103 protein-coding genes and 3 pseudogenes (1 of these 106 cut by a window edge) are annotated in these 112,132 nt (G+C 72.0%); 41 read left to right on the top strand and 65 right to left on the bottom strand.

The window, feature by feature from the left end; all coding sequences use genetic code 11:
* Positions 1-503 carry the 3' portion of a dihydrofolate reductase family protein gene (locus tag AB0K36_RS15870; RefSeq protein WP_364593847.1) on the top strand. 112 nt of this gene lie to the left of the window's left edge, so the window shows 503 of its 615 coding nt (coding positions 113-615); its start codon lies off the left edge, out of view; its stop codon occupies positions 501-503.
* Between the two features lie 104 nt (positions 504-607).
* Positions 608-994 (top strand): VOC family protein, encoded by a 387-nt coding sequence (locus AB0K36_RS15865; RefSeq protein ID WP_364593844.1) that lies wholly within the window; start codon positions 608-610, stop codon positions 992-994.
* A 40-nt stretch (positions 995-1,034) separates the two neighbouring features.
* Here AB0K36_RS15865 and AB0K36_RS15860 read toward each other — a convergent pair whose 3' ends face one another.
* Positions 1,035-1,397, bottom strand: a complete 363-nt coding sequence (locus AB0K36_RS15860) for a DUF952 domain-containing protein (protein ID WP_364593841.1) — start codon at positions 1,395-1,397, stop codon at positions 1,035-1,037.
* Between the two features lie 198 nt (positions 1,398-1,595).
* Positions 1,596-2,027 (bottom strand): DUF4240 domain-containing protein, encoded by a 432-nt coding sequence (locus AB0K36_RS15855; RefSeq protein WP_364593839.1) that lies wholly within the window; start codon positions 2,025-2,027, stop codon positions 1,596-1,598.
* 107 nt (positions 2,028-2,134) lie between these two features.
* Here AB0K36_RS15855 and AB0K36_RS15850 point away from each other — a divergent pair, with 107 nt between their 5' ends.
* Complete coding sequence (locus tag AB0K36_RS15850) at positions 2,135-2,656, top strand: hypothetical protein (RefSeq protein ID WP_364593837.1); 522 nt, start codon at positions 2,135-2,137, stop codon at positions 2,654-2,656.
* Here the strand turns inward: AB0K36_RS15850 and AB0K36_RS15845 are convergent.
* Both AB0K36_RS15845 and AB0K36_RS15840 read right to left on the bottom strand, forming a co-directional pair.
* Complete coding sequence (locus AB0K36_RS15845) at positions 2,653-3,075, bottom strand: hypothetical protein (RefSeq protein ID WP_364593835.1); 423 nt, start codon at positions 3,073-3,075, stop codon at positions 2,653-2,655. The genes AB0K36_RS15850 and AB0K36_RS15845 overlap by 4 nt on opposite strands.
* Positions 3,076-3,174: 99 nt before the next feature.
* Complete coding sequence (locus AB0K36_RS15840) at positions 3,175-4,395, bottom strand: MFS transporter (protein WP_364593833.1); 1,221 nt, start codon at positions 4,393-4,395, stop codon at positions 3,175-3,177.
* A gap of 202 nt (positions 4,396-4,597) precedes the next feature.
* Here AB0K36_RS15840 and AB0K36_RS15835 point away from each other — a divergent pair, with 202 nt between their 5' ends.
* A complete protein-coding gene (locus AB0K36_RS15835) occupies positions 4,598-5,152 on the top strand; it encodes a pyridoxamine 5'-phosphate oxidase family protein (RefSeq protein ID WP_364593830.1) in 555 nt (184 codons plus the stop codon).
* A 128-nt stretch (positions 5,153-5,280) separates the two neighbouring features.
* On the opposite strand, the gene AB0K36_RS15830 is transcribed toward AB0K36_RS15835, so the two are convergent.
* The 3 genes from AB0K36_RS15830 to AB0K36_RS15820 form a co-directional block, all read right to left on the bottom strand.
* On the bottom strand, positions 5,281-5,703 hold the full coding sequence (locus AB0K36_RS15830; RefSeq protein WP_364593827.1) for a DUF5959 family protein: 423 nt from the start codon (positions 5,701-5,703) through the stop codon (positions 5,281-5,283).
* Between the two features lie 351 nt (positions 5,704-6,054).
* Positions 6,055-6,624, bottom strand: a complete 570-nt coding sequence (locus tag AB0K36_RS15825; RefSeq protein ID WP_364593824.1) for a DinB family protein — start codon at positions 6,622-6,624, stop codon at positions 6,055-6,057.
* Positions 6,625-6,739: 115 nt separating this feature from the next.
* A complete protein-coding gene (locus AB0K36_RS15820; protein WP_364593821.1) occupies positions 6,740-7,420 on the bottom strand; it encodes a TetR/AcrR family transcriptional regulator in 681 nt (226 codons plus the stop codon).
* A 96-nt stretch (positions 7,421-7,516) separates the two neighbouring features.
* On the opposite strand from AB0K36_RS15820, the gene AB0K36_RS15815 reads away from it, so the two are divergent.
* Positions 7,517-8,254 carry an NAD(P)-dependent oxidoreductase gene (locus tag AB0K36_RS15815; protein ID WP_364593818.1) on the top strand — a complete coding sequence of 246 codons (738 nt, stop codon included), beginning with the start codon at positions 7,517-7,519 and terminating at the stop codon, positions 8,252-8,254.
* A gap of 220 nt (positions 8,255-8,474) precedes the next feature.
* On the opposite strand, the gene AB0K36_RS15810 is transcribed toward AB0K36_RS15815, so the two are convergent.
* Positions 8,475-9,539: an alpha/beta hydrolase family protein gene (locus tag AB0K36_RS15810; protein ID WP_364593815.1), complete on the bottom strand. Its 1,065-nt coding sequence runs from the start codon at positions 9,537-9,539 to the stop codon at positions 8,475-8,477.
* A 107-nt stretch (positions 9,540-9,646) separates the two neighbouring features.
* On the opposite strand from AB0K36_RS15810, the gene AB0K36_RS15805 reads away from it, so the two are divergent.
* Together AB0K36_RS15805 and AB0K36_RS15800 are read left to right on the top strand one after the other, a co-directional pair.
* Positions 9,647-10,291 carry a GNAT family N-acetyltransferase gene (locus tag AB0K36_RS15805; RefSeq protein ID WP_364593812.1) on the top strand — a complete coding sequence of 215 codons (645 nt, stop codon included), beginning with the start codon at positions 9,647-9,649 and terminating at the stop codon, positions 10,289-10,291.
* Positions 10,288-11,160, top strand: a complete 873-nt coding sequence (locus tag AB0K36_RS15800; RefSeq protein WP_364593809.1) for a PaaX family transcriptional regulator C-terminal domain-containing protein — start codon at positions 10,288-10,290, stop codon at positions 11,158-11,160. Before AB0K36_RS15805 ends, AB0K36_RS15800 begins: the two co-directional genes overlap by 4 nt.
* 76 nt (positions 11,161-11,236) lie before the next feature.
* On the opposite strand, the gene AB0K36_RS15795 is transcribed toward AB0K36_RS15800, so the two are convergent.
* A complete protein-coding gene (locus AB0K36_RS15795; protein ID WP_189472173.1) occupies positions 11,237-11,506 on the bottom strand; it encodes a hypothetical protein in 270 nt (89 codons plus the stop codon).
* Between the two features lie 247 nt (positions 11,507-11,753).
* On the opposite strand from AB0K36_RS15795, the gene AB0K36_RS15790 reads away from it, so the two are divergent.
* Entirely contained in the window at positions 11,754-13,385 is a 1,632-nt protein-coding gene (locus tag AB0K36_RS15790; RefSeq protein WP_364593805.1) for an FAD-dependent monooxygenase, read from the top strand.
* Positions 13,386-13,605: 220 nt separating this feature from the next.
* Here the strand turns inward: AB0K36_RS15790 and AB0K36_RS15785 are convergent, their stop codons facing one another.
* Positions 13,606-14,739 (bottom strand): S1 family peptidase, encoded by a 1,134-nt coding sequence (locus tag AB0K36_RS15785; RefSeq protein WP_435877869.1) that lies wholly within the window; start codon positions 14,737-14,739, stop codon positions 13,606-13,608.
* A gap of 253 nt (positions 14,740-14,992) precedes the next feature.
* Between AB0K36_RS15785 and AB0K36_RS15780 the strand changes: the two genes are divergently transcribed.
* Positions 14,993-16,666 carry a serine/threonine-protein kinase gene (locus AB0K36_RS15780; protein WP_364593799.1) on the top strand — a complete coding sequence of 558 codons (1,674 nt, stop codon included), beginning with the start codon at positions 14,993-14,995 and terminating at the stop codon, positions 16,664-16,666.
* Positions 16,663-17,298, top strand: coding sequence for a hypothetical protein (locus AB0K36_RS15775; protein WP_364593796.1), 636 nt, complete (start codon positions 16,663-16,665; stop codon positions 17,296-17,298). Before AB0K36_RS15780 ends, AB0K36_RS15775 begins: the two co-directional genes overlap by 4 nt.
* Positions 17,299-17,423: 125 nt before the next feature.
* Here AB0K36_RS15775 and AB0K36_RS15770 read toward each other — a convergent pair whose 3' ends face one another.
* Together AB0K36_RS15770 and AB0K36_RS15765 are read right to left on the bottom strand one after the other, a co-directional pair.
* A complete protein-coding gene (locus tag AB0K36_RS15770) occupies positions 17,424-19,619 on the bottom strand; it encodes a pectate lyase-like domain-containing protein (RefSeq protein ID WP_364593793.1) in 2,196 nt (731 codons plus the stop codon).
* Positions 19,620-19,978: 359 nt separating this feature from the next.
* A complete protein-coding gene (locus AB0K36_RS15765; protein WP_364593791.1) occupies positions 19,979-21,031 on the bottom strand; it encodes a LacI family DNA-binding transcriptional regulator in 1,053 nt (350 codons plus the stop codon).
* Between the two features lie 319 nt (positions 21,032-21,350).
* Between AB0K36_RS15765 and AB0K36_RS15760 the strand changes: the two genes are divergently transcribed.
* Positions 21,351-23,984 carry a SpoIIE family protein phosphatase gene (locus AB0K36_RS15760; RefSeq protein WP_364593788.1) on the top strand — a complete coding sequence of 878 codons (2,634 nt, stop codon included), beginning with the start codon at positions 21,351-21,353 and terminating at the stop codon, positions 23,982-23,984.
* Between the two features lie 217 nt (positions 23,985-24,201).
* Positions 24,202-25,722, top strand: a complete 1,521-nt coding sequence (locus tag AB0K36_RS15755; RefSeq protein WP_364593785.1) for a DUF6056 family protein — start codon at positions 24,202-24,204, stop codon at positions 25,720-25,722.
* Here AB0K36_RS15755 and AB0K36_RS15750 read toward each other — a convergent pair.
* The 3 genes from AB0K36_RS15750 to AB0K36_RS15740 all read right to left on the bottom strand — a co-directional run bounded on the left by AB0K36_RS15750 (position 25,697) and on the right by AB0K36_RS15740 (position 29,103).
* Complete coding sequence (locus AB0K36_RS15750) at positions 25,697-26,674, bottom strand: glycosyltransferase family 2 protein (protein WP_364593782.1); 978 nt, start codon at positions 26,672-26,674, stop codon at positions 25,697-25,699. The genes AB0K36_RS15755 and AB0K36_RS15750 overlap by 26 nt on opposite strands.
* 191 nt (positions 26,675-26,865) lie before the next feature.
* The gene (locus AB0K36_RS15745; protein ID WP_364593779.1) at positions 26,866-27,822 is read right to left on the bottom strand and encodes a lytic polysaccharide monooxygenase auxiliary activity family 9 protein; all 957 of its coding nucleotides are present in this window, start codon (positions 27,820-27,822) and stop codon (positions 26,866-26,868) included.
* 249 nt (positions 27,823-28,071) lie between these two features.
* Complete coding sequence (locus AB0K36_RS15740; RefSeq protein ID WP_364593776.1) at positions 28,072-29,103, bottom strand: endonuclease/exonuclease/phosphatase family protein; 1,032 nt, start codon at positions 29,101-29,103, stop codon at positions 28,072-28,074.
* Positions 29,104-29,209: 106 nt separating this feature from the next.
* Between AB0K36_RS15740 and dnaN the strand changes: the two genes are divergently transcribed.
* The 3 genes from dnaN to AB0K36_RS15725 all read left to right on the top strand — a co-directional run bounded on the left by dnaN (position 29,210) and on the right by AB0K36_RS15725 (position 31,466).
* On the top strand, positions 29,210-30,343 hold the full coding sequence (gene dnaN, locus AB0K36_RS15735; RefSeq protein WP_364593773.1) for a DNA polymerase III subunit beta: 1,134 nt from the start codon (positions 29,210-29,212) through the stop codon (positions 30,341-30,343).
* A gap of 98 nt (positions 30,344-30,441) precedes the next feature.
* A complete protein-coding gene (locus tag AB0K36_RS15730; RefSeq protein WP_364593770.1) occupies positions 30,442-31,185 on the top strand; it encodes a carbonic anhydrase in 744 nt (247 codons plus the stop codon).
* Positions 31,186-31,298: 113 nt separating this feature from the next.
* Positions 31,299-31,466, top strand: coding sequence for a hypothetical protein (locus tag AB0K36_RS15725; protein WP_364593767.1), 168 nt, complete (start codon positions 31,299-31,301; stop codon positions 31,464-31,466).
* Positions 31,467-31,477: 11 nt separating this feature from the next.
* Here the strand turns inward: AB0K36_RS15725 and AB0K36_RS15720 are convergent, their stop codons facing one another.
* Complete coding sequence (locus AB0K36_RS15720) at positions 31,478-34,027, bottom strand: glycoside hydrolase family 9 protein (protein ID WP_364593764.1); 2,550 nt, start codon at positions 34,025-34,027, stop codon at positions 31,478-31,480.
* 376 nt (positions 34,028-34,403) lie between these two features.
* Entirely contained in the window at positions 34,404-35,195 is a 792-nt protein-coding gene (locus AB0K36_RS15715) for a class I SAM-dependent methyltransferase (RefSeq protein WP_364593761.1), read from the bottom strand.
* Between the two features lie 145 nt (positions 35,196-35,340).
* Between AB0K36_RS15715 and AB0K36_RS15710 the strand changes: the two genes are divergently transcribed.
* The 3 genes from AB0K36_RS15710 to AB0K36_RS15700 all read left to right on the top strand — a co-directional run bounded on the left by AB0K36_RS15710 (position 35,341) and on the right by AB0K36_RS15700 (position 38,278).
* Positions 35,341-36,369, top strand: coding sequence for an SPFH domain-containing protein (locus tag AB0K36_RS15710; protein ID WP_364593758.1), 1,029 nt, complete (start codon positions 35,341-35,343; stop codon positions 36,367-36,369).
* On the top strand, positions 36,366-37,325 hold the full coding sequence (locus AB0K36_RS15705) for a hypothetical protein (RefSeq protein WP_364593755.1): 960 nt from the start codon (positions 36,366-36,368) through the stop codon (positions 37,323-37,325). The genes AB0K36_RS15710 and AB0K36_RS15705 overlap by 4 nt, the downstream gene beginning before the upstream one ends.
* A 302-nt stretch (positions 37,326-37,627) precedes the next feature.
* Positions 37,628-38,278, top strand: coding sequence for a DUF4360 domain-containing protein (locus tag AB0K36_RS15700; protein ID WP_364593752.1), 651 nt, complete (start codon positions 37,628-37,630; stop codon positions 38,276-38,278).
* Positions 38,279-38,344: 66 nt separating this feature from the next.
* On the opposite strand, the gene AB0K36_RS15695 is transcribed toward AB0K36_RS15700, so the two are convergent.
* From AB0K36_RS15695 to AB0K36_RS15685, 3 genes are read right to left on the bottom strand one after another with little or no spacing between them, the layout of a single operon-like run.
* Positions 38,345-39,148, bottom strand: coding sequence for an amino acid ABC transporter ATP-binding protein (locus AB0K36_RS15695; protein WP_364593749.1), 804 nt, complete (start codon positions 39,146-39,148; stop codon positions 38,345-38,347).
* Between the two features lie 53 nt (positions 39,149-39,201).
* Positions 39,202-40,032, bottom strand: coding sequence for an amino acid ABC transporter permease (locus AB0K36_RS15690; protein ID WP_435877868.1), 831 nt, complete (start codon positions 40,030-40,032; stop codon positions 39,202-39,204).
* A complete protein-coding gene (locus AB0K36_RS15685; RefSeq protein ID WP_364593900.1) occupies positions 39,999-40,766 on the bottom strand; it encodes an ABC transporter substrate-binding protein in 768 nt (255 codons plus the stop codon). Before AB0K36_RS15685 ends, AB0K36_RS15690 begins: the two co-directional genes overlap by 34 nt.
* Positions 40,767-41,087: 321 nt before the next feature.
* Here AB0K36_RS15685 and AB0K36_RS15680 point away from each other — a divergent pair, with 321 nt between their 5' ends.
* Entirely contained in the window at positions 41,088-41,510 is a 423-nt protein-coding gene (locus AB0K36_RS15680) for a hypothetical protein (protein ID WP_364593743.1), read from the top strand.
* A 159-nt stretch (positions 41,511-41,669) separates the two neighbouring features.
* Positions 41,670-44,000 carry a protein translocase subunit SecD gene (secD, locus tag AB0K36_RS15675; RefSeq protein ID WP_364593740.1) on the top strand — a complete coding sequence of 777 codons (2,331 nt, stop codon included), beginning with the start codon at positions 41,670-41,672 and terminating at the stop codon, positions 43,998-44,000.
* Positions 44,001-44,087: 87 nt separating this feature from the next.
* Here the strand turns inward: secD and AB0K36_RS15670 are convergent.
* Positions 44,088-44,539: pseudogene (locus AB0K36_RS15670) on the bottom strand (GlcG/HbpS family heme-binding protein).
* A gap of 296 nt (positions 44,540-44,835) precedes the next feature.
* Positions 44,836-46,104 carry an MFS transporter gene (locus AB0K36_RS15665; RefSeq protein ID WP_364593737.1) on the bottom strand — a complete coding sequence of 423 codons (1,269 nt, stop codon included), beginning with the start codon at positions 46,102-46,104 and terminating at the stop codon, positions 44,836-44,838.
* A 240-nt stretch (positions 46,105-46,344) separates the two neighbouring features.
* Between AB0K36_RS15665 and AB0K36_RS15660 the strand changes: the two genes are divergently transcribed.
* On the top strand, positions 46,345-47,622 hold the full coding sequence (locus tag AB0K36_RS15660) for a ricin-type beta-trefoil lectin domain protein (protein ID WP_364593734.1): 1,278 nt from the start codon (positions 46,345-46,347) through the stop codon (positions 47,620-47,622).
* A gap of 189 nt (positions 47,623-47,811) precedes the next feature.
* On the opposite strand, the gene AB0K36_RS15655 is transcribed toward AB0K36_RS15660, so the two are convergent.
* The 3 genes from AB0K36_RS15655 to AB0K36_RS15645 form a co-directional block, all read right to left on the bottom strand.
* Entirely contained in the window at positions 47,812-48,579 is a 768-nt protein-coding gene (locus AB0K36_RS15655; RefSeq protein ID WP_364593731.1) for an NPP1 family protein, read from the bottom strand.
* Positions 48,580-48,776: 197 nt separating this feature from the next.
* Entirely contained in the window at positions 48,777-49,178 is a 402-nt protein-coding gene (locus AB0K36_RS15650; RefSeq protein ID WP_435877870.1) for a GNAT family N-acetyltransferase, read from the bottom strand.
* 558 nt (positions 49,179-49,736) lie between these two features.
* Positions 49,737-50,102, bottom strand: coding sequence for a hypothetical protein (locus AB0K36_RS15645; protein ID WP_364593725.1), 366 nt, complete (start codon positions 50,100-50,102; stop codon positions 49,737-49,739).
* Between the two features lie 342 nt (positions 50,103-50,444).
* Between AB0K36_RS15645 and AB0K36_RS15640 the strand changes: the two genes are divergently transcribed.
* The gene (locus AB0K36_RS15640) at positions 50,445-50,954 is read left to right on the top strand and encodes an SRPBCC family protein (protein ID WP_364593722.1); all 510 of its coding nucleotides are present in this window, start codon (positions 50,445-50,447) and stop codon (positions 50,952-50,954) included.
* A gap of 109 nt (positions 50,955-51,063) precedes the next feature.
* On the opposite strand, the gene AB0K36_RS15635 is transcribed toward AB0K36_RS15640, so the two are convergent.
* From AB0K36_RS15635 to AB0K36_RS15610, 6 genes are all read right to left on the bottom strand, one after another.
* Positions 51,064-51,978: a LysR family transcriptional regulator gene (locus AB0K36_RS15635; protein WP_364593719.1), complete on the bottom strand. Its 915-nt coding sequence runs from the start codon at positions 51,976-51,978 to the stop codon at positions 51,064-51,066.
* Positions 51,975-53,168, bottom strand: coding sequence for a glycine C-acetyltransferase (locus tag AB0K36_RS15630; protein ID WP_189472117.1), 1,194 nt, complete (start codon positions 53,166-53,168; stop codon positions 51,975-51,977). Before AB0K36_RS15630 ends, AB0K36_RS15635 begins: the two co-directional genes overlap by 4 nt.
* A gap of 45 nt (positions 53,169-53,213) precedes the next feature.
* Positions 53,214-54,242, bottom strand: coding sequence for an L-threonine 3-dehydrogenase (gene tdh, locus AB0K36_RS15625; RefSeq protein ID WP_364593716.1), 1,029 nt, complete (start codon positions 54,240-54,242; stop codon positions 53,214-53,216).
* Between the two features lie 147 nt (positions 54,243-54,389).
* Positions 54,390-55,445: a DUF6397 family protein gene (locus AB0K36_RS15620; RefSeq protein ID WP_364593712.1), complete on the bottom strand. Its 1,056-nt coding sequence runs from the start codon at positions 55,443-55,445 to the stop codon at positions 54,390-54,392.
* 108 nt (positions 55,446-55,553) lie between these two features.
* Complete coding sequence (locus AB0K36_RS15615; protein WP_005307718.1) at positions 55,554-55,958, bottom strand: roadblock/LC7 domain-containing protein; 405 nt, start codon at positions 55,956-55,958, stop codon at positions 55,554-55,556.
* A gap of 102 nt (positions 55,959-56,060) precedes the next feature.
* On the bottom strand, positions 56,061-56,675 hold the full coding sequence (locus AB0K36_RS15610) for a GTP-binding protein (protein WP_189472112.1): 615 nt from the start codon (positions 56,673-56,675) through the stop codon (positions 56,061-56,063).
* A 77-nt stretch (positions 56,676-56,752) separates the two neighbouring features.
* Between AB0K36_RS15610 and AB0K36_RS15605 the strand changes: the two genes are divergently transcribed.
* Positions 56,753-57,325, top strand: a complete 573-nt coding sequence (locus AB0K36_RS15605; RefSeq protein WP_364593708.1) for a GNAT family N-acetyltransferase — start codon at positions 56,753-56,755, stop codon at positions 57,323-57,325.
* Positions 57,326-57,368: 43 nt separating this feature from the next.
* Here the strand turns inward: AB0K36_RS15605 and AB0K36_RS15600 are convergent, their stop codons facing one another.
* From AB0K36_RS15600 to AB0K36_RS15585, 4 genes are all read right to left on the bottom strand, one after another.
* Positions 57,369-57,713, bottom strand: a complete 345-nt coding sequence (locus AB0K36_RS15600) for a DUF742 domain-containing protein (protein WP_364593898.1) — start codon at positions 57,711-57,713, stop codon at positions 57,369-57,371.
* Positions 57,714-57,964: 251 nt separating this feature from the next.
* A complete protein-coding gene (locus AB0K36_RS15595) occupies positions 57,965-58,387 on the bottom strand; it encodes a roadblock/LC7 domain-containing protein (RefSeq protein WP_364593705.1) in 423 nt (140 codons plus the stop codon).
* Positions 58,384-60,948, bottom strand: coding sequence for a sensor histidine kinase (locus AB0K36_RS15590; RefSeq protein WP_364593702.1), 2,565 nt, complete (start codon positions 60,946-60,948; stop codon positions 58,384-58,386). Before AB0K36_RS15590 ends, AB0K36_RS15595 begins: the two co-directional genes overlap by 4 nt.
* A gap of 51 nt (positions 60,949-60,999) precedes the next feature.
* Positions 61,000-61,854: an MHYT domain-containing protein gene (locus AB0K36_RS15585; RefSeq protein WP_364593699.1), complete on the bottom strand. Its 855-nt coding sequence runs from the start codon at positions 61,852-61,854 to the stop codon at positions 61,000-61,002.
* Positions 61,855-62,157: 303 nt separating this feature from the next.
* Here AB0K36_RS15585 and AB0K36_RS15580 point away from each other — a divergent pair, with 303 nt between their 5' ends.
* The 3 genes from AB0K36_RS15580 to AB0K36_RS15570 all read left to right on the top strand — a co-directional run bounded on the left by AB0K36_RS15580 (position 62,158) and on the right by AB0K36_RS15570 (position 64,131).
* Positions 62,158-62,787 (top strand): class I SAM-dependent methyltransferase, encoded by a 630-nt coding sequence (locus tag AB0K36_RS15580; protein ID WP_364593696.1) that lies wholly within the window; start codon positions 62,158-62,160, stop codon positions 62,785-62,787.
* Positions 62,788-62,936: 149 nt separating this feature from the next.
* Positions 62,937-63,251 (top strand): hypothetical protein, encoded by a 315-nt coding sequence (locus tag AB0K36_RS15575; RefSeq protein ID WP_189472100.1) that lies wholly within the window; start codon positions 62,937-62,939, stop codon positions 63,249-63,251.
* A gap of 76 nt (positions 63,252-63,327) precedes the next feature.
* Entirely contained in the window at positions 63,328-64,131 is an 804-nt protein-coding gene (locus tag AB0K36_RS15570) for a hypothetical protein (protein ID WP_364593693.1), read from the top strand.
* 268 nt (positions 64,132-64,399) lie between these two features.
* Here AB0K36_RS15570 and AB0K36_RS15565 read toward each other — a convergent pair whose 3' ends face one another.
* Positions 64,400-64,582 carry a tail-anchor membrane protein gene (locus AB0K36_RS15565; RefSeq protein ID WP_005307749.1) on the bottom strand — a complete coding sequence of 61 codons (183 nt, stop codon included), beginning with the start codon at positions 64,580-64,582 and terminating at the stop codon, positions 64,400-64,402.
* A gap of 94 nt (positions 64,583-64,676) precedes the next feature.
* Complete coding sequence (locus AB0K36_RS15560; protein ID WP_364593689.1) at positions 64,677-65,768, bottom strand: fatty acid desaturase family protein; 1,092 nt, start codon at positions 65,766-65,768, stop codon at positions 64,677-64,679.
* Between the two features lie 327 nt (positions 65,769-66,095).
* Between AB0K36_RS15560 and AB0K36_RS15555 the strand changes: the two genes are divergently transcribed.
* The 3 genes from AB0K36_RS15555 to AB0K36_RS15545 all read left to right on the top strand — a co-directional run bounded on the left by AB0K36_RS15555 (position 66,096) and on the right by AB0K36_RS15545 (position 71,114).
* Positions 66,096-68,975, top strand: coding sequence for an SCO1167/SCO6262 family helicase (locus tag AB0K36_RS15555; RefSeq protein WP_364593686.1), 2,880 nt, complete (start codon positions 66,096-66,098; stop codon positions 68,973-68,975).
* The gene (locus AB0K36_RS15550) at positions 68,972-70,264 is read left to right on the top strand and encodes an SWIM zinc finger family protein (protein ID WP_364593683.1); all 1,293 of its coding nucleotides are present in this window, start codon (positions 68,972-68,974) and stop codon (positions 70,262-70,264) included. Before AB0K36_RS15555 ends, AB0K36_RS15550 begins: the two co-directional genes overlap by 4 nt.
* A 268-nt stretch (positions 70,265-70,532) precedes the next feature.
* Complete coding sequence (locus tag AB0K36_RS15545; RefSeq protein ID WP_364593680.1) at positions 70,533-71,114, top strand: N-acetylmuramoyl-L-alanine amidase; 582 nt, start codon at positions 70,533-70,535, stop codon at positions 71,112-71,114.
* 21 nt (positions 71,115-71,135) lie between these two features.
* Here AB0K36_RS15545 and AB0K36_RS15540 read toward each other — a convergent pair whose 3' ends face one another.
* The 15 genes from AB0K36_RS15540 to AB0K36_RS15470 all read right to left on the bottom strand — a co-directional run bounded on the left by AB0K36_RS15540 (position 71,136) and on the right by AB0K36_RS15470 (position 85,889).
* On the bottom strand, positions 71,136-71,582 hold the full coding sequence (locus tag AB0K36_RS15540; RefSeq protein WP_364593677.1) for a nitroreductase family deazaflavin-dependent oxidoreductase: 447 nt from the start codon (positions 71,580-71,582) through the stop codon (positions 71,136-71,138).
* An 82-nt stretch (positions 71,583-71,664) separates the two neighbouring features.
* Positions 71,665-71,859: a hypothetical protein gene (locus tag AB0K36_RS15535; protein WP_005307764.1), complete on the bottom strand. Its 195-nt coding sequence runs from the start codon at positions 71,857-71,859 to the stop codon at positions 71,665-71,667.
* A gap of 127 nt (positions 71,860-71,986) precedes the next feature.
* A complete protein-coding gene (locus AB0K36_RS15530; protein ID WP_364593674.1) occupies positions 71,987-72,859 on the bottom strand; it encodes a phosphatidylinositol-specific phospholipase C/glycerophosphodiester phosphodiesterase family protein in 873 nt (290 codons plus the stop codon).
* A 153-nt stretch (positions 72,860-73,012) separates the two neighbouring features.
* Positions 73,013-73,675 (bottom strand): ABC transporter ATP-binding protein, encoded by a 663-nt coding sequence (locus AB0K36_RS15525; protein ID WP_364593671.1) that lies wholly within the window; start codon positions 73,673-73,675, stop codon positions 73,013-73,015.
* A complete protein-coding gene (locus AB0K36_RS15520; protein WP_364593895.1) occupies positions 73,668-74,564 on the bottom strand; it encodes an ABC transporter ATP-binding protein in 897 nt (298 codons plus the stop codon). Before AB0K36_RS15520 ends, AB0K36_RS15525 begins: the two co-directional genes overlap by 8 nt.
* A 134-nt stretch (positions 74,565-74,698) precedes the next feature.
* A complete protein-coding gene (locus AB0K36_RS15515; RefSeq protein WP_364593668.1) occupies positions 74,699-75,565 on the bottom strand; it encodes an ABC transporter permease in 867 nt (288 codons plus the stop codon).
* On the bottom strand, positions 75,558-76,523 hold the full coding sequence (locus AB0K36_RS15510; protein WP_364593892.1) for an ABC transporter permease: 966 nt from the start codon (positions 76,521-76,523) through the stop codon (positions 75,558-75,560). The genes AB0K36_RS15515 and AB0K36_RS15510 overlap by 8 nt, the downstream gene beginning before the upstream one ends.
* 23 nt (positions 76,524-76,546) lie before the next feature.
* Entirely contained in the window at positions 76,547-78,142 is a 1,596-nt protein-coding gene (locus tag AB0K36_RS15505; RefSeq protein ID WP_364593665.1) for an ABC transporter substrate-binding protein, read from the bottom strand.
* A 98-nt stretch (positions 78,143-78,240) separates the two neighbouring features.
* On the bottom strand, positions 78,241-79,314 hold the full coding sequence (locus AB0K36_RS15500; RefSeq protein ID WP_364593662.1) for an acyl-CoA dehydrogenase family protein: 1,074 nt from the start codon (positions 79,312-79,314) through the stop codon (positions 78,241-78,243).
* Positions 79,311-80,498, bottom strand: a complete 1,188-nt coding sequence (locus tag AB0K36_RS15495) for an acyl-CoA dehydrogenase family protein (RefSeq protein ID WP_364593659.1) — start codon at positions 80,496-80,498, stop codon at positions 79,311-79,313. Before AB0K36_RS15495 ends, AB0K36_RS15500 begins: the two co-directional genes overlap by 4 nt.
* A complete protein-coding gene (locus tag AB0K36_RS15490; RefSeq protein ID WP_189472077.1) occupies positions 80,495-81,463 on the bottom strand; it encodes an NADPH:quinone oxidoreductase family protein in 969 nt (322 codons plus the stop codon). The genes AB0K36_RS15495 and AB0K36_RS15490 overlap by 4 nt, the downstream gene beginning before the upstream one ends.
* A 79-nt stretch (positions 81,464-81,542) precedes the next feature.
* Positions 81,543-82,130 (bottom strand): helix-turn-helix domain-containing protein, encoded by a 588-nt coding sequence (locus AB0K36_RS15485; RefSeq protein WP_189472075.1) that lies wholly within the window; start codon positions 82,128-82,130, stop codon positions 81,543-81,545.
* 67 nt (positions 82,131-82,197) lie between these two features.
* Positions 82,198-82,944: a PIG-L deacetylase family protein gene (locus tag AB0K36_RS15480; RefSeq protein WP_189472073.1), complete on the bottom strand. Its 747-nt coding sequence runs from the start codon at positions 82,942-82,944 to the stop codon at positions 82,198-82,200.
* Positions 82,945-82,976: 32 nt separating this feature from the next.
* Complete coding sequence (locus AB0K36_RS15475) at positions 82,977-84,278, bottom strand: alpha/beta fold hydrolase (RefSeq protein ID WP_364593654.1); 1,302 nt, start codon at positions 84,276-84,278, stop codon at positions 82,977-82,979.
* 129 nt (positions 84,279-84,407) lie between these two features.
* Positions 84,408-85,889 carry a cellulase family glycosylhydrolase gene (locus AB0K36_RS15470; RefSeq protein WP_364593651.1) on the bottom strand — a complete coding sequence of 494 codons (1,482 nt, stop codon included), beginning with the start codon at positions 85,887-85,889 and terminating at the stop codon, positions 84,408-84,410.
* Between the two features lie 410 nt (positions 85,890-86,299).
* Between AB0K36_RS15470 and AB0K36_RS15465 the strand changes: the two genes are divergently transcribed.
* The gene (locus AB0K36_RS15465) at positions 86,300-87,271 is read left to right on the top strand and encodes an acetylxylan esterase (protein WP_364593648.1); all 972 of its coding nucleotides are present in this window, start codon (positions 86,300-86,302) and stop codon (positions 87,269-87,271) included.
* A 110-nt stretch (positions 87,272-87,381) separates the two neighbouring features.
* Complete coding sequence (locus AB0K36_RS15460; RefSeq protein ID WP_435877867.1) at positions 87,382-88,173, top strand: cupin domain-containing protein; 792 nt, start codon at positions 87,382-87,384, stop codon at positions 88,171-88,173.
* A gap of 250 nt (positions 88,174-88,423) precedes the next feature.
* Here AB0K36_RS15460 and AB0K36_RS15455 read toward each other — a convergent pair whose 3' ends face one another.
* Entirely contained in the window at positions 88,424-88,945 is a 522-nt protein-coding gene (locus tag AB0K36_RS15455) for a metallophosphoesterase family protein (protein WP_364593645.1), read from the bottom strand.
* A 417-nt stretch (positions 88,946-89,362) separates the two neighbouring features.
* Between AB0K36_RS15455 and AB0K36_RS15450 the strand changes: the two genes are divergently transcribed.
* On the top strand, positions 89,363-89,722 hold the full coding sequence (locus tag AB0K36_RS15450) for a hypothetical protein (protein ID WP_364593642.1): 360 nt from the start codon (positions 89,363-89,365) through the stop codon (positions 89,720-89,722).
* Positions 89,723-89,908: 186 nt separating this feature from the next.
* Here the strand turns inward: AB0K36_RS15450 and AB0K36_RS15445 are convergent, their stop codons facing one another.
* Positions 89,909-90,136 (bottom strand): DUF6296 family protein, encoded by a 228-nt coding sequence (locus AB0K36_RS15445; RefSeq protein WP_189472059.1) that lies wholly within the window; start codon positions 90,134-90,136, stop codon positions 89,909-89,911.
* 162 nt (positions 90,137-90,298) lie between these two features.
* On the opposite strand from AB0K36_RS15445, the gene AB0K36_RS15440 reads away from it, so the two are divergent.
* Positions 90,299-91,255, top strand: coding sequence for an aldo/keto reductase (locus tag AB0K36_RS15440; protein ID WP_364593639.1), 957 nt, complete (start codon positions 90,299-90,301; stop codon positions 91,253-91,255).
* A 102-nt stretch (positions 91,256-91,357) separates the two neighbouring features.
* On the opposite strand, the gene AB0K36_RS15435 is transcribed toward AB0K36_RS15440, so the two are convergent.
* Positions 91,358-91,531: a CsbD family protein gene (locus AB0K36_RS15435; protein ID WP_189472057.1), complete on the bottom strand. Its 174-nt coding sequence runs from the start codon at positions 91,529-91,531 to the stop codon at positions 91,358-91,360.
* A 188-nt stretch (positions 91,532-91,719) separates the two neighbouring features.
* Here AB0K36_RS15435 and AB0K36_RS15430 point away from each other — a divergent pair, with 188 nt between their 5' ends.
* The 3 genes from AB0K36_RS15430 to AB0K36_RS15420 all read left to right on the top strand — a co-directional run bounded on the left by AB0K36_RS15430 (position 91,720) and on the right by AB0K36_RS15420 (position 93,318).
* Entirely contained in the window at positions 91,720-92,025 is a 306-nt protein-coding gene (locus AB0K36_RS15430; RefSeq protein ID WP_364593636.1) for a hypothetical protein, read from the top strand.
* 262 nt (positions 92,026-92,287) lie between these two features.
* Positions 92,288-92,644, top strand: a complete 357-nt coding sequence (locus tag AB0K36_RS15425) for a PRC-barrel domain containing protein (protein WP_189472055.1) — start codon at positions 92,288-92,290, stop codon at positions 92,642-92,644.
* A 128-nt stretch (positions 92,645-92,772) separates the two neighbouring features.
* Positions 92,773-93,318, top strand: coding sequence for a tellurite resistance TerB family protein (locus AB0K36_RS15420; protein WP_189472327.1), 546 nt, complete (start codon positions 92,773-92,775; stop codon positions 93,316-93,318).
* A 57-nt stretch (positions 93,319-93,375) separates the two neighbouring features.
* Here AB0K36_RS15420 and AB0K36_RS15415 read toward each other — a convergent pair whose 3' ends face one another.
* The 4 genes from AB0K36_RS15415 to AB0K36_RS15400 all read right to left on the bottom strand — a co-directional run bounded on the left by AB0K36_RS15415 (position 93,376) and on the right by AB0K36_RS15400 (position 98,066).
* On the bottom strand, positions 93,376-95,265 hold the full coding sequence (locus AB0K36_RS15415; RefSeq protein ID WP_364593633.1) for a DUF2264 domain-containing protein: 1,890 nt from the start codon (positions 95,263-95,265) through the stop codon (positions 93,376-93,378).
* Positions 95,262-96,302, bottom strand: a complete 1,041-nt coding sequence (locus AB0K36_RS15410; protein WP_364593630.1) for a hydroxyacid dehydrogenase — start codon at positions 96,300-96,302, stop codon at positions 95,262-95,264. Before AB0K36_RS15410 ends, AB0K36_RS15415 begins: the two co-directional genes overlap by 4 nt.
* Before the next feature lie 165 nt (positions 96,303-96,467).
* A complete protein-coding gene (locus AB0K36_RS15405) occupies positions 96,468-97,658 on the bottom strand; it encodes a substrate-binding domain-containing protein (RefSeq protein ID WP_364593627.1) in 1,191 nt (396 codons plus the stop codon).
* Positions 97,659-97,796: 138 nt separating this feature from the next.
* Positions 97,797-98,066: a hypothetical protein gene (locus tag AB0K36_RS15400; RefSeq protein ID WP_364593624.1), complete on the bottom strand. Its 270-nt coding sequence runs from the start codon at positions 98,064-98,066 to the stop codon at positions 97,797-97,799.
* Positions 98,067-98,189: 123 nt separating this feature from the next.
* Here AB0K36_RS15400 and AB0K36_RS15395 point away from each other — a divergent pair, with 123 nt between their 5' ends.
* Positions 98,190-99,113 (top strand): NADP-dependent oxidoreductase, encoded by a 924-nt coding sequence (locus AB0K36_RS15395; RefSeq protein WP_364593621.1) that lies wholly within the window; start codon positions 98,190-98,192, stop codon positions 99,111-99,113.
* A gap of 250 nt (positions 99,114-99,363) precedes the next feature.
* Complete coding sequence (locus tag AB0K36_RS15390; protein WP_364593618.1) at positions 99,364-100,215, top strand: class I SAM-dependent methyltransferase; 852 nt, start codon at positions 99,364-99,366, stop codon at positions 100,213-100,215.
* Between the two features lie 227 nt (positions 100,216-100,442).
* Here AB0K36_RS15390 and AB0K36_RS15385 read toward each other — a convergent pair whose 3' ends face one another.
* On the bottom strand, positions 100,443-101,537 hold the full coding sequence (locus AB0K36_RS15385; RefSeq protein ID WP_364593615.1) for a glutamate--cysteine ligase 2: 1,095 nt from the start codon (positions 101,535-101,537) through the stop codon (positions 100,443-100,445).
* Between the two features lie 777 nt (positions 101,538-102,314).
* Between AB0K36_RS15385 and AB0K36_RS15380 the strand changes: the two genes are divergently transcribed.
* Complete coding sequence (locus AB0K36_RS15380; RefSeq protein WP_364593613.1) at positions 102,315-103,205, top strand: SDR family oxidoreductase; 891 nt, start codon at positions 102,315-102,317, stop codon at positions 103,203-103,205.
* On the opposite strand, the gene AB0K36_RS15375 is transcribed toward AB0K36_RS15380, so the two are convergent.
* Both AB0K36_RS15375 and AB0K36_RS15370 read right to left on the bottom strand, forming a co-directional pair.
* Positions 103,174-104,073: a class II fructose-bisphosphate aldolase gene (locus AB0K36_RS15375; RefSeq protein WP_364593610.1), complete on the bottom strand. Its 900-nt coding sequence runs from the start codon at positions 104,071-104,073 to the stop codon at positions 103,174-103,176. The genes AB0K36_RS15380 and AB0K36_RS15375 overlap by 32 nt on opposite strands.
* A gap of 47 nt (positions 104,074-104,120) precedes the next feature.
* On the bottom strand, positions 104,121-105,071 hold the full coding sequence (locus AB0K36_RS15370) for an SIS domain-containing protein (protein ID WP_364593607.1): 951 nt from the start codon (positions 105,069-105,071) through the stop codon (positions 104,121-104,123).
* A gap of 243 nt (positions 105,072-105,314) precedes the next feature.
* Between AB0K36_RS15370 and AB0K36_RS15365 the strand changes: the two genes are divergently transcribed.
* Positions 105,315-106,112, top strand: a complete 798-nt coding sequence (locus tag AB0K36_RS15365) for a DeoR/GlpR family DNA-binding transcription regulator (protein ID WP_364593604.1) — start codon at positions 105,315-105,317, stop codon at positions 106,110-106,112.
* Between the two features lie 55 nt (positions 106,113-106,167).
* Here the strand turns inward: AB0K36_RS15365 and AB0K36_RS15360 are convergent, their stop codons facing one another.
* Both AB0K36_RS15360 and AB0K36_RS15355 read right to left on the bottom strand, forming a co-directional pair.
* Entirely contained in the window at positions 106,168-107,127 is a 960-nt protein-coding gene (locus AB0K36_RS15360; protein ID WP_364593601.1) for a beta-sandwich domain-containing protein, read from the bottom strand.
* A gap of 73 nt (positions 107,128-107,200) precedes the next feature.
* Positions 107,201-108,637 carry a Gfo/Idh/MocA family protein gene (locus AB0K36_RS15355; protein ID WP_364593598.1) on the bottom strand — a complete coding sequence of 479 codons (1,437 nt, stop codon included), beginning with the start codon at positions 108,635-108,637 and terminating at the stop codon, positions 107,201-107,203.
* A 454-nt stretch (positions 108,638-109,091) separates the two neighbouring features.
* Between AB0K36_RS15355 and AB0K36_RS15350 the strand changes: the two are divergent.
* Positions 109,092-112,037, top strand: a pseudogene (locus AB0K36_RS15350) (3-keto-alpha-glucoside-1,2-lyase-like domain-containing protein); the annotation flags it as partial.
* A 2-nt stretch (positions 112,038-112,039) separates the two neighbouring features.
* Here AB0K36_RS15350 and AB0K36_RS15345 read toward each other — a convergent pair.
* Positions 112,040-112,132: pseudogene (locus tag AB0K36_RS15345) on the bottom strand (aldehyde dehydrogenase family protein); the annotation flags it as partial.

The following is a 112,132-nucleotide window of genomic DNA, read 5'->3' as shown; positions in this document are numbered from 1 at the left end:
CGTTCTCCGATGACCCCGACGACCGCCGGGTCCTGCGCGAGGCGACCGCCCGCTCGGGCGCCGTCGTCCTCGGCCGCCGGCTCTTCGACGTGGTCGACGGACCCAACGGTTGGGACGACGAGACCGGCTACGGCGCCGGCGAGGTCGGCAGACCCGCGTTCGTCGTCGTGACGAGCTCGCCGCCGGAGTCGGTGCGGCTCACCGGCCTCGACTGGACGTTCGTCACCACCGGTCTGCCCGACGCCGTCACCACCGCGCGCGGGCGCGCAGAGGCGGCGTCGTCGGACAGCGGCAAGGACCTCGACGTCGTCCTCATGGGCGGCGGCGCCACCATCGGCTCGGCGTTCGACGCCGGGCTGGTCGACGTGCTGACGTTGCACCTGGCGCCCGTCGTGCTGGGCACCGGGACGCCTCTGTTCACCGGCAGAGCGCCGCGCACGCTGGTGCAGCGGAACGTGATCCCCACATCGACGGCGACGCACCTGACCTACGACGTGCTCTGACGACGTCGTATCGGAACGACTTTCCTGGTCGCCCCCGGCCCGCCCGACCGCGGCGCGACCGAAATCTCCGGCCCGTCCGGCCCGGGACGACATAGGTTCGAGGCATGGTGCATGTACTCGGCAGCAGGGTCCTGCTGCACCCGACGGATCCGGACCGCACCCGCGCCTTCTACGGCGGAACACTGGGACTCGCCGTCAGTCGCGAGTTCGGGACCGGGCCGGAGCGTGGCACGGTCTATTTCCTGGGTGGCGGATTCCTGGAGGTCTCGGGCCGCTCCGAGAACCCACCAGCGCCAGGTCTCCAGCTGTGGCTCCAAGTCGAAGATGTGCAGGCGGCGTTCGAGGAACTGCTGGCAGCCGGCGTGGACGTGCTGCGCGCTCCGGTGCAGGAGCCCTGGGGGCTGATCGAGATGTGGATCGCGGACCCGGACGGGGTGCGCATCGCCGTCGTAGAGGTACCTGAGGACCACCCACTGCGCTACCGCCCCTGAAGTCCCGTAGCTGCGGGCTCCGGGCTTCCCGGAGAACGGGTCAGGTGGCCTTCTTCGTTCCTGTGGCGCGGCCGTCCTCGTCCCAGGTGACTTCCAGGATCCGCTCGACGGCGTCGCGGTCGATGTGACCGAACACGTGGGGGAACAGGGTTCCCTCAGGGACTCCGGGCGGCGGGGCCGGGACGGCTGCCTCCCATTCCGTCCGGGCGTTGAGACGGCTCTCGTCCAGGACGAGCACCAGGAGCGGTCTCGGCGTGTTGCGGTAGAAGGCGTTGACGACGGCGAGGGTGGTCGGCTCGTCGGGGGCGCAGTGGACGAAGCCTTCTTCGGCGAGGGATGCGGGAGCGTAGGGCTGGTCCGGGGCGGCCGTCCACTCGGCTTGCGTGACAATGTGGTAGATCATCTTCGGGTTATACAACAGTTGGCGTGGAGACGTCGTCGCCCGCCGCCGGGGGTGCTGCGACCAGCACTTCCGTTGCCGGCGATGAACCGGCCTGACTGCCGCGACTTGTCGTCAGCGCCGTCGGACGAGTGTCGGGCATGACGAACTTGTCCGTTCGCATGGCCGGATCACGCCACTGCGTGAGTCGACCGTCGGCGCCTATGCGCCTGTCCATCCGGCAGTGTTGGAATACGACTCGTAGCTGTATCGGGTGCTGCGGTCCCACTCTTCGCCTGTGAGGTGCTTGTATGCCCTGTCGGGAACGTAGAGCAGTGCCTCTGCCCAGACGAGGTCGTTGGCGTAGGGCATGAACCGCTGCGGGTTTCGAAGTACGCTCTCGTACTCCTCGCGGCCGGCTGCGACCACCGCGGCCCGGGTGTAGAGGAACTGATCACTCGACAGATCATCGCCGTATTCCTTGCGGTCCAACCTGTACAGGGCCCAGGAGAGCTGCTCGGCGAAGCCGACCACGTCGGATACAGGGCCGTTCGCCAAGCGGGCTGTCAGGGCAGCGGCGAGCTCATCGCCCTCGGGGTCCGGGGCAGAGGAGCTGCACGCTTCGATGAGCCGCCAGAAGACACTTTCGTTCATGCCGGAGAGCATGGCGGACGGGTGTGACAAGCCGGTTGTGAGGTGCCTGCCCGGCCGGCCGAGGAAACGGCGGTGCGTCCGGTGCGGGAGCCGGGCAGCATGGCAGGGTGACTGATCTGCTGTGGGATGACGTGAGCTGCTTCTTCGACCCGGACTTGACGGGGTCACTGCCGGACGTGCGTGTCCCGGGCACCTCGGTGACGGACTGGCAGGGGGTCCTCGATCTTGTCGTGGAGAAGGGCTGGAGGTGCCAGTACTCGGAGGGAGAGACGGTGCTCCCTGTGCCCCGGGCCGAAGGCGTGCTGTCACGCCCGGCGGAGGCCGAGTGCCCGGAACTGCGGGTCTGGCCGACGGCCGATGTGTTGGCGATCTTCCGCTTCCATGCCGACGATGAAGTCGACTTCGACGTCGACCTGCGGGAATTGCAGGGCCAGGAGCGACTCGACACGTTCTGCGGCTTCCTTCGGGAGATCGGGCGGCGGTTGGGCAAGCCGGTGCTGATGGACCCGGAAGGCGACTACGGCCATCCCGTCCTCGGCTACGACATCGAAGCTGATCGAGTCGTTCTCCTCGCAAACCCGCAGGTCAGGTTCCTGCAGCCTGTTCGGGCGGTCACTCCGCAGACCTAGACCATGGTCAGGAGGTGATCCGTGGGGCCATAGTCGATCTTCCAGTCGGCATAGATCCCCACAGCGCCGTCCTTCTGGCACCGCAGCCCAACCGTCACCCAGCGGACCGACCCGTCGCCGGCCAGCGAGAACCCGACTGCCGTCTCGAACTCCTCGCTCCCGCACGGACAGCCCGCCTCGCCGGGCTCCGCGTCCGTCCAGAACTCCTCGCTGTCCGCGATGAACGCGCGGCCGCCGCAGCCGGTGCACACCCGCTCGGCTCCGCCCTCGACATCGTCGACGAGCACGAAGAACACACGCCCGCCGCAGACGCCACAGACGGAAGGAACGATCTTCACCGGACGGTCGTCGGCAGCCTTTCGGAGAAGCGCCGCGAGATCCTCACAAACACCCCAGCCAACTTGATCATCAGCATGCACAGGCACATCGTTCCAGACCTCCGAACCAGAAGAGTCCTGCGACCGGTGCGCCGCGGTGTGCGCCGCATCAGCGTGGGGCCGGTCGATGACGTGGGGCGTTCACCGGCGGGACTCGTCGCGGGCCCGGGCGCGTTCGGTCGGCGGGCGCAGGGCGGAATAGATACCGGCGCACGCGGCGAGCACCATCACGCAGCCGGCGAAGACGAGCCCGGCGGTGCGCAGGTCCCACAATTGGGCCGCGGCGCCCACGCCCACCACCGGCAGCGAGATGCCGGTGTAGGCGACGACGAAGAACGCCGAGATGGTGCCGCCGCGGTGTTCGGCGGGTGCCGCCGCGCCCACGAGGGACAGGGCCGCCCGGAATGCCAGCCCCTGGCCCGCGCCTCCGCACAAGGCTCCGGCCACGAGCACCGCGAGGGATTCGGTGATCAGAGACGTGGCGACGAGCACCAGGCCGGCGATGAGGACGGCGCAGCCGATGGGGAGGGCGCGCCGGGTGCCGATGCGTTCGCTCAGTGACTGTCCTGCGGTGGAGGCGAGGAAGACGGAGAACACGACCGCTCCCGTGACGGCGAGGTTGTGCACGTCGAGTGTCCGGGCCACGAAGCTGGGGGCGAGGGCGGTGAACAGTCCGAGCAGGGAGAAGCCGGCGAACGCCGCGACGGAGGCGGGCGCGAACACTCCTTTCACCTCGTCGGGTACGGAGACGCCTTGAGGCTTCAGCGGGGGAAAGCGCTTCGGCCGCTCGACGGTCTCCGGGAGGAAGCGGATGATCACGGCGGCGACGGCGACCAGCCCGATGTGGACCCAGAAGACGAGCTCGAGCGGGCGGGCCGCGTACTGGGCGAGGATCCCGGACAGCAGCGGTCCGCAGCCCAGACCGCCCATGTTCGCCGCGGTGGCCGCGAAACCGGCCCGTGCCCGCTGTCCCGGTCCGGCGAGTTCCATGACGGCGGCGGTCGCCGCGCCGCTGAGCAGTCCGGCCGCGAATCCGGAGAGCAGCCGCCCGGCGAAGAGCAGGGGGAGCCCGGTTTCCAGCAGAAAGCATCCGGCGCTGGCGGCGGACAGGGCCATGGCGCAGAGCAGCACGGGTCGGCGCCCGACTTCGTCGGAGTAGTTTCCCCCGACGAGCAGCACCGCGATCACGGCGACGGCGTAGACGGCGAAGACCACGGTCACCATCAGCTCGGAAAAGCCGATCTGTTCCTGGTAGAGCCCGTACAGCGGCGTGGGCAGGGTCGTGCCCGCCATGCCGATGGCGAACACCAGGGCTGCCGCGACGTAGCCGGGACGGCGGCCCTCACCTTTGCGGACGATCATGCGGCTCACCTTACGAGCGCCCGGACGCGGGCGGCCGGACATTGTGGCGTCGGCGGTGCGGCATCGGGGATGCGGCCTCGCGGATGTCCCTCGTGGGCCTGCGGCTGTCCTTGTGAGGCGTGCAGATGGACACGGACGGGTGTGATGGTGATGTCGGCGCGGGCTGCCGGTCGTTAGGAGAGGGACGAGAAGGAGATCCGCCATGCCAACAGGACCGGCACAGCAACCCACGGCTGAGCTCGATGCCCGCTACAGTTCCGCGCTCAATCCTCGCCCGGGTGCCGCGGGTGTCACCGCCATCGAGTGGGCGGAGGCGCTAGGACACTTGGAGGCCGCCGAGATCTTCTGGGTGTCCACGGTGCGGCCCGACGGTCGGCTGCATGTCACGCCCGTGATCGCCGCGTGGCACGACGGGGCGCTGTACTTCTCCACCGGCCCGGAGGAGCAGAAGGCGAGGAACCTCGCTCACGACGCGCACTGCGTACTGACCACCGGGCGGAACGCGCTGACCGAAGGGTTCGACATCGTGGTCGAGGGCCAGGCGGAACGGGTCACCGACCCGGCGGTGCTCGAAGAGGTGATCGCCGCGCACGAGGCGAAGTACGGGCCGCACATCACCTCGCCGGAGGGCACGTTCCACGGGCTCGGGGACACCATCCGGACGGGGGCCGCGGTGGTGTTCGCGGTGGTGCCGGCCACGGCGTACGGCTTCGGTCGGGACAACGGGGTCTACAGCCATACGCGGTGGGTGTTCTGAGCGCCGCTTCCCCTGGGGCCGGCGTCACTGCCGGCCCCGACGGACCGGGACCGCGCGATCGAGGGGCCGGGGTGCTGCCGAAGTCCACGGTCGTCTGTACCCGGCGATCCGCCGTGACGCCGGGACGGTCAGCCCGCACATGCTCGCCGCACCTTCTCCAGACGCGCACGCTGATCATCGATCCAGCCGACCGCCGGGAAGAGCGGCAAGCTGACCGTCACTTGCGACGACGGGCCGTCATGGACCGTTACGCCGATCACGCCTGGGCTCAGCGGCTTGATCTTGAGCTGGACCGTCCGCCCCGAGTTCAGCCACGACACGAACCGATTCCCGGCCAGCGCGTCCAGGGCCTCCTCCCAGTCATCGAGGTCAGCGGACGAGACGTGGACAGGGAAGCTTCCCTTGACGGTCTCGGTCTCCACGACGAACTCGCAGTCCAGAACGTCTGCGCCGGGAGACGGCCGCTCCAGCACAAGCAGAGAGAGGATGTGACCGGTGGTCCCCGGCGGATCCGCCAGGTGGATCAACTCGCCCAACTCGTCTTCCACCACAGCCCCTCTCCATCGGCCTCGAACGGAAGCATCATTCCTGAGCCCGCCGGCACACACCGCGCCGAGGTGGGTGTGGCTGCCGACTCTCATCGACCTTCCGCAGCCAGGGGCGCCGCCCTGCAGAGTATGCACACACTCGAGGGCCTGAGCAGGAGCCAGCGCCGGCACCCTTTGCCGGAGCAGACGCATGACACGTTGGCGCCAGGCCCGTCGGATGCCTCGGACGCCGCCTCGCCGTGGCGCTTCAAGTACCGGGGCGTGTCGCCTCGATCACGAGTGTCGGGTCCGGCCGGAGGCCCGGAGAACCCCGTCGCGGGCGTGATCTTCCTGCCCACGGCGTGCCCTCCGTCGTCACTGGCCCACCCTTCCGTCGACGCACTCGCGCAGCAGGTCGGCGTGACCGCAGTGCCGGGCGTACTCCTCGATCCGGTGCACCATCAGCTCCCGGATCGAGGTCTTGTCCTTCCCCACCCGCTCCCCGAGATCCGGGTGTTCGGCCAGCGCGGCATCCGTCGCCGCCTGCTCGCGCTCCAGATCGGCGTACGCGGCGTCGACCATGGCCTGCTCGGCGACGACGTCGTCGAAGTCCGCGTCACGCCGGCCGTACAGCTTCGGCACGGGTTCGCCGTCGGTGATCCAGTTGCGCCAGTCCCGTTCCACCTCGGCGAGGTGCCGGACCAGGCCGAGCAGCGACATCGTCGACGGCGGTACGGACCGACGGGCCAGCTGCTCCGCGTCAAGGCCCTCGCACTTCATCCGCAGGGTCATGCGGTAGCCCGTCAGAAAGTCCAGCAGCGTCGCGAGCTCACCGTCCGGACTGGCGCTTTCCTTGTTGCGGGGGTCGTTGTCCGGGTCTGCCCACATGTCGGGGTAGACGGTTGCCTGGGTCCATCGCGCGGGTTGATCACTCATACGGTGCATGGTGGTCCGCGACGGCCCGTGTCCGCTACAGGTTTGTTCATCGAGACGGATCCGTGGTGCGAACGATTCGGTGAGAACGCGGGGCCTTGAAGCGTCGTGGGGGTCGGCGGACGGGTCACAGCCAGGTTTCGCGCTGTTGTTGCAGTCCGTCGAGGACGAGGTCGAGTCCGATGTCGAACTCCGCGGCGTACGTGTAGCCGGGTTTCAGGGCGTGGTGGGTGATCATCTCGGTGAGGTGAGGGAACTCGTCGCCGGGCATCTGCTCCAGGAGCGAGTCGGCCAGCTCCTCGATGCCGCCGGCGGGTTCGAACGGGAGGCTGAGCTCCTGCAGGGTGAACCCGTAGATGTAGCTGTCGAGTACGGAGAACGCGTGCGCGGCGCCGGCGATCGTGAAGCCGCCCGCTCGTAGGCAGCCGATGACCGCGTCGTGGTGGCGCAGCGTCGCGGGGCCGGGGCTGCTGCGGGAGTCCATGAGGCCGATCGCCCACGGGTGGCGGATCAGCGCGTCGCGTGTCGATGCGGCGCGCCGTCGCATCGCCGCCCGCCAGGGGAGGTCCGTGGGCGGGAGTTCGATCTCGCTGAAGAGGAGGTCGACCATGCCGTCGAGGATCGCTTCCTTGTTGCGGACGTGGTGGTAGAGCGACATGGCCTCGACGCCGAGCCGGTCGGCGAGTTTGCGCATCGTGAGCGCGCCGGTGCCTGCCTCGTCCGCGAGCGCGAGCGCCGTGCGCAGGACCGTTTCCTTACTGAGGGGTCGGCGGCGGGGTGCCGGCGTGCGGGCGGGCTCGGTGGCCACGGAGTCCTCCTTGGACGGGTTTCGCAGGTTGACAACCTTACTTCGTAAGGCACACCCTTACGGCGTAAGGACGGCGGGGAGAGGGAGGGCGAAGTCATGGAACCGATCAGCTCGGAGGAGTCACGAAGAACGGGCACGCGCAAGAAGATGTGCGTCGTGGGCGCGTCCGGGAAGCTCGGGCGGTACATGGTGCGGCACGCGCTGGACCGGGGCTACGAAGTGGTGGGCGTGTGCCGGGAGCAGAGCGTCGGCAAGCTCGCCGAGTTCGAGGGGCGGATCACGGTGGTCCCCGCGGCGACCGACGACCGTGCGGCCGTCGCGCGTGCGGTGGACGGGTGCCAGGCCGTGCTCACGGTGCTGGTCCCGTGGGGGATGAAGCGCTACTCCTCCGGCACGGCCCGGGCCGTACTGGACGCGGCGCCGGCGGGGGCACGGCTGGTGTTCTCCTGCGGCTGGCACATCACCCGGGACGGGAAGGACGTCTACACCCGCAGGCTCAGGGCGTTCGTGGCGGTTTTCGGGCGGCTGGCCAGACTGGCCCGGGTGGCGGACCTGGACGACCAGGTGGAGGCGTGCCGTTACATCTTCGCCAGTGACACCGATTGGACGGTCGTCCGCGGCAGCGACCTGGAGGAGGGCGAGAGCCAGGGCCTGCCGGTGTGGAGCCGGCATGTCGGTGACCCCGTCCTCGCGAGCAATCTGACCCGTCGCGTGGACTTCGCCCTCTTCATGGTCGCCGCGGCGGAGGACGACGCCCTCGTCCGGGAGGCCCCGGCCATCGTCGGCCGGCTGACCCCGTCGGCCCTCGCCCACGCCGGTACGAGCGCGGCGTGAACACGGAATTCCCGACCTCGTGCGGGCGGACGGCGAAACCCTGAAGGGTTGACCGCGCATCGCGCCACGGGCGACTGTCGCCGCACCGCCGGTTCCACCGCGTGCGGCGCAGGCGCGCGGCGCAGGCGTGCTGCGCAGGGGCGGCCCGGGCGTGATGCGCAGACGCGCGGCCCGAGCGTGCGGCGCAGGGGCGGCCCCGGGCGTCAGGCCCCGGCAAGGGTCACGGGGTGGCGTTGCCGCCTCCGCCGAGACCTTCGAGGAACTGTCGTTGCCCGTCCAGGAATCCGTCCGCGAAGAGCGCGCGAGGGGCGAAGAGCGCGGTGAGTGTGATCTTGAGATCCGACTGCTCGACGGACCGCTTGAGCAGCGAGTGGCTCGCGTCCGGGTGATGCGTGACCGTCAACGCCCCACCTGCGTACAGCACCTTGCGATAGACACGTTCCGTGTCGGCGGTGTCCACGTTGAGGTCATGGCCTGCGAGGGTCAGCAGCACCGGTACGCGACGCAGGGCGCGGAGGTCCCGCGTCGCGTCCGCGGTGTGGTTCTTGGAGATGAAGCGCCAGCGACCGGCGGTCATGCCGTCCGCGTCGCCGCCCCTCGCCCTGACGTACTCCTCGAAGGTGGCGTGGCGTTCCAGCAGCCGGCGGGTGGCGTCGCTGTCGGCGATCTCGGCGCGGGTGCGGGCGGCCGACGCGCCCTCGGCGCGCAGCTCGGCGAGGAGGTTGTAGCGGCCTTGCCGGAGCCAGTTGATCGCGGGTGAGACGGCGATGACGAAGCTGACGGGCGTCCTGGCGGCGACCTTCGGCAGGACCCAGCCCGCCTGGCTGGCGCCCCAGAGCCCGATCCGGTCGCCGTCGATGTCCGGGCGGGCGCGCGCCCAGGCGATGGCGGCGGCCGCCTCGTCGGCCCGGTCGTCCATGGACTGTTCGAGCCAGTCGCCGGGTGCGCCCGCGACGCCGGGCTTGTCCCAGGACAGGGAGGCGTATCCGGCCTTGGCGTTCGCTTCCCACAAGGGCTTGTAACCGTCGTCGTGGGTGGCGTCGACGGGACCGTCGCCGTGGATGTACACGACCAGGCCGTGGTGTTCGCGGCCGTCCTTGGGAGTGGCCAGTACGCCGTTGAGTATGTGGCCGCCGTGGCGGATCGAGACCCGCCGCTCGTCCATCTCGTAGGAGTTCTGCCACAGGACCACGCCGGCGAGGCCGGTGGCCACGACCAGGATCGTGACGAGTGACCACACGGCGATGCGGGGCCGGGGCCGTCGGGGCCGGATCTTCGGACTCATCAGATGTGACCGCCTCTGCTCGGGCTCCCGAAACTATCATTGATGGAACGATCGTCGAAAGAATGATAGTTTTGAGCCCGAGATGACGGCGCGAAAGGGGGCACGGCATGGGACTGGACGAGACGGAAGCCGGCAGGGGGCCGGTGACGGTCCGACGGGGCGTTCCGGCCGGAGCAGAGGGGCGGGCGGCCGAGCTGTACTGGGACGCTTTCGGCCGCAAACTCGGCCCCGCCCTGAACCCGCCGGACAAGGCGGTGCCCTTCATCGCCGCCCACCTGAACGCCGATCGGGCGGTGTGCGCGCTCGTCGACGGGCAGCTCGTCGGCCTCGCGGGCTATCAGCTCGACGGCCGGGCCCTCACCGGGGGCGACGCCTCCGCCGTGCTGCGTATGTACGGACACCTGCGAGGACTGCACCGGCTCCTGCTGCTCGCCCTGTTCGAACGACACCCGGCCGCCGGACAGCTCGTCATGGACGGCATCGCCGTGGACCCGGGCACACGCGGCCGCGGCATCGGGAGTCTGCTCCTCGATGAAGTGGCCGCCGTCGCGGCGGAGCACGACTGCCGGGAGATCAGACTGGACGTGATCGACACCAACCCGCGCGCCAGAGCCTTGTACGAGCGGCGCGGCTTCACGGCCGTACGGACCGAGCACACCCCCTACTTGCGCGGGCTGCTCGGGTTCGGCGCGGTGACCAGCATGCGCCGCCCGGTCGAGGCGAACGGGCCGAGAGGACCGCGCACACCATGACCGACCGCATCGAGATCCCGACCCGCATGCTCGTCCACGCGCTGATCCGCGAGGACGGGTCGGTCGACGCCGACGAGCTGTACGGCGTCGCCGACACCCTGGGCATGAGCGACCAGCAGGTGCGGCTGTGCGTCAAACGCCTCGTGGCCGAAGGCCGGTTCACCCACGAGGGCCGGGGCCGCAAGGCGCGGCTGCACGCGACCCCGGACACCGTGCGCGCCCTCGCCCCCAACGCGGACTTCCTCCGGCACGCGTTCGAGCAGGACGCCGGGCTCGCGCCCTGGGACGGTGTCTGGCACCTGGCCGCCTTCGCGGTGCCCGAATCGGAGCGCACGGCCCGGGACCTGCTGCGTGAGACGCTCGTCCACCTCGGCGGCGCCCCGCTCCAGGGCGGGCTGTACGTGTGCGCAAACGCCTGGGAACCGTACGTCGAAGAAGCGGCCCACCGCCTCGGCGCCCATGGCGGGCTCACCCTCCTCACGTCGACGGACCTGCGCAGGGGTGAGACCCGGGAGCCTGCCGAACTCGCCCGGCGGCTGTGGCCGTTGCGGGAGATCGCCGACCGCTACCACCGCCTCGGACGCTTGGCCAGGCCCCGACTCGACCGGCTCACCGGCACGGCCGGACTCTCCCCGTCCGAACTCCTCACCATCGCGGTGGAGCTGGCCGCCGAACTCACCCGTGCCATGGACCCCGACCCGCTGCTGCCGCCCGAGCTCCTGCCCCGGCCCTGGCCCGGCGCCGAGGCCCGGGAGATTTTTGCCTCGTGCTGGGCGGCCCTGCACGAGCAAGAGGGCGGCGAAGCCCGCCCGGCTCTCTTCCGCCTCTACGCCGACATCGCCGCAGGAGCGGACCGGGCCGCGCGCTGACGACAGCGGCGTGTCGTCCACGGGGAGGCCCGGGCCGCCGGCCGGGGTGGGGGCAGGGAAGTCCGGTCCTGCGGGCTCAGGGCGTGTCTTCTTCCCAGTCGAAGAGCCTGGGGGCGCCGTTCCTCGGTCCGTACAGTGAGCGGCCGCCGGCTCCGTAACGGCCGAGTTCGGTGGCCAGCGCGGCTCCTTCGTGCAGTTGCGTGGGTGTCCAGCCGGTGACGTCCAGCAGCAGCCCGTCGAGAGGGCCCCCCACCAGCTCGACGTAGTCGTGTCCTGGCTGCGGGCCTGGGTCGGGATCGTCGTGATCGGCTCCGTAGACGCGTCCGCGCATGATCTGCTCGTCCATGCTGCCCAGCGTCGCAGCCGCCACTGACAGTGCGGTGGTCGGACGGGCCGCGCTCGCCCACCGCCGAGGCGCCCAGCACGGCAGCCGGCGGGCATCGGCGCGCACACGCTCCACCCTCCGTGGAGGCCCCGCAAGTGCAACGCCGCAGGCCATGACGCCCGAGTCGACGCGGCCCCGTTCGCGGGGCGACCATGAGAGGCGGGGACCGATCGCCCCGCGTGCCTGGGCTCCCGACAGGAGATGCCGGATGGACCGGATCGATGTGCTGGTGGTGGGCGCGGGCCCCGTCGGGCTCACAGCGGCGGCCGAACTGCGTGGACGCGGTGTCACCTGCCGTCTCATCGACCGGCTGCCGGCCCGGCTGCCCTACGCGAAGGCCGTCGGCATCCAGCCCAGGACACTGGAGATCTGGGACCGGATGGGGATCGCGCGCGACGCCCTGGCCGCCGCCGCGCCCATGCGCGGCCAGCTGACGTACGTGAACGGCGTGGAACGCGTGCGGATCGAGCTCAAGCTGCCGCCGGACGTCCCCTACGGCTTCGCCGCCCTGCCGCAGTACGAGACCGAGCGGATCATCGAGGACCACCTCGCGCGCCGGGGCACCCGGATCGAACGGGGAACGGAGCTGGTGTCGTTCGCCCAGGACGAGGACGGGGTGTGGAGCACGGTCACCACACCGTCCGGACGCACGGAGGAGATCAGGTCCCGCTACCTCGTGGGCTGCGACGGCGCACACAGCGCCGTCCGCAAGTCGCTGGGCCTCGCCTTCGAGGGAGCCGCCTTCGCCGAGGAGTACATGCTCGCGGACGTCGAGGTCGGCTGGGGTCTGCCGCCCGGCTACAGCGTGCGGGCCACGCATGTCGGCGACGGCGCCGCCGACGACCTGCTGGTGTGCATCCCGCTGCCCGGACACCGCCGTTACCGGATGTCGATGCTGGTGCCGCCGGAGCTGTCCGTCCGCCGGCCGGACGCGGACAGCGTGGCGCACGGCCTGGAGGGCGGCCGCGCGCCGGGGCTGGAGCATGTCCAGGCCGTCCTCGACCGGCTGGCTCCGGAGCCCACCACGGCGTCGGCGCTGCGCTGGTCGTCGGTGTTCCGCATCAGCCACCGGCTGGTGGACCGTTACTCCCGCGGCAGGGTCTTCGTCGCGGGCGACGCCGCGCACATCCATCCGCCCACCGGCGCCCAGGGCATGAACACCGGCATCCAGGACGCGTACAACCTGGCGTGGAAGCTGGCGCTCGCGGTGACCGGGACCGCCCGTCCCGGCCTGCTCGACAGCTACGACGCCGAGCGGCGCCCGGTGGGCGAGGAGGTGGTGGGACGCACCGTGCGGCACGCGACCGCGGGCGGCGTGCAGACGGACCCCGAGGAGCCGCAGACGCTGATGCTGCGCGAGGCCCAACTGCTCGTCGGATATCCGGACAGCCCGGTCGTCGCCTCCCGCGGCAGCGGCCACGCCGGTCCCGACGCGGGCGACCGCGCACCCGACTGCGGCGGTCTCGTGGGGCCGATCGCCACGTTCCCGGTGCGACTTTTCGACCTGCTGCGCGGCCGCGACACGCACACGCTGCTGCTGTACGCGGACGACGAACGCGACTGGGAGGCGTGTGTGGAGCTGGCGGACGAGGCCGCCCGCCTGACCCACGGACAGGTGGACTCCGCTCTCGTCCTCCACCCCGACGTCGCGGCCCCCGTCGGTGCGGACGGCACGTTTCCCCAGGGGTGGCGGGACAGTCGTGGGGAGTTCGGGCGCGTCTACGACGTTCGAGGCCCGACCGCCCTGTTGCTCCGCCCGGACGGCTACGTGTCGCTGCGGCGGACGCCGCCGTCCGCTTCCGAGCTGTCCGCGCACCTCGCGACGGTCCTGCGGATCTGACCCCGGACGGCGGTCCGCGACCTCACCCGTGCGGCCGGCGGCGGGCCCGGTCCGCGACCTCACCCGTGCAACCGGCCGCGGGCCGGGCACGTGCGCGCGTGCCCGGCCCGAGGACGACGGGGTGGCGCGGACCACCCGCCGTGGTGGCCCGCGCCGCCCCGGGACCGTTCCCGGGTGTGCGGCTGCGTCAGGCGGTGTGCAGGCGCAGCCCGCAGCTGCGTCAGGCGGTGTGCAGACGCAGCCCGTAGCGGCCGAGGATCTCGTTGACCGGCTGGTGCCAGGTCTGGCCCCCGCCGGAGCAGTTGCCCCAGCCGCCGGACGTGACGCCCTGCGCCTGGTCACCGCTGATGAACGAGCCGCCGGAGTCGCCCGGTTCCGCGCAGACGCTGGTCTTGGTCATCTGATGGACGGCGCCCTGGCTGTAGTTGACCGTCTCGTTCTTGGCGAGGACGTTGCCGCAGTGCCAGCGCGTCGTGGAGCCGGAGCGGCAGACGGAAGCGCCGATCGGGGCCTCCGCGGAGCCCCGGACCAGTTGGTCGGGCACGGTTCCCCAGCCGAGGACCACGGGAACGGTCCACCAGCCGCTGCCGACGCTGACCCAGGCGTAGTCGTCACCGGGGAACGAGGAGCCCTGGAAGGTGCCGATGTGCGTGCCGTCCCAGCCGCGTACGGCCGCGCCGGCCCTTCCGCAGTGGCCCGCCGTGACGAAGCCGCCGTGCACGGAGAAACCGATGGAGCAGCGCACGTTGCCCGTGTAGTACGGGTCGCCGCCGACGGTCCCGGCGGCGAACGGCACCGGGGCCTGCGCGGTCTCCCGGACCGTGATCGGGCCGGCGTCCCTCGCGCGGTCCAGGAAGGACCGGACATCGTTGTCATCCCGCTCGGCGGCGACGACGTTCACCACGACCCGGTTGGCTTTCGGGTCGACGTGCCAACTGGCCACGCCCGCGGGCGCCTTCAGGGCGTCGATCTCGCGCTTGACCGAGTCGAGCTGCCGGACGCTGTGGCGGACGAGTGCCGTGTCGGCGCCGGTCGCCCGTACGGCGCGGGCCTTGCCCGCGTCGGTGAGGGCCACCGTGAGCCTGCCGGTGTCCGCGTCGAACCAGGAGCCGCCGAAGGCCGCTCCGGCGGCGCGGCGGGCCTTTCCTTCGACGGCGGTGGCGGTCTTCTCCGCGGCGAGGCGTACCGTCGCCTCGTCCGCGTCGAGTCCCAGGTCGCGCTGCATGGCCGTGAGCAGGCCGGTGGAGAGCTTGGGCTCGGCGGCGGGGACGGAGGCGGCCGCTGGGCCGGCGCCGACCGCGGCCCATGAGCCGAGGAGGAGGAGTGCGGACAGGCCCGTACGTATGGCTGTCATGCGTCTCAAGGCGTTGACCTTTCGTTGTTCCAGCATCGTGGGGGATGGAACAGGCCGTGCTGGGGCGCGTGTCGAGAGCTGCTGAGAGCGCTCTCATTGCGCTCGGCCGGAGCGTAGCCGAACTCCAGGGGCAGGTCCATGCCAAGTGCACGCCGGAGCTTCGGGGTCCTCGCACGCCCGGGCCTCCCGGCGGGAACCGGAGGTGAAAGAAATGTGTCTGTGGTGGGGACAGCGCGTGGGCAGGGGGAACGTGATGAACACCTGGTCGGTGCCCGGGTACACCGAGTCCCGTGAGCTCGGTGCGGGCGGCTGCGGGCGTGTCGTACTCGCCGTCCATGACGCCACCGGCGTGCCGGTGGCGGTGAAGTACCTCAGCGAGAGGCTGCGTGCGGAGTCGGGCTTCGTACGCGAGTTCCGCGCGGAGGCGCAGTTGCTGGGCGGGCTCGACACCCCGTACGTGGTGCGGCTCTACGAGTACGTCGAGGCGCCGCAGGGCGCCGCGATCGTGATGGAGCTGGTCGACGGCATCGCACTGCGCACTCTGCTGCTCCGGGAGGGCGCGACCGGTCCGGAGGCGGCGCTGGCGGTGCTGAAGGGCTCGCTGCTGGGTCTCGCCGCGGCGCACGGCGCGGGTGTCGTGCACCGCGACTACAAACCGGAGAACGTGCTCGTCGCGGCGGACGGCTCCTCCAAGCTGGTCGACTTCGGCATCGCCGCGCACCGCGGGAGCACACCGGGGGTGGCCGGCACCCCGGCGTACATGGCGCCGGAGCAGTGGAACGGCGAACCGGCCTCCCCCGCCGCCGACGTGTACGCCGCGACCGCGACGTTCTACGAGTGCCTGACGGGCCACAAACCCTTCCGCGGCGAGAACTTCGCCGAGCTGGCGCTCCAGCACATCGGCGCGCCGGTCCCCGAGCACGACACGCCCGAGCCGGTACGTCCCCTCATCCGGCGGGGGCTCGCCAAGTCACCGGCGGAACGGCCCGCGAACGCGGCGGCGTTCGTGGCCGAGCTCGAGGCGATCGCCCGGGCGGCGTACGGGCCCGACTGGGAGGAGCGGGGCCAGCGCAAGCTGGCGGCGCTCGCCGCGCTGCTGCCTCTGCTGTTCCCCTCGGCCGGCGGACCCGCGGGGACGACCGACCACGCCACCACGTCGATCGGCGCCGGCCCCGGCACGGGTACGGGCGTCGGCTCGGGCATCGGCGCCGGCGGGTACGTGCCGCCGGCGCTCCGCAAAGCGCTCGCCGGCGTCGCCGCGCTGGCCGTGGTCGCGGTGGTGGCCGTCGCGGCACGGGCCGGTGAGGACGCCTCCCCGAGGACGACCGCGCAGGCCGTCGCGACGACCAGCGCGATGCCCGGCGGCTCGGCCTCACCGGTGGCTGACGGCGACGGCGACATCGGGCCGTCACCGTCGGACGGCGGCTCGCTCTCCCCGTCGGCGAGCACGACGAGTGGGCCGGCCGACCCGTCGCCCGCGACGTCGTCGACGCCGCCGGCCCCGCCGACGACGTCCGCGCCGGCCACGTCACCCACCCCGACCACCTCCGCCGAGCCGTCCACGGAGCCGACGACCAGCGCCCCGCCGACCGTCGCTCCGGTGCAAGTGAAGTCGGTCTCCGTGACGGGCTTCCGGCAGACCGGCACGGCGACGGCCGCCGCGACCGTCGATGTCGTCACGTCCGGCGCCGGCCCCGTGAAGGTCGTCGTCTCGTGGTTCACGAGCAACGAGAAGGGCGTCCTGGGCGCCGTCGAGAGCACCCAGTCCTTCGAACGGAGCGGTGCGACGCAGTACACCCTCGCTCTGGACCACACGTTCCAGGGCACGGGCTGCTACTGGGCCGTACAGGCCGGCACCGATCCGGCGGCTGCGAGCGGCAGTTCCACGCAGCAGCTTCTGACCAGAAGGGGGTGCCCGGTCCTGTGAGTGACCCACGCACGCCCGCGGGTGACGCGGACGAGTACAGCGCGACCGCGCTGGGCAGCCACTGGTTCGAACGTCCCGACCCCGGGCCGGTCCCCGACCGCGTCGAGGGCGACGTCCTGCGCTTCGGCCCGGGAGTGACCGCGTTCGTGCGGCAGCACGGAAGCGGAGCCACGGCCGCCGGGGTGTGGCACGGGACGCTCGCCGGACAGCCCGACGACGACCGCCGGGCGCGCGGACGCCGGCGCGGCCTGCGCCGGTACGCCCTTGCCGCCGCCGTCCTCCTGGCCGTGCTCGGATTCCTCGCCTGGCAGCGGTACGGGCCGGGCGTGAGTGTGCGGGACGTGGTGGTCCGGACCTCGCCGGACGGGCCCGGCTGCGGCGGGACCGCCGACGTCGTCGGCGTGGTGCGGACCGACGGCCGGCCCGGCACGCTGACCTACCGCTGGGTCCGCAGCGACGGCACCGACTCGGGGGTGCTGCGCGAGCGGGTGGTGCGCGGCCAGAAGCAGGCCCGGTTGCACCTGCTGTGGACGTTCGAGGGACGGGGCGAGTACCGCGCGAGTGCGGAGCTGTGGATCCTCTCACCGTCACGGCACTCCGCGGACGCGCGGTTCACCTACCGCTGCCCGTAGGGAATTTCGCACCCGACCGGTCGAGGGCGTACCCGCCGGACGGGCCCGATCGCGCCCGTCCCGGTGGATACGCCCTCCCTCCCGTGCGGCCGCGGGCCGTCGGCGCCGGCCCGCCTACCGCCGCGTCAGGGGAAGTTGACGACGGTCGAAGGCACCGTCGAGGTCCCTGACGTGGGAGAGCCCGTGTCGTTGATGACATGCTCGTAATGGCCGTGGCCGCTGAGCGAGACCACCAGCAGGCTGTGGAACTTCACCCCGGGTTTGACCGGGGCCTTGAAGCCGTGGTCCTGCCGGATCGTCGGGTCCACGTTGTAGTAGCAGTAGCTGCCCATCCCCCATCCCTCGTGGGTGTTCACGGAGTCGTCGACACGGTAGGCCGCATAGCCCTTGGTGGCGCCGTTCTGGATGGCGGCCTGGTCGGGCGCGTCGTAGGCCTTCTCGTTCTGGAAGAAGATGGTCCGGCCTCGCTCGCCGTACCACTCGACGTCGTACTTGTTGAAGTGCTCGACGAACAGGCCGGTGGCCAGCACGTCGTCGCCGTGGACGCGGACGCCGTAGTCGGCCCGGTTGGTCTCCCAGCCGACGCCGTCGCCGTGGTCGGCGCGCCAGACCCAGGTGTGGTCGATGATCGTGTCGTCGCTGTTGACGACCATGCTGGTGGTGGCCTTGCCGGGGCCCGCTCCGCCGATGCGGATGAAGACGTCCTGCACGGTGGTGGGGTTGGCCGCGTGGTCGGCGGACGCGCCCTGGGGGCCGACTTCCAGCAGGGTGGGCGAGTTGACCGGCCCCGCGTCGATGAGGAAGCCCGCGAGCCGCACGCCGTCCACGTCGGCGACCTTCATGGCCGTGACGCCGTTGTCGGGGATGATCGTGGCGAGGCCGAGGCCGAGCACGATGGTGTTCGCGCGGTTGACGTTGATCGTCCGGTCGACGTGGTAGACGCCGGGCGTGAACAGCAGGTGGAGGCCTTGCTCGAGCGCGGCGTTGATGGTCGCGGCGGTCGCGCCGGGCTTGACGACGTAGAACCGCTCGAGCGGGATCGACTCGCCCTGCGGTGCGCCGTTCCCCCACGAAGTGCCGCGCGCGTTCACCCGCTTGGCCGGGGCGAACACCTTGTACTGGCCGCCGTCCATGTAGAGGAAGGGCTTCTCACGGGAGACGGGTGTGGTGTCCAGCGTGGTGTACGGCGGGTCGGGGAAGCCGGTGGCGGGTGCGCCCTGGACGCCGGAGAACGTCATGTTCCACACGCCGTTGGTCCAGCCGCCGACGGAGCTGTCGCGGGTGTACCACTGCTGCTGGGAGTACGGCCCGACCGTGCCGTCGATCTTGCTGTCGGCGATGTAGCCGCCGCTGGCCCATCCGTAGCCGCTGGGGGCCAGGTTGAGGCCGCCCTTGACGTGCATCCGGCGGAAGGGGGCGGCCTGGGAGACGGCCCAGCGGTTGGTGCCGTTGACCGGGTTGAGGGCGAGGTTCTCCGCGGAGCGCCAGAAGTTCTGCGTCGCGTTGCCGTCGAACCAGCCGGCGTCGACCGTCACATCACCGTTGAACGTGGTGTCGTCCGGGTCGATCCCGAGACCGGAGATGGAGGTGTAGAAGCCGATCTGCGCGTTGATGTTGTTGTACGTACCCGGCTTGAACAGCAGTTGGTAGCGGTCGGTGCCGAACTGCGCCGATTCCTGGCGACGGAAGATCTCGTCGAGCTTGCCCTGGATGTCGGGCGTGGAGGGGTCGAAGACGAGGACGTTGGGGCCGAGGTCTCCGCCGCCGGGGATCTCGGGGCCGCCTCCGCCGTTCATGGTGCCGTAGATCTTGAACTCCCAGAGCGAGTAGCCGTACTGGGTGGCCCGGGCGGTCCCGTACATGCGCACGTAGCGCGCGGTGCCGGAGACGTTCAGGGTCTCCGTGCCTCCGGGACCGGTGGTGGTGGAGTGGGCGGTGGTCCAGTCGGTGCCGTTGCCGGACAGCTCGATGCGGTAGCCCTTGGCGTAGGCCGCCTCCCAGGCGAGCACGACCTGGGTGACGGTGGCACTCGCGCCCAGGTCGACCTGGATCCACTGCGGGTCCGAGAAGGCGCTGGACCAGCGGGTGCCGGCGTTGCCGTCGACGGCGTTGGCAGCGACCGTGCCGCCGTTCTCCTGGCTGGAGGCGGTCACCGTCCTGCCCTGGGACAGCAGGACGGGCGCGGCCTGCGCGGGCGCGGCGGGCAGCAGACCGAGCAGGGCGGCGACCATGGCGGTGACGATCAGCGCGACGGTGCCGCGCCGCTGGTGGTGCGCGAGGCTCGGTGGTGGTCCGAGCTGTCTTGTGGGGGCAGCGGGCATGGCTGTCTCTCCTGGGGATTCAGGGACGGGTGCGGTTGCTGATGCTGTGTACGACGGCCGGCTCAGCCTGCCGAGAGAGCGCTCTCTCGGGTACACGGATGATTCTCCCGGTGTCACGCCGCCGTCAAGACGTGTGCAACAACTCGCCGAAGCAGGCGGCACTTTGTGGCCGCAGGCTTCAAGTCCCGAACGTTTTCAAGCCGTTTGGGGTCACGACAGGGGCGACAGGGACTGTCGGACTTCCGTTCCTTCATCCAATGGACCGCACGTAGGCGATGGTTCACGCACGAGGAGAGCGCTCCCTGCGATGGAGCGCTCTCCGGCGTCCGAACCGCTCCGGCCCCCGGTTCGGCGCTTGCTCAGGCCGAGTCCCGGATCACCAGCGACGGGTGGAAGACCACCGAGGGAAGAGGGTCGCCCGGTTCACGGATCTGCCGCAGCAGCAGCCTCGCCATCTCCGACGACATCTCCTCGACCGGCTGCCGCACCGTCGTCAGCGGCGGGTCGCACGCCTGTGCGGCGTTGCTGTCGTCGAAGCCGACCACGGCGACGTCCTCGGGCACGCGCCGGCCCTCGCGGGACAGCACCGGCAGCGCGCCCATGGCCATCAGGTCCGAGGCGACGAACACACCGTCGAGGTCGGGCCGCCGCGCCAGCAGCCGCTTCATGGCGGCAGCGCCGCCCACATGCGTGAAGTCGCCCTCCACCCACGCCAGATCGTCGATCCCGTGCCGGGCGAGCGCGGTGCGGAACGCCGCCAGGCGCTCCTGTCCCGCGGGCATGTCCTGCGGTCCGGTCACCGTGCCGATCCGGCGGCGGCCCAGCGACACCAGATGTTCCGCGGCCAGTTCGGCGCCGGCCCGCTGGTCCACCTCGACGTAGGTGAGCCGGCCGCTGCGGCTGCTGCGTCCCGAGAGCACGGCCGGCAGTCCGGTGCCGGTGATCAACTGCGGCAGCGGGTCGGATCCGTGCGAGGAGACCAGCACGACGCCGTCCACATGGCCCTGGCGCAGGTACGACAGCAGTTGCTCGCGGGACGTCTCGTCGTCGACCAGCATCAGCATCATCTGGACGCCCGCCGGCCGCAGCACCTCCAGCAGTCCGCTCACCACGCGCCCGAAGTACGGGTCGGTGAACATCCGTCCCACGAACGGCGTCGCACCGGACCGCTGCTCCTGCTCCGAGACGACGAGCGCGATCGAGTCGGTCCGGCGGGTCACCAGGGACCGCGCGGCGCGGTTGGGGACGTACCGGGTCGCCGCTATCGCCTCCTCGACGATCCCGCGCAGCCCGGGGTCCACGGTCGGCGCCCCGTTGATCACCCGGGAGACGGTGGCCCGGGAGACCCCCGCCACCCTGGCCACGTCCTCGAGCGTCGCGGGGCGGGTGGGGACGGGGGCATCGGCAGTCATGGCTTCTTTATACCGGGGCCGGTGGGCTCACCCGGACGAACCTGCCTGCTCAACGGGTCCGCTCGCAGGGACGGGGCAGTGGGGCCGGCGCGCCGGCGGCTGCGCCGGGCCGACGGCACGCGCGCGGAGCGGGGTCCAGCGCGCGGGGCGGCCCAGGGCGCGGGGCTGTCCACACGGTCCCGCGCGTCACCTCGTGCGCCGGGCCCGCCGTGTCGCGGGCCTGCCAAGTCACCCGGCCGCCGTGCCCCGTCAGCGCGCTGACCAGCGGATACGTCGGGAGCCGGCCGCGTGCCCGAGCGGCGTGCGGCAGACTGGGGCCATGGGCAACCTCGATCCGCCGGGGGCACCGTCCCGGCGGTTTCCTCAGAAGCCGGAGAGCGTGGCGTCCGCCCGGCGGTTCGTGCGGGACGTGCTGGACGGCATCGCCTCGGATGTCGTGGACACCGCTGAGCTGCTGGTCAGCGAGCTGGTGACCAACGCGGTGGTGCACGCGCGCACCGAGGTGGAGGTCTCTGCCCGGGCCCTCAACGGCAGGGTTTGCGTCCGGGTCAGCGATCACCGGCCGAGCCGCGGACTGGTCCCGCACGAATGCCCTCCCTACGCCGGAACGGGACAGGGGCTGGCCCTGGTCGAACAGCTGGCGTCCCGCTACGGGTCCGACACCGACGAGAAGTACAAAGCGGTCTGGTTCGAGCTGTGGCCGGACGGCCCGCCACCCCCGCCGCCGTCCGGATGGGAGGCCGCTGTGCCGCCCTCCTCCGGCGAGACGGTGACGCTGGTCGACGTGCCGGACGTGCTCTGCTCGGCGTCCCAGCAGCACCGGCACGCGCTGCTGCGGGAGCTGGCGCTCGCCGCGTCCGCAGGAGACCGGCTCGGCGTGCGGCCGGAGGAACTCGTCGCCGCACATGACATGAACAACGTGATCAGCGCCTGTGTGTCGGCCGCGATGAAGAAGCAGCCTCCCGACGCGGACATCCGCTCGCTGCCCCTGTCGATTCCGGCGGACGCCACGCCGGCGGTGGTCACCCTGCGCCGGGTGCTCGACGTGGCCGAAGAGGCCGCACGGGACGAGCGCCTGCTCACCCTGCCCGCTCTGCCGCGTGCTCGCGTCTTCCACGACTGGCTGTTCGACCAGATCATCGACCAGCTCGCCGACGAACGCCCCACGGCGTGGACGGTCGTGCCCCGCGAGCCGGGCGCCGGCTCCTCGGAACTGGTGCCGTGGGACGCCCGTCACGTACAGGCCAGCAGGGTGCCGACCATCGCCGCCGACGAGGGCAACCGGATCATCGCGGCGAACGGACCGGCGGCGGACCTGCTCGGCTGGCATCCGGACGATCTGGTCGGGCGCAAGCTCACCACCCTCATCCCCGAGCACCTGCGGAATCGCCACCTGTCGGCATTCAGCTCCCTGCTGCTCACCGGCCAGACACGCATCGTGGGGCGCTCCGTACCGCTCCCCGCGATGCACCGCGACGGCCATCTGGTCCCCGTCCGGCTGCACATCCAGACCCAGGAGACCGCCGACGGCCGCACCGTGTTCATCGGCCAGCTGACCCCCAGGGCGCAGGCCTCCGTCCACCCGTCCCGCGGTCAGGGCGGCGGTCGGCGCGAGCCGGAGCAGGAGCCCGTCCGGCTGCCGCGGACCGCTCCGGAGCGCGGCATGAGCACGAGCGGCGCCAAGACGAGCCTGTCCGCGCTGGAGCGGCTCTCCCTGCTGGCCGACACCGGCGTCGCCCTGAGCAACACCCTGGATCTGGACGAGGGTCTGCACCGGGCGGCCCGGATCCTGACGCAACGCCTCGCCGGCTGGTGCGTGGTGGACCTGTTCACCGAACACGCCCAGGTGGAGCGGGTCTGCGTGGTCCACCGCGATCCCCAGGCGCTGCACCCCGGTGTTCACGAGGGCAGCCTCCCGCCGGTGACCGAGGCCGCCCGGGGGCCCCTGGCCCGGGCTCTGCGGGGCGCGGGACCGCTGCTTCTGACAGGCCCACTGCCGTCCGCCCGGGAAGAGAGTCCGCTGGACGCCCACTACTTGGAGCTGTTCGCGCAACTCGGCGCGAACAGCGCCGTCGTGGCCCCGCTACGGGCCCGCAGAGAAGTCTTCGGGGCCCTGACCCTGGCCCGGGTCGGCGGGCAGCCGCCGTTCACCGAAGCGGATCTGGCGCTGGTCGACGACCTGGTCCGCGGACTCGCCCTGGGGGTCGACAACGCCCGCCTGTACCAGGAGACCAGGAGCATCGCCGAACGCCTCCAGCGCTCGTTGCTGCCCGTACTGCCGGACATCGCACACCTTCAGCTGGCCGCCCGTTACGCCGCGTCCTCCACCACCGCGCAGGTCGGCGGCGACTGGTACGACAGCTTCGTCGTCCCCAACGGGGACACCGCACTGGTCATCGGTGACGTCAGCGGGCACAACCTCGACGCCGCCATCGCCATGAGCCAGTTGCGCAGCATGCTGCGCGGCATCGCCATCGACCGCCAAGAGCCCCCGGAAACGGTCCTGCGCCGCCTGGACATGGCGAACCACAGCCTGTACCGGGAGGCCACCGCGACCTGCGTCTACGGCCTCGTCAAGGGCCCCGCGGCCGGTCCCTGGGAGCTGACCTTCTCCTCGGCAGGGCACCTGCCCCCGCTGCTGACCACCGCGGACGGCGACACCCGCTACCTCGAGGAAGGTGCCGGCCTGCTGCTCGGCATGGATCCCGACATGCCACGAGCCAGGGCGAGGCACACGCTCCCGGCCCACTCGACCGTGCTCCTCTACACCGACGGTCTGATCGAACGCCGCGGCGAGTCCCTCGACCGCGCCATGGTCCGGCTCCGCCAGCACACCGCCGCGCTGGCACATGAACCCCTCGACGTGTTCTGCGACGAACTCCTCATCGGGCTGGGCGCCGACAGCGCCGACGACATCGCCGTCCTCGCCGCGCGTCCTGTGCCCCCGTCCTGAACGACGGTTCCTGACCGGGCGGTCGGACAGGCAGGCAGGACGAGCGGGCGCGCCGGGTCCATCGCCGCCGCACGACGGAGCCGGCTCCTCCGGTCGGCCTCCTCCGCGCGTCACCCGTGTCACGGCCGGCTGCCGCTGGATGCTGCTGATGGAACGGTGCACCGGGAATTCGCCTCTTCGGTGCCGGATCAGTGGTTCGCGGAAAGGCAGTGGTGATATGACCGTCGGCGCATCGGGCGTCACCGTCGCGAGTGCAGTGGACGACGGCGGGCCGGCGGGGGCGGTGGGGCGACCGGAGGGGCGGCGCGGCGGCCCGGCGGCGTGGGCAAGGCCCTGGCCGTTCGTCCTCGCGGGTATGCCGCTCGGGCTGTTGGCGGTCGCGGCGTGGTTCGGACGTCATGTGCGGCCGAGCGCCGACGAGTGGTGCTTCCTGCCGGTGGTACGGGACGAGGGCATCTCCGGACTGCTCGGCAAGTTCTGGTTCACCGACAACGGGCGGCTGGGCAACGGCCTGCTCGTCGGGCTGTACGCCGAGTTCCCGGTCGCGGGTCACCAGTGGTTCGGCTTCGTCAGCGGGCTCGTCATGCTGGTGCTGCTGTGGGCCCTGGTCGTGCAGGTGCTGCGCAGGGCCGGGCAGGAGGTGCCACGCGGTGTGCCGCTGTTCGTGGCGGCCATGGTCTGCGCCGTCTTCCTGTTCGCCACGCCCAACACGTACAAGACGTTCTACTGGCCCGCCGCGTCGGTGTCGCACACGGTGGCCCCGGTGCTCGCGTGCGCCGCCGTGTTGCTGCCGCTGCTGTGCTCACGCGGCCGCGCGGGCCGGATCACCGCGGTGGTGTCGGCCGCGCTCGCCGGGGTGTTCCTGGGGACGCTCTCCGAAGAGGCGTCGGTCGTCGCGCTGGTGGTGCTCGCGGGCGTGGTGCTCTTCGCGCACCGGATTCTCGCGGCGCCGGTGCGCCGCGTCGCCCGTCTCTGGTCACTGGCCGGCGCGGCCGGTGTCGTGGTCGGGACCCTGCTGCTGTTCTTCTCCCCCGGTTCCCGCAACCGCCGCGAGCGCTACGGCGCCGAGAGCGCGTCGATGCTGTCCCCCGACTCTCTGCTGGGCTCGCTGCGCGGCTACGCGGAGATCCTCGGCACGGTGTTCGGCACCTGGCAGTACCTGGGTGCGGTGGGCGCCGGAGTGCTGCTGGGCCTGGTGGCGCGCGACCGGCCCGGCCGGGCCCCGGTGCTGCCGCGGAAGCCGCTGCTTCTGGGGCTCGGCACGGCGGCGTTCCTGGTCGCCGGCCTGCTGTGCACCGTCATCACCTATCCGGTCTTCGGGGAGCGGGTGGTGACCACCGAGCGGACCTGGAACGACTATCTGCTCCTCCTCGTGGGGCTCCTCGTCGTGGCCGGGGCCTTCCTGGGGCGCGCGCTGCGGCCCTCCGTACGCGGCCGCCGGTCGGCGGGAACCGTCGCTGCCGCGGCCGCCGTGTGCGCGGCCACGGTGCTGAGCCTCATGGGCCCCTTGGCCGATCTGGGCCGCGACATGCAGGTGCGGGCGGAGCGCTGGGACCACCAGGACCGCTACCTGCGCGAGGGAGCGGCCCGGGGGGCGAAGGAACTCCCGTACACGCCCACGCCGGTGGCCAGGATGCTGGAGCCGTTCGGTCAGCAGGGGCGCAAGGTGTGGCCCGCGCAGTGCGTCGCCGACTACTACCGGCTGGACAAGGTCACTTACTCAGAGCGGCTTCCCTGACCGGCACCCCGGGCTGCGCGGCGCCGGTCTCCTCGGTCTCCCGGACCACGTAGTGGGGCCGGCGCTTGGTCTCGTGGTAGATGCGGCCCACGTACTCGCCGATGATGCCGAGGGTGGCGAGCTGGATCCCGCCGAGACCCACTATGGCGGCGATCAGGGTCGCGTAGCCGGGGGTGTCGACGCCGTCCAGGACGACATTGAGGATGATCCACACCGTGTAGGCGAGCGCGGACAGGAAGAGCCACAGCCCGGTGTGGATCGCCAGGCGAAGCGGGCGCGTGTTGAAGGACAGCAGCCCGTCGATGCCGTAGTTGAGCAGCCGCCGGCCGCCCCACTTGGAGCTTCCGGCGGCCCGCCGCACATTGGTGTAGCCGAAGCTGACGGTGTCGAAGCCGATCCAGGAGAAGAGTCCCTTGGAGAAGCGGTTGGACTCGGGCATGTTCAGCACGGCCTCGACGGCCCTGCGGGACAGCAGCCGGAAGTCCCCCGCGCCGTCGAGGACTTCGACGTCCATGAAGCGGCGGACGAGCCGGTAGTAGCCCTGGCTGAGGACCGTCCGCAGCGTGCCTTCGCCGGTGCGGTCGCGGCGGGCGACGACCTGGTCGTAGCCGTGGCGGTGCAGTTCCAGCATGCGGGGCAGCAGGTGGGGAGGGTGCTGGAGATCGGCGTCCATGAGGACGACGGCGTCCCCGCGGGACATGCGCAGCCCGGCGAGCATCGCGGACTCCTTGCCGAAGTTGCGGCTGAAGGAGGTGTAGCGGACGCGTGGGTCCGTTGCGGCGAGCTGCTTGAGGCGCGCTCTGGTCCCGTCGCCGCTGCCGTCGTCGACGTAGCAGATCTCGAATTCCGTGCCGGTCGGCTCGAGTGCCGCGACGAGTTCCTGATGGAACAGGTCGATCACGTCGTCCTCGTTGAAGCACGGCACGACGACCGAAGTATGGACCGTTGTCATGTCACTCCATGCAGCTGTGGTGCGGTCGGGCTGCGCTTCCCGGTGGGCCCGTTGCATGGAGGGAAGAGGGCCGGCGGGCCGCGGAGGTTGCTCCCATGATGGCTCCCATGCCGTTCGTCACCCGGAATTGGGCTGTCGGAGGGCGTGCCTCGGCCGGACAACCGGTCCGGCGGGTGCTCGGTGACGGACAGTCAGAGGCGGTTCCGGCGCCGCAGGACCACCGATCCGCAGACGGAGACCAGGGCGAGAACGGCGGCCACCGCGCCGAACAGGACCATGGGACGGTCGCCGGAGGCGCTGCCCGCGGGCGCCGGGGCGGCCTGGCCGGAGGACGGTGCCGTGGCCGGGGCGCCTGCCGGCGGTTCACCGGGCGCCGGTCCGCCGGGCGCCTGGGACGGGGTGGGTTCGGCGGGCCGTCCGGGCGTCACCGGGGCGGAGGTCCGGCCGGCCGGGTCGTAGGGCTGTTGCGCGGGCGGTGTTCCGGGCCGCGTGGCGCCCTGCCCGTCGTCGCCCGGTGTGAGGACCACGTCCGAGCACGAGTAGTACGTGTCAGGGGTGCCCGTGTTCCGCCATACCGTGTAGAGCACATGCCGGCCCGTGAGGTGAGCGGGCAGACGTCCGCTGATCCGGTACGCGCCGTCCGTGAGCGCGGGATCGGTCTCCGTCGCGAACGGGCGGGTGTCGAGATCGGCCCACCGCAGCGGTGCGGACGGATCGTACCCCTGCCGGGTCAGGTACAGCTCGAAGGTTCCCTCGTGCGGGATGCTGGAGCGGTAGGTGAGGGTGAACGTGCCACCGGCCTCCAGCGGCGTGGCGGGCCAGTCCGTCCGGGCGGTGTCCAGGCCGCGGTAGGCGTCCAGGCCCGCGCTGCACAACTGTCCGTCGGGTACGGCCTCCTGGTCCCTGCCCTCGACGCCGGGCAGCCGCAGGTCGTCCCACGCGCCGATCGCCGCTCCCCCGTTCGCGGCGACGGCGGCACGGCACGCGCCCGAGGCGCGCTGCGCTCCGTCGAGTCCGCAGACGGCGGCTCTGCTGACCGGGTCGGTCGGCGTCCCGTGGGCCAGGGCGGGGCCGCCGGCGGCCAGCAACAGCGGTACGGCGCCGGTCAGTGCGGCGACGGCAACAGGGGTACGGCGACGTCCGGTCATCGGCTGCTGACCTCCTCGGGCTCGACGGCTGCCGTGGAGTACGGGCGGGGCGGCACGGGCGTTCACCGTGGGGCGAGCGTGCGGGCGGTTACGGGGCCGGGCGGGCGGCCGACGGCGAGGGCGGTCGTCGTGGGCGGGCGGCCGGTTGTCGTGGGTGTGCGGCCGGCCGAGCCGTCACCGGGGCGGGCCGCCCGGCAGGCAGGCGGCGCGGTCACATGAGGAGCGCCCGGCAGCCGTCCGGCAGGGAGGTCACAGGGTGATCGTGGCGGCGATCGGCAGGTGGTCGCTGCCGGTGGCGGGCAGTGAACGGACGCGGGCCACCGCCGCCGCCCGCGCCAGGATCTGGTCGATCCTGGCGACGGGGAAGGACGCCGGCCAGCTGAACGCGAAGCCCGGTCCCGCCACCCCCACATGCGCGAGCACCGGGTCGAGACCGCGATCGTCGACCGTGCCGTTGAGGTCGCCCAGCAGGATCACCCGGGCCTCCTTCTCCACGGCGAGCGCCGCGCCCAGCAGCCGGGCGCTCTCGTCGCGCCACGCCGAGCTGAAGCCGTGCCGCGGTCCCAGACGCACCGAGGGGAGATGGGCGACGTGGACGGCGACGGGGCCCTGCGGGGTCACGGCCGTGGCGCGCAGGGCGCGGTTCCAGCCCGGTCCGAAACCGCGCGGCTTGATGTCCACCGGCCGCACGTCCTCCAGAGGATGTGCCGACCACAGGCCCACGGTCCCCACGACCGCGTGGTACGGCAGGTGCCGTGCCAGCTCCTTCTCGTAGGCGGGCAGTGCGGCGGGGGTCACCTCCTCGAGGGCGACGAGGTCCGGGCGTACGCGCAGGAGGGCCCGTGCCGTGCCCGCCGGGTCGGTGTTCACGTCGCTGACGTTGTGCTGCACCGCCACGAGGCCGGACTGTTCCCCCGACGCGGGCGGCAGCAGGGGCGCGAAGAGGAACGACCACGCGGCGACGGGCAGCAGCAGGGCCACGAGCGCGGTGACGGACCGGCGCAGCAGCGCCGCGACAAGCAGCAGGGGAACGGCGAGACCCAGCCACGGCAGAAACGTCTCAAGAAGGCTGCCGATCCTGCCGACGGTGTTGGGCACGGCGGAATGGAAGGCGAGCAGGCAGGCGACGAGTACGGCGAGGACCGCGAGGACACGGCCCCGGCGGAAGCGCGAGTGCCGGCGCTGGTCCGTTCCCCAACTGCCCCTGACCGGCAGCCGGATACCGAGCCGCTGTGTGAAGGACCGGAGCCCCGCCGTGCGGTGCTCGTCCGCGTCGCTCATGCCACCGCTCCGTTTCCCCGTCGGACCGACGATCTTGCCAGCTTCCCGCACGGGCGTTGTCAGTGGCCGCCGATAGCGTCCTGACCACCGAGGAAAGAGGGCTGGTATGGAGTTCCGGATGGAGCGCGGAGCACTGACGGACGCGGTGGCGTGGGCGGCGCGTGTGCTGCCGGCGCGGTCCCCCGTGCCCGTGCTGGGCGGGTTGCTGCTCGAGGCGCGCGCCGGCGGTCTGCTGCGTGTCTCGGGGCTGGACCACGAGGCCTCGGCCCGGATCGAGGTCGAGGCGGACGTCGAGCAGCCCGGACAGGTGCTTGTCATGGGCCGCAGGCTGCTGGACATCTGCCGGGTCCTGCCGGGCGGAACGGTGCGGTGCGCCGCCGACGGCGGGCGTTTCGCGCTGAGCAGCGCCGGCGCCCGCTTCGGCATGTCGTTGCTGCCGTACGAGGAGCGTCCGGCCCTGCCCGCGCTGCCCGGATTCTGCGGTGCGGTGGAAGCGGAAGTGTTCGCCGCCGCCGTGGCGCATGTGGCGGTGGCTGCCGGGCGCGACGATTCGCTGCCCGTGCTGACCGGAATCCGTCTGAGCGTGGACGGGGAGACGATGACGCTCGCGGCGACGGACAGATATCGGTACGCGGTGCGCACGCTGGGCTGGAAGCCCTTGTCGCCGCAGGCGTCGGCCGATGTCGTGGTGCCCGCGCGGCGGCTCTTGGACATCGCCCGGTCGCTGGACCGGTCGGGCACGGTCCGTATCGCCCTGGACGGCGGCACGATCGGCTTCGACAACGCGGGGATGCGGCTCACCACCCGGCTTCTCGACGGCCGGCTGCCGCGGCACGACAAGCTCTTCGCCCTGCCGGACGGTGCGGTGGCGCTCACGGCCAGGGTCCCGCTGCTCGAGGCGGTGAAGCGGGTGTCGGTGGTCGCGGAGGGTGACAGCCCGCTGCAGTTGGCGTTCACCGCGGACTCGGTCCGCCTCCACGCCGGCTACGAGGACGATGTCGCCTCCCAGCAACTGCCCGCCGCCCTGGAGGGCGCCCCGGAGATGACGGTGGCGTTCAACCCGTCGTATCTCGTGGACGCCTTGTCGTCGTTCGACACGGACAGCGTGCGGTTCCGCCTGCTGGGGCCGGGTCTGCGGGCTCTGCTCAGCGGCGCGGCGGAGGCCGGCACGCGGCCGTCCGGCGATGCCGGACAGCACTCCCACGAGCATCTGCTGATGTCGGTGAAGTCACTGGCCTGACACCCTGTCACGGCCCCTCAGGGCATGGGTTGATCAAGCATGCGCAAAGAAAACACATGAACGAAGGCGCCGGCTGCCGACGGATCTACGTTCGCCTGGTGAAGCAGACACCGCGAACGAACTCATCCGTCGGCGGAAGCCGTCGTACCCTGCTGCGCGCCGCCGTCGCGGGCGGGGCCCTGGCCTCCGGCGCTCTCGTAGTGGGAGGCACACCGGCATCGGCGTCCCCCGGACCGGCGACCGCCCGCCGCCCCCGGCCGGAGACGCCCGCGCAGGCCTTGCGTGAGCTGGTGGCCGGCAACCGCCGCTGGCGGACCTTCCGGCAGCAGCATCCGCACGAGACGTCGGCCGTGCGGGAGGAGCTGATATCCGGTCAGGAGCCCTTCGCCGTGGTCCTCGGCTGCATCGACTCGCGGGTACCGCCGGAACTGGTCTTCGACCAGGGCCTCGGCGATCTGATGACCGTGCGGTCCGCCGGCGAGGTGCTCGACGAGGCGGTCCTCGGCAGTGTCGCCTACGGGGTCCTGGAGCTGGACATCCCCCTGGTCATGGTGCTCGGTCACCAGTCCTGCGGCGCGGTGACCGCGGCGGTGCACGCGGAGGAGACCGGCGAGGAACTCCCCGCGCACATCCAGTACATCGCCGACCGGATACGGCCGGCCATAGACCACGCCCAGCAGGGCGCGGCACGCGTCGACTCCACGATCACCCGCAACGTCCGGATGGTCACACGCCTCCTCGCCCAGGAGCCCGACCTCGCGGCGAGGATCGCCACTGGAGAGCTCGCGGTCGTCGGCGCCCGCTACGAACTGACCTCGCAGCTGGTGCACACCGTCGCCTGACGTCTCCCCCGGGCCGGACCGGCCGAGCCGTCTCGGCCGACCCCGCGCGATCGGGCGCCCCTCCTGCCGGAGGTGCGGCTCGCCACCGGCCCACCCGCACCACCGACGGGCGGGTGGGCCGGGACGTGGCGGCGTCGGCCGGGGACGGCAATCCCGTGCTGGACCACCTTGTGCGCAGCGCCCGTGCGGCCAAGCGCTGCAAGGCGGCGCAGCGCGGCCGCTCCGGCCGGCTCGTCGTCGCGGAGGACCTGCTTCAGCCTTCCGCGGGCAACGCGCGCTGAGGACGGCGGCCCTACCCGGCCGGCGTCACCCCGCAGGCCCGGCCGTCCAGCCTGAAGACACGTGGGTCGTTCACCTGTCCGCTCGACCTGCCGTTGAAGCCGAACCGGACGGTTCCACCAGGAGCCAGGCTGGAGTTCCAGCTCAGCGACTTGGCCACGACGTCCGGGCCGGTCTGGGAAATCGTGGCGCCCCACGGGTCGGTCACGCGCTGCGTGTCGGAGTACGTCCACGACAGCTGCCAGGGGCTGACCGTCCGGGTCCCGGTGTTCTTCACCACGACCTGTGTGGTGAAGCCGCCGTCCCACCGGGTGGAGGCGTAGGTGACCTCACAGGCCGTCCTGCGGTCGCCGCCGCCGCCGAGGTCGTCCACGTAGGAAGCCACCCAGGCGAGCGGGGCGTTCCAGTTGATGGTGATCTCGTTCGTCGACCACGACTCGATGTGGTCGAGGTAGCACATCGCGGGCGCGCACCCCTTCAGCTTGCTCTGCGCGACCGGGTCCTGGATGGCGTCGTTCGGGCCGCCGGCCAGCGAGCCCGGTGCCGGGTTCGGCAGGGACGGGTCGAGCTGGTTCGCCCAGAAGCGGTGGTGCTGGTTGCGCGAGTCCCGCTCGCCGTATCCGGTGACGTACGACTGGTTGAGCGGGTTGCGGCCCAGCAGGTAGTCGAGCCCGCGCAGCACGGCGTCGCGGTACACGACCTTGCCGGTAAGGTCGTGGGCCGTGCCCAGGACCACCATGTTGTTGGCGACCTGGCTGTTCGAGCCCCACACGTAGTGGCCGTCGGAGGGTGCGTAGGGCAGGCCGTACGCGGCGTCGGCCGAGTCGGCCGCGTACCCGTCGGCCGCCCGCGTCACCATGGACCGCACCGACCGGAGCTGTTCGGCCGTCAGTTTGCTCGGCACGGTCGCCAGGTTCAGCGCGCCCAGGCCCGCCACGGAGCCCCACGAGAGGCCACCGCGCGGGAAGACGAGGTCGGCGTCGCCGTGCAGCGGTGAGCGCAGCACTTCCTGGCGGTAGGTGTCCTGACCGGTGGTGAGGAAGAGCTCCGCCGCGGCCCAGTAGAACTCGTCGCGCACGTCGTCGTCGGGGTACGCGCCGCCGCCCGTGCCGTCGTTCGGGTCGGCCAGGATGTCCGGGTGGGCCTTGGCCGCGTTCCACGCGGTGACGGCCGCCGTACGGCACTTGGCCGCGAAGCCGGCGTCGTACGGCGCGAAGAGACGGGCGCACTGGGCGGCGGTGGCGGCCACGTTGAGGGTCGCCGCGGTGGTCGGCGGGTGCAGCTCACGGGGCTGCGGGTCCTGGTCGGGGCGCAGCGGCAGGCCGGTCCACGCCTTGTCGTGGAGCTTGTGGTGCGCCATGCCGGCCAGCGGCTCGCCCTCCGGCACCATCATCCGCATCAGGAAGTCCATCTGCCAGCGGGCCTCGTCCAGGATGTCGGGCGTGGCGTTGCCGTGCTCCGGCAGCCGCAGCTTGCCGTCGCCGAGGGGGGCGCCGTCGGCGTGCTCCGCCGTCAGCGTCCGCTCGAAGGTGGACATCAACTGGGCCACGGAAATGCCGCCGTTGACGACGTACTTGCCGTGGTCACCGGCGTCGTACCAGCCGCCCGCCGCGTCCAGACGGTAGTCGCACACACCCGGCTGGCAGGGCACGTCGTCGTCGCCCTGGTTGGGGCTCACGCCCACGTGCCCGGCGGGGCGGGCGTACTCCTCGCCGACGATGTCGGCGTCGATCTCGATGCCGCTGCGGTTGTGGTAGAAGTACGCGAGCGCGTCGGTGCGCAGAGAGTCGTAGAGGTCGTCGCCGATCGCGAACGGTTCGCTCTTCTCCTCCCCGACCGTGACGGTGTAGCCGTCCCCGGCGGTGGTCACCGTGCTGAAGTCGAAGGTGTGGACGTGTCGGCGCGATGTGGGGTCCACACCGGCCGGGGTGGTGGTGCCGCTCGCCCGCCGTGTCCCGTCGGCGGCGTTGACCGTCCAGGTCAGCGGCTCGGTGGCGTCGGTGACGAGGGTGCCGCTCTTCGGACCGCTCGTGAGGTAGCCGACCTGGTTGACGCGGACGGGTGAGCCGGTGTCCGGCTCGTACGGGGGCGGCGCGGTGCCGCCGCGCAGGGACACGTCGTCGACGCAGAAGGTGAACGCCTCGTCGCTGCCGCCGATTTGGAAGGCGAGCTGGGCGGCGTCGTGGTCGGCCGACGCCGTGAAGGTGTGGCTCACGCGTTCGGGGCTCTCCCCCACCTGCTGTGCCGCGGCGAGCTCCGTCGTCCACGGGTCGACGGCCATCTGCACGTTGGTGCGTATGGTGACCGGCACCGTCGACGTCGCCGAGTAGCTGAGCGTGTATCCCTCACCGGCCGCGAGGGCGAGCCCGTTCTGCCCGATGATGGCGTCCCACGGGTTGGCCGTGCCGGCGGGGACCTCGGCGCACAGGCGCCCGTCCACGACCGCTCCGGGGCTGTTCTCGGTCCACCACCACGGTGCGGTGCCGCTGGAGAAGTCGCCGTTGACGATGAGTTCGGGACCTTCGTCGGCCGGCTCCGCGGCGGTGGCGGGGGCGACGGCCACGGCCCCGGCGAGCAGTCCGGCGAGGGCGGCGACGTTCAGTGCTAAGCGTCTGCGCCCGCCCGGGCGGCGGGGCGTACGGGTCGGATGGGGGAATCGGGGCTGATGATGAGACACGCCAAGGTCCTCTTGGGGAGTAGGAAGGGTGCGCGGTGGCCTGGGACACGGGAGCGCACGCGGGGTGTGGGAGCGCTCCCAATGTCGGGGGTGAGCGACGTGGCGTCAAGATGTCGCGGCTTCGATCTCGTTCAGCCGCAGCGATTGTTCGCCGGATGCGTCGGGGGCCACGCGTTGATCACCAGGCGTTTCCGGGGAGGCCCCGGGCGCGGGAGGGATTTTGGGGAATCCGAGGCGCCGGCCTATGGAGCCTTCCGGCCTGTCAGTCGTCCCGCGGTTTGCGGGCGACGACCAGACGGGCACGGGGGCTGCCGTCCGCGAGCCGACCCAGTTCGGTCAACGGAAGCAGTTCCACGGTGAATCCGGCGCGGCCGAGGTCCCTGAGCACGGCGGAGAGCGGGAAGGTGCGGTAGTACATGACGAACCGGGGCCGCCACAGGGCGTTGCGGACCCGCATCGCCGTGTCGAATCCGAGCAGCGTCCAGTAGAGCAGCGAATTCGGCCCGGGCGGCGCCATGACCGGGAACGCGAAGCAGCCTCCGGGACGGAGGGCGGCGTGCGCCTGGGCGAACAGCAGCGGGCGCTCTCCGGGCAGGAAGTGTCCGAACGCGCCGAAGCTCACGGCCAGATCGAAGGCGGGGGCGAACGGCAGCGCCCGCGCGTCGGCCCGTACCCAGGAGACGGCCGGCCCGTGCGGGCCGTCGGCCGGCGGGTCGGCGTCCCCGGCGGACGCGGCCGGGGGGTGGGGCGCGGCCGAGGCTGACCGGGAGGCCGCGGCGGCGAGCATTCCCGCGCTGAAGTCGACGCCCACCGCCCGCTCCCGGCACACCTGTCGCAGCACATCCACGCCCGCACCGGTCCCGCAGCAGATGTCGAGGCCCGCGGCGAAGGGGCCGAGCGGGCGCAGGGCGTGGGCCACGGCCTCCAGCAGCCGGTCCGAGGTGCGGAACGGTGTGCGGTCGAACTTGGGGGCGAGCAGGTCGTAGCCGCGCTCGATCGAGGAGAGCGCCTGGACGGCGAGTTCGCGGAGTGTGGGGCCCTGTTCGGTGAACATCGCGGATCAGCGTAGCGCCTGGTGCGCCGTCGGGAGCCCGCGCTCCCGACGGCCCATGACCACCACCACGCCCCCCACTTTCGTCGTATTGACGATAAGCCCCGACGGCTATATCGTCAGGAAGACGAAAAGAGGGGGTCCTGTCATGGCCGACATCACCGCACGTCTCGGCTGGCGCCACCTGCGCGCCGCACCCACCGCCCATGTCCGTCACCACAGGCGCGGACGCCTCGCCCACGACGGCACGGGCCTCAGCTTCTGGTTCCGCGCGCTCACCGCCGCGCTGTCCGAAGTGCCGGTCGACGACCGCGAGCTGGCCGTGTCGTTCCACGCCCGCACCGCCGACTTCCAGGACGTCTCGGTGCAGGCCACCGTGACGTACCGGATCAGCGAGCCGTCGACGGCCGCCGCCCGCCTCGATTTCTCCATCGACCCGGACACCGGGGCGTGGCGCGCCGCGCCGCTGGAGCAGATCGCCACCCTGCTCACGGAGACGGCGCAGCAGCACGCGCTGGACGTGCTGGCCCGCACTCCGCTGTCGTCGGCGCTCGCCGACGGAGTCGCGTCCGTACGCGGGCGCATCACGGAAGGGCTGGCCGCAGAGCCCCGGCTGCCCGCGACCGGCATCGAGGTGGTGGCCGTGCGGGTCGTGGCGATCCGGCCGGAACCGGAGGTCGAACGCGCTTTGCGGACCCCGGCACGCGAGCAGATCCAGCAGGAGGCGGACCGCGCGACGTACGAACGCCGGGCCGTCGCCGTGGAGCGGGAGCGCGCCATCGCGGAGAACGAACTCGCCAGCAAGATCGAACTGGCCAGGCGCGAGGAGCAGTTGGTCGAGCAGAACGGCACCAACGCGCGGCGCCAGGCCGAGGAGAGCGCGGCGGCCGACGCGGTGCGGGCCGACGCGGAGGCGAAGCGGAAGGTGCGCCTCGCCCGGGCGGAGGCCGAGGCCGCGGAGGCGGTCGGCGCGGCGCGGGCCGGGGCCCAGGCCGCCTGGCTGCGCGTGCACGGCGACGTGGATCCCGCCACCCTGCACGCACTCGCGGTCACCCGGCTCGCGGAGAACCTGCCGCGGATCGACAGCGTCACCCTCTCCCCCGACGTTCTCACCGGCCTGCTCGCGCGGCTCGGCGGGCAGCAGCCGGGCGGGGCAGGCGGCGGAGGCGGCTCGTGAGTCTGGCCCCGCGGGCCGTCCTCGTGCACCGGACCACCGAGTACGAGGAGTTGCTCGCCCGGCACGGGACCCATGGCCAGGCCGACTTCTTCCTCGCCTCGCGGGGCCGCAGCATCCGCGACGTGGCTCTGCGGCACCATCGGGCGCAACGGGCGCTGGCGGAGGTGGCGGCCGCCGTTCCGCTCCAGTGGCGGCAGACCAGGGTGGAGCGCGGGGACCTCGACCGGTTCCTGTTCGCCCCCGAGGACGTGGTGGTCGTGGTGGGCCAGGACGGGCTGGTGGCCAACACCGCCAAGTACCTCGCGGGCCAGCCCGTGGTGGGTATCGACACGGAACCGGGCCGCAATCCGGGGGTCCTGGTGCGCCACCGCGTCGAGGACGCGCGGCGGCTGCTCCGCTCGGCCGTCCTGCCCGGACGATCGGCGGACGAACTGACCATGGTGGAGGCGGTCGCCGACGACACGCAGCGGCTGCCGGCGCTGAACGAGATCTACCTCGGGCGCCCCGGGCACCAGACCGCCCGCTACCGGCTGGAGCAGGACGGCGAGGGACCGGGCGGGAAGGGGTCCGGCGAGCAGGGATCCGGCGGGCAGGGATCCGCCGTGGAGGAACCGGGCGGGGAGGCCCAGGCCTCCTCGGGCGTCCTGGTGGGCACGGGGACGGGCGCCACCGGCTGGCTGCGCTCGCTGTGGCAGGAGCGGGGCAGCTCGCTCGCGCTGCCCGGGCCCGCCGAGCCGCGGCTCGTGTGGTTCGTCAGGGAGGCCTGGCCGTCCCCCGCGACCGGGACGAGCAGGGTGGCCGGTGCGCTGGGGCGCGGCCAACGGCTGCGGATCACCGTGGAGTCGGACCGGCTGGTCGTCTTCGGCGACGGCATGGAGAGCGACGCCCTGAGCCTCACCTGGGGGCAGTCGGTGTCCCTGGGCATCGCGGACGTCTCGCTGCGACTGCTGGATTGAGCCGACGGCAGCTGCCGGGCCGGCCTGTCGAATGGCCGGACATCGCTCTAGTCCTCCCCTCCATTGGTTTCTACCATTCGACCAACTCCCGGGCCGCGAACGCCCGGGAGCCTCGGCCGTATATGTCATGTGCATGACGCTTCAACAGTCGCGGCATGCCACGGCCGAATCTCAGGACGGTCCAGCGCACTTGGTCCGTGACGGCCCATGCCACGCGAGCGGACGGCCGCACCCCCCACCTGACGGCCGGGCATCCCCATGCCCGGACCGCCCGGCACCGACAGCAATGGATTGGAGAACCCATGACCGGTGGACTGCTGGTGAGCGGCGCGTTGGCCGCGCTGTTCGCCTCCGCGATCCCCTCGCAACAGAGCCCGTCCGTCATCACCGACCCGCCGCCGGACAAGATCGTGATCGAGGTGGCGACGGTCAACGGCTCCGGGTGTCCCGCGGGGACGGCCGCCGTCGCCGTCTCACAGGACAACACGGCCTTCACCGTGACGTACAGCGACTACCTCGCCCAGGTCGGCGGCGGCGCCCCGAGCACGGCGTTCCGCAAGAACTGCCAGCTCAATCTGATCGTGCACGTACCGCACGGCTTCACGTACGCGGTCGCCAGCGCCGACTACAGAGGCTATGCCTCGCTCCAGCCCGGCGCGAGCAGCACCGAGAAGGCGTCGTACTACTTCCAGGGCTCGCCGAACACCGAGTCACGCACGCACTCGTTCCGCGGCCCGTACGACGACAACTGGCAGGCCACGGACGAGACGGACTGGGCGCAGCTGGTGTGGGCGCCCTGCGGTGTCCAGCGCAACTTCAACATCAACACGGAACTGCGGGTCAGCGCGGGCACGTCGGACCCGGCGCAGACCAGCTTCATGACCATGGACTCCACCGACGGTGACATCAGCACCATCTATCACCTGGCCTGGAAGGAGTGCCCGGGACGCTGATCCGCGCGGCCCCGGCCGGGAACGCCCCCGCCCGGCCGGGGCACCGGGCAGGTGCCCCGGCGGGCATCACAGCTCCTTGGCGGGACCTTCCGAGCCGGTCTCCCCCGGCTGTTCGGCGGCGGCCGGATCGAGGATGCGCATCAGGAAGTTCCGGGTGCGTTCGTGCTGCGGGTCGCCCACGACCCGTTCCGCCGGCCCCTCTTCGACGATCACCCCGCCGTCCATGAAGACCACGCGGTCGGCGACCTCCCTGGCGAAGCTCATCTCATGGGTGACCACCATCATCGTCATGCCCTCGGCGGCCAGCTGGCGCATGACCGCCAGGACGTCGCCCACCAGCTCCGGGTCGAGCGCGGAGGTCGGCTCGTCGAAGAGCATCACCTCCGGTCCCATGCTCAGCGCGCGGGCGATCGCCACCCGCTGCTGCTGACCGCCGGAGAGCTGCGACGGAAAGGCGTCGGCCTTGTCGGAGAGGCCCACCCGCTCCAGGTTGCGCCGTGCCACCTCCCCGGCCTTCGCCTTGTCCCTGCGCAGGACCCGCCGCTGCGGCAGCGTGAGGTTCTCCGTGACGCTGATGTGGGGGAAGAGGTTGAACTGCTGGAAGACCATGCCGATCCGGCGGCGGACGGCATCGATGTCGACATCGAGGTCGGTGACCTCCGTGCCGCCCACGAACACCTGTCCGGCGGTCGGCTCCTCCAGCAGGTTCACACAGCGCAGCAGCGTCGACTTGCCGGAGCCGGACGGGCCGATGACGCACACCACCTCGCCCCGGGCGATGTCGAGGTCGATGCCGCGCAGCACGTGGTTGTCACCGAACGACTTGTGCAGGCCCCGGATCTCGATCTCGGGGCGATCCGTACTGTCCATGATCCCGCTGTTCCCGCTTCCCGACGACTGTGACCCGACCGGCATGTGAAACCTCACCTCGCCTTGTCGGCACGTGCCTCGAGGCGGCGCACCACGAAGCTGAGCGGCACGGTCACCAGGAGGTAGCAGAGCCCCGCGACGAGGATCGGCGTGGAGTTGGCGGTCTGGCTGGCCAGGTCCCTGCCGAACTTGGTCAGTTCGCGCTCCTCGAGGGTGACACCGAGGAACAGCACCAGCGAGGAGTCCTTGAAGAGCAGGACCAGTTCGTTGGTGAGCGGGGGAATGACGATCCGGAACGCCTGCGGAATGATCACCGAGACCATGGCCCTGGCATGCGAGAAGCCGAGCGACCTGGCGGCCTCCATCTGCCCCTTGGGCACCGCCTGGATGCCCGCCCTGATCGTCTCCGCCATGTAGGCGGCGGCGACCAGCCCGAGACCGAGGGCGACCTTGCCGTAGGTGCCGCCGGGGATCTCGGTGCCGGGGAAGGCCAGCGGCACGGCCACACCCACGAAGATGAAGATCAGCAGGGCGGGCAGACCGCGGAAGATCTCGATGTAGACGCCCGCCACCCACCGGTAGGGGGCGACCGACGACAGCCGCATCAGCGCGATGACCAGACCCAGCACCAGGCCGAAGACGAAACCGGACACCGTGTAGACCACCGTGTTGCGCAGCGCGGTGGTGATGATGGCGGGGAACAGCTCGGAGGCGAGGTCCTTCTGTGCGAACTGGTTCTGCAGACGGTCCCAGTCGGCCAGGAGGCCGACCACGACGAGCGCCGCGACGAAAACCGCGTACTGAATGCCCTGCGACACCCGCCGCCGCTGGCGGCGGGTGAGGCGTGAGGTCACGACTGTGCCTTGGGCAGCGGGCCGATCCACTGCTTGTAGAGCTTGTCGTAGGTGCCGTCGGCGCGAGCGTCCTGGATCGCCTTGTCGATGGCGGCGCGCAGCTTGTCGTTGCCCTTCTTCACCGAGAAGCCGTACTGCTCACCGGTCTCGATGTTCTGGCCGAGGGCGAACTGGTCGGCGTTCGCCTTGTCCTTCAGCCAGCCCTGGACGACGGGGTAGTCGATGATCACAGCGTCGACCTGGCCGGTGCGCAGCCCGTTCAGCACCGCGTCAGAGCTCTCGAAGGCGACAGGGTCGAAGCCCTGGCTCTTGGCGTAGCTCTCGCCGGTGGTCTCCGCCTGGGCGCCGAGCTTCTTCTTCCCGGACTTGACCTCGTCGAGCGACGTCACGCCGCTCTTCTTGGTCGCCAGCAGCGCCTGCGTCGCGTCGAAGTAGGGGACGGAGAAGTCCACGTTCTTCTTGCGATCCTCGGTGATGGTCATACCGGCCGCGGCCAGGTCGCACTCCCCGGAGTTGAGGAACGCGCCGGTCTTGAAGTTCTCGAACGGCGTGTCGAGGATCTTCTGCTCGACGTCGAGGTTCTTCGCCACCAGGTCGATCAGCGCGACGTCGAAGCCGACGACCTTGCCGCCCTGCTCGAACTGGAACGGCGGGTACGGCAGGTGGGTGCAGGTGGTCAGTTTGCCCTTCTCGACCACGGGGACGCCTCCCGCGGCCTCGCCCGGTCCTTCGTCGGAGGAGCCGCATCCGACGGCGAGGAACATCCCGGCGGCCACGGCACCGGCCGTGGCGCGGACGCGGAAGCTGCTGCGGTGGCTGCGATGGCCGCTGGCCGTCCCGAACACGATGACCTCCAGGAGTGGGGGGACACGGAAGGCCGCGGTCCGCGACCGTCCGCCGAGATCGTAAGCCACGGGATGCGTGGTGCGCCGGAGCCGTCCATCAGGTGTTCCATCCTTCGGACACTCCGCGGAGTTCGAGACCCACGGCGGCGGTGCGCTCCCCAGGCTCTAGGCTGAGCGGCGGCAGACGTCCGGCGGGACTCGGACGTCCCCGGGCAGCGACGACCGGTGAGGGAGGGCGGGATGGGGAGAAGGGTCCGTCTCGTCCTCGCGACCGCACTGCCGGCGGCCCTCTTCGGCGTCTGGTCGGTGTTCCTCCTCCTCACCGGTGCCACCGGCCACGGTGCGCAGCCCGTCGCCGGCCCCGTCGCGGTGGCACCCCCCACGGCGGGCGCGGCTACCCCCCTCCGCCCGGTCGCGGCGCACCGGACCGTGGCGAACACATTCCAGGCCCGGCCTGTCGCAGCGGTCCCCCAACTGCTGGCCGCGGAGAACACCCAACGGCCGCCCGGCGCTCCCCCGGCCCTGCCCGGTGCCCCGGTGTCCACGCACGATCATCCGCAGCACGGCCGTGAGACGGCAGGCCCGCGCCAGGAGCGCGCCCCGCCCTCCGGCGTGTACGACCCGCGGCACACCCGCGGTCCCCCCTCCACCCGGCACAGCTGACGTCCGGGGCCTGTCACGGCCGATCCGCCGACAGGGCCCCCAGGCGTCCGCCGTCCGGTACCGCGGCGTGTCCGCGGACCGGTGGCGTGACGTCCTCTTCCTCGCGTCCTCAATCAGCGCAGGCGCCGGGCGCGCCTGCGTGCTGCCCGTGGAGCATCCATGTCATCTCGCGCAACGTTCTGGCGGGCGCTGATCGCGCTCGCCGTCGTCGCCGTGTCCCTGTACGTCGCCCTGACCACACCGGCCCGGCTCGGCCTGGACCTGCGGGGCGGAACCCGTATCGTCCTCGAGACCCGGGACTCCCCCACCGTCACCGCCGACCGGGAGGCCACCGACCGGGCGATGGAGGTGCTGCGCCGGCGCGTCGACGGGCTCGGCGTCACCGAGCCCTCCCTCGCGCGCTCCGGCGAGCGGCGCATCGTCGTCGAACTTCCGGGCCTGAAGGACCCGCGCGAGGCCGCGCAGGTCATCGGCCGCACCGCGCAGCTCACCTTCCATCCCGTCAGCGGCACCTCGGAGGGACCCGCCGGCGCTCCCGGGAAGGACGGCGCACGCGTCCTCGCCGACCCCGACGCGCCAGGGCAGTTCCTGCGGCTCGGCCCGCCCGCGCTCACCGGTGACGGCGTCGAGGACGCGGAGGCGGTGCTCGACACCCTCGAGGGCCGCGGCTGGACCGTCGACCTCTCCTTCCGCGGCGACGCGGCGAAGCAGTGGGCACGCATCACGGGCGAGGCGGCCTGCGCGGCGCCCGCCGATCCCGCGCGCAGGGTCGCGATCGTCCTCGACGACACGGTGGTGTCGGCGCCGGGCATGCAGAGCAGCGTGCCTTGCGGTGCGGGCATCACGGGCGGCTCTGCGCAGATCACCGGCGGGTTCACCCCGGACGAGGCCCGCGACCTGGCCGCTCTGGTGAAGGGCGGCGCGCTGCCCGTGCCGGTGACGACCGTGGAACAGAGCACCGTGGGGCCGACGCTCGGCGCGGAGGCCGTCCGGGCCAGCGCGGCGGCGGCGGTCATCGGACTGCTCTGCACCGGCCTGTTCGTCATCGTCGTGTACCGGCTCCTCGGCCTGCTGGCCACGGTGGCGCTCGCGTTGTACGGGCTGATCTCGTACGCCGCCGTCGTGGCACTCGGGGCGACGCTCACCCTGCCCGGGCTCGCCGGGTTCGTGCTGGCCATCGGCATCGCCGTGGACGCCAACGTGCTCGTCTTCGAACGCGCACGAGAGGAGTTCGCACGCCCGGGAGGCCGCGGCGGTCCCCGGAAGCGCGACCTGAGGTCCTCGCTGCGGACCGGATTCAGCAAGGCGTGGAGCGCGGTGGCCGACTCGAACATCACCACGCTGCTGGCCGCCGGGCTGCTGTTCGTGTTCGCGACCGGCCCCGTGAAGGGCTTCGGTGTGACCCTCGCGATCGGCGTGCTCGCGTCGATGGTCTCGGCCATGCTGATCACCCGGCTGCTCGCCGAGTGGGCGCTGAGCGTGCCGTACGTCAGGCACCGTCCCAAGCTGACCGGCATGGCCGGGCCGGGGCGGCTGCGCGAGCGGCTGGCGCGGCGTACGCCGCGCCTGATGCGGCACCGGCGCCGCTGGCTCGGGATCTGCTCGGGGCTGCTGCTCCTCGCGGTGGCCGGGATCGGCGTCCGCGGGGTGGAGTTCGGGGTGGAGTTCACCGGCGGCCGGGTCGTGCAGTACACGGCCGAACGGTCCGTCGACGCGGACACGGCCCGCGAGGCGGTCGTCGGCGCCGGATTCCCCGACGCGGTCGTGCAGTCGACCGACGACAACGGGATCTCCGTACGCACCAAGGAACGCGGCGACGACGAGCAGGAACGGATCCGCGGCGCGCTCGACGACGTAGCGGGGCAGTTGACCGTGGAACGCGACGATCTCATCGGGCCCAGTCTGGGCAGCGAGCTGCGCCTGTACGCGCTGATCGCGCTCGGCGTCGCCGTCGCGGCACAACTGCTGTACCTGTCCGTGCGGTTCCGGTGGACGTTCGCGACGGCCGCCGTCGTCGCGATGACGCAGGACGTGGCGCTGGTGGTGGGTCTGTTCGCCTGGCTCGGCAAGCCGATGGACAGCGTCTTCCTCGCCGCGCTGCTGACCGTCGTCGGTTACTCGGTCAACGACACGGTCGTCGTGCTCGACCGGCTGCGCGAACTCCGCAGGGCCGGCGGCTCGATCCCGCTGGAGTCCCTGGCGGACCGGGCCGTCGCGCAGACCCTGCCGCGGACGGTCAACACGGGCATGGGGGCGCTGTTCGTCCTCGTCGCGCTGGCCGTCCTGGGCGGTGACTCTCTGACCGACTTCTCGATCGCCCTGCTCGCGGGAGTGGTGCTGGGAATGGCGTCCACCGTCTTCACCGCGATGCCCGTGGCGCTCGCCCTCCAGTCCCGGTACCCCGAGTCACGCGGGACCGGCGGGGCCGGGCGCGTGAAGCAGGCGAAGGAGGCCGGCAGGGCGAGGGACCGTTCGGGCGCCGTGGTCTGATCCCGGGCCCGGCCCCGCATGTGCCGCCGCCGCTGCGGCAGTCGATGCCACAGCGGCGGCGGAGGGGCCGGGCCCGTTCCTCGGACGTCAGGCGGCGAGGTTCCCGTCCCTGCTCGTACCGCCGTCCAGCGCGGTGACAGCCGCGGTGGCGAAGCCGTGGTCCTGCTCCGGAGCGCCGCCGCCGACGCCGACGGCACCGACGAGGCGTCCGTCGCGGAAGACCGGTATGCCGCCGGCGATGAAGAGCAGCGGCCGGTCGAGCGCGGTCGGCAGACTGTGGAAGAGGCCGCCGGGCTGCACGGCGTCGACGAGGTCGGCGGTGGGGGCGCCCAGTTGGAGCGCGGTGTACGCCTTGCGGGTGCTGGTCTCGCCGGCGATCAGTACCGCCCGGTCGTCGCGGCGGAAGGCCAGCAGGTGGCCGCCCGCGTCGAGGACGCTGACGGCGACGGTGACGCCGGCGACCTCTGCGGCGGCGCGGGCCGAGTCGAGCAGGTCTCCGCGTCGTGGACGGTCAGCGGGGCGGGGGCGGTGGTGCTCATGGGGATGGGTCTCCTGTATTGCTGCGTGCGGTTCCGCGGATTCCTGGGTGCGGTTGCGCTGATTGCTTTGTCAGGTTCTGCGGTGGATGCGGTGCGAGTCCGCGGATTCCTGCGGTGCGGTTCCGCTGACCACTTCGTGGGGTTCTGCGATGCGATGCGGTTTTGCGGTTCCGGATTCCTGGGTGCGGTTCCGCTGACTACTTCGTCAGGTTCCGCGGTGCGATGCGGTGCGGTTCCGAGCTGATTGCTTCGTGTCGTTCCGCGGTGCGGTGCGGTTCACCGCTGGTCGTCGTGGGTCAGCGGCGTGCCGCGGTGACCGGTGCCGGTTCCGCGGCCGTCACGGCCGCGGTCCTGGCGCCGACGGTCGTGGTGGCCGGATCCGCGGCCGTGGACCCGGCGAGGACACGGCTGCCTCCGCGGGACTCCCGGCGTTCGAGGAAGGCGGAGAGGACCGCGAGGACGAGCGCTGCCGCGGCGAGGACGGCGCCGACCCAGTTGGGAGCGGTGAGCCCCATGCCGGCGGCGATCACGATGCCGCCGAGCCAGGCGGACAGCGCGTTGCCGAGGTTGAAGGCGCCGATGTTGACGGCGGAGGCCAGCGTCGGGGCACCGTGGGCCTGGTCCAGCACGCGCTTCTGCAGCGGGGGCACGGTCGCGAAGCCGAGGGCGCCGATCAGCAGGATCGAGATCGCGGCCAGGACCTTGTGGTGCGCGGTGACGGTGAACAGGCCCAGAACCACGGCCAGCGCGGTCAGAGTCGTGTAGAGCAGGGGCATCAGGTGCTTGTCGGCGTACTTGCCGCCGAGCAGGTTGCCGCCGACCATGCCGACTCCGAAGAGGACGAGCAGCCAGGTGACCGAGGTGTCGGCGAAGCCGGTGACCTCGGTCATCATCGGCGCGATGTAGGTGATGGCGGCGAACACCCCGCCGAAGCCGAGCACGGTCATCGCCATGGCGAGCAGCACCTGGGCGTTCTTGAACGCCGCCACCTCGTCGCGCAGCCGCACGCCCTGCGGCTTCGGCATGTCGGGGACGAGCCGGGCGATGCCGACCAGGCCGATGACACCGAGCAGGGCGACGATCATGAAGGTGGTGCGCCAGCCGATGGACTGCCCGATCAGGGTGCCTCCTGGGACACCGACCACGTTGGCGACGGTCAGGCCGGTGAACATCATCGCGATCGCGCCGGCCTTCTTGTCCGGGGCGACCAGTCCTGCGGCCACGACGGAACCGATGCCGAAGAACGCGCCGTGGGCCAGGGAGGCCACGATCCGGCCGGTGAGCATCATGCCGAAGGTGGGCGCCAGGGCCGACAGGACGTTGCCGACGACGAAGAGGCCCATCAGCAGCATCAGCATCCGCTTGCGGGACACCTTGGCGCCGAGTGCGGTCATCAGCGGGGCACCGACGACCACACCGAGGGCGTAGCCGGTCACCAGGAGACCCGAGGTGGGGATCGAGACCCCGAAGTCGGCCGCGACCTCTGGGAGCAACCCCATGATCACGAACTCGGTGGTGCCGATGCCGAAGGCACCGACAGCCAGGGCCAGCAGCGCAAGAGGCATGGGAGGACCTTTCAGAGGTTTGCGAGTGCGCCTTACGAGCGTCGACAATAGTTGCAGACGCATTTGATTGCAAGCGCTCCATTTTGCAGAGTGGTGGCACCTGAAGCCGCGGCCACAGCCAGGTCCGTACCAAACCCTTGACAGCCGCTTAGTTCACTTCTTAAATCACGTAATGAACTAAGCTGCTGTCATATCCATGACAGGAGCCCCTTCCTCCCTCACGCTTCGGAAGGGAGAGTCATGGACTCCCCGCGCTCCCCACGGCGCCTGCTCGCGACCGTCGTCTCCGTCCTGGTCCTTGCCACGCTCGGCACCGGCCTGGCGACCGGTGCGCCGGCACCGTCACCACAGGCGGACCCCGCCCTCCGCCCGGCCGCCGAGGTCGCCGCCGTCACGTTCTCCGACAACTTCGACGGCCCCGCCGGCTCCGCCGTCGACAGCGGCAAGTGGCAGATCGAGACCGGCGACAACGTCAACAACCACGAGCGGCAGTACTACACGGCCGGCAACCGGAACGCCGCGCTCGACGGGCAGGGTCACCTGGTCATCACCGCCCGACGGGAGAACCCCGGCAATTACCAGTGCTGGTACGGCCGTTGCGAGTACACCTCGGCCCGGCTGAACACCGCGGGCAAGTTCACCACCACCTACGGCCGGGTCGAGGCCCGGCTGAAGGTGCCCCGCGGGCAGGGCATGTGGCCCGCCTTCTGGATGCTCGGCAACGACATCGGGCAGATCGGCTGGCCCGCCTCGGGCGAGATCGACATCATGGAGAACGTCGGCTTCGAACCGTCCACCGTCCACGGCACCCTGCACGGCCCCGGCTACTCGGGGTCCGGCGGCATCGGCGCCGGATACACGCTCCCCGGTGGCCAGGCCTTCGCCGACGCCTTCCACACCTTCGCCGTCGACTGGTCGCCGAACAAGGTGACGTGGTCGGTGGACGGCACCGTCTACCAGACCCGTACGCCGGCCGATCTGGGCGGCCGCCAATGGGTGTTCGACAAGCCGTTCTTCATCATCCTGAATCTCGCGGTCGGCGGCTACTGGCCCGGTGACCCCGACGGCAGCACGGTCTTCCCCCAGCAGCTCGTCGTGGACCATGTGCGGGTCACCACGGGTGACAGCCCGGCGACCGGCGGGCCGATCACCGGCATCGGCGGCAAGTGCGTGGACGTGGCAGGAGCGAACACCGCCAACGGCACGCCCGTACAGCTCTACGACTGCAACGGCACCGCGGCCCAGCGCTGGAGCGTGGGCGCCGACGGCACCATCAGGGCGCTCGGCAAGTGCCTCGACGCCGCCTCCGGCGGCACCGCCGACGGCACTCTCGTACAACTCTGGGACTGCAACGGTTCGGGAGCCCAGCGCTGGGACGCCAACGCGGCGCGCGACATCGTCAACCCCCAGGCGAACAAGTGCCTCGACGCCAGTGGCAACAGCTCCGCCAACGGGACCCGGCTCCAGCTCTGGACCTGCACCGGGGCGGCCAACCAGAAGTGGACGGTCACCAGATGAGCCATTGAAGCGCTGAACCGGCCCTCGCCGGGCCGGTGCGGCGCCGCCTCACAGCCCGCCGGGCGCACCCAGAAGGTCCCGCGGCCCGGGCATCCACCGGAGGACGCCCGGGCCGCGTTCCTGTGGACCCGTGACCACCGGGTGACGGACGGACGTGTGTGAGACGGGCGTCCGCCCCCGGCGGCGTCCTCAGGCGTGCGGGTCGAACGGGATGCCGGCCGGCTTCGCCTTCTCCAGGTGGTAGTTGAAATTCCCGTCCTTCAGACCGAAGACGGCACTGCCGAACCGGGCCTGACTCAGCTTGTCGCGCAGGCCTGCCGGGTAGCCGTTCCAACCGACGAGGCGGGGGAACTGCCAGGCGTGGTAATGGTTCTCCGGCGGCTCGTCGTTGGAGTTCGCCGGGCGGAAGCAGTGCGTGCCGATACCGTCCTTGTGGTAGACGATCTTCGGGTGTGTGCCGTCCCACCGGATGCGGTCACGGCCGTGGATGTCGAAGTCGCCGTGGGCGGAGGTGGCCACGTACCGCGCCTCGTTGTTCTGCACCCACACCACGACGTGCTCCCAGTCGTGCCGGTGCCCGCCGAGTCCGCTGCCGGCGACGGCCTGGTCCTTCTCGAAGTAGAGGCCGTACATGATCGCGCACCAGCCGTTGTTGCACTTGTGGCGCGCGTATCCGTTGGTGTTGTCGAGGTCCCATGCGTCACGGCACTGACCGTTGACCGCGCCGGTCGTGTTGAGTCCGGCGGCTATAGTCCCGTCCGGTCCGATGGCGGGTGTGGGATAACACCCGTCCGTGTCGTAGTCGTAGGCCGGCTGGAAGGTCTGCTCCAGTCCGTCCGCGACGGCGGGCAGGGCCGTGGGCGGGGCGGCGACGGCGCTGCCGGATGACGCCATGACGAGCACGACGGCGCTGCCGAGAACGAGCGAGACCCTGCGGATACGTGACGTGCTGCGCAATGCGTCCTCCTGGTCGGCCGGCGGTGTGGGGCACGCGGCTTCAATGACATGCCCATATCAATCCACGCCAACCTCGTTGACCCGGCGGCACTTTGCCCCTCCCCGTCCCCGGGCGGAGCGGCCGGGCATTGCGCCGCACCGCGCATGCCACTCGGCGACCGGCGTCGCCGTCGCGCGCCGCGGGGCGTGCCGGCCCGTCAGGCCAGCCGGAGGTCGATGTACGGCACGCTGTCGCCCGGAAGCAGATACCGCTCGATCTCGCTGAAGCCCCGGGACAGGGCGAATTGGAGCCCGTCCTCGTTGGACGCGAGCACCACCGTCTCGATCACGTCCGCGCCGAGTGCGCGCGCCTCCGCCAACTCCCGCTCGTAGAGCTGCCCGCCGATGCCTTGGCGACGGTGAGCGGGGAGCACCCTGGAGATCACCGTGGCCGTCGAAGTGCCGTCCGCCGGCGGACGGACGGTCGAGCAGCCCACGAGGACGTCGCCGAGGTACGCCACGGTCAGGCGGTGGCGCCCGGAGCGCTCCCGGACCTCGTCGAGCGACAAGAGGTGCGAAGGGATGATCGTGTTGTGGACGTGCTGCCAGTCACGGACCATGGCATCGCCGTCCACCTGCTGGATGCGGAGTGGGGACACGGCCACAGAAGACCGTGTCCGGTGCGGGCCCGTCAACTGCAATAGCGTTGCCGCGAGATGACGTGCGGGCGCGACCGCCCGCCGCCCCGGCCCGCACGTCTCCTCGCTGCCGCGAGCCGTGCCTCCCCGCCGACGCGGGGCCGTCACCTCACGCCGACCGCCACGGACGGCACCGCCGCGCCGTGACCGCCGTGACCGCCACGACCGCCGTGACCGCGCACGGGTGCGACGGTGACTCCACCACGCCGTCACCCCGACGAGCCGGCGGTCGCGCGGGGTGGCGCCGGTCACGCAGACGACGGCCGATCACGCCGGTCCGGCGACGGCCCCGTCACGCCGACGAGCGGGCGGCAACACCGGTACAGCCGGTCACGCCGCTACGGCCGCCACAGGCGACAACGGCCGGTCACGCCGGTGAACGACGGCCACACCGACGACGGCCGGTCACGCCGCTACAGCCGCCGCAGGCGACAACGGCCGGTCACGCCGGTGAACGCCAACCACACCGACGAGGGCTGGTCACGCCGAGGCATCGTGGGCGGTGGCGGCGGCCGCTGCGGCGATCGCGCTGTCGGCCGTGGCGAACACACCCAGCGGGAAGCGGGAGGGATCGGCGCTCGCCCGCAGCACGCGTCGCGCGGCGGCGCTCGGCGTGGCGACGGACAGGGGGACCCGCAGACCGCTGCACGCCCGATGGACGCGGAGCACCGCGCTGAGGGTTGCGGCGCCCACCATCGGCGCCGCGAGCACGACGACCACGGGCAGCGGCAGATGGCAGCGGACAAGACGTGCGACGTTCTCCGCCGTGACCGCCCGGGCGGTGATGTCGATGTCGACGCGGATCGTGACGACCAGGACTCCCCGGTCAACCGCATGAGTAAGCATCGCGATTCTCCGATCACGCGCCTTATGAGAGGTTTGGCCGTATTGAAGCTGCCCACGGGGCCGGTCCGCAAAGCGCCACGACGTGCTCTCGCGGAGACTTCTCGCTCGACCCCCGGCCCTCTGTTCGCCCAGGGGCACGCCGCCGTACGGTCACGGTGCCGGAACCTGCCCGGGCACGGTCCTCGTCGCGCCCCTCCGCCCCGCCGTGGCACGCCGTACGCGTTTGCACCACATTGCCCAACAGCCTGAAAACAGCACCGACTTGGACACGGCCGCCCCTCGGTACGACGACCGGACGCGGCGCGATAGCGTCGGACGCCCACGATGATCGGAGTCGTACGCATGGTCCGCATACTCAGTGTCTCGGACAGCGTCGTGATCGGCGCCGCCCCCTCGATGATCTACGCACACGTGAGCAATCCCGCGCTGATGGGGCGCTGGAGCCCCGAGAACCGCGGCGCGACCGTGCGCAGCGGTGGCGAACAGGCCTACGTCGGCATGGTCTTCGACGGCCGCAACACACGCGGGCCGGTGAGCTGGACCACCCGCTGCACCGTCACGGCCGCCGACCCCGGTGAGCGGTTCGCGTTCCGGGTACGCGCCATCGGCAGGCGGCGGCCTGTGCTGCCCGGGCGCATCGCGACCTGGGAGTACCGCTTCGAGCGCGCCGCCGGCGGCGGGACGCGGGTGACGGAGACCTGGATCGACGACCGCCGCGCCTGGCCCGACGTCGTCGCCAACACGTTCGACAAGCTGGCGACGCGGGGCCACACCTTCGCCGAGTTCCAGCGCCGCAACATCCGTACGACACTGGAGAACCTGAAGAAGGCGATGGAGGCCGAGGCCTCCTGACGCCCCGGCCGGCCCGACCCCGGGCCGGATGGTCCGCCGGCAGCTCTGCCATGGTGTGGCCGCCCCGTGATCGCGCCCGTGCGCCCCGTCCGGCGCCGGACGTCGTCGGTCAGTCCGTGGACAGACCCTGCGCGGTGTGCGCCAGGGCGTCGAGCACCGGCCGGATCAGCGGATGGGCCTCCGCGCCGAGACGGACCGCTGCGAAGACCCGGCGGGTGGCCGCCGGGCCCGCGACAGGGCGCACGACCGTGTCGCGAAGTTCCATGCCGCGCAGAGCGGAACGCGGCACCAGCGCGACCCCGGCGCCCGCTCCGGCGAGTGCGACGACGGCACGGAAGTCGTCGGAAGAATGCAGCAGACGCGGCTCGAACCCGGCCAGCTCACACGCCAGCAGCACCATGTCGTGGCACGGATTGCCCGGATAAGGACCGATCCAGTCACTGTCGGCGAACTCGGCGAGCTCTACCCGGTCCTTCACGGCGAGGGGATGGTCGGCGCGCAGCACGGCGTCGAACGGTTCCGCGTACAGCGGCACCCGGGCGAGCCGGCGGTCACCCGCGCCGGGAGCGCCCCGGTACTCCACCGCGACCGCGAGGTCCGCCTCTCCGTCGAGCACCAGCGGCAGGCTCTCGTCGCCCTCCGCGTCCCGTACCCGTACCCGAATGCCGGGGCGGGTCTTCGAGAGCCGGTCTATGGCCGGGGCCACGACCTCGGCGATGCCGGTGGCGAACGCGGCCACGCTCACCTCGCCGGCCACGCCGCCCGCGTATTCGGCGAGCTCCGCCTCCGCCCGCTCCAGCTGGGCCAGGACTGCGTGGGTGTGGGTGAGCAGGATGTCGCCCGCCGCCGTCAGCCGCATGCCCTTGCCGCTGCGGATCAGCAGGGCGTGCCCGGTCTCCTGCTCCAGCGCGTTGAGCTGCTGGGACACGGCCGAAGGGGTCAGGTAGAGCGCGGAGGCCGCGGCGGTCACCGTACGGTGGTCCGCCACGGCCCGCAGGATTCGCAGCCGCCGGGGGTCGATCACCCGCCCATTGTCGCGCGTGCGTCGACGAAGGCCGCCACCGCCCGCGTCACGTCCTCGGTGGAGTGCGCCGCCGAGAGCTGGACCCGGATCCGGGCCTGCCCCATGGGGACGACCGGGTAGGAGAAACCGATGACGTAGACGCCGCGCTCGAGCAGCAGCTCCGCCATGCGTCCGGCTTCGGCGGCGTCGCCGATCATGACGGGCGCGATGGCGTGGTCGCCGGGGAGGATCTCGAAGCCGGCCGCCGCCATCTCGGTGCGGAAGAGCTTGGTGTTGGCGGCGAGCTTCTCCCGCAGGTCGCCGGCGGACTCCAGCAGGTCGAGGACCTTGAGGGAGGCGGCGGCGATCACCGGGGCGAGGGAGTTGGAGAAGAGGTACGGGCGGGAGCGCTGGCGCAGCAGCTCGACGATCTCCGCGCGGGCGGCGACGTAGCCGCCGGAGGCGCCGCCGAGGGCCTTGCCGAGGGTGCCGGTGATGATGTCGACACGGTCCATCACGCCGTGCAGTTCGGGCGTGCCCCGGCCGCCGGGGCCGACGAAGCCGACGGCGTGCGAGTCGTCGACCATGACCATCGCGTCGTAGCGGTCGGCGAGGTCGCAGATCTCGTCGAGGGGGGCGACATAGCCGTCCATGGAGAAGACGCCGTCCGTGACGATCAGCCGGCGGCGGGCGTCCTGCGTCTCCTTGAGCTGCTGCTCGAGGTCGGCGAGGTCGCGGTTGGCGTAGCGGTGGCGGCGGGCCTTGGAGAGGCGGATGCCGTCGATGATGGAGGCGTGGTTGAGGGCGTCGGAGATGACGGCGTCCTCGGGGCCGAGGAGCGTCTCGAACACGCCGCCGTTGGCGTCGAAGCAGGAGGAGTAGAGGATCGTGTCCTCCTGGCCGAGGAACGCGGCGAGACGCTGCTCGAGCTCCTTGTGGATCTCCTGGGTGCCGCAGATGAAGCGGACGGACGCCATGCCGTAGCCCCAGCGGTCGAGCGCGTCCTTGGCGGCGGCGACGACCTCGGGGTGGTCGGCGAGACCGAGGTAGTTGTTGGCGCAGAAGTTGAGGACGTCGCCCGGGGCGCCGCCCGCGGTGACGGCGACGGAGGCGCTCTGCGGGGTGCCGATGACGCGCTCGGGCTTGTAGAGACCGGCATCGCGGATCTCGTCGATCGTGGCACGCAGGTCGTCGCGGACGGACGCGTACATGAGGAGTTCTCCTAGGTCTGGGGCTCGGACGCGGGGATACGGGACTCAGACGGTCCAGTCGAGGATGATCTTGCCGCTGCGGGCGGTGGCGGCCTCGTCGAAGGCCGCGTCGAAGTCCTGGTAGCCGTAGCTGCCGGTGATCACGGGGCTGAGGTCGAGACCGCCTTCGAGCAGGACGGTCATCGCGTACCAGGTCTCGAACATCTCCCGTCCGTAGATGCCCTTGATGGTGATCATCGACGTGACGATCTTCGACCAGTCGACGGCGAACTCCTGGGCAGGCAGGCCGAGCATCGCGATACGGCCGCCGTGCGTCATGTTGTCGATCATGTCGCGGACGGCTTCGGGGCGGCCCGACATCTCCAGGCCGATGTCGAAGCCTTCCTTGAGGCCGAGCTGCCGCTGCGCCGCGGCGATGTCGGTCTCCGCGACGTTGACCGCGAGGGTCGCGCCGACCTTGCGGGCGAGCGCGAGCCTGGACTCGCTGACGTCGGTGATGACGACGTTGCGGGCACCGGCGTGCCGGGCGACCGCCGCTGCCATTATCCCGATGGGACCGGCACCGGTGATCAGCACGTCCTCCCCGACCAGGGGGAAGGAGAGCGCGGTGTGCACGGCGTTGCCGAAGGGGTCGAAGATGGCGGCGACGTCGAGGTCCACCTTGGTGCGGTGCACCCACACGTTGGAGGCGGGCAGCGCCACGTACTCGGCGAACGCCCCGTCGCGGCCGACGCCGAGGCCGATGGTGCTGCGGCAGAGGTGACGGCGGCCGGCGAGGCAGTTGCGGCACTTGCCGCACACCAGATGGCCCTCCCCGCTGACGATGTCGCCGACGGCGATGTCCTGGACGTCCGCGCCGATGGCGGCCACCTCGCCGACGAACTCGTGGCCGAGGACGCGCGGGGTGGTGACGGCCTGCTGGGCCCAGCCGTCCCAGGACCTGATGTGCAGATCGGTGCCGCAGATGCCGGTGCGCAGCACCTTGATCAGCACGTCGCCCGGTCCGGTCTCCGGCTCCGGCACGTCCATGAGCCAGAGGCCGGGCTCGGCATGCTGCTTGACAAGTGCCTTCATCGGTGCGGCTCCAGGCATGGTGACGGACAGGCGGTCGCGGTGACCGGATATCGAAAATACGGCCCCGGCCAGTGGACGGGCTCCAATTTGCCCAGCTCGGAGCGTCACGTCCATCGAGGTTTTCTTAAGCGGGCCAACAGCGCAGCTTCATGCCCGCCCTGCCCGGATCCCCCACAGCCGCCCCAGCAGCCCGCGCGCCGTCGCCCGCGCGCCGCGCCCGGGCCGGGAGCTCGAGGCCGGGGCCCCTGAAGGCCCGGCGCCCGAGGGCCTGCTCCACGGACGGGAGCTCCTCGGACGCCGCACGGGGGCGGGGTGTGAGGCTGTGGCTCCCGCGCCGGCCCTGACCCCGGCAAGGTGCGGGAGGGCAGCGTGCGGGGCCGCGTGGTGGAAGTCCGGGTGGGGAGCGCCGACGAGTGCCGCACCTGGTGCACGTGGTGCACGACGCGGGGCCGCGGAGTGTTCGCGCGCCTCCCGCAGGGCATCGGCGAGGCTCGCCCGGTGCCACAGGATCTCGTCGGGACGGTCGGCGGTCACCAGCCGCTCCACGATCTCCCTCCCCCGCGGCGACTTCGGCGGTGCGGGCACCATCTCCGGGCGGAGGACACTCAGACGGGAGCGTTCATAGGGATCGGGAACGGTCTCTGCGACGGTCACGGGATCGAGCACGGCGGCGATCGCCGCTGCCCGCCGCCAGGGATCGGAGGTCGCGCGCAGCAACTGGCCGAGCCGTCGCCCCCGCCAATTACGCGGTCGCCGGTCCTCGCCGGCCGCGAGCAGCGCGCGGACCTCGGGCGGTGTCCTGCCGGTGAGCAGCGGCGCATGGTCGCGGGTGAAGTCGAGCACTTCCTCGGCGAGATAGAGCCACACCACGGCGTGGTAGCGGTTGACGTAGAACCGCACCGGTGCGAAATGACCGGTGCGGGCCAGCCGCAGGAAACGGCCCTGGCTGATGGATGCCAGCGCCGCGCCGTCCACCGTGCCGACCGTCCGCAGCCGCTCCCTCAGTGCGGCCGGGAAGCCGTGCCCGGCCCGGAGCCGCTCGATCTCCCGCCGCTCGACGCGAGGCGGCCCTCCACTGCCGTCCGGTGCCGCACGCACCTGGCCCAGCTGGATCGCGAGCTCCAACTCGCCGCGCTTCAGGGCCAGTTCCTGCGCGGCTCTGCCGAACGCGAGGCTGGTCGTGGACGTCTGCCGTACCGTCATGACGGTCTCCCCCGTGAGCTGTGGATACTCTCGGTGACGACCGTAGCCCGACGCGAGGACATCCCGCCGAGGCCTGTGGACAACCTGCCCCGCCGCAGGCCGGAGGGGTCAGAAGGGGCTGCCGCCGGGCTGGCGCGCCTCGACGCCCAGGTGCTCGCCGACCCTGTTGACCATGAGGGTCATCTCGTACGCGACCTGGCCGACATCGGCCTCGGCGGCCGTGAGGACACACAGACAGCTGCCCTCACCCGCCGCCGTCACGAAGAGCAGCGCCTCGTCGAACTCGACCATCGTCTGGCGTGCCCGGCCGGCGCGGAAGTGGCGGCCGGATCCCCTCGCGAGGGAGTGCAGGCCCGAGGAGACGGCGGCGAGATGCTCGGCATCCTCGCGCGCGAGACCGGTACTGGCGCCGGTCACCAGCCCGTCGTTGGACAGCACGAGTGCGTGTCTGACGTGTTCGACCCGTTTTGTGAGGTCGTCCAGCAGCCAGTCGAGTCCCTTGTCCAACGCCATGGTCGTTCGTCCTCCCCGCTCGTACGTTCCCCGTGGCCCCGCGTTCGCCCGTAAGCCTTTCGCACGGCGCGGCGCAGGGCAAGGTGCGCCGGGGGACGGCTGTCACCGCGGCTGCTCCGCCGGCCCGAGGATCCGGGCCGTGTGGAAGCGTCCCGCGTACTCGACGAGGCGTACCAGGACCTCCTTCCCTGAGTCGCGTTCCCGGGCGTCACACAGCACGACGGGAGTCCCCTCGTCCAGGTCGAGGGCCCGGGAGACGTCCTCGGCGGCGAAGGTACGCGCGCCCGGGAAGCAGTTCACGGCGACGACGAACGGGATCCTTCGGTGCTCGAAGTAGTCCACGGCGGGGAAGCAGTCGCACAGCCGCCGCGTGTCGGCGAGGACCACCGCGCCGAGAGCGCCCTGGGAGAGCTCGTCCCACAGGAACCAGAAGCGGTCCTGGCCGGGGGTCCCGAACAGATACAGCGACAGGCCGGAGCGGATGGTGATCCTGCCGAAGTCCATGGCGACGGTCGTCGTGGTCTTGCGGTCGACGCCCTCCGTGTCGTCCACGGTGCGTCCGACCCTGCTCAGCTGTTCCTCCGTGCGCAGCGGCCGGATCTCGCTCACCGCGCCGACGAGGGTGGTCTTGCCGACGCCGAAGCCGCCGGCGACCAGGATCTTCAGCGCGAGGGCGGTGCTGTCCTCACTGGTGCCGTCCAGGATCTGGGAAACCATCGGTCGCTTCTCTCCGGAGTGGGTGTGCGGGTGAAAATCGGATGCACGCTGCGGGCGGGGTGACCCAGGATCGGGCCATGCGTGTGTTCCTCGAGACCGGCCGGCTGACCCTGCGCGCCTTCACCGACGCCGACGCCGGCGACGTGCGCGGCATCGTCGACGACGCGGAAGTGATGCGGTACATCAACGGCGGCCGGCCGGCCGCGCCCGACGAGGTGGAGCGCGAGCTCATGCCGCGTCTCCTGCACCGCTACCGCTGCTGCGGCGGTCCCGGCTTCTGGGCGGCCGAGGAGCGCGGGTCCGGCCGGTTCCTCGGCTGGTTCGTCTTCCGTCCCGAGTCCGAGGACAGCTGCCGCGAGGTCGAGCTCGGATACCGCCTGGGACGGGCGGCATGGGGCCGGGGACTCGCGACCGAGGGGTCGCTGGCACTGATCCACAAAGGGTTCTCCGAGCTCGGTGTGGAGCGGGTGACCGCCAACACGATGACGGTCAACGCCCGTTCGCGTCGGGTGATGGAGAAGGCCGGACTGCGTTTCGTCCGCACCTTCTTCGAGGAGTGGCCGGAGCAGATCGAGGGCTCCGAGCTGGGGGACGTCGAGTACGCGCTGACGCGTGAGCAATGGGAACGGAGCCGGACGCCCTCGCTCTGAAGGGCCGCTCGCGCCGCGTCATGCCGTCGGCTCGCCCCGCACTTCACAGCGCTCTCAGCCCCTCGATCACCTCTCTGAGGATCCGTTCGTCGGGCAGCTGCGCCGGCGGCACCGGCCGGCGGACCTTCACGAACCCCGCTTCGAGCAGGTCGCCCAGCAGCACCCGCACGACACCGACCGGCAGGTCGGCGTCGGCGGCGAGCTCCGCCACGGACTGGGTCTCGCACCGGCACAGGGTGAGCAGCACCCGGTGCTCCGGGCCGAGCAGGGACTCAGCTTCCGGGCCGGGGCCGTCGGTGTCCACGACGACGAGCGCGATGAGGTCGAACCGTACGTTGCTGGGGCCCGGCCTGGTGCGCCCGCCGGTCATCGCGTACGGACGGACCAGCGGGCCGGCCTCTGCGTCGTACCACTGGCTGCCGGTGGGGCCGGCGCCACCGGTTCGGAAACCCGTGGGGCCGGCGCCCCCGCTTCCGAAACCCGTGGGCCCGGCGCCTGCCTCTCCGAAACCGGCGGACCCGAAAGGCGCCGGCCCGAAACCCGCCGGCCCCGCGCCCGTCTCGCCGGAGCCGCTCGGGCCGACGCCGCTCAGTCCGACGTCTCTCGGTCCGTCACCGTTCGGTCCGATGCCCGCGCCGCTCATGTCGCATCGACGCGCGGGGGCGTGCGCAGGTGTTCGCCGACGCGCTTGACGAGGCGGGCCATCTCGTAGGCGACCAGGCCGATGTCCGCCGTGGCGGAGGTGAGCACGGCGAGGCAGGAGCCGTCCCCGGCGGCGGCCACGAAGAGGAAGCCGTCGTCCATCTCGACCATGGTCTGCCGTACGCCTCCGGCGTGGAAGTGCCGACCCGCGCCCTTGGCGAGGCTGTGGAAACCGGAGGCGACGGCGGCCAGGTGTTCCGCGTCCTCGCGGCTCAGTGCGTGGGAGGCTCCCACCGGCAGGCCGTCGTTGGACAGCACGACGGCGTGCCGGACCTGCCCGGCGCGCTGTACGAGATCGTCCAGCAGCCAGTCGAGGTCGCCGAACCGGTAGTGGGCCGCGGCTGTCTCGTGGTCGGTCATGCGTGGTCTCCTTCGGTGCCTGGGCCGGTCGGGCCGGGCGCGCTGCCGCCGCCTCTGGTCCAGCCGTTGCGGTACGCGGTCATCCGGTCGCGGACCAGTTCGGGGGTGCGGTGCTCGGGGGCGTCGTCGGCCGCCGCCGGGGCGCGGTGCTCCTCGGGCCGCGGCGCCTCGCGCAGCTGGGGCACAAGGTGGGACTGCCGTACCCGGCGCGGGAGTTCACCGTCGCCGGTTCCGGTGGGTGTGTCCCGCAGTCGCAGTGCCCGCAGAGTGGGCGGCGCCCCTTGTCCGGGCGGCGCGCCGATCGCGGGACGGCCGGCCCGGGCGGTGACCGGTGCGGCGGGTGCGGGTGGCGGCGGGGTGGGCACAGCGGAGGAGGAGGCGGGCGCCGAGGAGGCGGGCGCGGGCGGTGCCGACGCGGAAAGGCCGGGACGCGGTGCGCCGCGCGGCGGTTCCGCCTCCGCGCGGGCGGTGCCGCGCGCGCCGTCGGCGCCGGTCAGGGCGTGCTGCAGCAGATCGGTGGGCAGCAGGATCACGGCGGTGGTGCCGCCGTAGGGCGACGCCCGGAGATGGACCTTGATGCTGTGCCGGGCGGCGAGGCGGCTGACGACGAACAGGCCGAGCCGGTCGCTGTCGAAGAGGTCGAGGGCCTCCGATTCCTGGAGTCTGCGGTTGGCTTCCGCCAGCACGTCCTTGCCCATGCCGAGTCCGCGGTCCTCGATCTCCAGGACGTAGCCGTTGCCCACGGGTTCGCCGGTGACCCGCACCTTGGTGTGCGGAGGGGAGAACTGGGCGGCGTTCTCGACCAGTTCCGCCATCAGGTGCGTGATGTCGGCGACGGCGGCGCCCGTGACCGATGTCTCCGGCAGCTGCCGCACCTCGACCCGCGCGTAGTCCTCGATCTCGGACACCGCCGCGCGCACGACGGCGGTGAGGGGGACGGGCCTGCTCCATGCCCGGCCAGGGGCGGCGCCGGACAGGATGATCAGGCTCTCCGCGTGGCGGCGCATCCGGGTGGTGAGGTGGTCGAGCCGGAAGAGGTCGCCCAGTTCACCCGGGTCGTCCGCGCGCCGCTCCATGGCGTCCAGCAGAGTGAGCTGGCGATGGACCAGTGTCTGGCTGCGGCGGGCGAGGTTGACGAAGACGCCGGAGATGCCGTCGGCCAGTTCGGCGCGCTCCACGGCGGCGCTCAGGGCCGCGCGGTGCACGGTGCCGAGCGCCTCGGAGACCTGTCCGATCTCGTCCTCCGCCGGTGCGCCGGGCGGGGCCTCTGCCTGGATGTCTATCTGCTGGCCGGTTCGCAGCCGGCGCATGGCGTGCGGCAGTTTGCGCCGTGCTATCTCCAGGGCGCTGTTGCGCAGGACGGTCAGCTCGACGACCAGAGCACGCCCGATCCGGACGGAAATCACGAGCGACGCGGCGACGGCGACGAGTCCCAGCAGGACCGCCGCGCCCGCGACGGTGAAGACGCCCCCGCCCAGGGGATCCGACCTCTCGGCGGCAGCGCGGCGTGCCTGTGCGGCGATGTCGCGCATGCCGTCGCCGACCGCGGTGTACGCCTGGTCCCAGTCACCGGCGGGGACTGCCCTCGCGGCCTTGCGTCCCGCGGTCGCGGCCGACAGCCGGTCCTCGGCCGCGCGCAACGCCCGGTGGGCGGGCTGTGCGGTGAGGTCGTGCCATGCCGCACGGTCGGGGCCCCGCAGGTCGGCGACGGCGCCCTCGACGAGGGCGGTGCGCGCGGCGACGGTGCCGGTGAACGTCCGCAGCCGGTCCTCGCCGAAGGTTCCGTCGATGTGCGCGGAGGTGACGAGGGCGTCCTCGCGCGCCAGCATCTCGCCCGCCCTCGCGAACTCGAGGAGTACGCGCGCGTCGGCGCCCGGACCGTGGTCCTGGATGCCGGCGACCGCGCCGGCCACGTCGAACGCGGCGCCGACGGTGTCGGTGTAGGTCCTGTAGGCCCTGTCCCATGAGGTCTTGCCTTCGAGGACGGCGGTGCGCACGGTGTCCAGCTCTCCGGCCAGCGAGACGAAGCGGCCGAGACGCCGGGCGACGGGCCGCGGTGTGTCACCGCCGTCGGCGACGGTGTGCGCGTCGTCGAGCCGCAGGCGGCGCACCGCGTCGTCGGTACGGCGGGCCTCGATGCCGAACGCGGACGCCCGCTCCTTCGAAGGGCCGCTCAACTGCCGCAGAGCTGCACGCCTTTCGGCCTGGAGGGCGGTCACAGCAAGGGCGACGGGTGCGCTCACCTCCTTTTCGATGCGCTGGGCCTGGCTCAGCCGCGCCATGTCCTGGGCGGTGGTGACCGTGGCGAAGCCCCACAGCGCCAGCAGCGAGAGCACGGGCACCATCAGCAGCGAGATGACCTTCGCGCGGACCGTCCTGGGCCGCTGGAACAGTCGCCTGCGGGAGTCCGGCCACGGGGGCTGCTGCGGACGTGGTTCCTGTCCGGTGTGCTCGACCGCGGGGGGCCCGGCGTGGGCCCGCCGCCCGCGGACCGCCGGCCCGTGCGGTGGCGGGTGCGGGAACGGCGACTCGCCGCCCGGGGTCGTACGGGATGTGCGCATGGGCTCCTCGTTCCGGATACGTGCTGGGCGCGGCAGCGTCGCCCGGACCGGCTAGGCGGTGGCAGTGGGCGTGGTGGGCGTGGTGCGTGCGGTGGACGTGCTCGGATCGGTGGACGTGGTGGACGTGGTGGGCGCGGCGGGAGCGGTGGGTTCGGGCTGCTGCGCGGAGGTGTAGGCGGCGTGTTCGCCGGCGGTCGGGGAGAGCGCGACGAACGCGGAGGTGACGAAGAGGTACGAGCCGAGCCCGACGGTCAGGGGGAAGATGAACTGCATCGCCGTTGCTCCCGGCAGGCTCTCCTCGGCAGGGGCGACGTCCACGCCGACGGCGAGCATGCCGGTGTAGTGCATGCTGCTGACGGCCGCTCCCATGACGAGCGACGCGAAGGCCACCGCGACGGCCGACCTGATGTTCAGGGCCGCCCAGAGCGCCGCGGTCGCGGCGACCACGGCGATGGCGACGGACAGTGCGACGAGGAGCGGGTCGTAGTGCACGGTGCCGTGCAGCCGCAGGGCCGCCATGCCCAGGTAGTGCATGCTGGCGACGCCGAGCCCCGTGGCGAGACCGCCGATCAGCAGGGCCACGGCCCGGTTGCGGCCGTAGCCGACGCAGAACACACCGGCGCCGACGACGAGCACGGCGACGACGAGGCTGACGATGGTCAGCGGCACGTTGTAGCGGATGTCGGTGCCGCGCACGGCGAAGCCGAGCATGGCGACGAAGTGCATCGTCCAGATACCGGTGCCGATGGCGGACGCGGCGGTGATCAGCCAGTTGCGCCGGGATCGGCCGGTGGCGGAGAGGGCGCGCACGGTACAGCGCAGCCCGAGGGCGGCGCCGATGACAGCCATCAGGTACGACAGCGCGGGTGTGAGCAGGCCGAAGGCCGCGTGGTCCAGGTGTCCCATGGCTCAGGGACGCTAGCCCGGAGGGGGGCGCGCGCCAGGGGCGCAGTTCGAAAGCTGCTGGAATATGACAGGTAGATGTTTCTGAACGATCGTGCCGCGCTCGAACGTGTGCACAGTGCGGTCATGTGCGGGGGCGGCGGAGCGCGCGCGTGGCGAGACCGCGGGCAGCCGGCGGCGGACCGCGTGTGGCCGGACCTCCGGGCGCCGCCGGGTTCGCGGCGGAATCGAATGGACACCGCCGGTGAGGAAACCCGCGGCGCCACCGCCGTGACGTACCCGCACCGTATGGCGGATCATGGGGCCATGGCCGTCGACCGCTCAGCGCATGACCACACCCGCGTCCAGGAGTTCTTCGGCGTCCGGGCCGCGGACTGGGACAGCCGTTTCCCCGACGACGGCCCCGCCTACGCCGCCGCGGTCGGGGAGATGGGCCTGCGCCCCGGTGACGCGGTGCTCGACGCGGGCTGCGGCACGGGGCGTGCCCTTGAACCCCTGCGGGCCACCGTGGGCCCGACCGGAGTGGTCCTCGGCGTCGACCTGACCCCGGAGATGCTGCACCGGGCCCGGCTCGCCGGACGTGACCGCAGCGGCCGGCTGCTGCTCGCCGACGTGGCCCGGCTGCCTCTGACCGACGGCTCGCTCGACGCGGTCTTCGGCGCGGGGCTGATCTCTCACCTGCCGGATCCCGCCGAGAACCTGCGGGAACTGGCCCGGGTCGTGCGGCCGGGCGGCCGGCTCGCCCTGTTCCACCCCGTCGGCCGCGCCGCGCTCGCCGCGCGCCAGGGCCGCCGGATCACCGACGACGATCTGCGGGCCGAGCCCAACCTGCGTCCCCTGCTGGCGGGATCGGGCTGGCGGATGACGTCCTACGTCGACGAGGACGACCGCTTCCTCGCGCTGGCGGCCCGTCAGGAGCGCTTCCCGGGCAGCTGATCGACGGCACAGCACCCGGGTCCGGCGGCACGGCACCGGCGTCCGCTGCCGACCGGGAACGCTGCCGTAAGCGCTCTCGTCGCCGTTCGAACGGGGCCCGACGGTGGAACACTTGAACTGATCGGCGGCGTCCGGCCGCCCCGGAGAAGGTGGTCACCGTGCTCGCTCGGCTCCGTAGTTACCTCGCCTCCCGTCCGTCCCGGGCGAAGGCACCCGGGCCGTCCGCGCGACAGCACAACCTGTTCGAGGCGGCCGCGACCTATGTGACGGCGTCCATAGAGGAAGACGACGACCGCCTGGACGAGGCGGCCGGCTGGGTCGCCCCGGACGCCCTCGTCTTCGGGGTCAACCAGCTCGCCTGCCGCGCCGTGGTCGCTCTCGCCCGCGAGCGGAACGAGCCGGTCGAGGTGGTCGCGCGCGGGCTTCTGGGTCTCCCGGGGGCCCAGCCCGCCGGATCGAATTAGCGGCCGCCGCCACTCGACGCGCGGGTTACCCACTGGTTAAGGTGCGCCGACGAAACGATGGGATGGGGAGGTGGCCGTGGCCGGGGCGGAAGACACCGTCGACGACGACTCGCTGTATGTACTGACCGCGGTGCTGCTCACGCCGGCGCAGTTCCCGAGCGTGCTCGGCGACGACTACCCGGCCGCCTGCCAGGCACTGGGCCTGGAGCCGTACGAGGAGGGCTACGGGCTGGTTCTCGGGCAGGACGCCGGGGGCGCGCGCTGGACGGTCGTGGTCGACGACGTGTCGCTCGTGGCCGTCGCCATCGCCTCCTGGGACTGCGGCATGGAGTACGACCTGTCGCCCGACGAGCACAGCGTGGTCGCGGCACTGCCCGGCTGGCCGCTGGCGGTCGCGGTCGCCGCGCCCGGGGTGCCGGCCCCGCACGACCCCGCCCCCGAGGAGGGTGACCGGCCGCCGCTCGCCCCGCCGGACATGGACACCTGGGGTCCCGCACAGCGCCGGCTGGGCGCCGACGAGGTCGCGCTGCGGTGGGCGCAGTGGCGGGGGCAGATCGACGACGACGCCGCGGGGACGTCCGCCGACGCTCCGGAGGACGGGAGCCGGCAGCCGCGCGAGCAGGTGCGCCGCGTCCTGGAGCAGGCCAGGGCCTATGTGGAGTCGGCGCCGCCGCCCGGCCGGGTGCGCTCCTCCTTCGCCCCTGGCGGGGCCCGGATGCTGCGCGCGGACGGCCCCGGCTGGTCGATGGTCGCCAAGACCGACGACATCGCCTTCCTTCTGCTGGACGAGGAGCCGGGCGAGGTGGTGCCGGTGGGCCGCGGCCCTGAGCTGCCCGGGCTGCTGGAGGCGCTGGAAAGGGTGGCCGTCCACCCCTCCTGAGCCGGGGCCGTCCACCCCTCCTGAGCCGGGGGGGCCCTCCCCCCTCCTGAGCCGGGGCCGTCCCCCACCCGGACCACGGCGAGCAGGGCGTCACCCGCTCTCCGGGAGCCCGTCCCGGTCCCGTGGCGCGACGCGCGCCCGCAACGCGCCCGGCCGGAGACCGCCACCGGAGCCGCCCCGGTGCTCCCGCTCGACGCGAGAAGGCCCGCTCCGCCCTCGATGGGGGCGAAGCGGGCCTCGGGTCGTCAGGGCGCCGCCGCGGCGGTGCTCAGCGGCCGATCTCCTTACGGGAGACGCGCCGCAGCCTGCGGCGCTGGCTCGGGTCCAGCATCAGGTACGCCACCGCCGGCACGCCGAGCACCACCAGCAGCGACAGCCAGAATCCGAGCAGCGGCATCAGGAGCAGGCCGACGGCCACTCCCCCGATCACGATCTTTGTGCGTGTCGACATTTCGACGCCTCCTCCGCGGCTGTGGCCGCTCCTGCTGTGAGAACGTGCGCACTCGCCCCACGGTTCCACTATGCGGTCCCGCGCGGCTTTTCCACTATGCGGTCTGCCGCAGGGGCTCGCCGACCTCGTGCAGGTGGGTGAGGGCCTGGCGGTAGGACTCGACGAGCCCGGTCTCCGTGAACGGGATGCCCAGCGCCCGGCAGTGCGCACGCACCAGCGGCTGGGCGAGCCTCAGGTGGGGCCGGGGCATGCTCGGGAAGAGGTGGTGCTCGATCTGGTAGTTGAGGCCGCCGAGGAACCAGTCCGTGACGTGGCCGCCGCGGATGTTGCGGGAGGTGAGGACCTGCCGGCGCAGATGGCCCCAGTCCTTGCCGGTCTCTTCGTCGGGCATCTCCATCCCCTTGTGGTTCGGGGCGAAGGCCATACCCAGGTGAAGGCCGAGGACCATCTGGTGCACGAGGGCGAACAGCACGGCCTGGCCGACGGGCATGGCGGCCAGCAGCAGGGCGGCGTACCCGGCGACGTGAGCGAGCAGCAGCACGCCTTCGAGGACACGCTCCCCGCGCTTCTGGCGGCCGCCGGCGCGGGAGAACACGGCCTGGAAGCCGTAGATCTTGAGGGCGATGCCCTCGAGGGTGGTCAGCGGGAAGAACAGCCAGGCCTGGTGGCGGGTGAGCCAGCCACGCAGTCCGGCCCGGCCGGCGACGTGCTTGTCGCTGAAGACCAGGACGTCGGCGGCGACGTCGGGGTCCTTGTCCACGTGGTTCGGGTTGGCGTGGTGCCGGTTGTGCTTGTCGTTCCACCACTCCTGGCTCATGCCGAGGAGCAGGTTGGCGTGCACGAGCTGGATGATCCGGTTCTTGCGGCGGTCCGCGGCGATCTGCGCGTGGCCGGCGTCGTGACCGAAGAAGGCGGCACGGGTGGAGAAGAGCGCCAGCAGCGGCGCCAGGAGCAGCACCCACCAGGAGCCCCCGGCCAGCACCACGCCGGTGACGACGGCGGCGAGGGCCAGGAGGTTCACGGTGATGCCACGCGCGTACCAGCCGGTGCGGCGCTCCAGCAGACCCTGTTCCTTCACCGTGCGCAGCAGTGGTGCGAACTCGCTGCCCGCGCCGGACCGGCGGCTTCGGGGGACCTCGGTGGCGGCGGCAGTGGGCGGGGAAAGGGTGGCTGTGCCCTGGGGCATGGTGGGTCTCCGGTCTGTGGACGGCGGGGGTGCCGGACGCGCGCGAAAGAAGGTGGCTGCGCCGGATGCGCGAACTGTCCGACTGCTCCGGCCTGATAAACGTATGGACCGGGGGCCCTTGGGGGCGATGGCGCCACCACCCGGGCTCGGCGGGGGCAATCCCGCCCGTCGGGGTGGCGCTGGCTGTACCCCCGACGGTACGGCAGACCCGTCGACAGCGTGGAGTGAGCCACATCACCGGGTGACGGCCGCCGTGAACGTTCCGCGGTGGTGTACCCTCGGCGCTTCCGTCCTGCGGTAGTCAAATTTGAGGAATGCGTCATCGTCGTGCATGTGCTCCCTTCGGCAACCTCCTCCCCCGCCGTCGACTCCCCTGCCCTTCACGCCCTCGCCACCTGCTCGGTCGTCTTCCTCCCGGGTGATCCCGCGCGCACGGGCCGGGTCGCGTTCTGGCGCTCCGACGGCAAGGAGCTTCCCGTCGACGACGACACGCTCGCCCCGCTCACCGTCGTCACGTCCGGCCTCCGCACGGCCACCGTGCCGGCGCTGCTGCTGCCCGTACCGGAAGCACTGCCCGTCCTGACCCGCGCCCGCACCGCTGCGGACTCCCGCGGATCCGCGGCCTTCTGGGGAGCGGCCTCGCTCCTCGCCCTCCAACTCGCCGCGCGCGGACTGCTCCTGCCCGGCCTGAGCCCCACCGGCATGGACGCCTGGCGGATGGGGCCGCTCACACCCGAGGACCTGGAACGGATGCGGACCCTGGCGGCCTCCATGCCGCCCGCCGCGCACGCCGTACCCGTGGACGGACCGGCCGGGACGCTCTCGCTGCCCGAACCGGAGTGCCTGCTGCGCCAGTTCCTCGACGCGGTGGCGGACGGGCTGCCCCGCTCCCCCGCCGCTCCGCTCGCCGCCGAAGGACCGGCGTTCGCCGTGCCCGAGGCGCAGCATCTGCCCGGACTGCGCGCCTGGGCGGCGGACATCGCCGCCGGGCACGACGCGGGGGTGCGGCTCTCGCTACGGGTCGAACTGCCGGGCCTCGAGGACACCGGCCCGGCGGACGACGCTCCTCGGTTCCGTGCCGTGCTGCAGATCCACAGCGTCAGCGACCCGGCGCTCGTGGCCGACGCCGCCGACGTGTGGGCGGGTTCCGGCTCCTCGGCCGCCGCGTTCGGGCCGCGGGCCCGGCTCGACGCTCTCCTCGCGCTGCGCCGGGCGGCCCACGCCTGGCCGGCGCTGGCGCCCCTGCTGCACGCAGCCGTTCCGGACGCCGTCGACCTCGCCGACGAAGAGGTCACCGAGCTGCTGGGCGAAGCGTCAAGGGCGCTCGCGGCAACCGGGGTCCAGGTGCACTGGCCCCGGCAGCTCGCCCGGCGCCTGACCGCGCGCGCCGTGATCGGCCCGCCCGACGACGGTGAGCAGGCATCGGGCCAGGATTCGTCGGGGCTCCCGTCGTTCCTGTCGGCGGACGCCCTGCTGTCTTTCAACTGGCGTTTCGCCCTGGGGGACGACCGGCTCACCCGGGCCGAGCTGGACCAGCTGGCGGAGGCGGGCCGGCCGGTCGTCCGGCTGCGTGACGAGTGGGTGCTGATCGACCCGGCGGAGGCCAGGCGCGCCCGCGAGAGCCAGGACCGCAAGCTGTCCCCCGTCGACGCGCTCGGCGCCGTGCTGACCGGCACGGCGGAGGTCGACGGACGTACGGTCGACGTCGAGGCGTCCGGCGCGCTCGAACGCCTCCGCGAACGGCTCGCCGAACCGGAGGGCGGACCGCAGGAGATCGGGCAGCCGGCGGCGCTCCGGGCGTCGTTGCGCGACTACCAGCTGCGCGGGCTCAACTGGCTGCACCGGATGACGTCGCTCGGCCTCGGCGGCTGCCTGGCCGACGACATGGGGCTCGGCAAGACCATCACCCTCATCGCGCTCCATCTGCACCGGCAGACCGACCCGGCGGCCGCCGGTCCGACCCTCGTGGTCTGCCCGACGTCCCTGATGGGCAACTGGCAGCGGGAGATCGGGAAGTTCGCCCCCGGCACGCCCGTACGGCGCTTCCACGGCCCCGCCCGGTCCCTCGACGGGCTCGGTGACGGGGAGTTCGTCCTCACCACGTACGGCACCATGCGCCTCGACGCGGCCCGGCTCGCGGAGGCCGAATGGGGCATGGTCGTCGCCGACGAGGCGCAGCACGTCAAGAACCCCTACTCGGCGACCGCCAGGCAGCTGCGCACCATCGACGCGAAGGCACGTGTGGCGCTCACCGGAACGCCGGTGGAGAACAATCTGTCCGAGCTCTGGGCGATCCTCGACTGGACCACCCCCGGCCTGCTCGGGCGGCTCGGCACCTTCCGCAGCCGTTACGCGCAGGCCGTCGAGGGGGGCGCCGACCCCGCCGCCGCCCGGCGGCTGGGCGCCCTGGTGAGGCCCTTCCTGCTGCGCAGGCGCAAGTCCGACCCCGGCATCGCGCCCGAGCTGCCGCCCAAGACGGAGACCGACCGCGAGGTGTCGCTGACGGCCGAACAAGCCGGCCTGTACGAGGCGGTGGTGCGCGAGACGCTCGCCGCCATCTCCGGGGCCGGCGGCATGGAACGGCGTGGCCTGGTGGTCAAACTCCTCACCGCGCTCAAACAGATCTGCAACCACCCGGCGCAGTACCTCAAGGAGGAACGGCCCAGGATCGAGGGACGCTCCGGCAAGCTGGAGTTGCTCGACGAACTGCTGGACACCATCCTCGCCGAGGAGGCGAGCGTGCTCGTGTTCACCCAGTACGTGCAGATGGCGCGGCTGCTCGAAGGGCACCTCGCCCGGCGCGGGGTGCGGACCCAGTTCCTGCACGGCGGCACACCGGTACCCCAGCGGGAGGCGATGGTGAACCGCTTCCAGAACGGCGAAGTGCCCGTGTTCCTGCTGTCGTTGAAGGCGGCAGGCACGGGCCTGAACCTCACCCGGGCCGAGCATGTGGTGCATTTCGACCGCTGGTGGAACCCGGCGGTGGAGGCGCAGGCGACCGACCGCGCCTACCGCATCGGGCAGGACCGGCCGGTCCAGGTGCACCGGCTGATCGCCGAGGGGACGATCGAGGACCGCATCGCACAGATGCTGGACCGCAAGAAGGACCTGGCCGACTCGGTGCTCGGGGCCGGCGAGGCCGCCCTCACCGAACTGACCGACGCCGAACTGGCCGACCTGGTGGAACTGCGAGGAGCGGGACGATGACGGGACCCGAGGCACTGACGCGCACCTTCGACGCGCTCCCGCCCGCGCACGGCAGGGGCTTCGCGCAGACATGGTGGGGGCAGGCCTGGCTCAAGGCCCTTCAGGACACCGCCCTCGACGGCGAGCAGCTGAAGAAGGGCCGTCGGCACGCACGGGAGGGGGCGGTCGGCGCGGTCACCGTCCGCCCCGGCCGGATCACCGCGGTGGTCCGGGACCGCGACGGCACGGCGTACCGCAGCGACGTACTGCTCCAGGAACTCGACGAGCAGGACTGGGAACGCTTCCTCGACATGGCCACCGACAGCGCGGGGCACATCGCCGCGCTGCTCGACCGGGACATGCCGCCGCATCTCGTGGAGGACGCCGCGGCCGCCGGGGTGGAGCTGCTGCCGGGGATCGGTGACCTGGAGCCGGAGTGCACGTGCGACGCCTGGGACCACTGTCCGCACACGGCCGCGCTCTGCTACCAGGTGGGGCGCCTGCTGGACCAGGACCCGTTCGTCCTGCTGCTCGTGCGCGGGCGCGGGGAGCGCCGCGTGCTGGACGAACTTCAGCTGCGGAGCGTCGCTCGGGCGAACGCGCCGGGGGTGGTCCTGGCGGACGACGAGGAGGGGGCGGCGGCGCCGGCGGGGGTGCGCGCCGACGAGGCGTTCGCGGCGGGCGGCATCCTGCCGCCGCTGCCCGCTCCGCCGACGCTGCCGGACGAGCCCGGACCCGCTCCGGCCCTCGACACCGGGACGGCTCCGGCGGGCGGGCCCGACGCCGCGGCGCTGGAGTTCCTCGCCGCCGACGCGGCGGCACGCGCACACCGGATGCTGGCCCAGGCTCTCGCGCCCGGCCATGCCGGGCAGGCTCCGGAACCCGTCCTGACGCGGGACGAGGACGCGGTGCGGATGGCCGCGTCGGTGCCCGGACCGGTGATCGCCGCACGGCTCGCCGCCGGCACGGAACGCACCCGCGGCGAACTGGACCTCGCGGTCCGGGCGTGGCGCTACGGCGGGGCCGCCGGACTGGCGGTGCTCGAGGAGGACTTCGTACCGGACGAGGAACAGCGGTCGCGTGCGGCGAGCGCACTGGCGGCCGCCTGGGCGGCGGAGCCGGACCGGCCTCGGCTGCGCCCCTCGGGCCCCGCGCGGTGGACGGTCGTCGGAACCGGGGAGCAGCTGCGCCTGGGCCGCGACGGGAACTGGTGGCCCTTCCGTAGGGAACGGGACGCCTGGGCGCCGGCCGGCCCGGGGTCGCCCGACCCGGCGCAGGCCCTCGCGGACGCGTCGCGCGAGGGCGACTGACACACCGTGGGGTGAGGGCTCCGGGACGGCGCGGGCGTCCCGGAGCCCGTACGCACGACCGGCCCGGACGGATCCGTACGTACTCCCGCCCATACCCGCGCGAACGACCGGGCGCCGCCCCGAGCGGTCGCCAACTCCGTTGGCACGTTGCACAGTTGACGGCCACGGCGTTCTTCCGCCGGTCACCGGGGCGCCAGTACCGTGGTGCCCCGAGGCTCTCACCGGCCTTGTCCTGCCGTGTCCCCGCACACCCACCGGGAGAAGGCCCATGGACCGCAGATCCCTGCTCCGGGGCGCCGCCGCGACGGCCGCCGCGCACGCCCTGATGCCCGCGACCCGCGCGCAGGCGGGCACCACCGCGGTGACGGACTACCCGGCCGCCGAGTGGCAGCCGGCCGCGTCCGCCAACTACACCGCTTCCAGCAGGCCCACGGCCTATCCGGTGCGGTACGTCGTCGTCCACGTCACCCAGGAGACCTACGCGGACACGCTCGCCATCTTCCGTGACCCGGCGAGGCGGGTGTCCGCGCACTACGTGGTGCGTTCCTCCGACGGACACATCGCACAGTGCGTGCGGGAGCGCGACGTCGCCTGGCACGCGGGCAACTGGAACTACAACACATGGAGCATCGGCATCGAGCACGAGGGCTGGGTGGACCGGCCCGCGTACTTCACCCATGCCCTCTACGAACGGTCCGCGGCGCTCACCGCGTCGGTCTGCGACCGGTACGGCATCCCCAAGGACCGGGCGCACATCATCGCCCACTCGGAGGTGCCCGGCGCCACCCACACCGACCCGGGCCCCCATTGGGACTGGGTGCGCTACATCCGTCTCGTCAACCTCTCCTGACCCGGCGGCGGTCCTCGCGGATCAGCGGTCCCGGTCCGGCGGTTCGACGACGAAGACAGGGATCTCCCGTTCGGTCTTCTGCTGATAGCCCTCGTAGTCGGGGAACGCCTCCACGGCGCGCGCCCACCACACGGCCTTCTCCGCGCCGCTCACCTCACGCGCCGTCATGTCCCTGCGCACCGGACCGTCCTGGAGCTCGACCTGTGGGTGGGTCTTGACGTTGTAGTACCAGACCGGGTGCCTGTGCGATCCGCCCTGGGAGGCGACCAGGGCGTACGCGCCCGCGTGTTCGACCCGCATCAGCGGTGTCTTGCGGATCTTTCCGCTTCTGGCGCCGCGCGTGGTGAGGACGACGACCGGCATCCCGCGCAGCGTGGTGCCGCGCGTACCACCGGACTTCTCGTACTCCTCGACCTGATCGCGGACCCATTGTTCGGGGCTCGGCTCGTACTCACCCTCGAGTGGCATTGCGTTCTTCCCATCGCCTGTGGCTCTGCCGTCGGTCCGGCACCGGTACGCCGTGCGGATGCCCGGTCTGCGGGCTGCTTACTCAGGGCCGCAGGCTCCCGACGACGTTGGCCGTGGCCGCGATGCCCTCCTGGATGGTCGGCGCCATGCTGGTGCCCGCCAGGAAGAAGCCGAGCAGCGCACAGACGACCGCGTGGCTCATCTTCAGCCCTCCGCTGCGCAGGAAGATCACTGCGAGCACCAGCAGGAGCAGCACCACCGAGATCGAAATGGCCATCGCCAACCTCCTTCGCCGCGCCGGAATTGCGGCATTCGGCGGCCAGTCTGGCGCAGCGGAGGTCCCGTACGGCCGACTGGCGTGTCCGCCGTACGGGTGCATCTCGGAGATCCGGCGGAAAGGGTGGTCACCCGCGGTCGTGAACGCGCAGGAAGCGCTCCAGACCGGCCAGATCGTCGGTGTTGATGTGGTCGGCTCCGGCAGCGAGCAGTTCACGCCACACGGCGTCGCGGGCCGGCCCCTCGAGGTCGGGTGTGGCCCAGAAGCGGACCCGCTGGGAGCGCCGGTGGGCCGTGGCGACGAGAGTGCGCAGCTTCTCGCGTTCCGCGGCGGGGAATTCACCGGTGCCGAGCCAGCTGAAGCTGTGCGTCCAGTTGCTGGAGATCAGCGGGATGAAGGAGGCCGGAGCGGGCTCGGCCGCGGCGAGGTCGTCGAGGCGGCCGTCGTAGAACGCGTACCGCACCCGCTGCGTCTCCATCGGGGCGCGGGCCGCACGGTCCCCGGAGACGACCGGGGTGACGGCGCCGAGGCGCACGTGCCCGTGGGCGCAGCTGCTCAGCATGCGCCGGTACTGCCGGAGTTGGCGGTCGAGTTCCAGGTAGGCCGCGACGCCGTCCGTCTTGATGTCGATCAGCAGCTGGACGGGGCGGCGGCGGCCCGGGTACACGCTTCCGTGGTTGGCGCGCACCCGGGCGAGCAAGGGGTCGAGGTAGAGCGAGCGCAGGGTACGTGCGGGGTCGAGTTCGGCCGGTTCGTGGGCGACGAGCAGTTCGCCGTCGACGAGGAAGATGTCTGCCTCGACGCTGGTGAAGCCGTGCGACAGCGCGTCGTGCAGGGGGCGTTCGTGCAGATAGTCGTTGTGCGCGTGCGCCCGGCGCAGCGGCGCCGGGCCGTCCGGTGCGCCGCCGCGCGCCGCGGCGCGGGCCTGGGACGGCACCGCGACGGCACCGGCGAGTGCGGCGGCGAGGGTGGTGACGGCTCTGCGACGAGTGGTCGGCACGAATGACCTCCGGGCTCTGCGGGTCGGGAGGGACACCGGTGAGTATCCGCCGGACCGGCCTCAATGTGCAGAGTGGCACCAGGAGTTCGGCCATTCGTCATGTGCGGCGTCCGTCCTCCATGGCCGGCGCCCCGACGTCGGGCGGCCCGGATGTCAGGCCTGTGCGATACGGGACCACTCGACCGTCCGGTCGCACCAGCGGTCGAGCAGGACGCGGTCGTGGCCCACCGCGAGCAGACCGGCGCCGTGTTCGCGGCGGTAGTCCTCGACGACGTTCACCAGCGCGGCGGTCGTCGACGCGTCGAGCATGGCCGTCATCTCGTCGCAGACCAGCCAGCGGGGCCGCAGCACCAGCGCCCTGGCCAGGCAGGCGCGTTGGAGCTGTCCGTCGCTCACCTCGTGCGGCCGCCGGCCGAGGAGTTCGCCGGTGAGACCCACGGCCTCGGCCGTCTCCAGCGCGCGGGCGGCGGCGTCGGCACGGCTTCGGCCGACCGCCCGCAGGGGCTCCGCGATCACCTCACGGAGCCGCAGGCGCGGATCCGCGGAGAGCCTGGGCTGCTGGAAGACGACACCGACGGCGGTTCGCAGGGTACGCGGGGCGGCGTGGCGCCATCCGTTGACCGGTTCGCCGTCGATGACGACCTGACCGGCGGCGGGCCGGTGCAGCAGGGCGGCGACCTTCGCGAGGGTCGACTTGCCGCAGCCGCTGGGCCCGAGCAGGCCGACCGCCTCCCCGGGGGCGACGGTCAGGCAGGCGCCGCGTACGACCGGCTCGCGACGGTCGTACCCGGCGGTGATGTCCCGCAGTTCAAACATGCCGGTCCTCCGGGTGGTGGCAGGCGACGTCTCCGGCGAGCCGTGGCAGGACCGTGCAGGCGTCGTCGGCCCACGGGCACCGAGGGGCGAACGCGCAGCCGGCCGGCAGGTCGCCCAGCTCCGGCGGCAGGCCGGGGATGGGGGCGAACTCCCTTTCCGGCAGGGCGTTCAGCAAGCCGCGCGCATAGGGGTGGCGCGGTCCGGGGCTGCCGAAGAATGCCTCGGCGGAGGTGATCTCGACGATGCGGCCGGCGTACATGACGGCGACCCGGTCGGCCGTCCGGGCGGCTGCCGCGAGGTCGTGGGTGATCAGCAGGAGTGCGTGTCCTTCGTCGGCGTGCCGGCGCAGTTCGTCGGCGGTGTGGTCGACGAGTTCCCGGTCCAGGCCCGTCGTCGGCTCGTCGGCGAGCAGCAGCGGCGCGTCGCCGACGAGCGCGATCGCCGTGGCGGCGCGCTGTGCCAGTCCCCCGGAGAGCTCGTGCGGGTACCGGTCGAGGTGCCCGGCGGGGAACGCCGCCCGTGCCGCCGCCGTGAGGGCGGCGTCGCGGGCGTCGGTGCCGCGCAGCCCGGTCAGCGCGCGCACGGTCTCGGCGAGTTGCGCGCCGACGGTGCGCACGGGGGTGAGGTGCGCGGCGGGACTCTGGGGGACGAGCCCGATCCGGCGTCCCCGTACGGTGCGTGCGAGGGTGCGTTCGCCGGCGCCGAGCAGTTCCACGCCGTCGACGACGGCGGACCCGGCGGTCCGGGCGTTCGCCGGGAGCAGTCCGAGGAGGGCGGAGGCGAGGACGGACTTGCCGCAGCCGCTCTCTCCGACGAGTGCGAGGCATTCGCCGGCCGCGAGGTCGAACGTCACGTCGTTGACCGCTGCCACATGCCGCCCGTCGCGCATCGTGAAGCGCACCGACAGTCCGCGCACGGCGAGCACGCGCCGCGCCACGAAGGAAGCGGAAGAAGCGGAGGAGCCGGAAGAGGCGGCCGGGGTCTCGGTGCCCACGGCCGGCGACGGGTCGGTGGACGGCGCGGTCACAGCATCAGCTCCGATCGGCGGCGAGGGTTGAGCCGTTCGCGCCAGGCGCCGGCCAGCCCGGCCACGGCGAGCGTGGGGATGATCAGGAACAGCCCGGGGAACAGCGTCGGCCACCAGTCGCCGGCGAGCAGCGAACCGCGGGCGGACTGCACCAGGTTGCCGAGGCTCGCCTGGTGGGTCGGCAGGCCGAGGCCGAGGAACGACAGCGCCGATTCGTGCCACATCGCGTGCGGCACCATCAGTACGGCCGCGAGTCCGGCCTGCGGGAGCACCCCTGGCAGCAGATGCCGCGCGGCGACCCGCCACCGTGTCGCGCCGCCGCTGACGGCCGCGTCGATGTACGGGCGTGCGCGCAACGACAGCACTTCGGAGCGGACGATGCGGGCCGTGGAGAGCCAGTGCGTCAGCGCGACGGACACGATCACGGGCCAGACCGCCGGGCGGAACATGGCCACGACGAAGATCCCGAGCAACAGGTGCGGCACCGAGGAGAAGGTGTCCACCAGTCGCATCAGGGCCCGGTCGGTCCAGCCCCCGAACACCGCGGCGGCCGCGCCGACCACGGTGCCGATGACGGTGGCGGCAAGGGCCGCGACCAGCCCCACGAGCAGCGACACCCGAAGTCCGTAGACGCAGCGCAGCAACAGGTCGCGGCCGACGTCGTCGGTGCCGAAGGGGTGGGCGAAGGACGGCGGCCGCAGCTTCATCGACAGGTCGACGGCCTGTTGGTCGAGCTGCACGAGGGGCGGTACGAGCAGGACGGCCAGCGCCACGGCCGCCACGGTCACGGTGGACACGGCGACGCGTACGGTGCGGGTGGAGCGGCGGGTGCGGCCCTGGGACTTCCAGTCGAGGTCAGCCATCGAAGCCCACCCTCGGGTCGGCCAGTCCGTACAGCAGGTCGGACAGGAGGTTGCCGAGCAGGACGGCCGCCGTCGCGAGCACCGTGAGGGCGGCGAGCAGCGGGAAGTCGACGGAGGTCGCGGCCTGAACGGTCGCGGCGGCGATGCCCGGCCAGCTGAAGACGGTCTCCACCAGCAGGGCTCCGGTGATGAGTTCGGGTACACGGGAGCCGATGAGGGTGAGCATCGGCAGCATGCCGGAGCGCAGCGCGTGGCCGAGGAGGACGGTGCGCTCGGCCAAGCCGCGTGCGCGGGCGCCGCGCACCGGGTCCTCGTCGAGGGCGTCGCCGACGCCTTGGCGGACGTAAAGGAAGAACCACGGCAGCTGACTGACGCCGAGGACCGCGGCGGGCAGCACCAGGTGCCTCGCCACCTGTCCGGCGGTCACGGTGTCACTGGCGGTGTCGGTGAGCCCGCCGGCCGGCAGGACGCCGAGTTCGAGCGCGAAGAACCAGATCGCGAGGAGGCCGAGCCAGAAGGCGGGTGCGGCTTCGAGGGTGTACGCCAGTGAGCTGACGCACCGGTCGAGGAGTCCGCCGCGGCGGCGGGCGGCGAGCACACCGAGGGTGGTGCCGAGCACGATGGCCAGCGCGAAGGCGGTGAGGGCGAGCAGCGCGGACCAGCCGATCCGCTCGGCGATCACGTCGGCGACCGGCTGGCGCATCACGCTGGAGTCGCCGAGGTCGCCCGTCAGGGCCGAGGTCAGCCAGTCCCACCAGCGGGTGACGAGCGGCTGGTCCACGCCGAGGTTGGCGCGGATCTGGTCGAGGTTCTCCTGCGAGGCGGTGAGGCCGGCGCTGCCGGTGTACGCCTTGACGGGGTCGAAGGGCGAGGCGGCGGCCACGGCGAAGACCGCGAAGGTCACGGTGAGCAGGACCGGGACGGCGAGCAGGGCCCGGCGTCCCGCCATCCGCGCCATCGCCGCGGCGGGGAGGGCGCGTTTCACTTCTTCGGCGTCCAGTCCTCGACGTTCCACCAGGGGCCGGAGGCCAGGCCGTGGTCGTGCGGCTCGACCTGGGTGGTGAGGCCGTCCCACGTGTCGTCCACGACGTACAGGTGGTCGATGTGGGTGAGGAAGGTGTATCCGGGGTTCTTCACCAGTTCGTGCTGGACGGTGTCGTACGCGGCCTTGCGGAGGGCCTTCTCGTCGCTGCGGCGGCCGGTGTCGAGGGCCTTGTCGACGGCCGGGTTGTCGTACCGGGCCATGTTGTTGAAGCCGTCGCCGGCGAGGGCGGAGTTGAGCAGCAGGTACTGGTCGAAGTCGGGGTCGCCGGGCGCGCCGCCGCCGGCGAGCACGGCGTCGTGCTCCATCCGCGGTTCGATGACCTCCCAGGTGCCCGCCTTGGTGGTGATGTCGATGCCTGCCTTCTTGGCGTCGGAGGCGTAGGCGAGGGCGTGGTCCTGGCGGAGTTTGTCGCCGGTGAGGTACCACAGCGGGAACGCGGCGCGGACGCCGTTCTTGACGCGGACGCCGTCCTTGCCGGGCTTCCAGCCGGCCTCGTCGAGGATCTTCTTCGCGCCCGCGAGGTCGTGGCGGCGCTCTGTCCCCTCGGCGAACCATTCGCTGCCGGTGGGGACCGGGCCGTAGGCGGGCTTGCCGGCGCCGTCGAGGATGCTGTCCACCATGGCGCGCCGGTCGACGGCGATGTCGAGCGCCCGCCGCACCGCGGTGTCGCCCGCGACCTTGTTGCCGGTGGGGAGCGTGACGGTCCGGTAGTCGTACGTGGTGGCCCGGTACGTCTTCCTGCCCTGCTCGCCCTCGAATCCCTTGGCGAGGTTGGGCGGCAGGATCGCGCCGTCGAGGTCACCGGCGCGCAGCCGGGTGGCGCGGACGTCGTCGTCCTTGATGATCGCCATGGTGAACTTCTTCACGGCGGGCGCGCCGCCCCAGTAGTCCGGGTTGGCCTTGAAGCTGATCTTCTCGCCCTTGGACCAGCCGGTGAGGATGTACGGGCCGGTCCCGATCGGCTTCGTGGTGAACGGACCGGTGTTGACGTCCTGCCGGCCCGCGATGTGCTCGGGGGCGATGGGCAGGACGGTGCGCTGCGCGAAGGGCGCGTAGGGGTACTTGAGTGTGAAGACGACGGTGTCGTCGCCTTCGGCCCTCACGTCCTTGACCGCGTCGAGCTCGGTCCTGGAGGCGTTGTTGGTCTTCTCGTCCAGGACGGTGCGGTAGGTGAAGACGACGTCCTTGGCGCTGAAGGGCGTGCCGTCGCTGAACTTCACGCCCTCGCGGAGCCTGTACGTGTAGGTGAGGCGGTCGGCGCTGACTTCGGGCAGCTCGGCGGCGAGGGCGGGCCGCAGCCTCATGTCCTGGTCGAAGGCGAGCAGCCCGTCGAAGATCTTGGAGTTGCCGTCCTTGCCGTAGCCGAGCAGCGGGCTGAGGCTGTCCGGTTCGTAGGCGATGCCGACGACCGCCGAGTCCTTCGCGCCCGGCCCCCCGGCGCCGCCGCCCGGGTTCGAGCAGGCCGCCGCGCCGAAGGTCAGCGCGGCGGCCACGGCCGTGGCGGCGGCAGCCCGTATCGATCGGCCCGTCATGAACGTCCACCCCTGTTGAAGATCAGCCGTTATTGCAAACGTCTCGCATTAAACAGCATGTAAAGGGTGCGACGGAACGGGGGGTGTTACGGGCGGGGCTAGGGAGCCTGGAGATCGACGAGGGCCGCCACTGCCTCCTTGTGCCGTCCGGGCGTGCCGAGCGCGATCTCGTCGGCCTTGGCCCGCTTGAGGTACAAGTGGGCGGGGTGTTCCCACGTCATGCCGATGCCGCCGTGCAACTGCACGCACTCCTCTGCCGCGTGGACCGCGACCCGTGAGCAGTACGCCTGGGCGACGGCCACCGACAGCGCCGCCTCGGGGCTGCCGGTCGCCAGGGCGTCGGCGGCGGCGCGGGCGGCCGCCCGCGCGGAGACGACCTCGAGCCACAGCTGTGCCATGCGGTGCTTGAGCGCCTGGAACGAGCCGATGGGACGGTTGAACTGGTGCCGCTCGCCGGTGTGCCGGACCGTCTCCTCCAGGCACCACTCCGCGAGACCGAGCTGCTCGGAGGCGAGCAGGCCGGCCCCGGCGAGCAGGCCACGGCGCACGGCAGCGGTACCCGCCGCGGCGTCCGCCAGTCGCGTCCCGCCGTCCCCGGCGGTGACGGCCGCGAGGGGACGCGTGAGGTCGAAGGGGGTCTGCGGTTCGACGACGGCCTGCGCCGCCTCGACCGCGTACAGCCCGTCGGCCCTGAGCACCAGCAGCACATCGGCCGTCGCCGCGTCGGCGACACCGGTGATGCGCCCGGAGCCGTCGGGCAGCGGGCCGTCCGGCGCCGTGGACAGCGGCACGGCCACAACGGCCGTGCGCCGGCCTTCCGCCAGTTCCGCGAGCAGCGCGGCGACGGCCTCCGTCCCGGTGTCGAGCGCCAGCAGCGCCTGCGTCGCGACGACCGAGCTGGTGAGATACGGCGCGGCGACCACGCCACGCCCCAGTTCCTCCAGCACGACCGCGGCCTCCCGGTGGGAGGCGCCCTGACCGCCGAGCTTCTCGGGGACGAGCAGGCCGGCGGCCCCCATCTCGGCGGCGAGCGAGTTCCACAGCCGCGGGTCGTAGGGCGAACCGGCCTCGGCGCGGACCGCGAGTGCCGTCGTGTCGCCGCGGGCGGCGACGAGGGACCGCACGGCGGCGCGCAGGTCGTCCTCGGTCTCCGAGTAGAGCAGATCCGTCATCGCGCGAGGTCCTTCCAGGCGACGTCCTTGTCGTTGCGCGGCTCGGAGGGCAGCCCGAGGACGCGTTCGGCGACGATGTTCAGCAGCACCTCGGTGGTGCCGCCCTCGATCGAGTTGCCCTTGGACCGCAGATAGCGGTAGCCGGCGTCGCGTCCGGTGAAGTCGACGAGCTCGGGCCGGCGCATCGTCCAGTCGTCGTACAGCAGGCCTTCCTCGCCCAGCAGTTCGACCTCCAGGCCGCTGATCTCCTGGTTGAGGCGGGCGAAGGCGAGTTTCATCGCACTGCCCTCCGGGCCGGGCTGGCCGGCGACGAGCTGCTGGCGCAGCCGCTCCCCCGCGAGGCGGGAGACCTCGGCCTCGACCCACAGGGTCAGCAGCCGCTGATGCAGGTCATGGGTGCGCAGTTCGGGGCGTTCGCGCCAGGTTCTGGCGATGGGGCCGATCATGCCGCCCTCGCGGGGCAGCCGCATGCCGCCGATGGCGACGCGTTCGTTGTTCAGCGTGGTCTGGGCGACCTTCCAGCCCTCACCGACCTCGCCGAGGCGATGTGCGTCCGGGATACGGACGTCGGTGAGGAAGACCTCGTTGAACTCGGCCTCGCCGGTGATCTGGCGCAGCGGCCGGACCTCCACACCGGGGTCGGTCATGTCGCAGATGAAGTAGGTGATGCCCCGGTGCTTGGGCAGGTCGGGGTCGGTGCGGGCGATGAGGATGGCCCAGCGGGCGACGTGCGCGCTGGAGGTCCACACCTTCTGGCCGGTGACGATCCAGTCCCCGGACCCCTCGTCGCGTACGGCGCGGGTGCCGAGCGCCGCAAGGTCGGAGCCGGCCCCGGGCTCGCTGAACAGCTGGCACCACACCTCTTCGCCGGTCCACAGGGGGCGCAGGAAGCGCTCCTTCACCTCCCGCGAGCCGTATTTGAGGATGGTGGGCGCGGCCATGCCGAGTCCGATGCCGATGCGGCGCGGATCGTTGTCGGGCGCTCCGGCGGCGGCCAGTTCGGCGTCCACGACGGCCTGCAGGGAGCGGGGGGCGCCGAGGCCGCCGAGGCCCTCGGGGAAGTGGACCCAGGCCAGGCCCGCGTCGAAGCGCGCCTTAAGGAAGTCGGCACGGTCGGTGGTGGCCGGCGGGTGCGCGGCCAGCAGCTTCCTGGTGAGGTCGAGCAGTTCGGCTGCGTCCGTCATCGGCCCGCTCCGTCCGGAACGACGACCAGGCGGCCGGTGGTGGTGCCGTCGGCGACGCGCTGCACGGCCCCGGCGGCGTCCTTGAAGGCGACCCGGTCGCTGATGAGCGGCTTGATCAGGCCCTTGGCCGCGTAGTCGGTGAGCGTCTGGTGGCAGCGGCCGATGGCGCCCGGGTCCTTGGTGGCGTACAGGCCCCAGTGCAGGCCCATGATCGAGTAGTTCTTGACCAGGGCGTGGTTGAGGGCGGGGGCCGGGATGTCGCCGCTGGCGAAGCCCACGACGACGATGCGGCCCTCGAAGGCCACGCACTTGGCGGACTTGGCGTACGCGTCGCCGCCCACCGGGTCGTAGACGACGTCCGCGCCGCGTCCGCCGGTCGCCTCCTTCACGGCTGCGACGATGTCGTCGGTGCGGCGGTCGATGACGACGTCGCAGCCCAGTTCCCGCGCGACGGCGGCCTTCTCCGCGCCGCCGACGACGCCGATCACCCGGGCGCCGGCCGCCTTGCCGAGCTGCACGGCGGCGCTGCCGACGCCGCCCGCCGCGGCGTGGACGAGCAGCGTCTCGCCCTCCTTGAGGGCGGCCCGGCGGTGCAGCCCGAACCAACCCGTCTGGTACCCGATGTGCAGGGCGGCGGCCTCCGCGTCGTCGAGCGCGTCGGGCGCGGGGAGTACGGCGGCCGCGTCGGCGACCACGTACTCGGCGAGCCCGCCGTTCGGCAGGGCGGGGTTGGCGATGACGCGCCGGCCGTCCTCCGTCTCGCCGCAGACCTCGACCCCGGGGGTGAACGGCAGCGGCGGCCTCACCTGGTACTGCCCCCGGCAGAGCAGGGCGTCGGGGAAGTTGATGTTGGCCGCGCGGACCTTCAGGAGGAGCTGTCCTTCGCCGGGCGTGGGCCGGTCCACCTCTTCGAGCCGCATCACCTCGCTCGGCTCGCCGTTGCGGTGCACTCGCCATGCCTGCATTTCGGGGCCTCCCACACGTTGGGCAGTACTGTGCTGCGCTGCATACTAAGCGGTCGCTTGCCCGTCCGTGAAGACCCCCTCACGCCTCCTTGGGCCTGGCCCGCACATGCATCCGCTCCCCCTGCGGCCCGAAGAGGCTCAGGAATTCGACCGGCCGGTCGTCGGCGCAGCCGAACCAGTGCGGCACCCGGGTGTCGAACTCCGCCGCCTCCCCCGGACCCAGCACCACATCGTGGTCGCCGAGCACCAGCCGCAGGCGTCCCGACAGGACGTACATCCACTCGTAGCCCTCATGGGTGCGGGGCTCGGGCTCCTCACCGAAGACCTTGTGGATCACCTTGTACGCCTGGAGACCGCCCGGTCGCGCGGTGAGCGGGTACATCGTCCGGCCGCCGCGGACGATGGGCTTGGCGCGCACCCGCGGGTCGCCGACGGGCGGCGCGCCGACGAGTTCGTCGAGCGGGACCTGGTGGGCACGGGCGATCGGCAGCAGCAGTTCGAGGCTCGGCCGGCGCCCGCCGGACTCCAGCCGGGACAGCGTGCTCACGGAGATGCCGGTCGCCTCCGACAGCGAGCCGAGGGTGGCCCCCCGCTCCCGCCGGATCCGCCGGAGCCGGGGGCCCACCTCGTTCAGTACGTCGTCCAGGCGCGTGTCGTCGTCACTCATGCACCCATTGCAGGAACAGCAACGCCATTTGTCAAACACACAAAGCGCGCGACGGCAGGCGGCGGTGTCAGCGCCCGAACAGCTCGAACGTGACGGCCGGGCGCCCACCGAAGCGCGGAGCCGCCATCTCGGCCATGCGGGTGAGGAACGTACGGCAGTACTCCTGCGGGTCCTGCTCCGTCAGGCCCTCGATGTACATGCGGTGCTCCAGCAGCGACGCGACGGACCTCTCGAGGCCGGGGCCCGCGTCGACGGCGTGGGTGGGGCTGGTGGAGCCCGCCACCGCGACCCAGCGCACGCCGTCCCAGGGCTCGAGGCCCTGCTCGGAGATGAGCTCGGGGAAGATCCAGCGGTTGCCGGCGTCCGCCGCCGCGTCGAGTGTCGCCCGGCCGACGGCCCGGTGGTCGGGCGTGTTCCAGGCGGTGCCGCCCCAGGTGTCACGGTGGTTGAGGGTGATGACCAGCTCGGGCCGGTGCCGGCGGATGGCCGCCGCGATGTCCCTGCGCAGGCCGGTCCCGTACTCGACGACACCGTCCTTGTGATCCAGGAACTCGACGACGGAGACGCCGACGACGGCCGCGCTCGCCCGCTGCTCCCGCTCGCGCAGCGGCGCACACTCCGCGGGGGCGATGCCGTCGATGCCGGCCTCTCCCCTGGTGGCCAGGAGGTAGGCGACCTCGCGACCCTGGTCGGTCCATCCGGCGATGGCGGCCGCACAGCCGTACTCGAGGTCGTCGGGGTGGGCGACGACCGCGAGCGCGCGCTGCCAGTCGGCCGGCATCTCTTCGAGCTGTTCGGTCTTCTGATCGGTCATGTCCCGCAGGATACGGACCCGCTGATCATGTGTCAGAGCTCCTGGCGGGCGAGTGCCAGCAGCCGGTCCACCACCCGCGGTCCGCTCGCCCGCACTCCGTCGTGCTCGTACTCGTCGGTGACCCAGGTGCGCAGCCCGCGCACGGCACGGGCGGTGCGCAGCGAGTGGGCGGTGTCGACGTACATGTCGTCGTGGTAGACGGCCGCCGCCACCGGCACCTCGTTCGCGGCGAGCCGGGCCGGGTCGTACAGCGGCGCCCAGTCGGTACGGGCGGCGAGCAGCTCCGCGGTCTCGCGCAGCGGCCGCAAGGCGGGGTCCACCTCGAAGTGCCAGGGGTGGACGGTCTCGCCGGTGAACATCAGCGGCCGGTCGCCCTCGAGTGCCGCCGCCGCGTCGAACTCGGGGAACTCGGCGCGCACCCTCTCCGCGGCCCAGTCCGTCGGCCGCCCGCCCTGGGCGTAGATGGCCTCGTGCAGCACCGCGTACAACGGGTTCGCGGCGAAGGAGAGGACCGGGCGTACGCCCTCCTGGAACGCGTCGGACAGTTCGTGGCCCGACGCCGTGCGCACGAAGGCGTTCTCCAGCAGGTAGTGCAGCTGGTGGCTGCCGTCCCCGCCGCCCAGCACGATGCCCAGCGACTGGAACGCCTCCGGCGTGAGGGTGTGGCCGCCGGGCAGCCGCGCCGGGCGCTCCGCGAGATGGGCGGCGATCCGCCGGGCGCGCTCCACGTCCTGCGGGTAACGGGCGTAGTGCGCCTCGACCTTGCGCCGGATGCGCGGGTAGGCGGCCCGGTAGACGTCGTCGGCGTGCGCGTCGAGGGACGGCAGGCCGCCGGTGATCAGGACGGTGTCCAGTCCCTCCGGCGCGGCGGACAGGTAGTGCGTCGCGCAGAAGCCGCCGAAGGACTGGCCCAGCACCGTCCAGGGCGCCCCGCCGGTGAGACGCCGCCGGACCGTCTCGCAGTCGCGGACGATGCTGTCGGCCCGGAAGTGGGCGAGGTGGTCGGCCTGCGCCCGCGGTCCGCCGCGCTGCGCGAGCGTCTGGCGGTTCTGCGGCGTGGAGCGGCCGGTGCCGCGCTGGTCGAGCAGGAGTACGCGGAAGTCCTGTACCGCCCGCCCCAGCCATGCCTGCTTGCCGATGAACCGGCGGACCGCGTTGCCGGGGCCGCCTTCCAGGTACACCAGCCACGGCTTGCCGGTGTCCGGGTGATCGGTGGCGGAGACGACCTCGCGGGCGTAGAGCTCGAGCTGCTCGCCGGCCGGGTCACCGTGGTCGAGCGGGACGGTGAAATGGTGGTCGGTGAGGACGATTCCCGGCTGCCGGTAGCTGGCCACTCCTGCTCCTGTTCCCTTGGGTGCCCCCGCCCGTCCAGTGGATCACAGCGGACGGGCGGGGGCGCCGGGGGGGGGGGCGGGTCGGCCGGATCGGGTCAGCCGGTGGGTGGGTCGGTCGGCCGGATCGGGTCAGCCGGTCGGGAAGTTGTCCGCCGACCTGATCCGGTCACGGACCCAGACGCCGGCGGGCTTCAGCGAACCGGTGCCGGTCCAGGGGCCGTTGTCTGCACAGGTGCCGCTGTTGAACACGGCGCCCGACCTGTTGTCGTCGGAGTAGTTCCAGTTCACCCAGCTGATCTTCTTGCTCGCCATCAGGTCGATGTAGCGCTGCGACATGGTGAAGTCGTTGGCGCCCTCACCGGCGTAGTCCTGGGTGCCGAACTCGGTGACGAACATGGGGACGCGGTCGGCCGCCCGGGACAGGGCGCTCAGGTACTCGTCCTTGTGCGAGGCCGCGTAGAAGTGGAACGTGTACATGATGTTGGAGGCGTTGACCGGGCTGTTCACGACCTCGCTCTCGTTCGAACCCTCGGAGACTCCGAGGGAGGACCAGGCACGGGTGCCGACGAGGACCGGGGTGCCGGCGTCGTAGCGCCGGATGACCGGGATGAGCTCCTCCGCGTAACTCTTGATCCTCGACCAGCTCACGCCGCTGGGCTCGTTGGCGATCTCGTACAGCACGTTGGTCTTGTCCTTGTGGCGCTGGGCGATCTCGGTGAAGAAGGTCTTCGCCCGCGAGAGGTTGTGGTGCGGGTCGCCGGGGCTGAGCATGTGCCAGTCGACGATCGCGTACATACCGCGCGCGGTGGCCTGCTCGATGATCGAGTGGACCTTGTCGGTGAAGCCGCGCGGGTCCGTCTCGTAGCCGCCCTCCTGGACGTACATCGAGATCCGCAGGACGTCAGCCTTCCAGTCCGTGGCCAGGGCGTCGAGCGAGCCGTTGGTGACGCACTGGCTGTACCACTGGAGGCCGTGGGTGCTCATCCCACGCAGCTGGATCGGGTTGCCGTACTGGTTGCAGAGCTTGGTGCCGCAGACCTTGAGCTGTCCGTTGACACCGGCCGGGGTACCGCCGGTGGTGGGGGTGGTCTCGACGGCGAGGTGGTCCACGTTCGGGCCGCCGTCGGATCCGACGGCGGTCGCCCTGATGGTGTTCGTCCCCGCCTTCAGGTCCGCGGTGACGGTGGTCGTGGACCAGGAGGTCCAGGCACCGGTGCCCGGGAAGGCACGGTCGTTGGCGGCGAGCGCGCCGTTGACGGTGATGTCCATCGGCCTGCCGGACGTGGTGCCGTTGGCGAAGCGCAGCTTGAGGCCGACCCGTCCCGCCTCGGCCACGTCGACCGTCCACTGGACATAACTGCCGGCGGTGTTGTCGTAGTTGACGAATCCGCTGCCGGTGAAGCCGGCGTGGTTGGACTCGACCAGACCACGCGAGACGGTCGCGTTCTCGGCCTCGTGGGTGACAGCGGCAACCGCTGCCGGGGCGGGGGCGGGCCGGTCGGGTGCGGGGGCCGCCGGGGCGGCGGGTGCGGTGGTGAGGGTGAGGAGCAGAGCGGCGCCGAGGGCGCCGATGCTGCCCAGGGGGCGTAGCCAGAACCGTGCCGGTCTCATGGGGGACTCCGTTGGCTGGGCGGATAGCCGGACAGGCCGAAGAATCGGCCGGGAAATGATTGGAAGGAAACTTTCCTAACCAGAGGGTTTAGCAGGGGCCCCGCACCCGCGACAAGGGGCATGACAAAACAAGGACCTCCACCCGCCGCTCGCCCGACAGAGACGGGCCGGACCGCGCACGCGGCCGTCCGCCGCTTCCAGCGTGCGGGCGCGAGCCGGTTCGGGCAGGTCAGCGAGGCCGAACGGAGGGCGGGCGCGCCGGCGACCCGGCCGCGGGTCCGACGGCATGCGTCGCCACGGGAGGGCGGTCGACGCATCCCGCCCCCGCCGTTCCACCTGTCGGGCGGCCCTTGCCCCGTGGTGGCGGTCCGTGTTGATCTGCTGACACATCTCGTAGGAAAGGCGGCCCCATGGCCCTGTTCGACCTGCCTCTGCCAGAGCTCCGCGCGTACCGCAGCGCCTCCTCGGAGCCGGAGGACTTCGACACGTTCTGGACGAAGACGCTCGAGGAGGCCCGCAGCCACGACCTCGACGCCCGCTTCGAGCGCGTACCGACCGGCCTGAGCACGGTGGACGTGCACGACGTGACCTTCGCCGGCTTCGGCGGCCACCCCGTGAAGGGCTGGCTGGTGCTCCCCGCCGGCGCAGACGAGCCACTGCCCCTGGTCGTCGAGTTCCTCGGTTACGGCGGTGGCCGCGGGCTGCCGCACACGCACCTGCTGTGGGCGTCGGCCGGGTTCGCGCACTTCGTGATGGACACCCGCGGCCAGGGCAGCGGCTGGTCGGCCGGCAGCACTCCGGACCCGGTGGGCAGTGCGCCGTCCTACCCCGGCTTCCTGACACGGGGCATCGAGGACCCGCACGAGTACTACTACCGCCGGGTGTTCACCGACGCGGTCCGCGCGATCGAGGCGGCACGTTCGCACCCGCTGACCGACGCCTCCCGCACCGCGGCCGTCGGCGCCAGCCAGGGCGGCGGGATCACCCTGGCCGCCGCCGGTCTCGTGCCCGACCTCGCGGCCGTCGCGCCCGACGTCCCGTTCCTGTGCGACTTCCCGCGGGCGACGACACTCACGGACCGCGAGCCGTACCGGGAGGTGGGCCACTACCTGAAGACCCATCGCGGCCGGAGCGAGCAGGCGGCGCGGACGCTGGCCTACTTCGACGGCGTGCACTTCGCGGCACGCGGCCGCGCGCCGGCCCTCTTCTCCGTGGCGATGGAGGACCAGACCTGCCCGCCGTCGACGGTCTTCGCCGCCTTCAACGCGTACGCCCACGAGGACAAGCAGATCGAGGTCTACGACTTCAACGACCACGAGGGCGGCGGTCCGTTCCAGGAGGCCGCCCGGCTGCGCTGGCTTCCGCAGCGGCTGACGACCTGACACCCGGGGCACGGACGCGGCCTTGACCGTGTCCGCAGGAGAGCCTACGTTTCCCGAGAAAGCGCTTACTGTCCCGGCTCGGCGGACCGCCGCCCGACCGAAGGAGACGAATGGTGAGCACGGCTGACCCTGCGGACACGGCTGCCGCCGCGTCGGCGGCCGCTGTCCCTCCCGCCGGTCCGGCCGCCGGCTACGGCGGGCTGCCCGGCGGCATCGGTGTCTCGCGACTGCGGGTCTACGACTGGCCGGCCGCGGACGGCCTGCGCGGCGGCACCCCGCACATCCATCTGACCTGCTCGGAGGGGTACGCCGTGACCGGCGGCCGCGGCGCGGTGCAGACCCTGACCGCCTCCGGCTTCCAGCAGACCGCCCTCGCGCCGGGCGCACTGGTCTGGTTCACACCGGGCACGATCCACCGGCTGGTCAACGAGGGCGGTCTGACCGTCGTGGTGCTCATGCAGAACTGCGGTCTCCCGGAGGCGGGTGACGCGGTGCTCACCCTTCCGCCGCGTCTGCTCGCCGACCCCGCCGCCTACCGCGCAGCCGTGGCCCTGCCGGAGGGCGGGACGGAGGAGGAGCTGGAGCGGGCGGCCCGCCGCCGTCGCGACCTCGCCGTCGAAGGATTCGCCGAGCTGCGCAGCGCGACGGAGGCGGGTGATCCCGAGCCGCTGGCCGCGTTCCACCGGGCCGCCGCGGCCCTGGTTCGGCCGCTCGTCGGCGCCTGGCGCGAGCGTTGGCGCGACGGTGCGGCCGCCGCGGCGTCGGCGACGGCCGCTCAGCTCGACGAGCTGGAGAAGGGCGGCGCGGACCATCTGGCACAGGCTCGGCTCCGGGCCGAACTGCCCTCCGCGCACGGACGTTTCGGCATGTGCGGGCGCCTCGACGTGTACGACATCGGCTGACGGGAGTCGTCCCGACGATGGCCACCTCGCGTCTCGCGGGACGGCCGCGCCGGGCTCAGGACTGTCCCGGTCTCAGGGACCGTACGGCCGTGACGGACCGCACCGCGATCAGCGGCGTCGCAGCCCCAGGACCGCACGGGCTCACCGGCTCGCGGCCGCCCTGTCCTCGCCGCCCGCACGACCATCCCGGCCCCACTCGCCCCACGGACCTCACGCCGGACCGAGTCCAAGGACCGCAGCGACCGCACCGTCATGTGGTGCTTCCCGCCGCTCCCGGGCGGGGCAGGCGGTGCAGCTCGACCTCCGACAGCCTGCCGCCCGACACCCGGGCGGTCATGTACGTGCAGTGCGGCTGGCGTCGGCGGTCGGTCGGCGAGCCCGGATTGAGCAGCCGCAGCCCGGCGGGGGCGGTCGTGTCCCACGGGATGTGGCTGTGCCCGAACACCAGCACATCGAGATCGGGAAAACGCTCGGCGCACCGCCGTTCGCGTCCCTGCGCGGAACCCGTCTCGTGGACGACGCCGATACGCAACCCACCGAGCTCCGCCAGCGCCACCTCCGGCAGACGGGCCCTCAGTTCGGGCCCGTCATTGTTCCCGTACACCGCGACAAGGCGCGCGGAGCACGACTCGAACAGGTCGAGGGTCGCCACGTCGACCCAGTCACCGGCGTGGATCACGACATCTGCCCGGCGGACGGACTCCAGAAGTTCCCCGGGCAGTCGCCGGGCGCGTTTCGGCACATGTGTGTCGGAGGTCAGCAGCAGCCGCATCCCCCCACCATGCGCCGCGCCGGGGCCGATCGCAGCCCCGGTTCCTACCGGCCCGTCCGGCGGATTCAGGATTTCCGGAAAGTCGTGTGCATACCCCTCCGCGAACGGGGCACGAGAAGCTCGAGCGCTCGCCCGGCCCACCCCCCCCTGGCCGCCGGCGAGGCGTCGCGGCCCCGCCCCCACCCCCCCCGGAGGCGGGGCCGCCTTCTGTCCCCCTCCGGCTGCCGCCCGACGGCCGGACGCGACGGTTCCGGCGATCCCGGCGCGGGTGAGCCCTGAAGGTAAACCGGAACCCGCCCGTGACTCGGCGTCCGACGCGGGTACCCGACATGGACAAGCTGCCGGCGACAGCCCCTTGACGAGGGTGTCGCCGGCGGCCCGCCACGACGGCCCCGGCCGGAAGGAAAGGTGAAACCAGTGACCGCTCCTGCGCAACCGCAGCGGGACGAAGGGAAGCCTGTGGGAGTAAGGGCGTACGAAGAGGCCGAAGCGGCGGAACGAGAGCTGCCCGGCCTTCTCTCGTCGCGGGAGGCCCCGCCCGGCTACCGGGACGGGGTGTCGGCGGGATACCGGTGGGCCCTGGGCCGGGACGCCCGTTCGCCCGTCACCGGAGCAGGCGCCCACGGCGTGCCGGACATGGAGCTGCTGACCGCGGAGATCGACGCCGCGGTGGTACGTGAGGACGAGGCCGCCGGCGATCCCGCCACGCGGGACTACGTGCGCGGCGTGCACTCCGCCCTCGCCTGGATCTGCGGTTACAGCGATCGCCGGGTGTGACGCGGCCACCGCCCCGCACGCGGTGCTCGCCCTGAGCGTCGCCCGGTGACGCCGTCGTCCCGTTGACGTGCGCGCTCCCGCGCCGCCTCACCTGCGCCGGCGGTGCCCGCCGGCACCTCGCACCCTGTGGTCCGTCCGGCGTCTCACACCCTCCGGCCTCTCACGCCTTCCGGCCCTCACGGCACGTCACACCTGCGCGGTGCGCGCGATCACCGGCAGCTCATGGGCCTGATGACCGCCGCTGGCGAGCATCCGCACCTCGCTCTGGCCGCTGACCTCGGCCCGCACGATGCCTGTCTCGTCCTCGTAGATCGGGTTGCCGCCCGGTCCTGTCTTGTCGGTGCGCCGCACTACGACCACGTCGTCCACGGCAGCCGCCTGGAAGATGAGCTCGTAGCTCTCCGGATATTCCATGACCGCCTCCCGGTCCCTGCACCGCGCGACCGGGAAACACGTGCCGGCCGCGTGGCACCCTCCTTCCATCGTCACTCCGGCAGGCGGCCCGCGCCTGTCCGGGCAGCGGCCGCCGCGGATACCCGTTTGGGCACCCGCACCGGGCCGTGGAAGGGTGAGCCCGTGACGAAGAACGCGGACACGGGCGCGGAGCGGCTGCTCTACGGATGCATGGGACTGGGCGGGACCTGGGACACGACGCCGTACGGCGCGGCGGACATCGCGTACGCCGAGGCGGCGGTCGAGGCGGCACTCGACAGCGGGATCACGGTGTTCGACCATGCCGACATCTACCGGCACGGCAAGGCCGAGGCGGTGTTCGGCGAGGTACTTTCGCGTGCTCCGGGGCTGCGCGAACGTATCGTCCTGCAGACGAAGTGCGGCATCCGTCTCGCGGACGGTGAACGGCCCGGCATGTACGACCTGCGGGGCGAGAGCATCGTCCGGCGCGTCGAGGAGAGTCTCGGGCGCCTGCGCACCGACGTCATCGACGTACTGCTGCTGCACCGGCCGGACCCGCTGGCCGACCCGGAGGACATCGCACAGGCGCTGGCGTCGCTGCACCGGCAGGGGCTCGTGCGCCGCTTCGGTGTCTCGAACATGAGCGGCCCGCAGATCTCGCTCCTCCAGAGCTTCCTCGGTCTGCCGCTGGCCGCGAACCAGCTCGAGATGAGCCTCCACCGCCGGGACTGGCTCGAAGGGGGCGTTCTCGTGAACACCCCTGAGGCGGCGTCGACCGGATTCCCGCTCGGGACGGTGGAGCACTGCCGCTCGAACGGAATTCGCCTGCAGGCGTGGGGCGCCTTGGCGCAGGGACGCTTCACCGGCCGCCAGGAGACCCCGGCGGAACAGGCGACGGCACGTCTCGTCACGTCACTCGCGGAGGCCAAGGGCACCTCGCCGGAGACGGTCCTGCTGTGGTGGCTCCAGCGGCATCCCTCGCGGATCGCGCCCGTCATCGGCAGTGCGCGGCCCGAACGCATCCGCGCGTGCGCCGACGCCGCGCGACGGGAACCGGAGCTCACCCACGAGGAGTGGTACGGACTCTGGGTCACCGCGCGCGGCGCCGCGCTGCCCTAGCGGGCCTCTCAGGGTCCCGCCGGGCCCGATCCGGAGCAAAGCGCCTGGATCCGGCCCGGGCCGGCCCGCCGGTGGGATCGGAGCCCCACAGGCATCCGTCGATCAGTGGCGGAAGACGTCCTTCGTCTTCTCCTTGGCCTGGCGGGCGTCGCCCTTGGCCTGCTCCGCCCGCCCTTCGGCTGTGAGCCTCTCGTTGCCCACGGCACGGCCCGCGGCTTCCTTGGCCTTGCCCTTGGCCTGTTCCATCTTGGCGCGGGTCTTCTTCTTCTCAGCCACGGAATTCACATCCCAGCTGTTCCGACGTCATGGCTGCCTGTCTGCTCTCCGATCAGGCCCGTCCCAAACATTTCGGTTCCGCGCCCGGGAAATACGGAAAGCGATTACCGGGATGTCTTTCGGGCAACACTTGGCGGCGGAAAAGAAGGGCGCTCGCGAATCCGCCGCCGTGGTGTGAGTCTGGAGTAATGAGCTGGGCGTCATGGACAACTCGCGATGTATACACGGGACGCGGCGGTGCCCTCACCGAGGAGACCGGAGTGATGACCGGGAACCTCACCGTCCACACCACATGGGCCGATGACACCGCACAGGTCGCCCTGCAGTTCACGGGTGCGACGGACTGGTTCACGATGGCCGGCAGTCCCACACCGTGCCCTTCCGAGGAAGCGAGCCGGGCCCTGCACGACGCGGTGGTCCAGGCCGTGCGTAACGGCGGGGGCGCCGTGGTTCCGGCATGGGCACCACAGGAGGGGAGGACGACCGGGCAGTGAGGGCAGTCGAGGGCGGTCGTCGAGGCACGTCTCCTTCGGCGCCGGAAGCCGCGCGAAGGATCCGAAAGAGTCGAAAAAGGCGCACCTGGCGCCCGCGACCGGTGTGCCGGGACAACACGACGGCATCTCTGCCGCCGCGGAGGGGCACAATCTTGCGGACCGGGCATCCTTGTGCGGACGCCCGGTGCTCAGGACGCCCGGTGCTCAGCAGGGACAGTCATTCGACCGCGATCGACGATCAGGAGGATTCACGTTGCAGGACATGTGGATCTACTCGCCCGGCATCGGCCACCGACCTGGGCGGGACCTGACCGGTTTCACCGTGGAGACGCCGGACGGGGTCCTCGGGCACGTCGACCGGCAGTCCGACGCCCCCGGCAGACAGCATCTGGTCGTCGACACCGGGGCATGGGTGTTCGGGCGGAGCGTTCTCGTGCCCGCGGGGTTCGTCCGGCGGATCAACGCGGAGCAGCGGACCGTCACCGTCGTCCCCACCAAGGAGCAGATCAAGAACGCACCGCCGTTCAGCAGGGACAGCGAGACGACGGACGCCGGCTATCTCGACGGTGTGGGCCGCTACTACGCCGGACTCGACCTCTCGGAACCGCCCGAGGTGTGACCGGCCCGCCCCCGGACGGGATCGCCGGGGCCGGAACGTGTGGGCGTGCCCGAGCGTTGGCAGGGTGACGCGGCCGCGACACGCGGCAGCGTGACGAACGACGCTCGACAGAAGCCGAGGTGGCACCAGTGGCAATGTGGGACCGGATCAAGGACCAGGCCAAGAATCTGCAGCAGGGCCAGGGCACCCGGAGCCCCGGCGGGCACGGCACGGGCTCACGGTCCTCGGGCGGCTCCCGCGCCCAGCTGGTGAACACGCTGAAGACTCAGCTCACCTCGCTGAAGACGGAGTTGAAGAGCGGGGCCTTCAGGGACGCCAGCATGGCGATGTGTGCCCTGGTCGCCGCCGCCGACGGGCATGTGGATCAGGCGGAGCGGCAGCACGTCGAGTCGCTGATCCTGGGCAACGACGTCCTCCAGAACTTCCCGGCGGACCAGCTGCGCCAGCGATTCAACAAGCACGCCGACCAGCTCTCCGCCAACTTCCTGCTGGGCAAGGCCCAGGTGATGCAGGAGGTCGCCAAGGCGGCCAAGAAGCCGACCGAGGCCAGGGCCGTGATCCAGACGGGCATCGTCATCGCCGGCGCGGACGGTTACGTCGAGCCGTCCGAGCTGGAGATCATCCGTGAGGCCTGTTCCGTACTGGGGCTCTCCCCCACGGAGTTCGGCATCTGAGCGGTACTCCTCCGCCGGCCGGGGCGGGTCCGTGGCCCCGGCCGCCCCGGTGGCCGGTCATGCCTGGGGATCGGCTCGGCAGGTCACGGAGACGGGATCGAAGGTGATCAGTGTCCGGGAGCCGTCCTCGGCCCACCGCACCTCGATGCCGTCGTCGTCCACGGTCACAGCGTCGACGGCATCGGCCACGGGAACGGTGTCCGGCTCGCCGGAGAGCACGGCCAGCGCCGCATGAACACCGGTGCCCCGTGCCGGGGCGGTGAGCCGCGGCATCACGGCCCACGGCGTGTACGCGGTCCCCTGCGGCGCGCGTACCTCGTCGCTCTCGAGCCAGCCGTGCAGCGGATGCAGCGCGGAGCGCAGCGCCTCGTCGGGGCCTGTCGCCCAGCCCGTCTGTTCGACGCGGGCGCCGGGCGGAGCGCCGGTCACGCGGTGCACGCGCAGCTCGAACCGGCCGCGGGCGACGGTGACGCTCTCCACCCGCAGGCCGGGCACCATGGGCGGCCCCGCGGGGAACACCGGCCGGTGCCAGGACGCGGCCCAGCCCCAGCCGTCGCCCCCGCCCGCGCCCAGCGGGTGGATGCGGCGGCGGACGCTGCGCACACCGCCGACGACGAGCCCGAGGTGGTTGTCGGCGGTGTTGGCGGTGGACGTCGGGCCGGTGCGGGTGGAGTACGCCTGACGACCGTAGTGCGGATCGTCGTCGGCGGCCGACTCGCCCTCCTGGGGACGCACATGGTCGCTGCCGTGGTTGTGCAGCCGGACGATTCCGTCGGCGCGGGTGCTCTGCACCAGCAGCCCCGGTGCCGGCAGCGCCAGCACCCGGTCAGGTCCCTCGCTCGGCGCCGCCTCTTCCGTGGCGGTCCACAGCGGGTGCCCGGCCGGGGCGAGCAGACAGACGAACGCCTTCGAACCCCAGTACGGGGACGCCGGGCCGGAGTAGTTCTGCAGCGTCTCCTCGTGCCGCCCGTGCCAGCCGAGGGCGAGCAGCCCGTCGCGGCCTACGGCGCCGCGGTCGAGGAAGTAGCGCAGCGCCCCGCTGATCAGCCTGCGGGAGGCACCCGGCGCCAGCGGCGTGCGGCCGGTGACGGCTCCGAGGCCCACCGCGGAGGCGGCGGCGAAGCGGTAGGTGAGCGAGCGCCCGAAGTGGACGGGCGCCCCGTCCGAGCCGAAGAGCAGCCCGTAGCTCTCCAGGTGTTCGTGCAGCCGCTGGGCGTACGGCTCTGCCGCGGCGCCGGCGAGATGGGAGTCGAGCACCGGATACAGGTGCAGCGCCCAGCCGTTGTAGTGGTCGAACGCCCGGCCGTCGCCGTCGGCGTACCATCCCTCGCCGCGGTACCAGCTCTCCAGCAGTTCGAGAGCGCGCTCGCGGGCGCGCGTGGTCTCGTCGTCGCCGCGGCCCACCGACTCCAGGAAGCCGGCCACGGTGTACGGGAAGAGATACCAGTTGTTGGGCGAGGGCACATGGCGGAGGGCGCCGCGAAGCCATTCCTCGGCCCGGTCCTGGACGTCCTCGTCGAGCCGGTCCCACAGCCAGGGCCGGGTCATCCGCAGTCCGAGGGCGACGGACGCGGATTCGACCATGGGCTGGCCCGCGACGTCGTGGCCGAGGATCACGGGCCAGGACTCGGTGTCGTCCCGGCCGGGGGTGCGGGTACCGGCGGCGATGCCTTCGGCGTACCGCTCCAGCCATCCGTGGGGGTCGTCGCCGCCCGCTCCCGCGACCCGGAAGGCCGCGGCGAGGAACGTGCGGGCGTATCCCTCGAGCCCGTCGGAGCGGACACCCGAGGCGGAGGGGCGTCCCGGCAGGTCCAGCAGAGCACCCTCCGGGGTCGACCACCGCCGGGCGGCCGTCAGCAGGCCGTCGGCCGCCGCCTCCCAGTGCTCACGGGTGTACCCGGTGTACGGACTCAGGGCCCGGTCGTCGCCGGGCAGTCGCAGGCTCATGCGAGACGGGCCAGCCTCTCACGCAGTACGGGGTGGGCGAATTCCTCGCCGCCGGCCCAGCGGGCGACCTCCGCGACGGCGAGCTCGGCGAGCCGCCCCCACTCGTTGCCCAGCGAACCGGCGATGTGCGGTGTGATCGTGACGTTGTCGCAGTCCCACAACGGGTGTTCGGGCGGCAGGACTTCGGGGTCGGTGACATCCAGCACGGCACGGATGCGGCCCTTGACGGCCGCCTCCGTGAGGGCGTCCTGGTCGACGATCGCTCCACGGGCCGTGTTGATCAGGACGGCGTCCGGCCGCATGGCGCCGATCAGCTCCCCGCTGACGAGACCGCGGGTGTCGGGCAGCAGCGGGGTGTGGACGCTGACCACGTCGCTGCGGGCGAACAGTTCGCCGATGCCCACGGCCTCGACGCCGAGCGCGCCGGCGTCGTCCTCGTCGACGTACGGATCGTGCAGCAGCACCTCGACGTCGTACGCGCGCAGCAGCTCGATCACCCGGCGCCCGATGAGCGAGGCGGACAGGATGCCGACCGTCCGGCCGTAGTTGCCGATGTCACGCGGGGTCCCGAGCAGCGCGGGGCGGCGGCGCTCCGCGCGCAGGGTGCGCACGCTCTCCAACGCGCGCTTGCCGCTGAGGAGGATCATGGCGACGGTGTACTCGGCGACCGGCAGGGCGTTGGCCACGGCCGCGCAGGACACCGCGATGCCGCGTTCCCAGCAGGCCTCCGTGATGTGGCCGCGTACGGATCCGGCCGTGTGGACGACGGCGCGCAGCCGGGGTGCGGCGTCGAGTGCCGCTCGGTCCAGCGGCGGGCAGCCCCAGCCGGTGATCAGGACCTCCGTGTCGCGGAGGACGTCACGCGCCCGTCGGGTGGAGAAGTCGTCGAGGACGGGTCCGGGGGCGAGATCGCAGACGTCGGCGAGGGCGGCCAGGGCGGTGGGGTCGAGCACGGCGGCTGCCGCGTCCGGTGCCATGGCGAGCGCGGCACGGGGTCGGGCGGAGCGGCCGGGGGCGGCACCGGTGGAGCGGGGCATCTCTCTCCTCGCGGGGTGGGCGGACGGGCCGCGGCTCTGCCCGTCCCACCGTGGGCCCGGACAGAAACCGCTTGCAGAGGAAGACAGCGGTGCGACTCGGGAGCACGGGACACCAGCATCCTGAGCGATTGTTCGATCAAGGTCAAGAGAACGATCAGAGGAAGCTCATACGGTCGAACGATCGGACCGGGGACCCTGGGCAGATCCGCGGATCTTCAACTCGGGGAGCAGCTCGGTCCGTTGAGGCGGGGCTCCCGGCCGGGTCAGCCGCTGCACGAGCAGTTCGGCGGCCACCCGCCCCACCGCGGCCTTCGGCGGTGCGACGGCGGTGAGCGGGGTACTGCCGAAGGCCGCCACGACGTCGTCATAGGCCACGACCGAGCAGTCCTGGGGCACGCGCACTGCGTGGTCGGCGAGTTGCTGCACCAGCATCAGGGCGTCGACGTCGCCGTGCAGCACGGCAGCCGTGAAGTCGCGCTCCCGCAGCAGGCGGGCGAGCCCGTCGCCGGAGACGGGGCCGCCCCGATCGCCTGCCCCTTGCCGTTCCGCCGGACCGGAGGCGTCGCCGGCCCCTTGCCGTTCCGCCGGGCCGGAAGCGTCGCCGGCCTCCGAGGCCGAGGCGCTCAGCACGACGGCCCAGTCCTCGACCTCCTCCCGGTCCCCGGCGATCCGGGCGAAGGCGGAACGCAGCGCCCGCGCCGTCGGGCTGTCGTCCCGCGCGGCCAGCATGATCCTGCGGTGCCCCAGCGAGACGAGGTGGTCGACCGCGAGATGCATCCCGTACCAGTGATCGGAACAGACGGAGTCCATGGCGTGCAGCACGCTCCCCCGGCGCGGCCTGCGCTCCATCAGCACCGTGGGCACGTCCAGGCCCGCGAGCCAGGAGTGGCCCGCCTCCTCCTCGGCCACCGTGCGCCAGCGCGGGGCGATCAGCAGTCCCCGCGCGCCGTCGGCCAACGCGCGCTCCACCAGGGGCCGTTCGGCCCCGGCGGCCTGGGGCGTGATGTGCAGGGCCACCCGTATCCCGGCGGCGTCGAGGACGGTACGGGCGCCGTGCATGGTCTCGTACAGATACGTGTGCCGCTCAGGGACGACGAGTGCCACCGCCGCACCGTCCACGGCGTCCGAGGTCGCGGACGCCGGCCCCTGCGCCTGCGCCTGCGCCGCGGACTCCAGCGAGCGGGCGACGCCGTGCCCGCGCCGCAGCTTGCCCGCCCTGGCGAGCTCCTCGACGTCCCGGCGGGCGGTCACGATCGAGACCTCCAGTTCGCCGGCGAGGTCGCTGACCCGTACCGACCCTCTCGACCGCACCACAGCGAGGATCCGCCGCCGCCGCACCTCGCTCGGCTCCCGCATGCCCCGTGGCCTCCCCTGACGAATCACCGCTGATCGTTCGACCGTTCGGCAGGAGAATACCGATCGCGGGCGTACGGGCACCGCGCCCGGCGGCGTCGCTGCTGCGGGGAGCGGAGTGTGGGCCGGCTGCGTCGCGGGTCAGCCCGTTGATTCGTCCGGTGCCGGCGTCCCCGACGGCCCGCCCTCGTCACCGGCTCCGCGCGGGCGGGCGCCTGCCTCGTCCATGTCGGGCACGTCTTCCCCCGTCTCCTGCGACTGCTCGCCCTCGGGGCCCCGGCCGGCGGCCCGGTCCGGCGACTCCTCCCCGGGAGACGTTTCCTCCTCCGCGCCGGCCTGCTGGTCGGGCATGTCACGCGGCAGCGGGGCGTCACTGTCCTCGAAGCCCTCCGGCCGGTATTCGTCGCTCATTCCGCCTCCCTCGTCGAACCTCTCCAGCGGTGCCGGACGCTGCGCGGGTACCCGCCCGGGCGGCGCCGACACGAGGCGACGGCACGGTCCGGGCGGCGGCACCCCGGCGGTGTAGAAAGAACCATGCGAGCGATCACAGCCGACCGCTACGGCGGCCCTGAAGTCCTGGAGTTCACCGAAACCGCCGATCCCAAGATCGCACCCGACGCCGTCCTGGTCCGTGTGAAGGCCGCCGGTGTCAATCCCGTCGACTGGAAGGTCGTCGCCGGATACCTCGACCCGATCATGCACGCCCACTTCCCGCTGATCCCCGGCTGGGACGTGTCCGGCGTCGTCGAGGCGGTCGGCCTGGACGCGACCGAGTTCTCCGTGGGGGACGAGGTCTGCGGCTACGTCAGGAAGGACGAGGTGCAGCACGGCACGTTCGCCGAGCTGGTCGCCGCCCCGGTCCGCACGCTGGCGAAGAAGCCTTCCTCGCTCGACTGGCGGCAGGCCGCGGGCCTGCCGCTCGCGGGGCTCACCGCCCACCAGTCACTGGCCCGCATCGGCGTCACGCGCGGCGACACGGTCCTGGTGCACGCCGCCGCCGGCGGCGTGGGCTCGTTCGCGGTGCAGATCGCGGTGGCCCTGGGCGCCCGGGTCATCGGTACCGCCAGCGAACGCAACCATGACTTCCTCCGCTCGCTGGGCGCCGAGCCGGTCGTGTACGGAGACGGCCTCGCCGAGCGCGTACGCGAGCTGGCGCCCGACGGCATCACCGCGGCGGTCGACTATGTCGGCGAGGACGCCGTGGAGGTCTCCCAGCAGTTGCTCACCGACCGGAGCCGCGTCGCCTCCGTCGTCGACGCCTCGGTCACCCAGCGCGGCGGGCACCACGTCTGGGTGCGTCCGAGCACCACTGATCTCACCGACCTCGGCCGGCTCGCGGACTCCGGCAGCCTCACCGTGAACGTCGATCACGCGCTGCCGCTGGCCGAGGCGGGCGAGGCGTTCCGGCTGAGCGCGGAGGGCCGCACCCGGGGAAAGATCGTGCTCGAGGTCGACTGAGTCCGGCGGGAGCGGGACGGAACGGGCCGCCCCGGCACGCCCGGCCGCGCCGGGGCGGCACGGACAGCCGCCGATCCCGACCGGGCTCCGCCGGGCGTGGACCGGGGCCGTAAGCGCTGAAACCAGGCGAAGCCCACCCATTGCTCTCTATCGTGGGAACCATCGGCCGAAATTCGTCAGAGCCGGTGAAAACGGTCGGAAAAGGCCACTTCCCGACGGCCGCCGGCCCGACTCCCTCAGGAGGTCTGTCATGACCGACGCGACCGAAGCAGCCCGGGCCGACGTCCAGGCGGACGCTGCGATCAAGGCGAAGCACCGGAAGATGTGGGCGCTGGGCGACTACCCCACCCTCGCCGGTGAGCTCATCCCCGAGCTGGGCACGGCCCTGGTGGAGGCGTGCGGCGTGGCGTCCGGCGACAAGGTGCTGGACATCGCGGCCGGGACGGGCAATGCCGCGATCCCCGCGGCACAGGCCGGCGCCGATGTCGTCGCCTGCGACCTCACGCCGGAACTGCTGGAGGCCGGGCGCCGACTGGCGCGGAAGCACGACGTGGAACTGGAATGGCGCGAGGCCGACGCCGAGGCGCTCCCCTTCGGCGACGGCGAGTTCGACACCGTCATGTCCTGCGTCGGAATCATGTTCGCCCCGCACCACGAGGCTGCCGCCGGTGAACTGCTCCGGGTCTGCCGACCGGGCGGGACCGTCGGCATGATCAACTGGACGCCCGAGGGTTTCATCGGGCAGATGTTCGCCGCGATGAAGCCGTACGCCCCACCGCCGCCGCCCGGTGCGCAGCCCCCACCGCTGTGGGGGAAGGAGGAGCACGTCAGGACGCTCCTCGGCGACAAGGTGACCGGTCCGGAGATGCGTCGGCAGACGGTGAGGGTGGACCGCTTCGACGGGCCGGAAGCCTTCCGCGACTACTTCAAGGCCGTGTACGGGCCGACCATCGCCGTCTACCGGAACATCGCCGGCTCCCCGGACCGGGTCGCCGAACTGGACCGCGCGCTCGCCGACCTGGCCCGTGAGCACGGCTCCGGCTCCGGAGGCTTCGCCATGGACTGGGAGTACCTCCTGGTGACCGCCCGCCGGAGCGGCTGACCCGCGGCCGCGCAGAGGGAGACCCCGCCGCGACGGGGGATGCGCGGCGGGGCCCGATGGGCGTATGCCCCAGGAGCGGGGATCCATGCGTCTTGCGCACGGCGGGTCCGGGCCTTGGTGCGCGTCCGGCGATACCTCCGGCGCGGGCCATGGCCGGCGGCGGTGCCGCCTTTGGCCGCCGTTCGGGCGGCGGGCACCGGTGGAGCGTACGGGTCCGGACCGCGGCGTCAGTGACCGGCGGTTCTGCGCACGCAGGCGGCGACCACGTCCCGCAGGCTTCCCGTCCGGTGCAGCAGGTCGCGCTGGAAACGGGCGCCGTTGCCGTCCGCGTGCAGCGCGGCCACCGCTTCAGCGGCGCGGTCGGCGTCGCCGGTGTCCTTCAGGGCGTCGCCGACGTGGTCGAGCAGCACCCGTACGACGTCGGCGGCCGGTTCCGGGCGCATGGTGAGCGGGTGGATCAGCCGCCCCTCCAGTCCGGAGCGACTCGCGCGCCACGCCGCGAGCCGCAGCAGGCCGACACCGTGCGGCACGGGCGGCAGTCCCTCCCGCCACTCGCGGGCCGCCGTCTCCACCAGCCCGCGGACGAGCGAGGCGACGAGCACCGTGGTCCCCGGGTCCAGGCAGACGTCCGCCACCCGGATCTCCACGGTGGGATACCGGTGCGAGAGCCGGGCATCGAAGTAGATCATTCCCTGATCGCGCAGGGCCCCTGTGCCGACCATCGCCTCGACCTGCTCGTGGTAGCGGTCGGCCGACCCGAACAGCTCCACCGGACCCGCCGACGGCCAGCGGGCCCAGACGCGGCTGCGGTAGCTGGAGTAGCCGCTGTCCTTGCCCTGCCAGAACGGTGAGTTGGCGCTGATCGCCACGAGGACCGGCAGCCAGGGGCGGATGCGGTCGAGGACGGCGACGCCCTCCTCGTCGGATTCGACCGCCACATGGACGTGGCACCCGCAGGTGAGCTGTTCCTGTGTGGTCAGGCCGAACTCCTCGGCCATCCAGCCGTACCGCTCGCCGCCCCACAGCGACGGGCTGACCGGCAGCGGTGACGTTGCCAGCGCGGCGACCGCCGCGCCGAGGCGTTCGGCGTGGTGGGCGGCTTCGGCGCGCCGCCGGTCGATCTCGTCCGCGAGGTCGTCCATCGACTCCTGCGGAAGCGTGGCGAACTCGAGCTGCTCCCGCTGGAGCTCCGCCTCGAACACCTCGCGGCTGTCGCCGCTCTCCCGCTCGGCGGAAGCGAGCACCGCCGCGGCCAGGGCACACGGCTCGCCCGAGTCCGGATCCACGAGGAGCAGCTCCTCCTCCACGCCCACCGTGCGCATGCCCACCACTCTCCGCGGCCGAGGTCGAGATCTGTCGTGTGCCCGCTGACGGGAGCTCGATGCCTCGCCGGCGCGTCGCCTCCGCCATGAAAGCCGCACTCCGGGACGCCGGCCGGCGCCTTCGGACGGCGTGGCCGCCGCGTAAGCCGTGCCGGGCGGGGCAGGCGCATGGTCATGGCAGACATCGCACGGCTGCCGGAGCAGCCCACGCAGCGCATTCACTTCCCGGACCGCGTCGTGTGCGTGGTCCGCCGTACGGGAGCGGGGGCGAGAGACCTGCCGGCCGGCTGTCCGCTCCCGGGCACGGAGCCGGCGCCGTGACAGCCGGCCCCGCGGGCGTCGTGGCGATGGTGGTCGCGCTGCTGCTGCCCGCTCTGCTTCTCGGGCTGGTGCTCGCGCTGGACCGGTACGAGGAGAGCCTGTTCCCGCCCCGGGCGCCACAAGCGGAGGCGCCGCAGCCCGGCCCCCGCTCAGCCGGCCGGCACGCGAGGCGCGGCCGGGCCCGCGGAAGCCGCCGGGCACCTGGTCCGCCGCCGTCGCCCGGACCGTCTCCGCGGCGGACAGCCCCCGCCCCCACCGGCCGGCCCCTGGCAAGGCCATGACGAGGTGATCCGGCCTCCGTACCGGGACGCCCGCCTGCGCGCGAGTCGTCGCTGACACGGTCGCCGGACGGACCGGGAAGGCTCTGCCGTCCCGTTTGCGGGCATTCCTGCGGCACCGGAGGGTAGGCGGGACAGCCCGCCGGGGCATTCATCCGCAGCAAGGGAGGAGTCGGCCGTGCCCGAGGAGAACCAGGAGGCCAGGGATCCGGGGGCCAAGCACCCTGAGCCGGAGTTCCCGAAGCAGGAGCAGCAGCACCCGGGCTGGACGGGTCCGATGGACCCGCCGCCGGACCATGGCGAGGAGAGCTATCGCGGGAGCGGTCTGCTGCGCGATCTGAAGGCCGTGCTGACGGGTGGCGACTCGGGCATCGGCCGCGCGGTGGCGCTGGCCTTCGCGCGTGAGGGCGCCGATGTGCTGTTCACCCATCTGCCGGAGGAGACGGAAGAGGCGGAGGCCACGCGGCAGCTGATCGTGGACGCGGGCCGCAAGGCGGTGCCGGTGCCGTGCGACATCCGCGAGGAGAAGCAGTGCCGGCAGCTCGTCGACCGCGCCGTGGCCGAGTTCGGGCACATCGACATCCTGGTGAACAACGCCGCCTACCAGATGTCGCAGCCGGAAGGCATCGGCGCGATCACCACGGAACAGTTCGACCGCGTCATGCGCACCAATCTCTACGGCATGTTCTGGGTGTCGAAGATGTCCCTGCCCCACATGCCCCGCGGCGGCTGCGTCATCAACTCCACGTCCGTGCAGGCCTACAAGCCGAGCCCGCACCTGCTCGACTACGCGATGACGAAGGGCGCGATCGTCACCTTCACCCAGGGGCTGGCGCAGATGGTGGCGTCCGACGGGATCCGCGTCAACGCGGTGGCGCCCGGGCCGGTCTGGACGCCGCTCATTCCCGCGACGATGCCGGACACCGCCGAGTTCGGCAAGAAGTCGCTGTTCGGCCGGCCCGCACAGCCTGCGGAGATGGCTCCCGCCTACGTCTTCCTCGCCTCCCCGCAGGCCGGTTACATCACGGCCGAGATCGTCAACGCGACAGGCGGGACCCCACTGCCGTGACCGCGGTTCCCGCAGCCGCGTGCCCGCCCGGGCGCTCCCCGTGCAGGACGGCCAGCAGCCCGGCCACGGCCGCGGCGACGGCGTCCCGGGCGGGGCCGAGGTACTTGCGTGGGTCGGCCGTCTCCGGATGGGCGTCGAGGTAGGCGCGGGCGGCGCGGGTGAACGCCTTGTTGAGGTGGGTGGAGACGTTGACCTTCGTCATGCCGGCCGCGACGGCCTTGGTGAGTCCTTCGTCGCCGACGCCGGAGGAGCCGTGCAGGACCAGCGGGACGCTCACGCTGTCCCGCAACAGGGTGATCAGAGCGAAGTCGAGGACCGCGTCCCGGGTGAGCATGGCGTGCGAGCTGCCGACGGCCACCGCGAGGGCGTCCACGGCCGTGGCGGCGACGAACTCCCGCGCCTCTGCGGGGTCGGTGCGAACGCCGGGTGCGTGCGCGCCGTCCTTGCCGCCGACCTCGCCGAGTTCCGCCTCCACCCAGACGTTCCGGGCGTGGCAGTGGGCGGTGATCTCCGCCGTCGCCGCCACGTTCTCGTCGTAGGGCAGCTTCGACGCGTCGAACATGACGGAGGTGAACCCGAGTTCGACGGCCTGGTGCACCAGGTCCGGCGATTCCGCGTGGTCGAGGTGGACGGCGACAGGGGCGCTCGAGGCACGGGCGACGGCGAGGGTCGCGAGCGCGATCGGTTCCAGCGCCCCGTGGTAGCGGGCGGTGTTCTCACTGATCTGGAGGATCACGGGCCGGCCGGCGGCCTCCGCGCCGGCGACGATGGCCTCCGCGTGCTCGAGCTGCACGACGTTGAACGCTCCGACGCCCACGCCGCTTCGGACCGCGGAGCGGACGATGTCCTCAGTGGGCGTGAGCGGCATGGACTTCCTCCACGGTGGCGATCGGACGGGAACGGCGGTCGCGGGCCTCAGGCATGGCTGTTCTCGAGGACGACGGACCGGGTGAGGTTGCGGGGCCGGTCGGGGTTGTGGCCGCGCGCTTCGGCGAGCGCGACCGCGAGGCGCTGGGCGCGCACGAGGTCGGCGAGCGGGTCCAGGTCCTGGCCGCTGTCCGTGGAACCGGCGACCAGCGTGCCGCCGACCCGCGCGACATCCTCCGCGAGGCCGTGCGGGAGCCGGCCGAAGGCCCATGCCACGCGCCCCGGCCCGGTGATGCTGATCGGCCCGTGCCGGTACTCCATCGCCGGGTACGCCTCGGTCCAGGCGCCTGCCGCCTCACGCATCTTCAGCCCCGCCTCGAGCGCCAGGCCGTAGGTCCAGCCGGTGCCGAGGAAGGTGAACTGTTCGGCGGCGCACACCTCGGGGTCGAGGGGTTCGACAACGGCCCGCTCGGCGTCCTCGATCGCCCGGTCGAGGACGCGTACACCCTCGGGCAGGGCGTCCTCCGCCTCCAGATGGGCGCGCAGCAGTGCGAGGTTGGCGGTGGCGAACCGGGTCTGGACGACGGACTCCTCGTCGGCGAAGTCCAGGACCGCGACCGCGTCGGCCGCCTGCATGACGGGCGTCGTGGGGTCGGCGGTGATCGCGCCGGTGGGCACGGCGCCCTTCACCCGCCGCAGCAGGTCCAGGACCTCGGTCGTGGTGCCCGACCTGGTGATGGCGAGGACGCGGTCGTAGCGGCGGCCGTGCGGGAACTCGGAGGCCGCGAAAGCGTCCGTCTCGCCGTGGCCGCCGTTCTCGCGGAGCACGGCGTAGGACTGGGCCATGAACCAGGAGGTTCCGCAGCCGATGACCGCGACGCGCTCGCCCCGGCGTGGAAGGGCTGCGGCATGCCGCGGGAGCGACCGGGCCGCCTGCCGCCAGACGTCGGGCTGCGAGGCGATCTCGGCCGAGGTACGGGAGGAACCGTGGGCTGACAAGGTGACGAGCTCCTTCGTGAGGGGTGGCGGGACGTCGTACGGGGACAGGGGGCGATTCCGGTGATGCTTCGTGGCACCGATTCGGCGAAGCCTGCATGATTCTGCGTGATGAGCGGGCTTTTCGAGCAATTACAAGCACACCCTTGCGCAGTATCCAGCAGCATGCTCCCCTCGGGCAAGTGGCCGCTCCGCGTCGCTTAGCGTGTGAGAGCGCAGGATCCAGGCCCCGGAGGAGTCCGACACATGTCCAAGCACGAGCGGTGGAGCAGATTGCTGGAATTGCTGGCCGCCGAGGGCAAGCTGGAGGTCGAGGAGGCGGCGACGGCTCTCGAGGTGTCGCCGGCCACCATCAGACGGGATCTCGACGAGCTCGCCGAGCAGCAGATGCTCGTGCGTACCCGGGGCGGCGCCGTCGCGCACGGCGTCTCTTACGAGCTTCCGCTGCGCTACAAGTCCTCCCGGCACGCCTCCGAGAAGCAGCGCATCGCCGCGGCCGTCGCCGAGCTGATCGGCGAGGGTGACGTCGTGGGCCTCAACGGGGGCACGACCACGACCGAGGTGGCGCGGGCCTTGGCGCTGCGCGCCGCCGGCGGGCGGCGGGAGCTCCCCGACATGACCGCGCCTTCGCTGACCGTCGTCACCAACGCGCTCAACATCGCGGGTGAGCTGGCCGTACGCCCCCAGATCAAGATCGTGGTCACCGGGGGTGTCGCCCGGCCGCAGACCTACGAGCTCGTCGGCCCGCTGACCGTGGGCGTGCTGAACGAGGTCGTCCTGGACGTGGCCGTCCTCGGGGTCGACGGAGTGGATCCGCGGCTGGGGCTGATGACGCATCAGGAGGACGAGGCGAGCATCAGCAGGCTGTTCGCGGAGCGGGCGCGCCGGGTCGTCGTGGTGACCGACTCGTCCAAGATGGGCCGGCGCGCCTTCGCCAGGATCTGCGGCCTGGATCGCGTCGATGTGCTGGTGACCGACTCCGCGCTCCCCTCCGAGATGGCGGCCCGGCTCAGTGAGGCGGGCATCAAGGTCCACGCCGTCTGACCACGGGGTCCCCGGGCCCGCGTGTTGCGCGGGCCCGGGGTCACGGCCAGGGTTCTCAGGGAGCGACGGCCATGTCGAAGACGTGGATGTTCCCGTTGCCGGGCAGGACCACGAAGTCGACCTCCTTGGCCGCGTCGAGCGGGATCGAGTGGGCGAAGATGCGATAGGCGATCCCCGCGTTCCCGTATCCGCTCTGCCGGTTGCGGCCGTCGGAGGACGCGACCAGCGTCGCGCCGTGGGCGTTCGCCGGGTCGAACGACCAGTTGGGGAAGCCGAACGAACCGGTGCCCGTGCTGCCGTCCTTGTAGTAGACGGTGGCCGTTCCGGTCGCGCCGCTGCCGACACCCGAGCCGAGGAAGACCAGCTTGCTGCCCCGGCCGCTCAGGGTGACGGCCTGACCGGCGCTCGAGACGTTGCCCTTGGTCCCCGCGGCCGCCTCCGGCCAGGTCAGTTCGGCGCCCAGCGCCCGTACCGTGGCGCCCGGGGTCAGGCCGACGTCGGCGAGTTTCTGGGCGGAGAAGCTGTTGCCGCCGCCGTCGTAATTGCCGGGCGTGGTGTTGCTCTCGTCGGTGACGCCGACGTTGTTGTAGGCGTCCGCGAGGTCCGCCAGCGGTGTGCCGCTGCGCTGGGAGCGGGTCGCCGTCGCCGTTCCGGCTCCGTCGCCGCCCTTGTAGGTCGCCGTGGCGGTGAAGGTCCGCACGGTGAATCCGGGCCGCGGCTCCGGCACCTGGATGCGGAACTCGGCGGCGGCCGTGGCTCCGGCGGCGAAGGTGCCGTCCACGCTGCGGACCGACGGCTGGACCGCCCAGCCCACCGGCCCGGCGAACGACACCTTCAGGGACCGCATGCGGTCGGGTCCGGCGTTCTTGACGGTCACCTTCACCGTCGAGATGGCCGGGCCCGCGAGGTCGACGGGCGCTATCGTCACCTCGGTCGCTGCGGGAGCCGGCGCGGGCTCCGGTTCGGCGGCGGCCGCGGCGGGCGCGGGAACGAGCAGTGCCGCCGCCACCGCCATGGCTCTGAGAGAAGATATCCGTCCGGCTGATCTCACTGTCTGCTCCTTCTGTCGGTCCGCCCGAGCGGTGAGCTCAGGCGACGGGGGGCATCTCGGAGGTTCGGGAGTCCAGACCTGTGCGGAGATTCACCCAGGAACCCCGGGTGAAGTCGGGAACCTCGACCGGACGGCCGCCGGCGGCCAGGGACTTGACGCTGAGCGGCACCGGCGCGCACCAGGCGGCGGAGTCGTAGACGTCGATGTCGGGGACCAGTCCCGCCCGCATCAGCTGGACGGTGCGCCACTGCAGGACGTAGTCCATGCCGCCGTGGCCGCCGTTGTTCGCGGCGTCGTCGCCGATCTTCTTCCAGAGCCAGTGGTCGAACTCCTTGCGGTAGGTGTCGAAGTCGCGCCAGGAGTGCCCGCTGTGGTCGGGCTCGACGTAGATGCGTCCGCCGGTCGTCGAGGTGCCCGCGTAGTCCTCGAAGATGCCCCGGCTGCCGGCGAGGGAGTTGATGCGGCTGTACGGCCGGGGTGAGCTGACGTCGTGCTCGGCCCTGATGACCCGGCCCTTGGCCGTGTCGATCAGGCAGGTGACCAGGTCGCCGTTGATGTAGGTCTCCTGCCACGACGGGTGCGAGCGCGGCATGAAGCGCTCCCGGTAGTCGGCGAGTCCCTTGGGTTCGGTGGCGGTGGCGCGCAGCACCGTCATACGGTCCCCGCGGTTGATGTCCATGGCCGCGGCCACCGGTGCCAGACCGTGCATCGCGTAGAAGGAGGCGGTGCTGCGGGTGTGCCAGAGGCGGCGCCAGGCGTCGGTGTAGTAGGTGTCGGAGAACAGCAGGGCCCGCAGGTCGTGCAGGTAGCCGCCGTGCCCGTTGGTGACGTCGCCGAAGAGCCCCTCGTGCGCCATCTTCAGCATGGCCAGCTCGTTGCGGCCGTAGCTGCAGTTCTCCGAGAGGATCAGATGCCTGCGGGTCCGCTCGGAGGTGTCGACGAGGTCCCAGAGCTCGTCCAGTCCGGTGGCGATGGGCAGTTCGACGATGACGTGCTTGCCGGCCAGCAGCGCGGCCCTGCCCTGCTGGTAGTGGAACTCCCAGGGCGTGGCGATGTAGACGAGGTCGATGTCGTCGCGCTCCAGCATCCGGGCGTACGACTCGTCAGAGCCGCCGTACTCGGCGGGGCGCGGCTTGCCCGTGGCGACCAGCCGGTCGGCGGTCCGCTTGGCGCGCTCGGCACGGATGTCGCAGACGGCGGTGACGGCGCAGCCGGGGACGACGGACCAGCCCTCGCTCATCCCGTGCCCCCGGTTGCCGAGTCCGATGACTCCCACGCGGACGGTCCGATGAGGCTCGAAGGCGACCTCGATCATCGACTTCTGGCCCGGCCTGCGCCGCGGCGCGGGGTCGACGGCGGTGGCGGCCTCTGTGACGGGAGCGGCCTGTGCGGAGCCGACACCGGCCGCGAGTGCGCCGGTGGCGAGGGCTCCTCCTAGGAGCAAGCGGCGTGAGACTGCGGGAATTTCGGGCATATGGAACGCTCCTCGGTCCGCGATCGGCATCACTGGCGGGGAAGACTCTGGCGGGATTGACGCATGGGTGTCAATGGATGTTCGTAAGCGCGCCGTTACGAACAAGAACAAGCATCGAACCGGCCTCGGCGCAAGAAGTGACAACTCGTCAATTTCGTCGCTCAGATCCCTACATCGAGCCGACGCGCCGTCACTTCACCTGCATGGCGGCGAAGTTTGTTCTCAGTGATGACGAAGTATGGACAGCGTCAGCAAAAGGCTCCTAGGGTTTGCGGCGCACTCCTGTGAGCTCTCGGCTCTCTGCACCGCTCTCTGCACCGCGTCCATCTGCACCGCGTCCACTGCACTGAGTTCATCCGAACCTCCGGATCGGCACCGGCCGATCGCGCCCCGCGTTGTGGTCCACGTTCACCACCGTTACGTGCTCCCGCCGCCAGGGAGCCCGGGAGGATGCATGAATCCACGGATGCACCAACGACTTCGCAGACGGGTGACCGGCCTGGTCGCCGCCTCGTTCCTGGCCGGCTGCCTCATATCGCCGCCGGCCTTCGCAGCGGCCGGCGCCGCAGAGGACCTGCCACCGCAGGAACCCGGCGTCACGCTGCGCGTCTTCGACATACAGCTGCCCATGAGCAAGATCTGCTCCATCAAGCCGGGACAGACGCCGAACGTCGACAAGTTGATGCCTACGATCGACTGGAGCTCCACCGACGACTTCGGCGCCGGCGACCACTTCGTGTCCCAGGTGATCGGCAACATCGACGTTCCCCAGGACGGCTCCTACACCTTCCGGCTGACCAGCGACGACGGCTCACGGCTGCTGATCGACGACAGGCCGGTCATCGACCACGACGGCCTGCACGGCGCCGAACCGAAGGACGGCACGGTCGAACTGACCGCAGGTCACCACGCGCTGCGGATCGACCACTTCGACCGCACCGGCGGCCAGCAGATCACGCTCGCCTGGCGGCCCCCAGGCGCTTCCGGCTTCTCCGTCGTGCCGAACTCGGTCCTGAGCACCGACGCCGGCGTCGTACGCGTGACCGCACCGGGCCGCAAGGAGTGCGAGAGCGGCACCGACTCCCCCGGCGACGGCCTGCCGCTGACCGATGTCCACCCCGGCTACGACCTGACCGACCTGCGGCCGGCCGGCTTCGAGCCGCAGATCACCGGCATGGACTGGCTGCCCGACGGCCGGCTCGCCGTCACCACATGGGGAGGCACCGACAACACGGCGGGCGAGGTCTACCTCCTCGGCAACGTCACCCATGACACCGGACCGGACAAGGTGACCGTCAAGAAGGTCGCGAGCGGCCTCAAGGAACCGATGGGCATCAAGGCCGTCGACGGCAAGATCTACGTGTCGCAGAAGCACGAACTGACCGAGCTCAGCGACGTCGACGGTGACGATGTCGTCGACGAACGGCGCACCGTGGCGAGCTGGCCCTTCGGCGGGAACTTCCACGAGTTCGCCTTCGGCCTGCTCCACCGCAACGGGTTCTTCTACCTCAACCTGTCGGTGGCCATCAACTACGGCGGCGCGACGACCGATCCGCAGCCCGCACGCAACCGCGGCACCACGGTCAAGGTGAACGCGAAGACGGGCGAGGTGTCCTACGTCGCGGGCGGTCTGCGCACCCCGAACGGCATCGGCTGGGGCCCCGGCGGCGACATCTTCGTGACGGACAACCAGGGCGGCTGGCTGCCGGCCTCCAAACTGGTACGGATCAAGCAGGACCGCTTCTTCAACCACTTCACGAACCCGGACGGCCCCTTCGACGCCAACCCCGTCAGCAAGCCCGTGCTGTGGCTGCCGCAGAACGAGATCGCCAACTCGCCCAGCACACCGCTCCACCTCACGAAGGGCCCCTACGCGGGGCAGCTGCTGTTCGGCGACGTCACCTACGGCGGTCTCCAGCGCGCCTTCCTGGAGAAGGTGAAGGGCCAGGACCAGGGCGCCGTGTTCCGGCACACCCAGGGACTCGAGGCAGGCGTCAACCGGATCAGCCAGGGCCCGGACGGCGCCATCTACGCCGGCGGTCTGGGCGCGGGCGGCAACTGGGGCCAGGAGGGCAAGCTCACCCACGGCCTGCAGAAGCTGACACCGAACGGGAAGGACGCCTTCGACATCCTGGCGATGCGCGCCAGGCCCGACGGCTTCGAGCTGGAGTACACCGAGCCGCTGTCCCAGGCCACGGCCGACACGCTGGCCGCCCGCTACCAGGTCGAGCAGTGGCGATACGTCCCCACACCCTCGTACGGCGGCCCGAAGGTGGACGAGGAGAAGCTGACCGTGGAGTCCGCCGCACTGTCCGCCGACCGCAAGAAGGTCACCCTGGTCATCCCCGGTCTCAAGCCCGACCGGGTGGTCCATGTGCGCTCGCCCCGCCCGTTCAGCTCCGCGAGCGGCGAAGCGCTGTGGAGCACGGAGGCCTGGTACACACTGAATGCCATGCCCGGAAGTCAGCCGAAGGTCACGCTCTACGAGGCCGAGGAGGCACGGCTCGCGGGCGGCGCCGGCACGGACACGGAGCATGCCGGTCACTCCGGCAGCGGCTTCGTCGACGGATACGGCACCGAGGGCGCCTCGACCACCTTCGACGTGGACGTCGACGAGGCCGGCACCTACGACGTCGGTCTGCGTTACGCCAACGGGCCGCACCCCTTCACCGGCACCAAGACCGTGAGCGTGTACGTCAACGGCAGCAGGTTCGGACAGTCGAAGCTGCTCAGCACCGGCGAGTGGAACACATGGTCCACCCGGACCGAACAACTGCCGCTGCGCGCCGGCGCCAACACCATCACCTACCGGTACGACAGCGGCGACACCGGGCACGTCAACCTCGACATGATCACGGTCCATCCGCACGGCAGCCGCGTGGTCCTGTTCGACGGGGCGGACCGGTCGGCCTGGCAGCAGACCGACGGCCGCACCGCGCAGTGGCCGCTGACGGACGGCGCGATGGAGGTCTGCTGCGGCGACATCCGCACCAAGCAGGCGTTCGGCGACTTCGAACTCCACGCCGAGTTCTGGCTGCCCGTGCTCCCGCCGGACGTGACGGGACAGGACCGGGCCAACAGCGGTGTGTATCTGCAGGACCGCTACGAGATCCAGGTGCTCGACTCCTACGGCGACACGACGCCGAAGATCGACGGAGCGGCCGCGATCTACCAGCGGAAGCCCGCGGACGTCAACGCGGCGAAACCGCCGGGCACCTGGCAGACGTACGACATCACTTTCCGCGCGGCACGTTTCGACGAGGCCGGCAGGAAGACGGAGGACGCCCGCGTGACCGTCGTGTGGAACGGCACGACGGTCCATGACGACGTGGCCGTGGCGGGTCCGACCGGCGCGGGAGCACCGGAGGGGCCGACGGCGGGCCCGATCCGCCTCCAGGACCAGTCCCGGGTCCACACGCCGGCACCCAGGCCGTACAGCGTGTCGTTCGCGATCTTCAGCGCCTCGTCGACCGAGTCGTACGTCGTGACGGAGAC

The sequence above is a fragment of the Streptomyces kurssanovii genome (genome assembly GCF_040677245.1).
GTDB lineage: Bacteria > Actinomycetota > Actinomycetes > Streptomycetales > Streptomycetaceae > Streptomyces > Streptomyces kurssanovii.
Note: the sequence above shows the minus strand (reverse complement) of the source record. Positions and strands in the feature narration are given on the sequence as shown.

Bases quoted from the DNA above. Each gene is read 5' to 3' on its own strand.
- AB0K36_RS15865 (WP_364593844.1), top strand. From the start codon at position 608: ATGGTGCATGTACTCGGCAGCAGGGTCCTGCTGCACCCGACGGATCCG.
- AB0K36_RS15860 (WP_364593841.1), bottom strand. From the start codon at position 1,397: ATGATCTACCACATTGTCACGCAAGCCGAGTGGACGGCCGCCCCGGAC.
- AB0K36_RS15855 (WP_364593839.1), bottom strand. From the start codon at position 2,027: ATGAACGAAAGTGTCTTCTGGCGGCTCATCGAAGCGTGCAGCTCCTCT.
- AB0K36_RS15840 (WP_364593833.1), bottom strand. From the start codon at position 4,395: ATGATCGTCCGCAAAGGTGAGGGCCGCCGTCCCGGCTACGTCGCGGCA.
- AB0K36_RS15835 (WP_364593830.1), top strand. From the start codon at position 4,598: ATGCCAACAGGACCGGCACAGCAACCCACGGCTGAGCTCGATGCCCGC.
- AB0K36_RS15825 (WP_364593824.1), bottom strand. From the start codon at position 6,624: ATGCACCGTATGAGTGATCAACCCGCGCGATGGACCCAGGCAACCGTC.
- AB0K36_RS15815 (WP_364593818.1), top strand. From the start codon at position 7,517: ATGGAACCGATCAGCTCGGAGGAGTCACGAAGAACGGGCACGCGCAAG.
- AB0K36_RS15810 (WP_364593815.1), bottom strand. From the start codon at position 9,539: ATGAGTCCGAAGATCCGGCCCCGACGGCCCCGGCCCCGCATCGCCGTG.
- AB0K36_RS15805 (WP_364593812.1), top strand. From the start codon at position 9,647: ATGGGACTGGACGAGACGGAAGCCGGCAGGGGGCCGGTGACGGTCCGA.
- AB0K36_RS15800 (WP_364593809.1), top strand. From the start codon at position 10,288: ATGACCGACCGCATCGAGATCCCGACCCGCATGCTCGTCCACGCGCTG.
- AB0K36_RS15795 (WP_189472173.1), bottom strand. From the start codon at position 11,506: ATGGACGAGCAGATCATGCGCGGACGCGTCTACGGAGCCGATCACGAC.
- AB0K36_RS15790 (WP_364593805.1), top strand. From the start codon at position 11,754: ATGGACCGGATCGATGTGCTGGTGGTGGGCGCGGGCCCCGTCGGGCTC.
- AB0K36_RS15785 (WP_435877869.1), bottom strand. From the start codon at position 14,739: ATGACAGCCATACGTACGGGCCTGTCCGCACTCCTCCTCCTCGGCTCA.
- AB0K36_RS15780 (WP_364593799.1), top strand. From the start codon at position 14,993: ATGAACACCTGGTCGGTGCCCGGGTACACCGAGTCCCGTGAGCTCGGT.
- AB0K36_RS15770 (WP_364593793.1), bottom strand. From the start codon at position 19,619: ATGCCCGCTGCCCCCACAAGACAGCTCGGACCACCACCGAGCCTCGCG.
- AB0K36_RS15765 (WP_364593791.1), bottom strand. From the start codon at position 21,031: ATGACTGCCGATGCCCCCGTCCCCACCCGCCCCGCGACGCTCGAGGAC.
- AB0K36_RS15760 (WP_364593788.1), top strand. From the start codon at position 21,351: ATGGGCAACCTCGATCCGCCGGGGGCACCGTCCCGGCGGTTTCCTCAG.
- AB0K36_RS15755 (WP_364593785.1), top strand. From the start codon at position 24,202: ATGACCGTCGGCGCATCGGGCGTCACCGTCGCGAGTGCAGTGGACGAC.
- AB0K36_RS15750 (WP_364593782.1), bottom strand. From the start codon at position 26,674: ATGACAACGGTCCATACTTCGGTCGTCGTGCCGTGCTTCAACGAGGAC.
- AB0K36_RS15745 (WP_364593779.1), bottom strand. From the start codon at position 27,822: ATGACCGGACGTCGCCGTACCCCTGTTGCCGTCGCCGCACTGACCGGC.
- AB0K36_RS15740 (WP_364593776.1), bottom strand. From the start codon at position 29,103: ATGAGCGACGCGGACGAGCACCGCACGGCGGGGCTCCGGTCCTTCACA.
- dnaN (WP_364593773.1), top strand. From the start codon at position 29,210: ATGGAGTTCCGGATGGAGCGCGGAGCACTGACGGACGCGGTGGCGTGG.
- AB0K36_RS15715 (WP_364593761.1), bottom strand. From the start codon at position 35,195: ATGTTCACCGAACAGGGCCCCACACTCCGCGAACTCGCCGTCCAGGCG.
- AB0K36_RS15710 (WP_364593758.1), top strand. From the start codon at position 35,341: ATGGCCGACATCACCGCACGTCTCGGCTGGCGCCACCTGCGCGCCGCA.
- AB0K36_RS15700 (WP_364593752.1), top strand. From the start codon at position 37,628: ATGACCGGTGGACTGCTGGTGAGCGGCGCGTTGGCCGCGCTGTTCGCC.
- AB0K36_RS15695 (WP_364593749.1), bottom strand. From the start codon at position 39,148: ATGGACAGTACGGATCGCCCCGAGATCGAGATCCGGGGCCTGCACAAG.
- AB0K36_RS15685 (WP_364593900.1), bottom strand. From the start codon at position 40,766: ATGTTCCTCGCCGTCGGATGCGGCTCCTCCGACGAAGGACCGGGCGAG.
- AB0K36_RS15680 (WP_364593743.1), top strand. From the start codon at position 41,088: ATGGGGAGAAGGGTCCGTCTCGTCCTCGCGACCGCACTGCCGGCGGCC.
- secD (WP_364593740.1), top strand. From the start codon at position 41,670: ATGTCATCTCGCGCAACGTTCTGGCGGGCGCTGATCGCGCTCGCCGTC.
- AB0K36_RS15665 (WP_364593737.1), bottom strand. From the start codon at position 46,104: ATGCCTCTTGCGCTGCTGGCCCTGGCTGTCGGTGCCTTCGGCATCGGC.
- AB0K36_RS15660 (WP_364593734.1), top strand. From the start codon at position 46,345: ATGGACTCCCCGCGCTCCCCACGGCGCCTGCTCGCGACCGTCGTCTCC.
- AB0K36_RS15650 (WP_435877870.1), bottom strand. From the start codon at position 49,178: ATGGTCCGTGACTGGCAGCACGTCCACAACACGATCATCCCTTCGCAC.
- AB0K36_RS15645 (WP_364593725.1), bottom strand. From the start codon at position 50,102: ATGCTTACTCATGCGGTTGACCGGGGAGTCCTGGTCGTCACGATCCGC.
- AB0K36_RS15640 (WP_364593722.1), top strand. From the start codon at position 50,445: ATGGTCCGCATACTCAGTGTCTCGGACAGCGTCGTGATCGGCGCCGCC.
- AB0K36_RS15630 (WP_189472117.1), bottom strand. From the start codon at position 53,168: ATGTACGCGTCCGTCCGCGACGACCTGCGTGCCACGATCGACGAGATC.
- tdh (WP_364593716.1), bottom strand. From the start codon at position 54,242: ATGAAGGCACTTGTCAAGCAGCATGCCGAGCCCGGCCTCTGGCTCATG.
- AB0K36_RS15620 (WP_364593712.1), bottom strand. From the start codon at position 55,445: ATGACGGTACGGCAGACGTCCACGACCAGCCTCGCGTTCGGCAGAGCC.
- AB0K36_RS15615 (WP_005307718.1), bottom strand. From the start codon at position 55,958: ATGGCGTTGGACAAGGGACTCGACTGGCTGCTGGACGACCTCACAAAA.
- AB0K36_RS15610 (WP_189472112.1), bottom strand. From the start codon at position 56,675: ATGGTTTCCCAGATCCTGGACGGCACCAGTGAGGACAGCACCGCCCTC.
- AB0K36_RS15605 (WP_364593708.1), top strand. From the start codon at position 56,753: ATGCGTGTGTTCCTCGAGACCGGCCGGCTGACCCTGCGCGCCTTCACC.
- AB0K36_RS15595 (WP_364593705.1), bottom strand. From the start codon at position 58,387: ATGACCGACCACGAGACAGCCGCGGCCCACTACCGGTTCGGCGACCTC.
- AB0K36_RS15590 (WP_364593702.1), bottom strand. From the start codon at position 60,948: ATGCGCACATCCCGTACGACCCCGGGCGGCGAGTCGCCGTTCCCGCAC.
- AB0K36_RS15585 (WP_364593699.1), bottom strand. From the start codon at position 61,854: ATGGGACACCTGGACCACGCGGCCTTCGGCCTGCTCACACCCGCGCTG.
- AB0K36_RS15580 (WP_364593696.1), top strand. From the start codon at position 62,158: ATGGCCGTCGACCGCTCAGCGCATGACCACACCCGCGTCCAGGAGTTC.
- AB0K36_RS15565 (WP_005307749.1), bottom strand. From the start codon at position 64,582: ATGTCGACACGCACAAAGATCGTGATCGGGGGAGTGGCCGTCGGCCTG.
- AB0K36_RS15560 (WP_364593689.1), bottom strand. From the start codon at position 65,768: ATGCCCCAGGGCACAGCCACCCTTTCCCCGCCCACTGCCGCCGCCACC.
- AB0K36_RS15550 (WP_364593683.1), top strand. From the start codon at position 68,972: ATGACGGGACCCGAGGCACTGACGCGCACCTTCGACGCGCTCCCGCCC.
- AB0K36_RS15545 (WP_364593680.1), top strand. From the start codon at position 70,533: ATGGACCGCAGATCCCTGCTCCGGGGCGCCGCCGCGACGGCCGCCGCG.
- AB0K36_RS15540 (WP_364593677.1), bottom strand. From the start codon at position 71,582: ATGCCACTCGAGGGTGAGTACGAGCCGAGCCCCGAACAATGGGTCCGC.
- AB0K36_RS15535 (WP_005307764.1), bottom strand. From the start codon at position 71,859: ATGGCCATTTCGATCTCGGTGGTGCTGCTCCTGCTGGTGCTCGCAGTG.
- AB0K36_RS15525 (WP_364593671.1), bottom strand. From the start codon at position 73,675: ATGTTTGAACTGCGGGACATCACCGCCGGGTACGACCGTCGCGAGCCG.
- AB0K36_RS15520 (WP_364593895.1), bottom strand. From the start codon at position 74,564: ATGCGCGACGGGCGGCATGTGGCAGCGGTCAACGACGTGACGTTCGAC.
- AB0K36_RS15515 (WP_364593668.1), bottom strand. From the start codon at position 75,565: ATGGCTGACCTCGACTGGAAGTCCCAGGGCCGCACCCGCCGCTCCACC.
- AB0K36_RS15510 (WP_364593892.1), bottom strand. From the start codon at position 76,523: ATGGCGCGGATGGCGGGACGCCGGGCCCTGCTCGCCGTCCCGGTCCTG.
- AB0K36_RS15505 (WP_364593665.1), bottom strand. From the start codon at position 78,142: ATGACGGGCCGATCGATACGGGCTGCCGCCGCCACGGCCGTGGCCGCC.
- AB0K36_RS15500 (WP_364593662.1), bottom strand. From the start codon at position 79,314: ATGACGGATCTGCTCTACTCGGAGACCGAGGACGACCTGCGCGCCGCC.
- AB0K36_RS15495 (WP_364593659.1), bottom strand. From the start codon at position 80,498: ATGACGGACGCAGCCGAACTGCTCGACCTCACCAGGAAGCTGCTGGCC.
- AB0K36_RS15490 (WP_189472077.1), bottom strand. From the start codon at position 81,463: ATGCAGGCATGGCGAGTGCACCGCAACGGCGAGCCGAGCGAGGTGATG.
- AB0K36_RS15485 (WP_189472075.1), bottom strand. From the start codon at position 82,130: ATGAGTGACGACGACACGCGCCTGGACGACGTACTGAACGAGGTGGGC.
- AB0K36_RS15480 (WP_189472073.1), bottom strand. From the start codon at position 82,944: ATGACCGATCAGAAGACCGAACAGCTCGAAGAGATGCCGGCCGACTGG.
- AB0K36_RS15470 (WP_364593651.1), bottom strand. From the start codon at position 85,889: ATGAGACCGGCACGGTTCTGGCTACGCCCCCTGGGCAGCATCGGCGCC.
- AB0K36_RS15465 (WP_364593648.1), top strand. From the start codon at position 86,300: ATGGCCCTGTTCGACCTGCCTCTGCCAGAGCTCCGCGCGTACCGCAGC.
- AB0K36_RS15460 (WP_435877867.1), top strand. From the start codon at position 87,382: ATGGTGAGCACGGCTGACCCTGCGGACACGGCTGCCGCCGCGTCGGCG.
- AB0K36_RS15455 (WP_364593645.1), bottom strand. From the start codon at position 88,945: ATGCGGCTGCTGCTGACCTCCGACACACATGTGCCGAAACGCGCCCGG.
- AB0K36_RS15445 (WP_189472059.1), bottom strand. From the start codon at position 90,136: ATGGAATATCCGGAGAGCTACGAGCTCATCTTCCAGGCGGCTGCCGTG.
- AB0K36_RS15430 (WP_364593636.1), top strand. From the start codon at position 91,720: ATGAGCTGGGCGTCATGGACAACTCGCGATGTATACACGGGACGCGGC.
- AB0K36_RS15425 (WP_189472055.1), top strand. From the start codon at position 92,288: ATGTGGATCTACTCGCCCGGCATCGGCCACCGACCTGGGCGGGACCTG.
- AB0K36_RS15415 (WP_364593633.1), bottom strand. From the start codon at position 95,265: ATGAGCCTGCGACTGCCCGGCGACGACCGGGCCCTGAGTCCGTACACC.
- AB0K36_RS15410 (WP_364593630.1), bottom strand. From the start codon at position 96,302: ATGCCCCGCTCCACCGGTGCCGCCCCCGGCCGCTCCGCCCGACCCCGT.
- AB0K36_RS15405 (WP_364593627.1), bottom strand. From the start codon at position 97,658: ATGCGGGAGCCGAGCGAGGTGCGGCGGCGGCGGATCCTCGCTGTGGTG.
- AB0K36_RS15400 (WP_364593624.1), bottom strand. From the start codon at position 98,066: ATGAGCGACGAATACCGGCCGGAGGGCTTCGAGGACAGTGACGCCCCG.
- AB0K36_RS15395 (WP_364593621.1), top strand. From the start codon at position 98,190: ATGCGAGCGATCACAGCCGACCGCTACGGCGGCCCTGAAGTCCTGGAG.
- AB0K36_RS15390 (WP_364593618.1), top strand. From the start codon at position 99,364: ATGACCGACGCGACCGAAGCAGCCCGGGCCGACGTCCAGGCGGACGCT.
- AB0K36_RS15385 (WP_364593615.1), bottom strand. From the start codon at position 101,537: ATGCGCACGGTGGGCGTGGAGGAGGAGCTGCTCCTCGTGGATCCGGAC.
- AB0K36_RS15375 (WP_364593610.1), bottom strand. From the start codon at position 104,073: ATGCCGCTCACGCCCACTGAGGACATCGTCCGCTCCGCGGTCCGAAGC.
- AB0K36_RS15365 (WP_364593604.1), top strand. From the start codon at position 105,315: ATGTCCAAGCACGAGCGGTGGAGCAGATTGCTGGAATTGCTGGCCGCC.
- AB0K36_RS15360 (WP_364593601.1), bottom strand. From the start codon at position 107,127: ATGGCGGTGGCGGCGGCACTGCTCGTTCCCGCGCCCGCCGCGGCCGCC.
- AB0K36_RS15355 (WP_364593598.1), bottom strand. From the start codon at position 108,637: ATGCCCGAAATTCCCGCAGTCTCACGCCGCTTGCTCCTAGGAGGAGCC.